The sequence below is a fragment of the Nocardiopsis kunsanensis DSM 44524 genome (genome assembly GCF_000340965.1).
Lineage (GTDB): Bacteria > Actinomycetota > Actinomycetes > Streptosporangiales > Streptosporangiaceae > Nocardiopsis > Nocardiopsis kunsanensis.
The window spans coordinates 57,672-173,014 of the sequence record NZ_ANAY01000007.1 but is presented as its reverse complement, the minus strand read 5'-3'; the positions used below and the strand labels follow the sequence as shown (position 1 = coordinate 173,014).

Sequence of the window (115,343 nt, the reverse complement as noted above, 5' to 3'; positions counted from 1 at the left end):
GGAACCGGAACGGGACGGCCGGCCGGCACCAGGTACTCGGGAAGGTCGGCGCCGGGGTCGCCGACGGGGGCGAGCACGGACACGTGGTGGCCCGTGGCGGCCAGTGCCCGCGCCAGGTCGCCCACGTGCTGCTGGACCCCTCCGGGCACGTCCCAGGCGTAGGGGCAGACCAGACCGATCCGCAGACTCACCCGGACCGCCCTGCGTGCTCGCGGCCCCGGTCGGGTGCGAGGGCCCGGAGCATCGCCCTGTTCTCCCGCTCGCGGCGGCGGGCCCGGTCCTCGTCGTGGTCTGCGCTGAAAACGGTCTGCAGCATGTGCCAGTCCTCGGGGTGTTCGGCGATGGCCCCCTCGAAGACCCTGGCCAGCGCCTGAGTGGTGCCGTGGATGCGGTGGGTACGGGAGAGGCCGGGTGCGACGGGGATCTCCTCGTGCACGCGGATGTTCCAGTACGGTCCGTCGTACCAGAGGGATACCGGCATGAGCGCGGCACCGGTGTTGAGTGCCAGCGCCGCAGGACCGGAGGGCATACGTGCCTTCTCCCCGAAGAAGTCGACCTCGACCCCGGTGCCGTTGATGTCGCGGTCGGCGAGCAGGCACACGAGCCCGCCCTCGCGCAGGCGCCGGGCGAGGGTGCCCACGGTGGCCGACCCTCCGGTCAACGGCAGCACCTCCATGCCCAGGGACTCCCGGTAGGCGGTGAAGCGTTGGAAGAGCGACTCGGGGTTCAGCCGCTGGGCCACGGTGGTCAGCGGGGTGCCCTGCATGGTGATCCAGGCGCCGGCGTGGTCCCAGTTGCCCATGTGCGGCAGGGCCGCGACGACCCCGCGGCCGGAACGTACGTGCTCCTGCAGCGCGTCGACGCCGGTGGCGCGGGTGTGTGAGAGGACGTACTCGCGCCCCATCGCGGGCAGGCGGAACATCTCGTAGAAGTAGCGCATGTAGGAGCGCATCCCGGCCTTGGACAGCGCCCGCAGTTGGGCATCGGTTCCTGCGGGCCCGAGCAGGCGGCGCAGGTTGCGTTCGAGTCCGCGGGTGCCCCCGTCACGGGCACACCACGACCGGTCGGCCAGCCTGCGGAACAGCGCCCGCCCCGCCCGGTCGGGCGAGCGGCGCAGCATCGCCCACCCCGCGGCGTAGGCCAGATCGGCCGTACGTTCGTCCACCTCGTGCTCCCCGTCCTCGGCGTGTGTTCAGGCCTCTCGGGCGGTGTCGCCCTGGGTTCCGTGCCCCTCGCCGTTGCGGGCCTCCAGGCGCGTACGGGTCTCCACGAGCCGCTGCAGGATCGTCAGCAGGCTCATACCGGCCAGGAGCCAGAGTCCGCCGGCGAGCACGTAGGGCACACCCAGACCGCCGAGGCCGACGGACAGCAGGGCCACGACCAGGCGTTCGGTCCGTTCGGCCACACCCACGTCGCAGTTGACGCCCAGCCCCTCGGCCCGCGCCTTGAGATAGGAGACCATGAAGCCGCTGATGAGGCAGAAGAGGGTGAGCCCGGCGAGCAGGGGTTCGTCCCCGTCGGCGACGAACCACCACATGAGCCCGGCGAAGAGCGCTGCATCGGCGATGCGGTCCACGCTGGAGTCGAGGAAGGCACCGAACTCGCTGGCGCTGCCCTTGGCCCGTGCGACGGCTCCGTCGAGCATGTCGAAGAGCGCGAAGACGGTGATGACCACCGTTCCGGCGTAGAGGTGGCCGCGGGGGTAGAAGTACAGGGCGCTCACGATGACACCCGTGGCGCCGATGATGGTGACGATGTTCGGCGTGAGGCCGATGCGGGCCAGACTCCGGCCGAGCGGAGCGGTGACCCGGGAGACCATGGGGCGAAGGATTCTCAGCATGTCTTCTTGCGATCGTAGGGTGGAAACGGTCCCTGGGTGGGGAACCGGGCCCGGCGGGGGTGGCGCGGGCGTGGTCTGGCCTACCGCGGCGGCCAGTGCTCGGCCAGTTTCTCCCTCGTCTGCCGCAGCATCTCGGGCAGGACCTTGGTGTGCCCGATGACGGGCATGAAGTTGGTGTCCCCGCCCCAGCGGGGCACGATGTGCTGGTGCAGATGCGCGGCGATGCCCGCTCCGGCCACCGTACCGAGGTTCATACCGACGTTGAAGCCGTGCGGACCGTAGGCCTCGGTGAGGGCACGGATGCCGTCCTGGGTGAGCTGGGCGAGTTCGGCGGTCTCCTCGCCGGTCAACGAGGTGTACTCCGAGACGTGGCGGTAGGGGCACACGAGCAGGTGCCCGCTGTTGTAGGGGTAGAGGTTGAGCACCGCGTAGGTGTGCTCCCCCCGGGCGACGAGGAGTCCCTCGGGGTCGCTGAGTCCGGGGGCGCGGCAGAACGGGCAGTCCTGACCGGCATCGGGACCGGTCGGCCTGCCCTCGCCCTTGATGTAGGCCATGCGGTGGGGGGTCCACAAGCGTTCCCAGCCGTCGGGGCTGCCGGTTCCGACCCCGGGCGGTTGTTGCTGTGCCTCTTCGGGGTCGTTGTCACCGCGCATGGTGGATCCGTCTCTGGTCGGCCGTTCCGGTCAGTTGCTCTGCGATCCAGCATAGGAGTGTACCGGCGCTGACGGCACCGGACGGGCGCGTGGCACACGGTCCGTCCGGTACCGCTCTCACAGTTCCAGGAGCGTGCGCAGGTGGCGCGGCGGTGGTGAGCCGTGGGCGAGCATGAGGTCGTGGAGCTCGCGTTCGGACAGCTCGGGGCGGGCCTCGGCGAGGTCGCGCGCGATGGCCGCCATCTCGGTGTGGCCGACGTAGTAGGTGGACAACTGGGCGCTGGTGAGCTGGGCACGGCGCCACTTGCCCACGGCTTCGCCCTCCTCCTGGTGGCCGCGCTCGGTCAACAGGGTCAGCGCCTCGTCCTCGGTGATGTCGCCGGTGTGCACCCGCACGTCGAGGATCGCGTTGAGGATCATGCGCAGGCGGGTCTTGAGCCGGACCAGGCGCAGGGCCAGGTCCTGGCGGCGGCCCTGTTCGTCATCGGTCCCGCTCCAGCCGTGCCGGGCCATGGCATCCTCCGCGTGGACCGCCCACCCCTCGACGAAGGTGCCGCTCATGAAGAGTTTGCCGACACGGGTGGGGCCCTCGTGGCGGGCGGCGTGGGCCAATTGCAGCGCGTGGCCGGGCATGCCCTCGTGGACCATGAGGTTGCGCAGCATGGCGCCGTTGTACTCGCGCAGGAAGGAGTTCCGTCGTTCCTCGGACCATTCCTCGGGCGGCGGGGAGACGGCGATGAAGGTCGGCAGCTCGTTCGCGTTCGGGTCCAGGGGTCCGGGCGGCCGGCAGTAGGCGACGGCTACGCCGCGGCGCGATTCGGGCATGGGCACGACACGGACGGGGTCCTCGTACACGGTGGCGATGCCGCTCTCACGGGTGCGCCGGTACAGGTGTTCCAGGGCCTGCTCCCCGGTGGTGCGCAGATCCTGGCCGGTGACGGGGTGGTCGTCGGCCAGGGCCGCCAGGACCCCGGCGACCTGTCCGGGCCTGCGCGGCTGCCCCTCGTACTCGGCGGCGGCGTCGGCCATGGCCTCCTCGGTGGCCAGCAGATCGCTCTCGGCCCGCACGAGCAGGGCTTCGGGCGAGAGTTCGGAGTCGAGGGCGTACCAGAGCTGGGCAGCGAAGTCGCGGGCTCCCAGCCGGGGGTCGGCGGTGGCGAACTCCAGCTCGGTGCGCAGCCACGACTCATGCTCCTCCAGGGCGTCCAGGGCCTTGCGTGCGGCCTCCTCCAGGGGAGGGCCGGCCTCGGGGTCGCGTCCGGCCAGAGCGGGCACGTCATGGGTGAGCAGGTGACGGTCCCCTGCCAGCTGCCCCAGAGCGGTCTCCACGTGCACACGCGGCATCCCCGGCCCTTCCGACAGGCGGGTGCGTGCGGTGGCCAGGTGCTCGGGCAGGGCGGAACAGCGGGAGGTGAGGGCGGACAGGCGTTCGGGCAGCGGCAGGACCTCACGCTCGACCAGGGGCAGCAGGGCCTCGCCCGGGGCGTACACGAGGGGGTCCCACGTGTGGGGCCGTAGTTCGGTGGTGTGCCACAGATCCGCGCTGATCTTGGTGCGCAGGACCTCCAGATCGACCAGGTCGCGCGGGGGGATCAGGTCGGGGTCGATCTCGTCGAGGGAACCGAGGGCGTCGGTGAGCATCGCGGTGCGCTGCACGTCGGCCTCGGCGGAGTGGTCGGTCAGACGGTGGGCGCCGCGGGTGTCGCCCTCGTCGAGCGCCCATTCGGGCGAAGCTTCGAGAAGGGCGTCGACCACTCTTTCGGCGACCTCACGAAAGCGCAGGGTCATGGCTCGTGCATCGTCTGGGGAAGGGCTCATACCACCCATGATGCCAGGGTGGTGAGTCCGGTTCCGGGCATGCGGAAACCGGGCCGCCTCCCTCTCGGGACCCGGCCCGGTCCCCGTGTCGGCACGCTCCGAGGAGACCGTCCCCGGTCAGCGCCAGGAGCTCTGGCCGCCGGTGGAGGTGGGCTGCCCTGCAGCCCCCTCGGGGTCCCCGATGCTGATGGCGTGCTCGACGAGAGTGATGAGCGTCGATTTGGTCGAGCCCTTGTCCCGGGCGTCGACCTGGACGATGGGGATCTCGGGGCTGAGCGTGAGCGCGTCCCGGACCTCGTCGGCCGCATGGGGGTAGTAGCCGTCGAAACCGTTGATCGCCACGATGAAGGGCAGACGCGCCTCTTCGAAGTAGTCGATCGCGGGGAAGCAGTCGGCGAGACGGCGGGTGTCGACCAGGACGACGGCGCCGATGGCGCCCTTGACCAGGTCGTCCCACATGAACCAGAACCGGTGCTGGCCGGGGGTGCCGAACAGGTACAGGATCAGGTCCGAGTCGAGAGAGACTCGGCCGAAGTCCATGGCGACGGTCGTGGTCTGCTTGTCCGGTGTCTTCTGCAGATCGTCCACACCGACACTGGCGCTGGTCATGACCGCTTCGGTGGTCAGCGGCACGATCTCGGAGACGGAGCCAACGAATGTCGTTTTCCCGACACCGAAGCCCCCGGCGACGACGATCTTGACCGACGTCATCGCGTTCCCCCCAGCACCGCCTTCCTCGGCTGGGCTAGAGCTTGCGAAGTCCACTGAGCACCCTTTCAAGCAGGTTGGTGTTGGGACGGGCGTCGTTGTTGAGCGAGGTCCTGACCTGGACCAGTCCCTGCTCGGACATGTCCGCCACAAGCACCCGTGCAACACCGAGCGGCATACGCAGCAACGCGGAGATCTCCGCGATGGAGCGCCACTCGCTGCACAGGTCGCTGATCGCCTGCCACTCGGGCGTCAGCGTCCCAGACTCGTTGCGGGCTGTCGCGGTCGCCGAGATCAGCGCCTCCAGCGGAAGCTGCGACTTCGGCTTGGTACGGCCCTTGGTGACCGCGTAGGGGCGTACCAGCGAACTGGGGGAACCGGCCTGCGCGGAACTTTGATCGTACTGTTGTTGGATTGGTCGAGGAACATCTCCGCCGCTCGGGCCAGACGGCGTTCCCCCGCCAGTGGGGGGGTTGCCCGGCTGTTGCCCGAACCACGAGGCGCTCCCGGCATCTCTACTGTGAGGTGCCACCACTTCCTCCTGTCGGTGGTGGATCAGTGGATTCCCGAGGTGCGCGCCGTTGGTGTCAGCGCCCGCCCCGCCCGCTCGACGAGCAGGGTCATCTCGTACGCGACCAGACCCAGGTCGCTCTCCGCGGCCGCGAGGACCGCGAGAGTGGAACCGTCACTGATGGCCATGATGAGCATCAGCCCACGTTCCATCTCGACGACGGTCTGGGCCACCGCTCCACCTTCGAACACCCGGGCCGCCCCTTGTGTGAGGCTGGACAGGCCGGAGGCGATAGCCGCCAGCTGGTCCGCCCGGTCGGCCGGGAACCCCGCAGAGGACGCCAGCGGAAGGCCGTCAGAGGAGACGACGATCGCGTGGGCGACATCCGGGACCCGATCGGCAAAGTCAGTGATCAACCAGTTGAGCTCGTTGACCTGTCGACTCATCTGATCTCCTGTCCAAGTTCGCCGGCTGGTCTCTTCGGCACTGCTACCGCCGGCACGGCATGTGACAGCACTGCCCCTGCGAACAGCCCGGCCCCTCCCTCGCGGGGACCGGGAGTCTGGTGTCCGGTTCTCGTAGAGCGACGGGTGTCACGCATCCGAGAAACTCGGTAGATGCTATTGCATCCGGCTTCCGGGAGTGCGGGGGACCCCGGCCCACCTGTTGACACGAACGTCACTCTTGCGGCCCCTCGTCGATCCGGTTACGGCCTTCCCGAACCCCGCGTTGGAACCCGGAGAAGCGGCTACGGACCCGGTCTGCGCTACGTGTGGGCACTTGCCGGACGTTCTCCGGTTTCGGAGCGGTCCCCGGCACCAGGTTTGCCTTAGGAACGCGTTTTGGCAAGCCCGAGGTCGTGAGCCCGCCCGCGAGAGGCTCGGCCGCGGTACGCGCTGCCTGCCATCCGCGGTCGGCCGCGGAGTTCCACTCCTGTTCCGATTCCGGACCGGCCTGTGTTGTTTCAGGGGCAGGGGGACTCTCGGGAAGCTTCTCCTCGGCGACGGGGTCGACCTGGGGCATCGGCCCGGTCTCGGTCGCGTCCACGGTCGGTCCGCCGGTACGGCGCTTGAACCAGTTGGACTCGATGGCGTCGAAGATCGGCAGCGAGTCGTCGACCCCCTGCCCGCCCGGGCTGGGCGGCACGACGGTGCTGTCGGCGCTCTGGGCCCCTCCGTAGCGGCGGGAGAGGTAGGCGGTGGAGCCGTAACCGTCGCGGGCGCTCTGGTCGGCCTGCGGGGCCTCCTGGGGCGGCTGCTGGTACTGCGGTGTCTGCTGCTCGGGGGTCTCCCGGCCGGAGACGGCCGGGAACCCCTCGGTGGAGGGCTCGGGCCTCTGGTGGGACCCGGTGTCCCGGTGGTCCGGTCCGGAGCGGCTCGGACCGCCGAACGCGTCGTAGGTGTCACCGTCGGAGCCGAACGCGCCGGCCTCCTCGACCCGGCGGAACGTGCCGGAGTCCACGGGGTTGTCGTGTCCTCCGCCGCCGTGGCCGCGGCGCTTGGGCGGATCGAACAGACTGCCCCCGGCGCTCTCCTGCCGGCTGTCGTCCTCCTCGACACCGTAGTCGTAGGGGTCGACGATGCTCTGGTCCTGCTGCGGGTCCACGGCGCTGGTGGCACCGCTGCCGCGTGTGGTCTCCCAGGTGGGCTGTTCGGGTTCCTCCGGGGCGTTGCCGCCGGTGTTCCACAGGTCCTGGCCGCTGGGCGGGTGCTCGTCGGCACGGTTGCTGCCGGGGTTGCGCTTGGGCAGACCACTGAAGTCGCCCGAGCTCTCACCGCCATCCTGGGCCTGCCAGGGGTCGGGCTCCTCCGCGGCCGGGGTGGCGGCGAAGGCCGCCTCCGCCTCGGCGAAGGTGTCCGGGGCGCCCGCGGTGAGTTCCGGACGTGCGCCGCCGTCACCGAGGGCGTTCTGGCCGTCGACCGGGGTGATGAGCAGGTCCGGCGGGAACAGGATGCCGGCGGTGGTTCCGCCGCCGTGCGCCTCGCTGAGTTCGAGCCGGATGCCGTGGCGGTGGGCCAGGCGCGAGACCACGAACAGGCCCATGCGGCGCGAGACCGCGACGTCGATGACCGGCGGAGCGGCCAGACGGGCGTTGACCGCAGCGAGTTCGTCGGCCGCCATGCCGATACCGCTGTCGGTGACGTCGACGCGGACGGCGCCGCTGTCGAGGGTCTTGGCGTTGACCAGGACCTCAGTGTCGTGCGGGGAGAAGGCCGTGGCGTTCTCCACCAGCTCGGCGACGAGGTGGATGACGTCGTTGACCGGGCGGCCCAGCACCGAGATGTGGGAGGGGGCACGCACGTTGACGCGGTCGTACTGCTCGACCTCGGAGATGGCGCCCCGCAGGACGTCGACCAGCGGTACGGGCTGTGCCCACTTGCGGGTGTTGTCCTGGCCGGACAGAACGAGGAGGTTCTCGTTGTTACGGCGCATACGCGTGGCCAGGTGGTCGAGCTGGAACAGGTCCGAGAGGCGGTCGGAGTCCTGCTCGGACTGCTCCAGGCCGTCGATGAGCCGCAGTTGGCGCTCGACCAGGGTCTGGCTCCGGCGCGAGAGGTTGACGAACATCGCGTTGACGTTGCTGCGCAGGGCCGCTTCGTCGGAGGCCAGTGTCAGGGCCACCCGGTGGACGTCGTCGAAGGCGCGGGCGACCTCGCCGATCTCGTCCTGGCTGTGGACCTCGATGGGGTCGACCTTGACCGGGGCGTCGGGCGAGGTACCGCCCTCCTGCATCCGGGTGATGGAGTCGGGCAGGTCGCGTTCGGCGACGCGGCGGGCACCGTCCTCCAGGGTGCGCAGCGGGCGCACCAGGGAGCGCACCACCAGGGAGGTGAGCAGGAAGACTGCCAGGAGCAGGGCCGCGACCACGACGGTGTCGAGGAGGGCTCGGCCCATGGCGGCATCGCGCAGGTTCTCGGAGTCGGCGGCCACGCCCTCGGCAACCTCCTCCTCGACCGACTGGAGGCGGTCCAGGGCAGTGTTGGCGGTCTCCTGGTAGTCCTCGGGACCGTCGTTGGCGGTCACACCGGTCAGGTCGTCCCCGCGCTCGGCGCGGTACATCACACGCATGCGCATGGTGGAGACCTGGCTGACCTCGAGGCCGGTGAAGTTCTCGTCGAAGACCGTGCGCTGGTCCGTCGAGGCGGCCTGGGTGAAGTTGGCGATCTCGCTCTCGTACCGGGCGCGGCTGGAGTCGATGGCCTCGGAGATACCGCCGCTCATCGAGTTGCGCGCCAGGGAGTGCGCCATGAGCGCGGACTCGTAGGAGAGCTGGTCGCGCGCGTTGGACAGCGCTGTCAGCGCACGCACGCTCTCGCGCAGGTCGGTGTCCTCCGTCTCGTCGGCGATGGTCTGGTTGAAGTCGGCCATCGCACGCGTGATGGTGCGGTACTTGGTCACGACGGGCAGCACGGTGATACGCGTGCTGTCGACCTCGGTGCGTAGCGAGTCCAGGCTCTCGAGCTGGTTCTGCATCGCTTGGAGGCGGTTCTGGGCGAGTTCGCCGTCGGCCTCGCCCATCTCGTCCAACCTGGCGTTCAGGGTGTTGAGGAGGTCGCGGGAGTTGTCACGCTCCTCCTCCATGGCCTGGCGCATATCGGACGAGCGCTCGTCCGGGTCGGCGTCGTCGGAGATGTAGACGGCGCTGACGCTGCGCTCCAGCCCGAGCTGGTTGGCCAACTGCACGGTGAGGACACCGATCTCGGCCCGGTCCACGATGTGGGCGTGGGTCACAGTGGCGACCGCACCCTCATAGACCCGCAACCCGCCTAACACCAGGGCGACCGCGGTGGGGATGACGATGAGGGCCACCAAGCGCGAGCGAACCCGCCAGTTACTCGGCCGCCACCATTGGGTCGGACGCTGCGGGGCATCGGCAGTTTCGGCCTGCGCTGCCTCGCTCTTCGCGCCGGCCCCGTTCTTCGTCGCTCGTGTCGACACGGACCCTCGCAACCTTTCGTGTCACCGCTTGAGCGCGGTTGTGGAACACCGGGAGCTACCTACCGCTCGGGCCGATACCGGCTCAGAGGCATCGGTTCGGCCACGTGGCCCACCAGACCGGAAAGCGGTGTGGAATGTGGGGAGATGTGAAGACTGTCCACCGGACTCGCCTGGGGGAGATGAGCATCGCACCGTTTACGGACATCGGCGCTCATGCGGTGCACAGCGTACCAATGCGGGAGAAGGCCTCGCTTCGGCCGTTCTGTGGCCTCCGGACGCGCCCTCGCTCGCCACGAAGCGCTCATCATGCCCTGCTTGACGACATTATGACCAGTTTTCCTGGTCAGGATACATGTCCGAAAAGAACCTTGCGCATAGGTAACTTTTTGGACACACCGAGTACCTCCCTTGAGCACACCCGCCGACATGACATCGTGACAAGACGTATACGCAGCCCCGATCTGGGAGCAAAGATGCGTCCGTCACTATGTCCACTTCTGGCTACGGAAAGTGAAAAACGCGCTTCTCACAGTGGCATTTTCGGTCTGTTCGTGTCCCCCGCAGGGTGCGCCTTTTCGGTCACAGTTGTGGCCCCTTTCGTCATGGCCGCGGCCCTGCTCCTCTCCCCCGCTCCCCCTGCTCCGGCCGCCGGGGCGACCGCCGCTCCCCCGGACGGAGGGACCGGCACCGAGGCGGGCGCCGGGTCCGACCTCGCCGAGGTACGCGTGGAACTGGCCGAACTGAACACGCAGCTCGATGAGTCCCGCGAGGAGGCAGCCGGACTCATCGAGGAGTACATGGTCGAACAGGAGCAGTTGGAGGAGGCCACCGAACGCCGCGAGAGCGCCGAGAGCCGGGCCGGGTCGGCCGCCGAGAACTTCGAACGGACCCGCCTGTTCGCCGCGCGCCAGGCAGCGGCCGCCTACAAGGGCAGCGACCTGAGCGCCGTACACGCGTGGACCGGCCCCCGTGGCCCGGCCGAGGTACTCGAGCGCGGCTCCTACCTGAACCTTCTCGGCGGGCACCGTTCCGACGAGCTGGACCGGTCCGAGGCCGCCCAGGAGGTCTCCCGGACCCTGGCATCGGCCGCCGCGAGCGCCGAGACCGCCCAGGAGAAAGCGGCCGAGGAGGCCGACAGCGCCCGCACACGCGCTGAGAAGGCCGTCCGGGAACAGGAGGAGCGCGCTCAGGAGCTCAGGGCCGAACAGACCCGGTTGGAGCGGCACCTGGCGGAGGGACGCGATCCCGGGGCCGACGACCGGGCCCGCGAGAACGCTCTGGACGAGGCCCGCTCCGCGCAGAGACCCGGGGACGGCGGAACGCTCTCAACCGTTCACAGCGACGGACACGGGTGCGAGTCGGCCGGGGCCGCGGATCTCGACAACGGCCGGTTCCCCGACGCGGCCCTGTGCCCGCTGCCCCAGGCCGGCGAGAAACTGCGCGCCGACGCCGCCGTGGCCTTCATGGAACTCGATGCCGGCTTCCACGCCGAGTTCGGCCGTCCCATGTGTGTCACCGACTCCTACCGCCCGTACCACGAGCAGGTCCGCCTGTTCCAGGAAATGAACCCGGGCATGGCCGCCGAACCAGGCACCAGCCGGCACGGGCTCGGGGTGGCGGTGGACCTGTGCGGGGGCGTCGAACAGATCGGGACCGCCGAGCACGAGTGGATGCTCGACAACGCCCCCGGCCACGGCTGGGGCAACCCCGAGTGGGCCCGCGGCGGGTTCGAGCCCTGGCACTGGGAGTACGAGGGGTGAGACCGGCCGTTCCTCAGGCCTGGGCTCCGACCCTGACCTCGAACTCCCCCAGCGGGCCGAGCTCCACGAAGAGCTCGTCGTCCTCCTCCAGGGGCGGGGTGGACAACGGCAGCAAGGCGCGTATCCGGCCCGGCCCGGAGGCCGGCCGGCCCTGGTCCGGTCGGACCGTCCCGCGGGCGACCTCGTCCTCGGCGACGAGGAGCACCACCTCGACCGGCGTGTCTTCGATCTCGTCGGCGGTGGTCAGCACCGGCCCCAGGCTCAACTGCACCGGCAGCCCGTCTGCGTCGGTCCACAGGCACGCGGGGGTGAATGCGGCGGTGCCGCCCCCGGAACCGGCGACGGCGGCCACACCCGCGTACGCCACGCGTGCGGTGCGCAGCACGGGCTCGTCGACGCCGGTGACCTGTTCCGGCGGAATCTCCCACAGGTGCTCGCCTGCCCGGACCGGGACCAGGCCGGTGGGACGCACGGGCGCGCACATGCGTGCCTCGGGTTCGAGGATGATCTCGGTCGGGGCCTCGACGGCACGGGCGTGCACCCGGGCCAGTTCCTGCGGTCCGGCTGCCAGGAGTTCGGTCAGCCCACGCTGCTCGGAGCTGCCCAGCACGTCGCCGTCATCGAGAGTCCCGACGCGTTCGCCGCCCCCGCTCGGGGAAAGGTAGGTCACCCAGCGCATCGTGTCTCCTCGTTCCGTCTCGACCGACTCAAGCCTGGCACAGCCCGTTCACAGAGGTCCAACGGCTCCACGGGCTCACCCGGACCCGCGCACGACCAGGTGCGTGTCCAGGACCACACTCGCGCTCGCCTCGGTACGCGGGATCGCCACATCGGTGAGCAGGGTCGCCATCTCGTACCCCATACGGACGGTGGGCTGGTGGACGGTGGTCAGCGGCGGGTCGCTGTGTTCAGCCATGAGGGTGTCGTCGAACCCGACCAGGGCCAGGTCGTGGGGCACACGCAGGCCGCGTTCGCGCAGGACCCGCATGGCGCCCAGCGCCATCATGTCCGAGGCGACGAAGACCGCGTCGGGGGGCTCCGCCGAGTCCAGGAGGCGTTCCATGCCCGCGGCTCCGCCCTCGGCACTGAAGTCGCCCTCCACGACGAGGTCCTCGTCTGCGGGCAGGCCGGTCTCCTCGACGACCTGCCGGTAACCGCGCAGCCGTTCGACCCCGGCGTTCATGTCCAAGGGCCCGGTGACGGTGGCGACACGGCGGTGCCCGGTCTCGTACAGGCGCCGGGTGGCCTCGCGTCCGCCACAGGTGTTGTCGACCTCGACGTAGTAGGGGGTGGCACGGACGTTGGTGTGGGGCAGGCCCCCTTGGACCACGGGCACACCGGCTTCGGTGAGCCGGGCCGGCAGCGGGTCGTCGCGATGCAGGGACACCAACAGGGCGCCGTCGACGTGGAATCCGGCGAGGTAGTCGCCCACGCGCCGGTGCTCGGCCTCGCTGCGGGCGGTGGTCAGCATCAGCTGCAGGTCGCGTTCGTGCAGCACGGAGCTGACGCCGCGGATGATGTCGGCGAAGAAGGGATCGGCGAACAAGCGGTCCCGGGGTTCGGAGACCACCAGAGCGATGGTGTCGGTGCGCCGTGTCACCAGGGTCCGGGCCGCGTGGTTGGGGCTGTAGCCCAGCTCGGTGATGGCGGTGTGCACCGCGTCCCGGGTCCTGGGGCTGACCTGCGCCGAACCGTTGATGACACGCGAGACGGTGCCGCGCCCCACTCCGGCGCGCTCGGCCACCATCTCCAGGGTCGGGCGCTGCCGACCACCGCTCTTGGCCACTTGAGGCCTTCCTCTCCACACGAAGACGGGACGAGGCCGCCCCGGTGCGGTGACCGGGACGGTCTCGTCCACTGTGACGGGGTACACCGCGGAAGGGGTTCGCGGTGCCGGGATCACCGTCAGGAAAAACGTCCCGTACGGGCGAGCTCGGCGTACCAGAGGCCGCTGTCCTTGACCACGCGCTCCTGGGTGGCGTAGTCGACGTGCACGAGCCCGAACCTGCGGGAGTATCCCCACGCCCATTCGAAATTATCCAGGAGCGACCAGGCGAAATAACCGCGGAGGGGCACTCCGGCGTCGACGGCTTCCCGGGCTGCCCTCAGGTGGGCCTCGTAGTAGTCGCGGCGGTCGGGGTCGTGTACCCGCCCGTCCGCGGTGACGGTGTCCTCGAAGGCGCAGCCGTTCTCGGTGACGTAGAGGTCGATCCCACCGCTCTCGCCCGCCAGCCTCAGCAGCACGTCGTAGAGGCCGGTGGGGTCGACCTCCCAGCCCATGTGGGTGACCGGCAGCCCCTGGGAGACGTGCACCTCCTCGGGGCCGGCCCCGAGCCAGACGTCGCCGGCCCCGCTGACCCGTGCGGGGTCGATGCCGTCTGCGGAGGCGGCGACGAACTCCGGGGAGTAGAAGTTGACACCGAGGAAGTCCAGGGGCGTGGACATCGTCTCCAGGTCGCCCTCGCGCACGAAGGAGAAGTCGCTGATCCCGGCCAGGTCGCGCACGACGTCGGCCGGGTAGCGCCCCTTGAGGACGGGGTCGGTGAACAGGCGGTTGCGCACGCCGTCGGCCCGGCGGGCGGCGCGCACGTCCTCGGCGTTGGGGCCGTGGGGGCGGATGACGGCCTGGTTGTGGGCGAGGCCCACACGCACGGGCCCTCCGGTCGAGCGCAGGGCCTGCGCAGCCAGGCCGTGGCCGAGCAGCAGGTGGTGGGTGGCGGCCAGAGCGTCGCCGGCGTCGCGCCGGCCGGGTGCGTGGACCCCCTCGAGGTGGCCGAGGAAGGCCGAGCACCAGGGTTCGTTGACCGTCATCCAGTTGGTGACGCGGTCCCCGAGGGCCTCACCGACGATGCGGGCGTACTCGGCGAAGTGGTGGGCGGTGTCCCGGGCGGGCCAGCCGCCGGCGTCCTCCAGCGCCTGGGGCAGGTCCCAGTGGTAGAGGGTGGCCCAGGGCTGGATCCCGGCCTCCAGGAGGGTGTCCACGAGCCGGTCGTAGAAGTCGATCCCGGCCTGGTTGACCTTGCCGCGGCCCTCGGGGAGCACACGTGGCCAGGCGATGGAGAACCGGTAAGCGCCCAGGTTCAGGTCGCGCATCAGGGCGACGTCGGAGGTGTAGCGGTGGTAGTGGTCGTCGGCCGGGTCGCCGGTGTCGCCGCCCAGGATCTTTCCCGGGACATCGGCGAAGGTGTCCCAGATGCTGCGTCCACGGCCGTCGGCCGTGGTGGCGCCTTCGATCTGGAAGGAAGCGGTGGCCGCTCCCCAGAGGAAATCGTCGGGGAATGCGTTGCTGTCGTTCACTGCTCGGACGCACCTTCCGTCAGGGGGGTTTGGGAGCGCTCCCAACAAAGGAAGCAGACCGCTCCTCCGGTGTCAACAGTCACGGCGGAACGAGGACCGGTGGTGCCGGGGAGGGGCCGGTGGCGGCCGGCCCCTCCCCGGCACCCGGTGGGAAGGCGGATCGGCGTCCCCGCCTCGCGCCACCCGCTCAGGGCACGGGTCAGCGGTTCACCAGGCGGCGCACCAACAGGTCACCCAGGCTCTGCACGATCTGGACGATGGCCACCAGCAGGATGACCGTCGCCCACAGATAGTGGTCGTTGAAGCGTTGGTAACCCTCGCGGATGGCCAGGTCACCCAGACCGCCGCCACCGATCGCCCCGGCCATGGCCGAGTAGGAGATCAGCGTGACCACGGTCATCACCAGGCCGGCGATGAGACCGGCCAGGGCCTCGGGCAGCATCACCTTGCCGACGATGCTGACCTTGCGCGTGCCCATGGCGTGGGCGGCTTCGATCACCCCGCGGTCCACCTCGCGCAGCGAGGTCTCCACCAGACGGGCGAAGAAGGGGACCGCACCGATGCTCAACGGCACGATCGCGGCCGTCGGGCCCAGGGTCGTACCCACGAGCAGGCGGGTCAGCGCCAGCACCGCCACCATCAGGACGATGAAGGGCAGTGAACGCCCGACGTTGACGACGGTGCTCAGCACCGCACGCAGAGCCGGCGCCGGGGTGAGTCCGCCCCGGTCGGTGGTCACCAGCAGCACGCCCAGAGGCAGGCCGAAGAGCACGCTGAAGAAGGAGGCCCACCACACCATGTAGAGGGTGTCCTGGGTGCTCAGCCACAGCTCCGGCCACATGACGGGCCATTCACGGAGGAAGTCCACGACCGGGCCGGCCACGGCCGTGGAGGCCAGAAGCAGATCGGCGGGGTTGGTCATCACTGTCCGGCCTCCTCGACCAGCAGGCCCTGCTGGGTCAGGTAGTCGATCGCCTCGGTCCGGCGATTGCCCATCAGGTCCACACTCAGGCGTCCCACGGACTGCCCGGCGACCTCTTCCACTCCCCCGCCGAGGATGTTGACGTCGACGTCGAAGCGGCGGGTGAGCTCCGACATGAACGGGCGGTCGAAGGAACGCGGATAGGTCACCACAACGGTGTCCGGGCCGCCGTTGTCGGGCAACGGGAAGAGCGATCGGGCCAGCAGGGAACCGGGGGTGCCGATGAGGTCCAGCACCCGGCCCGATTCCAGGAACTCGCCGTCGGCCATGATCGCGGCCGAGTCGCAGATGCGCTTGATGACGTCCATCTCGTGGGTGATGAGCAGGATCGTCAGCCCCAGTTCGTCGCGCAGGCGGCGCAGCAGGACCAAGATCGCCTCGGTGGTCTCGGGGTCCAGCGCCGAGGTCGCCTCGTCGCTGAGCAGGACCTTGGGGTCGGAGGCCAGCGCGCGGGCGATCCCCACACGCTGCTTCTGCCCGCCGGAGAGCTGGGAAGGGTAGGCGCGGGCCTTGTCGCCCAGGCCCACCAGTTCCAGGAGCTCACCGACCTTGGTCCTGCGCTGCGCCCGTCCGACCCCGGCGACCTCCAGCGGGAAGGCCACGTTGCCGGCGACGGTACGCGAGGACAGCAACGCGAAGTGCTGGTGGACCATGCCGATGCGGCGGCGGGCCCCGCGCAGGCCGGTTCCGTGCAGCGATGTCAGTGCCTGGCCGTCGACCTCGACGGTTCCCTGGTCGGGGCGCTCCAGAAGATTCACCGAGCGCAGGAGCGTGCTCTTACCTGCACCGCTCTGGCCCACCACCCCGTAGATCTCGCCGGAACGTACATGCAGGTCGACGCCGTTCAGCGCGGTGACCTGCTTCTTCTTCAACCTGTAGACCTTTTGCAGGCCCACTGCGTCAATCACGGTTTTCCCATCGACATCTCAGCGGTGGCCCCACGGCCCCGGTCCGGGGATCTCGGGGTCGGAGCTCACAGCGTGGGGTTGACGCCCGCACCCGGACGCACGGAGCTGCCGGGAGGGACACCTCTGCGGCGCGCCGTACACACGGCCTCGGCAGGGCTGGTGCGCGACGCGGACGGCTGCGGAGCCGAAGTAGCGAGCTCACCGCCCATGGCGGGGCGGGCTCGGGCAGGCCCGGGACGTTCGCGTTCCGCGTTCGGTCCCGGGTGCTCGTCAGGACGCGCCGCGACAACAGCCGCCGGAGCGCGCGATGGGCGCCGGGGCCGCGTGGGGTGCGATGGTGATGTACCTGAGAGCCTTCACTCGTCCAGACAATCATGAACACATGGGTCACTTCATCTGATCCCGACCACTCATGTGGGTTATTTGTGACACATTGTCCATTTATGTTCTCGGTCGATCCGGCCGCTCCCTCCCCTCCTGGTCCGGCGGAGTGCCTACACTCGGGTGCGTCCCGTGCCCTTCGCCCCGTGCGGGATCACGGGGCGTGCGCACGACCCGCCCGCCGGGGTCCGCAGGCCCTCCGGCAACGACACGGCCCGCGGGCCGAGGGTTCGGGACCGACCCGACGCCGCACCCGCACCACCCCTGCTCCGCCGGGGGCCGGTCGGGCACAAGGAGCGACCACACCGTGCAGTCCGACGACCTCGATCGAGGGTTCGGTCCCCGGGCCGCCCACCCGGACGGGGATCCCTACGCCGACTTCTGGGCGCCCGACCCTCCCAACTGGACCTGGAGTGAACTGGCCTCCTCCGTCCTGTGCGCCCTGAGGGGACCGGGACGCCTACGCGCCGGAGCGCTCGGCGTGACGATGGGCGCTGTGCTGGTCGCCGCACCGCAGGCACCGGTCTCGGCCGCGCTCCCCACGGACGTCGAGAACATGGATACGCTGCGCGACCGTTCCGAGAGTCTGGCTCAGGAGTACGACGGCGAGCTCCGTGACATGGAGGGTGTCATGGAGGAGGCCGAGCGCGCCGAGACGCGGGCCGAGGGCACACGCGAGGAGGTCGAGGAGGCCGAGGAACAGGTGCGCTCGCTGGCCGTGGCCACTTACACCGCCGGCGGCATCGACCCTGCGCTGTCGCTCTTCGTGGAGGCCGAACCGGACGTGGTGATGGACCGCGCGGTGGTCGTCGACTACCTGTCCGGCTCCAACCAGGACAAGATCGACGAACTCGAGCAGGCCCTGGGCCGCGACGAGGTGGCCCGGGAGCACGCCGAGGAGCGCCTGGCCACGGCCGAGGAGGACCTGGAAGAGCTGGAGGACCGACGCGACGAGGTCCACCGGCTCATCGCCGACCACCCCGATCAGCCCATGGAGCCGCCGGACAACATCACCCCGCGCACGGAGCAGATGCGCGACCTCGGCATCGAGAAGTTCGGACGCGGCAACGACGTGGGCGGTGTCGGCTGCTTCCGCGAGGACGGCGGCTGGGTCGTGGGAGAGCACCCCAAGGGGCGTGCCTGCGACTTCATGCTCAACGGCAACGGCCGGATGCCGAGCCAGGAGCAGATCGACCGCGGCTGGGAGATCGCCGAGTGGGCGCGGGACAACTCCGACGACCTCGGGGTCATGTACGTCATCTACCGCCAGCAGATCTGGGACGTACGGCGCGGCGACACCGGCTGGCGTGACATGGCCGATCGGGGCAGCATCACCGAGAACCACTTCGATCACGTGCACATCTCGATGTTCTGACGGAACGGTGTTCCCGGTTGGCCGCTTCCGGCCAACCCACCGACACCTCTTCACCCTTCCCGGTGAAATGGACACGGACAGTGAGAACAGCGCCGCTCCCGACGCCCCGCCGTCGCGGGATCGAACAGGGTTCAATATCGCGGTTCCATTACTTGTACAGCCGTTCGTGCATCACGATTTAATTACGCCAATCCCGCCATTCGGGATGAATGGCACAAATAGGCGACGTTTTTGCCATCTGTCCTGGTCCGGCCACCCCGAGGGCGCACCTCGGCGTTAGGATGCTGACGTCCCGGGACACCTGCCCGATCCCGGCCTGCGGTCGATCCGCCGGTCAGCGGGTGCTCGGCGACCGGGCCCTGGGTTTCGGGGACCACCCCGTCCATCATCGGATCACCGAGGGCCCCGTGGTGTGCGCCCTCGACCCGTCCCCCACACCGGCCTCTCGCCCATGGACGTGGAGGACGCGGAATCCCGTGGAACCAATAGGCGGGCCCACACATCCCACACAAGACGGCGAGACAGTCATCACCGGTCACAGCGATACCGGGCGAGGGGAGCCATGAGCGATAACGGACCTCACAACCAGCCACCGCAGAACCCCTACGGTGGCGGTGAGTACGGTGAGGGGCAGCCGCCTTACGGCCCGCCCCCAGGTGGCGACCCCAGCGGTGGGCATCCCCCCATGCCCCCGGGCCCGCACGGCGGGATGCCCGGACAACCCGGGTACGGGACCGGTGGACAACCCGGCTACGGTCCGCAGGGTCCTGTCGGCCAACCGATGTACGGGGGCGGCCAACCTCCCTACGGCGGTCCGGGCGGCCCCGTCCCGCCACCGCAGAACGGCGGGGGCAAGGGAGGCAGCAAGGCCAGTCTCTGGGTCGTCCTGGGCGGCGGTGCGGTCATCATCGTCCTGGTGGTCGCGGTGATCGTCACCCTGATCAACAAGAACGGGACCGGCGAGGTCTCCGCGGAGCCCAGCGAGGAGTCGGCGGAGTCCACCACCGAATCCGACCAGGCCGACGACACCGGCGGGGACGAGGAGGACGAAGGGACCGAGGGCACCACCGAGGCCTCCGGCGAGGCCCCCTACAGCGTGCCGACGGAGCCCTGCGAAGCCTTCACCTCCGACGTGGAGAGCAACTTCCTCCTCACCGATGAGGGCAACAAGTCGGTGCAGGACAACACCTCGAGCTGCTCCAGCAGGATGTCCGACCCGCCCGAGGGCAACGACTCCGAGTCCTACGGAGCCCTCGAACTCACCTACTCCGTGCCCTACAGCAACAGCGAGTCCGAGGCCGAGGCCGCGGTGGAGTACGAGCGCGGGGTCGAGGAGGTCCTCGGCCAGTCCGACTACAGCCTCTACCTCGACGAGGTCACCGAGGAGAGCGAGGTCGACCTGGGAGACGAGTCCTACTTCGTCGTCAACGGCTACGACTTCGCCGGTGAGGACATCCCCGTGGCCACACTCCTGGTGCGCACGGCCAACCTCAACCTCCGGCTGGAGTACCAGCTCCACAGCGCCTACGACCAGGACGCAGAGCTGGACGACTACACGATGCCCGAGGACGTCCAGGACATGATGGTCGCCGCCGGCGAGGACGCTCTCGCCCAGGTCGGCAGCTGACCCGGAACACACGACACGGAGGGGCCGCGACAGCTCACTGTCACGGCCCCTCTCACGTGTACCGGGTCCCGTGCCACCGGGCACGGGACCGCAGAACTCAGCCCAGGTCGGCCCGCACCCGGCGTGCGGCCTCCACCATGTTGCGCAGGGACTGCTCCACCTCGGTGTAGCCGCGGGTCTTCAGACCGCAGTCCGGGTTGACCCACAGGTGCCCGGCGTCGACGTGGTCGACCGCCAGCCGCAGGGAGGCCTCCACCTCGTCCGCCGAGGGCACCCGGGGTGAGTGGATGTCGTACACGCCCGGCCCGATGGAGCGGCGGTAGCCCCGCTCGCCCAGGTCACGGACGAGTTCCATCCGAGAGCGCGCCGCCTCCACACTCGTGACGTCGGCGTCCAGGGCCTCGATCCCGTCCACGACCGTGCCGAACTCCGAGTAGCACATGTGCGTGTGGATCGTCGTGGTGGGTGCGACCCCGGACGTGGCCAGCCGGAAGGACTCCACCGCCCAGTCCAGGTAGGCCTGCTGCTGCTCCTCGCGCAGCGGCAGCAGCTCGCGCAGGGCCGCCTCGTCCACCTGGATGTGGCGGATACCGGCGCGTTCCAGGTCGGCGACCTCGTCCCGCAGGGCCAGCCCCACTTGGCGGGCGGTGTCCGCCAGTGGCTGGTCGGTGCGCACGAACGACCACGCCAGCATCGTCACCGGGCCGGTGAGCATGCCCTTGACCGGCTTGTCGGTACGCGACTGGGCGTAGGTGATCCACTCGACCGTCATCGGATCGGGGCGTGAGACGTCCCCGTACAGGATGGGCGGGCGCACGCACCGCGAACCGTAGGACTGCACCCAGCCGTTCTGTGTGGTGGCGTAGCCCTCCAACTGTTCGGCGAAGTACTGGACCATGTCGTTGCGCTCGGGTTCGCCGTGCACGAGCACGTCCAGCCCGATCTCTTCCTGCAACGCGATGACCCGGTCGATCTCCTTGCGCAGCAGCGCCTCGTACTCCTCGGTGGGCAGCTCACCGCGACGGTGCGCGGCGCGGGCCCTGCGCAGTTCCGGGGTCTGCGGGAACGAACCGATGGTCGTGGTGGTCAGGGACCTGCCGGAGGTGCCACGCTCCTCGGGGCGCCGGGTGGCGTCCGGTCCCAGGGCCTCCAGGCGGGCCCGCACACGGGTGTCGGTGAAGGTGGGGATCTCCGCGCCGTCCCCGGGCTTCTCGGCGTCCGTGCCCTGGGACAGGGCGCGGCCCAGCAGCGCGGCCTCCTCGGCCTTCTGCTTGGCGAAGGCCAGGGCCCCGCGCAGCTTCGGGTCGAGGCCGTTCTCGGCGTCCAGGTCGATGGGCACGTGCAGGAGCGAGCAGGAGGTACTCACCGTCAGCTCGTCGGTGAGGCCGAGGACGGTCCCCAGCCTGGCCAGGGTGGCGGGCACGTCGGTACGCCAGACGTTGCGGCCCTCGACCACGCCGGCCACCAGACGGGTGGATCCGAGACCGGAGACCTTGACCAGGTCCTCCACACCCTCGTCGTCGGTGACCAGGTCCAGGCCCACGGCCTCGACCGGGGACCCCTTGAGTACACGCAGTGCTTCCGCGCCGATGGAACCGAAGTAGGTCGACACCAGCATCGACGGGCGTTCGGTCACCCCGCCCAAGTTGCGGTAGACACGTTCGAGTTCGGCCGAGCGGGCCCGGCCCTCGTCGGTGGCCAGGATCGGTTCGTCGAGCTGGACCTCGGTGGCACCCGCAGCGGCCAGGTCACCCAGCAGCTGGGCGTAGGCCTCCACGAGCTGGTCGAGCAGCTCCAGGGGCTGCCACCCCTCGGGCGCTTCCTCGGCCGCCTTGGACAGGAGCAGGAACGTGAGGGGGCCGATCAGGACCGGACGGGTGTGGTGCCCGGCGGCCCGGGCCTCGCGGAACTCCGCGACGGGCTTGTCCCCGACCAGTCGCGGGCGCACGTTCGGTGACAGTTCGGGCACCAGGTAGTGGTAGTTCGTATCGAACCACTTGGTCATCTCCAGCGGCGGGGCACCCTGCTCACCACGGGCCATTGCGAAGTAGCGGCGCAGGTACTCCTGGCGGTCCTCGGCCGCAGCGGGCGAGGTGAACCGGGACGGGACCAGGTCGAACAGGACCGCCGTGTCCAGGACACCGTCGTAGAAGGAAAAGGTGTTGGAGGGCAGGTCGTCGACCCCGGCCTCCCGGAGCTGGTCGAGCGCGCCCGCGCGCAGGTCGGCGGCGACAGCGTCCAGTTCCCGGGCGGTCACGGTGCCGTCCCAGTAGCCCTCCTCGGCGCGCTTGAGCTCACGCCGCGGACCGATCCTCGGGTAGCCGTGCACCGTCGAACGCACCGACGGCACGGATGAGGTCGTGTTGCTGCTCATGAAAGCTTCTCTCCCTCGTCGAAAGCCGGGTACCGGCCACGAGGAAGCGACAGCGGACACGTGGGGCGCACACGCGATCCCTGTGGGGAACACACGCCGCACCACCGTCCGTCGGCCCTCCCTCGAGGCTCGGGACCACCGGTGGCGCGTCCGCGCCACCGGGTGGAGGCAGGTCTTCGGACTCATGGGCGTGTCCGGTGCCGAGCACCGAACGGCCTACCGGCCGCCGCTTCCCGGTTCCCGCGCCCTGTCGGGCCGTTCCCCAGTGCTGTTGACGGCTTTCGTTCCCATACACCGCTGCGGGGCAGTCCCGGATTCACACCGGGTTCCCTCTTGCGACACACGGGGTTCCCGAAATATCGGCTCCGCCGACGTGGGAACACCGTGTGTACCTTCCACGGCTGCGAGTATAGACAGACCCCCCGACAGCCCCTACAACCCGGTGTGTGCAAATCCCCGCCCGAGCCGCCTCTCCCCGCGGTCGGGCCGCGCGCCGAGAAGCGAGCGTCGCGCGCGGGAGATGTTCCCCCGCCCCAGCGCACGCAGGACAAAGAACGTGGAGTTTTACCTGGTGAACAAGCGGTCTCTTCCGAACATGGCCCCCGACCGCCCCCTCGCCACCGCCGCGCTGGCCCTCGCGGTTCTCCTGGGACTACTGATCATGGCGACCCGACCGCCGGGCCTGCTCACGGCCGACAGTGCCCAGAGCTCCGACGAACCCTCCGGGGACGAGGAGGTGACCCTCCCTCCGGCCGAGGGTGAGCCCGACGGCCAGACGGTCGTCGACCCCGGCTCGGTCTCGGGGTTGCAGGAGGAGGAACTCTCCTACGACGGCCCGGTGGACACGTCGGTGACCTATCCGGCTCTGCCCCGCGCCGAACCGCTGACCGAGTACCTGGAGGGACGGCTCTCCGACGAGGTGGCCGCGTTCGACCACGCCAATCCCGGGGCCGACTCCTACCGTGCCGACTGGAACCTGACCGCCGCCCGGCAGGGCCTGGTCGGGGTGCGGTTCGTGGCCACGGAGAGCGACTCCGAGGGGGAAAGCGAGCGCTTCTCCACCTACTGGTACGACACCGGACAGGGGCAGGTGCACGGATCCACGCACCTGCTCGACGGGCAGGAGGCGTTGACGGCCCTCAACACACTGGTGCGTGAAGAGTTGGGTGAGGACGCCCACACCTCGGGGATGTACCCGATCTCGGCCCTGTACGACTCGATCGGGTTCAATCCCGACGGCGACCTGGTCGTGGAGTTCGACACCGGCCAGGTGGCCCCGGCCTCCCAGGGCCGCACGCACGCCGTGCTCGACCACTCCGAGGTCGAACCGCTGCTGTCGGAGCTGGGCAACCGGGTGCACGAGGCCGCGACGGTGGGTGTGGACACCTTCGAGATCGCCGAAGCCCCCGACACCGGCAGGGACGACTCCCTCGGCCCCGCTCCCGGCACCATCCTCCCCGACGACGGCAGTGTGGACTGCACGGACACCGGGACCACCTGCGTGGCCCTGACTTTCGACGACGGCCCCGGCGGCGGCACACCGCAGCTGCTCGACACCCTCGGCCGACACGACGCCCGAGCGACCTTCTTCGTCACCGGCCACCCCGTGCAGGAGCACCCCGAGACCCTGCGCCGCGCCTACGCGGAGGGGCACGAGATCGCCAATCACACCCTCAACCACCCGGACCTGACCTCCATCGGCGCCGACGACGCCACCATGGACCTCAGCTCCACCCAGGCGCTGGTGCTGCGTGAGACCGGCTACGAGATGGACCTCATGCGTCCTCCCTACGGCGCGACCGACGGTGGTGTGGCGGCCGTGTCCGAGGAGATGGGTCTGGCCCAGATCCTGTGGAGCGTGGACACCAACGACTGGCTCCACCGGGACGCGGAGAAGGTCGCCGACACGGCGCTGGAGGGGGCCGATGACGGCGCGATCATCCTCATGCACGACATCCACTCCACGACGATCACCGCAGCGGAGGAGATCGTCCAGGAGTTGGAATCGCGCGGGGTCGAGATGGTCACCGTGTCCCAGCTCCTCGGTTCCACGGAGCCCGGGGAGCGTTACACGGACGGTGTCCCCGAGGAAGGGGACCAGGAGGACGCTGACGAGGGTGCTGACGCCAGTGACGGGTGAGTCGGCGGCGCGGGCGACACTCGGGCATTTGACCACATGTGGACAGGTCCCGGGGCGGCGTGACCGGGTCCACTATGTTGCTGCCAGCAGCCGTGCCAGCGCCCCCTCCGAAGGATGAGGAGTCCGGTTTTGTCGTCGACCAGAGCCCACCAGAACAAGGCCGTGCCCGAGCCCGGACGTCGGGTGGCACTGCCCTGGCTGCCCGGTGTGACCGCCATGGTCCTGCTGATGCCCTTGGCCGGGTGCGGTGTCGGGGGCTCGGCGTCGGGCGATCCCGACGCCATGGCGGTCCTGGTCGACGGCACCGGGGAGGACTCCGGCTCCACCGACCACGAGGGGGTGACGGTGCGGACCGGGGACGCCGACTCCTTCGATGACCACCCGTACATCCCCGGAGGGGTGGACATTTCCGTGGCCTACCCCGAGTTCGAGGGGGCCGAGCCCTTCTCCGAGGGGCTGGCCGAGCGGGTCGACACCGAGGTGGCGGACTTCCGCGCCGGGACCCGCGACCCGGTGGCGCTGACCGTCGACTGGCAGATCACCGCCGCGGCCCCCGACGTGCTGGGCGTGCGCCTGGTACGCACCGAGGAGGACATGCACGGCCTCCGGGAGGGTTACAGCACCCACTGGTACGACGCCGCGTCCGGACACACCGCCTACTCCACGGAGCTGCTGGCCGACCAGGAGGCGCTGGAGACCGTCAACGGCCTGGTACGCGACCAGCTGGCCGACGACGGGGACGTGGACACCGCGACCCTGCACCCGGTGCTGCGCACCTACGACTCCATGGGGTTCAACGACGCCGGCGAGCTGGTCGTGGAGTTCGACGACGGCCACCTCTCCCCCGTCGTGGAAGGGCACGTCCCCTCCTCCGAACCGGGGCGCAAGACCGCGGTACTGGACGCCGAGGAGGTCGACCCGCTCCTGTCCGACCTGGGGCAGCGGGCCCGGGAGGCCTCGCTCTCGGACGAGGAACAGGTCACCGTGGCCGCGGCCGGTCCCGAAGCCGGGGAGCCGGGGCCCGTGCCCGGTGTGGTCAGCGCCCAGGACCCGGACGTGGACTGCTACGAGGACGGCACACGCTGTATCGCGTTGACCTTCGACGACGGGCCGCACGAACACACACCGGAGCTGCTGGACCTGCTGTCGGAGGAGGACGTGACGGCCTCCTTCTTCCTCAACGGGAACCCGGCCCTGTCCCGGCCCGGAACGATCCGGCACATCTACGCCGAGGGACACGAGGTCGCCAGCCACAACGACCTGCACGAGAACATGCCCGAGGAGTTCGACGAGGAAGAGCTGCCCGCGCAGGTCGCGGCGGTGAGTTCGATGGTGCGGCGCCAGACCGGGCACTCCGTGGAACTGTTCCGCCCGCCCTTCGGGGCCGGCTCGGAGGCTGTACTGGAGGAGATCGGCGAGCAGGGCATGGCCGAGATCCTGTGGAACGTGGACAGCGACGACTGGCAGGACGTGCCCACCGAGCAGATCGTGGCCAACGTGGTCTCCGGGGCCGCGCCGAACACGATCGTGCTCCTGCACGACCCGCTGGAGACGACGATGGAAGCCGTACCGCAGATCATCGAGGAGCTGAGGGCCCTGGACTACGAGTTCGTGTCGGTCTCCCAGGCGCTCGGCGGCGCGGAGGCCGGCGAGAGCTACCCGCCCGGGGGGCTGGGAGCGCCCGCGCCCTGAGCCGGTCCGGTCCCGGGCAGAACGCGCCCCCGTGCGCTCGTACCGCACACGGGGGCGGGGCCGCGGCCGGTGCCGGCCGCGGCGCGGGTGGCGCGGTGTGCCCGTGCGCGGGTCAGTGCGCCGGGGCCGGCTCCTTCGGGGCCGTCCCGTCGACGTCGGCGCCGACCGCCTCGGCCACCGACCGGTAGCCCGCCGAGCGCACCAGCTGCGCGAGCCCCCGGTGCAGGCGGCGCGGCCACAGCGGCCCCCCGTAGATCAGGCCCGTGTACCCCTGCACGAGGGTGGCCCCGGCACGGATGCGCGCCCAGGCGTCGTCGGCGGTCTCGATCCCGCCGACCGCGACGAGGGTGAGTCGGTCGCCCACGCGCTCGCGCAGGCGGCGCAGCACCTCCAGGGAACGTTCCTTGAGCGGCGCCCCGGAGAGCCCGCCCGCCCCGAGTTCGGCCACTGCATCGGGGTCGGTGTCCAGTCCTTCACGGGAGATCGTGGTGTTGGCGGCGATGATCCCGGCGAGGTTCTCCGAGAGCGCGAGGTCGGCGACGGCGTCGATGTCCTCGTCGGCCAGGTCCGGTGCGATCTTGACCAACAGCGGCAGCTCGGCGTACCCGGCCCCGGCCAGCGCCTCACGCACCGAACGCAGCAGCGGACGAAGCTGTTCCACGCTCTGCAGGTCGCGCAGGCCCGGGGTGTTGGGCGAGCTGACGTTGACCACCATGTAGTCGGCGTACTCGGCCAACCGGTGGGCGCTGAGCGCGTAGTCGGCCGGGGCCTCCTCCTCGGGGGTGACCTTGGTCCTGCCGATGTTGACGCCCAGCAGGGGACGCGGGCCCTGCATGTGGTGCAGGCGTTCGGCCACCAGAGCCGAACCCTCGTTGTTGAAGCCCATGCGGTTGAGGATCGCGCGGTCCTGGACCAGACGGAACAGGCGCGGCTTCGGGTTCCCGGTCTGGGGGTGGGCGGTGACGGTACCGATCTCCACGAACCCGAACCCGAGCGCGGCCAGCCCCTGCGGGCCCTCCGCGTTCTTGTCGAAGCCGGCGGCCAGCCCCAGCGGCCCGGGGAACTCCCGTCCGAGCGCGTGCACGGTCAGTTCCGGTTCGCCGGGGCCCAGGAGTCTCTGCATGGCGGGGGCGACCCCGGGGACGGCGGTGGCCGCACGCAGCGCCGTGAAGCCGACGTGGTGGATGGTCTCCGCGTCCAGGTGGCGCAGGGCCGAGCGGAAGAGAATCTGGTAGAACACGCTCATCCGTTTCCGTCGCCCTCGCGCTCGGCGAGGAAGCGTTCGAGTTCGGCGCCGAGTTCATCGGCGGTGGGCAACCCTGCCTCGTCGTCGGCCAGGGGCAGGACCGTGCGGTCCCCGGGGTCGTCTCTCCGCGAAGTCATGATGTCGTCGTACTGGCGCTCGAGGTTGGCCACGACACGCTGGATCTCCTCCGACTCGGCGACCTGCTCCGCGATCTCCACGTCGGTGGTTCCGGCGGCCTCCTCCAACTGGTCGGTGGGCAGGGCCAGACCGGTGGCGCCCGCCACGAACCCCATGGCGGCCACGGCCGCGTGCGGGTACTGGGACTGGGCCAGGTAACTGGGCACGTGGACCTCGTAGCCCACGAAGTCGTGGCCGCTCCCGCCGAAGCGGTACTCCAGCATCGCGCTCACGCTCGCGGGCACCTCGACCCGGCCGATCCACGGGGTGTGCCCGGAGACGAGCTCCTCCCGGGTGGCGTGCGGGGTCACGGTGATCGGACGCGTGTGCGGCACCGCCATCGGCACCCCGCTCGCGCTCACCGTGAGCGTGACGCCGAAGTGCTCCACGAGCTGCTGCACGGCTGCGCCGAAAGCCCCCCACTCCAGGTCGGGTTCGGGGCCGTACAGCACCAGGAACGGCTGTCGCTCGAGGTCGTGGAACCGGTACAGGGCGATCTTGGGAGGGGTGTACTCGGTCCAGGTGTTCTCGACGAAGGTCATCTTCGGGCGGCGGGACCGGTAGTCGACGAGGCGGTCGGTGTCGAAGGTCGCGACCTCTTCGCCGCTGAGGGCGTCGAAGAGGGCCGTGGACATCTGGGTTCCGGTCTGTCCCGCGTCCACGAAGCCGTCCAAGCAGACCAGCATCGCCAGACCTTTGACGTCATCGAAACCGGGATGGATCTCGTACAGATCTGCTGGGTCACGCACCGGGTACTCGTCTCCACATCTGGTCGGGGAGGCAGGGGGATGGCCACCGTGGGGCGGAACCGGGGCCCTCGGGCGTTCCTGCCCTGCTCGTCCACAATACCGGCCCCGTGTCCCGGTACGGATCGGCCCGGAACACCCCGGGTGCGGGGGCGACGGACCGAGTACCGGCCGGGGTCGGGGGCCTGTACCGGGCCCCGTTCGGTGGCAACACGCATCACTGAGGCGCTTGTTCCCGCCCGCGCCCCGCGGCCCCGTACTCGCTCCGATGTGTACGGGCCGGGCCCCCTCGTGCGGCACGGGCCGGGGCGGCGGGCGGTCTGCGGTCCGAGCACCCGCGGGCGCGCGATCGGAGGTGTGCGCGCCCGCGGGAGGGGTCAGCGCATCTCGGCCACGCGCATCGCGCGCAGGCGGTTGAGGACCGCGGCGACCTCCGCGCGGCGCGGCAGTGTGTAGTCGCCGCCGAAGTCCTGGCCCAGCAGGGTGACCCCGTGCTCGGCCAGCTCCTGGTCGAGGGAGTCCAGCGCCTCACGCAGGGTGCGCTCGCCGTTCAGGTGTCGGCCCTGGACCAGTCGGCGCAGGGCCAGTCCGGCGCCGATGATCTGCCCCGGGTCGACGAACTGTTCGACCCCGCGCACATCGACGTCGCTCTCGCCGAAGGTGAGCACGTCCATGTCGCGGCGCTTGATGCGGCTCCGGCCCTTGTTGCCGCTGTCGTCGACCGAACCGGGGTCGACCACCCGGGCACGCGGCAGGCGGAACTCGGCGTCCTCGCGCTCGTGCGCGAGCTCGGAGGCCTGATCGGTGACGTCGTGCGGGTGGTAGGCGTCGAGCATGATCACCTGGTCGGCGACGTCGAAGTAGTCTCCGCTGCCACCCATGACCAGGACGGTGGAGACCTTGTGCTCGCGGTTGAGCGGGCGCACCAGGTCGATGAAGGGCACCAGGGGTTCACGGTCACCGTGGACCAGGCGCTGCATCCGTTCGTCCCGGATCATGAGGTTGGTGGCCGTGGAGTCCTCGTCCACGAGCAGTGTGCTCGCACCGCTCTCCACGGCCTCGCAGATGTTGGCGGCCTGGGAGGTCGACCCCGAGGCGTTCTCGGTACGGAAGTCGCTGGTGTCGGCCCCTGTGGGCAGGTTGCGCACGAACGGGCTCACGTCGGTGCGCTCGACCCCGCGTCCTTCTTCCGCCCGGATCTTGACCGCGTCCGGCCGGGTGACCACGAGCTCGCGCCCGTCGCCCGGAACGTGGTCGTAGACGCCGCGTTCCAGGGCGTGCAGCAACGTGGACTTGCCGTGGAAACCGCCGCCGACGATGAGCGTGATGCCCTCGGCCACACCCATACCGGTGATGGTGCCCCGGTGGGGCAGGTCGACGCTCACGCGCAGGGACTCCGGGGAGTCGAAGGGCACCGCGCCGTCCCGCATCGGTTCGTCGCTGATACCGCTGCGCCGGGGCAGGATCGCGCCGTCGGCCACGAAGGCGACCAGGTCGAGCCCGGCGAGCTGGTCGCGCAGGGCGACGGTGTCCGCGACGCTGTCGGCGAAGGCGACCGCCTCCTTCTGGTCGATCTCGTCCCAGTCGAGGTCGTCCACCAGATCGGGCAGGGTCCGGCACAGTTCCCGCTCGGCGGAGCGCCCGTCGATGCGGCGGCCGTGACCGGGCATGTTGAGGCCGATACGCAGGTCGATCCCGCCCCCCTCGGTGACCTGCAGGGAGGAACGGGCGATGACCTCCTGTCCGCCGGTGTCGATCTTGAGCAACGACCCGCGCAGTTGCTTGCGGGCCCGCCGGCCGAGGTAGTCGGCCGTGGCCCTGCGCCGGACCGGGTCCTTCCAGGCGCTCTCGGGGATGCCCGCGTCGGAGCGCAGCACCCGGATGCGCGACGGCGGCGCGAACGGGTCGGCCTGGACCCGCTGAACGGTCAGGGTGAAGTCGCCGAAGTCCCAGTCGCCCTTGAGGGACTTGTAGCGCCCGTATGAGGCGCCGTCCATCTTGAGCAGCTCCTGTGACAGGCGTGCGTCGTCGCGGACCCCGCGGATCGGCTCGGGCTCGGGCTTGCGGCCCTTGCCGCCGCCTCCGCCGCCGTGTCGGCGTCCTCCGCCGTGCCGTTCCGCCATCGGTTCCCCCTCGGGTCGGTTCGCTGTTCCGCCCAGGTTAGGACCTCGGACGGGCCCGCGCAGAACGCCTGTGGACAGTGGTTCCCCGCCGCTTCGGCGGCAGCTCCGGGAGGGGCCGTGCGTGTGTGCCGGGGGCAGCGGCGGTGTACTCCCCGGGGAGGGCGGACCGGCCCCGCTGTGGTCGGGGAGGCGGGGGCCGGTCCGCACCGGCCTCGTCGACCCGTCGGCGGGGGCCGCGGTGGGGGCGCGATCCCTCCCCGGGAGGGGGAAGGGAGGCATCGCGGCCGCACTCCACCGGGGCCGCGCCCGCGCGGCCGTCGGGGCCGAGGCCGGCCCCGTGCACCGGGCTCTCGGGGGTCACGCTCGAACGCTCCGGCGCCGGCGGGCAGGGACCGGGCCGACCCGGGGCACCCGCACAGAACGGGGCCGGGCCCCTCGCGTTCCCCTCGAGGGGAGAGGCGGTGCACAACCCTTTTCTACAGGAAGTCCGGGGAACGCGTGGGAAAATCGGGGAAGAGCGTCCCTTCCGTTCGGAACGGGGATTGCACGCCCGCCGTTCCCCGAGATCCGCACACGGAAATCTCGCGTTCCCCCTCGGTAGGACCCGGAGAAATTGTTGAAGAATTGACTTTCGGGGGCCGTGTGTATCGGCCCGGCGGGGGCGGAACGGAAATGCGGGGGTCCCGGACACGGGGACCTCCGCGGACGCCCCGGGCGTTCAACGCAGGGCGGCCCGGAGTGCGGAGTCGTGCTCGTCGGCCGGCGGGTCGGCCAGACCTCCGACGAAGACCGCGACGATCTGGCCGCCGTTCTCCCGTACGTCGGCCAGGACCTCGCGCCAGTGGTGCAGGTTGGGGTGGGCCAGCTCGGTGCACGCCTCGGCGGGGCTCAGCTCGCCCACGGCCGCCTCCAGCTGCCCGACCGACATCGGGTGGGAGTACGTGCCACGGGTGTGTCCGGTCACGCGCGCCAGGACGACCGCGGGGAGGTAGTTGCCGTTCTGGTTGACGCGGGTGAACTCGGTGGTCCCTTCCCGGTACACCCCGACCCCGTAGGCGGCGGGTCGGCGCCAGTCGTGGTGGCTCTCCTCCATCCGCTCCCGGGCGGCGGCGATCTTCTCCTTGGTGTCCCACTGTTCCATCGGGGTCTCCTCTCCGGACCGTGTTCGGTCGGTACTCGTGGTGTTCGTCGGACAGCTCCCCGGCCCTGGTCGGCGGGGACCGGGCCCGTGGCGCCGCCCGCCGGTGCCCCTCGAAGGCCACCTGCTGCGAGGGACCACCCGGTCAGGGGCTCCAGGACGCAGTACCGGCCGAAGAGTCGGAGGACGTCTGCTGGACATCGAGGTGGCCGGTGGCCACTGTCACGGCGTCACCGCCGATGAGGACCCGGTCTCCACGCAGGCGCAGATGCAGGTCCCCGCCGCGGCGGGAGGCCTGGTACGCAAGGAACCCGGTCCGCCCGAGGCGTTCGCCCCAGAAGGGGGCGAGCACGGTGTGGGCCGCGCCGGTGACCGGGTCCTCGGGCACACCCATGCTCGGCGCGAAGAAACGCGAAACGAGGTCGTGGGGCCCCTCTCCACGGGCGGTCACGATGACCCCGCGTACAGGCAGTGCGCGGATCGCCTCGGGGTCGGGGGCCAAGGAGCGCACGGTGTCCTCGTCGGCCAGTTCCACGAGCAGGTCGTCGTTGCCGCCGATACCGGTCCACAGGGGCCGGGCACCGAGGGCATCGGCGAGCCCGTCGGGGGCGGGAACCGCGCTCGCGGGGCGTGCCGGAAAATCCATCCACAGCCTGCCGTCGTGGTGTTCGACGGTCAGGATCCCGCTGCGCGTGGTGAAGCGGTACGGGGCCGGTTCCCCGAGTTCGGCCAGCGCGTGGGAGGTGGCCAGGGTCGCGTGGCCGCACAGGTCGATCTCGGCGACGGGGGTGAACCAACGCAGCTCGAACTCGGCGTCCTGTTCTCCGACACGGCGCGCGAAGGCGGTCTCGGAGAGGTTGAACTCGGCCGCGATCCCCTGGGCCCAGGCCTCGGGGTAGGGGTCCTCGAGGACGAGGACGGCGGCGGGGTTGCCCGCCAGGGGACGGTCGGTGAACGCGTCGACCACGCGGTACTCAGGCATGTTCTCAGGTTAGGCATCCCGAGGGAGCGGTCCTTCCAGGTGCGGCTCGTCGAGGATGAACATGGTCTGGGTGCTCTTGACCTCGGGAATGCGCTGGAGGCGTTCGAGGACGAAGGTGCGCAGGGCCGCGGCGTCGGTCACTCTCACCAGGAGGAGCAGGTCCACGTCGCCGGAGACCAGGGCGGCGTGGTCGACCTCGGGAATGTCGCGCAGATAACAGCGGAACCTCTCCCAGGAGTGCTGTTCGATACGCACCGACACGTACGCGGACAGCGCCGTCCCGTACTTCTCGGGATCGACCACGGCGGTGAACCCACGGATGACGCCCTGGTTGCGCAGGCGCTCCAGGCGGGAGTAGGCGTTGGCGCGGGAGATGTGGGCGCGCTCGGCGACGGCCCGGATGGACATGCGCCCGTCGGCCCGCAGGAGGTCGATGATGCTCCGGTCTATGTCGTCCAGGCGTACGGCCATGTGTCTTACCTCATACCGTCCGCATGGTGGGCGCGGTGGATGTTTGGGGGCGGGGGCGGTCGTACTGAACAGTTCGTCCAGCATTGGGACTGTGATCTCGACAATATGGGGTTATTCACTTCATATTCAAGACATGGAGTTCCTCGCCGGGGACTCCGCGGCCCTCCGGTCCCTCCTGCCGGGCCGTCCGGGGTCCCCGGCACTGGGCTCCGCCCACCAGGCCACGGTGTCGGCCTCGAAGGACGGCTCCGGCCCCGGGGGGCGGCAACGGCGCCGTCCGCACCGACCCGGGTCCGGTCCTCCCGTCCGCCGGGGACGGAGCACCGCACCGGGGACGCGTACTCGGCGTGCCCGAGGGGCGGGTGGGGCGCCCGGGTCAACGGCGATCCGCGCCCCGCCCCTCCACAGCCGTGCCGGCCACGGGTGGGCCGGCGGCACCGGACCGGGTTCCCCTCGGCTCCGCAGGGCCCGACACGACGGAGGGGGCGTGGTCACCATCGACCACGCCCCCTCCGGCCTGGGCCCACCGGCCCCGTGTGGGAGCCGTTCCCGCCGCTCCAGCGGGGGAACAACCGGCTTCTCGGACTCCTGCGGGAGCATGCTCGGTGGACACTCGGGAAGGTCCGCCGCGCAGGCCCCTGGGGAAGTGGCGGGCCCGGGAAGCGGTGGTGGTTCAGTTGCCCCTACCGCCGCGGAACCGGTCCAGCAGGGAGCCGAAGCCGTGCTTGCCCTCGCTGTCGGACATGAGTCCCTTGCCGTCGGTGTCGGCATCGCCGGCGTGGGCGCCGGCAGGACGGCGGAACCATGCGAAGCCCATCGCGAGCAGGATCGCGGGGATGATCGCCAGGACCAGGATGCCGCCGCCGGCGAGTCCGCCGTCGGCCCCGGTGAGCTGGAAACCGGAGACGTCGTTGGCCGCGGTCTCGGCGGTGACCCCGTTCTCCTCCTCTTCCTCGGGCCCGCCCCCGTCCTCGGCGGGGGGAGCGGACTCCTCGGTGCTCTTCTCCCCCTCGGAGGCCTCGTCCTCGGTGTCCTCCTCCTCGGAGCCCTCGGAGTCCTGCTCCTCGTCGCTCCCCTCCCCGGTGCCCTCGCTCCGTGCACCCTCGTCGGCCGCCTCCTCCTCGGAGCTCTCGTCCTCGAGCTTGTCCTCGGGGATCTCGGAGACGGCGTCCTCGCACTTGTTCCCGGGCTGCTGGAAGGGGTGCGGCGCGCCCTCCTGTCCCGCGCCGTCACCCCACTCGGTGATGTAGTACTCCACGTCGTAGAGGTGACCGTTGCCGCCCGTGACGACGTAGTTCTCCGCGTCCCAGGTCTGTCCGGTCAGTTCGGCGAAGGTCTTGCCATCGAGGTCCAGCAGGATGTCGCAGTCGTTGGAGGGGTGCCCGGGACCCCGGTCGCCGATGAAGAACTCGGCCGTCTGTCCCTCGTACTCGATGTAACCCTTGGTTCCCAGGGGCCAGCTGGGACTGGAGAAAAGGCCCTTCTGCATCGGCTCGCCGCTCGCGGGGAGTCCGGTGTCGCCCTGCATCCCGGAACCGTCGTCCCAGAAATAGGTCGCGTCGACTTTGCCGTGCTGGATGGGTGTGTCGTTCTCGTTGCTCATGAGGTGAAGGCCAGGTTGACGACAGGGCCGAGAAGACCGTGGACACGGCACACCCGGGACAGGACACAACACGGGTGTGGAAAGCACCTGGACCGGGTGCCGTGACGTGGGATCCGCGTCGCTGGCTGCGGACGGCGGGCGGGGGCGGGACATGATGCGCGCCGGATGTTTCCGACGGTCCTCCGGCTCAGGCGCGTGGGATGCGCGTGGCCGACCCCCGTGGGGTCTGAACTCCCTTGGGACGCTCGGGGACGTTCAAGGGCTCGGCATCGGTTCATCAAAAGACCAATAACGAACCGATCACGAGGGACCCTAACCCACCTTTTCGTAAAGCGTGTACAGGCATGGGAGTAAAATGACTCGGCGTGTTTGGCCACACACGGGGAGAAATGACGACACCCGCATCCATGAACAACGGAACCCCCTGATCAGGGGGTTCCGCCTACCGTGGCCCCTCGCCCCGCGGGCCGTTCGTGGCACTCGTCATAGGGCACAGGATCCCTTGACAGGGACTGAAATTCCCCCTGAAGAGGGAAACGTGTCACAATCCGCCGTGATTCGTACGACCCCGGAACGCAAAAGAAAGGTAGCGCGGGGTCGTCTCCCACGGAACGGTCAGGTCACCTGCGAACGCGCACGGAAACGTTCCTGGCGCCACTCCCCCTCGCGCACGACCTCCACCAGGGCCTGACCGGCGTCGAAGACCTCGGTGTAGGACAGGTACAGGGGTGTGAACCCGAAGCGCATCACGTCGGGCGCGCGGAAGTCCCCGATGACCCCGCGCGCGATGAGGGCCTGCACGATCGCGTACCCGGCCCCCTCCTCCGGTTCCACGAGAGAGACCTGGCTGCCGCGCCGGTCGTGTTCGGAAGGGGTCAGCGACCCCAGACCCGCCTCGGCCGCCCGGGACAGGAACAGGTCGGTCAGGGCCAGGCTCTTGGTGCGCACCTGCTCCAGGTCGGCCCCGGACCACACCTCCAGGCTCGCCTCCAAGGCCGCGTCGGCCACCAGCGGCTGCGAGCCGCTGAGAAAACGTGAGACCCCGGGAGCCGGTTCGTAACCGGGGGCGAAGTCGAAGGGGCGCGCATGCCCGTGCCAGCCGCTCAGGGGCTGGTCGGCGCGGGCGTGGTGGCGCCGGGCTGCGTACAGGAACGCGGGGGCCCCGGGGCCGGCGTTGAGGTACTTGTAGGTGCACCCGACCGCGAAGTCTGCCCCGCTGCCCGACAGGTCCACCGGGACGGCTCCGGCGCTGTGGCACAGGTCCCAGACCACGAGCGCCCCGTGCTCGTGGGCCAGGCGGGTCGTCCCGGCCATGTCGCGCAGGACACCGGTGCGGTAGTCGACGTGGCTGAGCAACAGGACCGCGACATCGCCCCGGGCCAGCTCTGCGGCCAGTTCGGGGCCGTCGGGATCCACCCGGCGCTGGGTGGCGCCGGTCAGACCCGCGGCCCCCTCCGTGACGTAGAGGTCGGTGGGGAAGTTGCCGGCCTCGCCCAGCACCACGTCGCGCTCGGACATGCGCAGGGCCGCCACAACGGTCTTGAACAGGTTGGCGGAGGTGCCGTCCCCGACCACGACCTCGTCGGTGCCCGCGCCGACCAGGGGCGCGATCGCGGCGCCCAGGGTCCGGGGTTTGTCCCACCACCCGGCATCGTTCCAACTGCGGACCAGGCCCTGGCCCCACTCGCGTTCGACCAGGTCGGCCACTCTGGCGGGGGCCGTGCGCGGCAGGGCGCCCAGGGAGTTGCCGTCGAGGTAGATCACACCTTCGGGCAGGACGAACTGCTCGCGCATGGGGGCCAGCGGGTCGGCGGCGTCGAGCGCGGCGCACTCCTGGCGGGTGGTGGGGATCATCGGTCCTGCTTCCTGGCGTCGGGACGGGCGGATCGGTGTGCGCGGCCGCCCCGGCCACTGTGCCGTCCGGGGCGTGCGGCGGTCCTCAGAGAGTGTCGCGCAGGCGCCACAGTTCGGGGAAGACGTCCTTCTCGGCATTGCGGGCCAGCCAGGTGAGGCCGTTGGACCCGCCGCTCCCGGGTTTGCCGCCCATCGTGCGCTTGACGGCCATGAGGTGGCGGTGGCGCCACCGGGTGACCCGTTCGGCCACGTCCATCAGCGCCTCGGCCAGGAGCAACAGTTCGTTGTCGTCGCGTTCGTCGGCGTAGACACGGGCCCAGGCCTCGACGACGCCGGGGGCCTCCTCGTAGGGCCGTGTCCAGTCACGGTCGACCGCCTCGTCGGGCACGGGCAGGCCGCGGCGGGCCAGCAGGCGCAGGGCCGCATCGTAGAGGCCGGGGCTTTCCAGCACGGCGGTCAACCGCTCGGCGACCCGCGGCATGCCCTTGTGCGGGCGCACCATGGGACCGGACTTGTTGCCCAGAAGGAACTCCAGGTGGCGGTAGGTGTAGGACTGGAAACCCGAGGCCTCGCCGAAGGCGTCGCGGAACCGGTTGAACTGCGTCGGTGTCATGTCGGCGAGCAGGTCCCAGGAGCCGGTCAGCACGTCCTGGGCGTTGCGGGAGCGACGCAGCCAGGCCAGCGCACCGGGCACGTCGTCGGCCTCCAGGGCGTCGCGTGCGGCCTCCCAGTGTTCGGCCACCAGGGTGAAGAGCAGCTCCATGACCTGCGTGGTGAGGATGAACGCCGACTCGGCCGGTTCGTCGGTACGTGGACGCTTGAGGCCGAGCAGAGTGTCCACACCCACATAGTCCACGTAAGGGGTGGCGCGTTCGAAGTCCAGGGAGGGTGCACCTTCCTCGGGCCGTTCCCCCGGTTCCCGGTCCTGGGCCGTCTCCTGCTGCGGAGAGTACGGACACTGCTGCGCGGTGGTGGACATGGCGGCCCCCTCGTCGACGAACGTCTTCGGACAGGTCACATGATCGAACAACCGACACCACTCACGGAATGGGCACGGGCGCCCCGATCCGGCTCTTGGCCTAGGATTCACAAGGCGAAGAGCTCATCGACCTTGGGAACGCAAAGCATGACCCCACCACTGCACACGCCGCTGGACGGTCTCGACCGGCGGATCCTCGCCGAGCTCCAGAACGACGGGCGGCTCTCCTTCAACGAGTTGTCCCGCCGGGTGAACCTGTCCGCGCCGGCCGTGGCCGACAGGGTGCGGCGCCTGACCGACCGCGGGGTCATCACCGGTTACCACGCACACATCGACCCGGCCGCCGCCGGGCTCCCGGTGACCGCGCTGGTCCGGATGGAGTGCTTCGGTGCGCACTGCCTGCTGCGTGAACGCTCCTCACTGGGGATGCCGGAGATCCTGCAGGTGCACCGGGTCACCGGCGACGACTGCTGCGTCCTGCTCATCGCGGTGCGGTCCATGGAGCACTTCGAGGAGATCATCGACCGCCTGGCCGAGCACGGGCGCCCCTCCAGCACGATGGTCCTGTCCAGCCCGGTGCCCTGGCGTCCGGTGCTCGTCCCGGAGGCCTCATGAGCATCGTCGTGGACACACCCCTGTGGCCGGGTCCACGCGGTTGGCTGTTCGCCCATCTGGCCAGTGACACCTCCTACGAGGAACTGCACACCTTCGCCCGGCAGTTGGGCCTGGACCCGCGCGCCTTCGACCGCGACCACTACGATCTGCCCGAACACCTGCACGCGCGGGCCCTGCGGATGGGCGCCGAGCACGTCCCGCCGCGGGAGCTGGTGGCACGCCTGCGCGCGGCGGGGCTGCGCCGCCCCAAGGCCGTCCTCAGTACTTCGGGCGGGCGTCCCCGCTGAGGCGGTCCGCCTCGGCCCGCATGTTGGCCCGGGCGCTCCCTTCCCAGTGGGTGCGCCCGAAACGGGTGTGGAAGAGGTGGGGCCGCTCCAGCAGCGCCTCCAACAACCGCAGGCGAGCGGTCCGGAAGGTCTGGTCGGGCAGGTAGGCGTACTCGGCCCGCACCGCCGCGATGTACTCCAAGTAGTTCTCGGGATCGGCGGCCAGGATCGACAGGTCGGCGTCGCACACGACCGCACCGTCGGGGTCGTCCTCCCCGGGCCGGTGCGGGGCGATGAGTCCGACCAGGCGCACGATCTCGTCGATCCGCTCGCGCGAGTGCCCCACGAGGGAGAGGAGCCGTTCGGCGACCACGGCGCTCTCCTGCTCGTCTGTGCCGGCCCGGCCGTCGTGGACGGCTCCGTGGAACCACATCGCGTACCGCACCAGGGCGATGTCCTCGGCCTCGTGCCCGATCTCCTCCACCGCGTCCAAGGTCTGCCACAGGTGTGTGAGCGTGTAGTAACGGCGGTGGGGCTCGCTCCAACGTCCCAGGAGTTCCTCGCACGCCGCACGCGCCTCGGGTGTGGTCCCCGCGAGGTCGAACCAGGAAGCTCTCAGGAGCCCCATCTTCTCGTTCTCGGCGAAATCGTCGGCGCCGTGTGAACCGTGGGAGCTGACCATGCCACCAGTGTTCCCCACGCAACCGTGTTTTTCGAGGTGGCCCTACCATGGGACGGTTCTTCTCCTCCCCCCCCCGAGAGCCCGCCTCCCCCACCGCGGCGTGCCGCCGTCGGGGAGTATCACGCAGAACCGCCGTCGAGAGCGAGAACGAGGAGCGTATGTCACCCCTGGAAACCCTGCGGCGCATGCATCGGATCGCAGGGTGGCCGCTGCTGACGGCCACGTTCCTGGCGCGTCTGCCCGTCTCGATGTCACTGATCGGGTTGTTGACCCTGGTCACCGTCCGGACCGGGAGTGTGGCGACGGCGGGCCTGCTCAGCGGGGTGTTCGCGATGGGCCAGGCGGCCGGCGGCCCGGTCATCGCCCGTTTCGCCGACCGGTACGGACAGCGTCACCCGGTGCTGGTGATGTCGCTGGTGGACGCGGTCCTGATGGCGGTGCTGGTGTTCGCGGTGAACGCCGCAGCTCCCCTGCCCGTCCTCCTGCTCCTGGCGGTCCTGGCCGGGGTCTGCCTACCGCAGGTGGGACCGATGGCACGTACACGGTGGGTCGGGTTGATCGACAGCGGGCCGGGCCGGGGACTGGAGCGCGAACGTTCGGTCGGCGCGGCCATGTCGGTGGAGGGTGTGCTCGACGAGGCCGCTTTCGTACTCGGGCCGGCTCTGGTGGGTGTACTCACCGTGACCCTGTCGCCCTCGGCGAGTGTTCTGGGCGCCGCGGTGCTCATCGGTGTGTTCGGGGCGGTCTTCGCCCTGCACCCCACGGCGCCCACCGGCAGCACGCCGTCGGTGGGCCGGGGCGGCCGGGTGATCACACCCGCGCTGGTGGTTCTGGCGGTCCCCATGTTCGCCCAGGGGTTGTTCTTCGGCGGGATGTCGACGGGGGTGACCGCCTTCGCGTCCGCCTCCGGGTACGGCGACCTGTCGGGGCTGATGTATGCGGTGATGGGCACCAGCAGCGCCGTGGGCGGGCTGCTCATGGCCTCGGTCCCGGTGACGTTCGCGCTGACAGCTCGGGTGCGCTGGGCCGCTGGAGCCCTGTTCGTGCTGACCCTGCCCCTGTACCTGCCGCACACCGCCGTGACCCTGGCGGCGGCGATGTTCGTGCTGGGGTGGGTGATCGGCCCGCACATCGTGAGCCTGTTCGGTCTGGTAGAGCGCTCGGCCCCGCACGCGCGTATGTCCCAGGCGATGTCGGTGGTGCTCAGCTGCCTGATCCTGGGACAGGCGCTGGGATCGATGGCCGCCGGGTCGCTCGCCGACCTCCTCGGCCACCAGGGCGCCTTCGCCCTGGCGACCGCGGGCGGGCTGGTCTCGCTCGCCACGACCACGCTGGTCATGCGCGCACGCTGGTACCGGCGCAGCGGATCCGTGCCCGCGGCCGTCACGGACACCGGCCCCGCATGAGGGCCGGGCCCGCCGGGCCGGGTCAGGGCGTGTCGGAACCCACGAGCTCGAAACGCACGTCGCGCTCGGAGAGCTCCTGCACCGCCGAGGAGGGCAACCGGTTGTCGGTGACGATGAGGTCGAACTCCTCCAGGCTCGCGACCCGGAAGGTGCCGAACTTGCCGTACTTGGTGCTGTCGACCACCAGGACACTCTTGGAGGAGATGCGCAGCAGCTCCTGCTTGGCGATCACCTTGGCCTCGGACGGGGTCGTCGACCCGCGCTCTGCATCCCAGGAGCTGCTCGCTATGAAGGCCAGGTCGACGTTGACCTGGCGCAGGAACTCGGCGGTGAAACGCCCCACCGAGGAGTGGTCGGAGTGCGAGACCAGGCCACCGGTGTGGATGAGCTCGATGCCCGGGTACTCCATGAGGTGGCCGACCACGTTGAAGTCGCTGGTGATGACGGTCAGTCCCACCTTGTCGGTCAGCAGCGGCACCATCTGCAGTGTGGTGGTGCCCGCGTCCAGGTAGATCGTGAAGTTCTCCCGGACCAGATCGGCGGCCGTGCGTGCGATGCTGCGCTTGGCCGGGACCTCCAACTGGGCCTTGGCCATGTAGGAGGGTTCGCTCTTGAGCCGGGCCGCCAGGCGCACGCCGCCGGTCACCGACAGGACCTTGCCGTCGTTCTCCAAGGACTGGATATCGCGCCGCACCGTCATGTGGGACACGGACAGCATCGAGGTGAGCTCGTTGATACTCAGCACGTGCCGCTCCTGGAGGAGCTTGAGGATGTGCTCTCGTCGCTGATCCGGGATCATCGTTCGCCTCACGGTCGGGGGCCGGCCAAGGGCGCCGTGTTCTCACGACACCCGTTAACAGAGTTTCCCAGCTCGGGACCACCGGACCGAGCACTGGGGGCGTGAGTCCTCTCGCACTCCCCGGTAGCGCTCGCCACCCACGAGGGTCACCGAGCAGGGCCGAGACGCCGTTCTTCTCGTTTGCACCACGTACGGGCGCACTTTTTGCGACCCTTGTGAACATGACGCTGTCCATCGCACTACGCGGAGACACCGCAAGACACCCGGGCAACACACTTCCGGCCCTGCGCTCAGCCTTGCGCGCAGGGGCCGACCTGGTCAAGGTCGACGTCCATCTGACCCGTGACGACTATCCGGTGCTGGTGGACGACCGCCTGGTCGCTGCCCCCGACACCGCACCACGGCCCGTGGACGAGATGTCTCTGGCGGAGCTGGCCGCGACGCGCCGGGACGTGGAGAGTCGTGCCCCCACTCTCATGGAAGCCCTGGCCGAGTTCCGCGCCCAGGAGGTACCCCACCTGCTCGTGGAGGCCACGTCTCCCCGGGCGGCGTTGGCCGCCGACACGCTGCTGCGTGAGCGCGGGTTCGCCGATCAGCTGGTCTTCACCGGCCCCTACGAGGCCCTGGACGCCCTGCGCGGCCGGAGCGGCCGGGCGCGCCTGCTCATGCCCTGGGAACAGTCCGGGCTGCCGCCCGACGACGTCGTGCGCGCCCTGCGTCCCGATTTCCTCGGGATCCACCATTCCTTGCTCACCCGGGACCTGATCAACCAGATGCACGGGACCGGTCTCGGTGTCGCCGCGTGGGCTGCCGACGATTTCACGGAGATGGCACGGCTGGTGGGGATGGGGGTGGACGCGGTGGCCACCGACCAGGTGGGGGAACTGGTCCCCATCGCCCGTGGGAACCGGGAAGAGCCCCAGACGGAACCGGCCTGATCGGGCGTTCTCCCGTACACCCTTCTTCGGCGGGTTCTGTGGTTCCGCCCGGGCCCGCGACCGTTCGGGAACATCCTCGAGAACGTTTGCCCGTGCGGCACCGTGCGTACCCGGAACCCCGCGTCACCCTGCCCCGCGGCGCACCGAGCGAAGAGACAGCCACCCATGACCGCCGACCTGTCCCCGGACGACCTCCGAACCACCGATTCCGTGCTCGACTGCGCGGCCCGCCTGTTCGCGGAGCACGGTCCGCGCTCTCTCGCACTGCCGACACTGACCCACCGGATCGCCGAGGAGAGCGGGGCCGACCACCACACCCTGAGCCGGGCCTTCCCGACCCGCTGGGACCTGGCCCGTGCGGTGGTGCTGCGTGCCGTCCGGGAACGGGTCGAGAGCCTGCTCGCGGCCGACCGGCCCTGGGCCCCGGCCGCCGAACGGGTCTGCGCGTTCGTGCGGCACCACGTGCTGATCTCCTGGAAAAACCGGTCCGCCCTCGAGCTCGCCCGTGTTCTGCTGCCGTCCCTGCGGGCGGCCGACCCCGAGCGCTACCGCGAGATCGCCCTGCTCCACCGCGACTACCGCGACCATGTGCGCGCGATCATCGAGGACGGGGTGCGCGAGGGCGTTTTCCACGTGGACTCGGTGGAGCTCGCCACCCGTTCGGTACTCAGTACCTGCGATTCCCTGGAGTGGTACGAACCCGACGATGATCTGCGACTCGACGACCTCGCCGGTGTCTACGCCGACCTCGTCCTGCACCACCAGCTCGGCCATCCGCGCTGACCCGGCCGGGGCCGCGGAGACCGGCGCCGGGGCAGCGGCCGGCGCCGTGCGCACCGGGACCGGGGGCGGGCCGCACACCGGCTTCAACCGATGAGCTGGGCCAGGTTCACCGACTCGGCCAACGCCTCCATACCGGCATCACCGGGGTGGAGGTGGTCGCCGGAGTCGTACTCGGGCAACAAACGCCTCGGCTCCTCCGGGTCCCGCAGTACCCGGTCGAAGTCCCACACCGCGTCGAAGACCGAGTCGGGGTCGCGGCCCTGGTCACGTATCCAGGAGTTGACGTACTGCCGTCCCCTCTCCACCTCATCGGTGCACCGCAGTTCACCCCTGCACGGCCCCAGCGTCGCCACGAACACGCGCATCCCGTGCTCACGTGCCCGGTGACCCACCGCGTTCAGACCCTCCACGACCTCCGCGGGGCCCGTGCCCCACCGCAGATCGTTGATCCCGGCCCACACCACCAGTGTCTCGGCACCGGCCTGGGAGTAGGCGTCCCTGGGGGCCCGGTGCGTCAGAGCCACACCCGTGGAGTTCCTGGAGACGCCCTCGCCCGGGTACCCGTCGCTCACCACGTGGTTGCCGCCGATCCCCGCGTTGACCACACCGGGGTTGGGCACCCCTTCCTGCGCGGCCAGCCGACGGCTGAGCGCGTCGGGCCAGCGGGCGTGCGCGTCGCGGGTGGTACGTACGCCGTCCGTGATGGAGTCGCCCAGCGTGACGATCGCCCCAGGGCCTTCCATCACCTCCACGCCGGTCAGGAACGGCCACTGGTACAGGCGCTCGGTGAAGGGGGCGCCCGAGGTGTCCCGGGTCCGGTCTCCCCCGCCCGCGACCGTGGCGTAGTTGGTGTCGACGGCCGCGTAGTGCACCGGTGCCGACGAGACCTCCTCGGGCAGATACAGACTCACGGCGATGTCGCTGTGCGGGGGCAAGGTGATCTCGACCGGGTCGCTGAAGACCTGCCCGCCCGCGGGGACGGCGGTCTCGCTCTCACCCCCGAACTCGAGCGGGACCGTGGCTCCCCGCACGCCGGCGCCCTCGTCGCGCAGGGCGATGGAGGCCGCGCCGATCCGCACCGACTCGTGGGCGAAGGTGTTCGCCAGCCGGATACGGACGTTGCTGCCGCCGGTCGTGGTACGCGCTGCCAGACGCACCGTCTGGTCCTCCCACGGGCCGACCTCGACGTAACTGGAGGTCGAGCGGCCCCACGTGGCCGTCCACGGGTGATCGGCGGACCGCCCTCCCATCGCGAAGACGTGCATGCGGGCGGACTCGTCGTGTACCCGCGGCAGGACCACGTGGGCGACCTCGCGGTCGGGGTCGACCGGGACCGTGCGGGCGTACATGCGCACCGCGCCGATCTGGCTGGGTTCTTCCTGGTCCTCGGCGTTGGCGTAGGGCAGGTTGAGCGCGGCATCGCCGGCCGGTCCCTCGTTCCAGTCGGGGACCTCGACGTCGAAGGTGTCCTCGCTCCGGTCGGTGTAGACGATGCGGCCCCGCCCCTGTGCACCGGTGGGCGCACCGTCGGTGCGGGTGGCGGTGGTCAGGAAGGTCATGCTGCTGTAGAGGTCCCCGGGGACCGAGACCCGCTGCCCGTCGGAGATCAGGTGGTCGGGCCGTCCGGGACCGTAGTCGGGCAGTCGCATCTGCGTACCCAGCACGGTGACCGGGACCCCCGGACGCCATCCGGCCGCAGCCAGGGCCTCGGCGGGGAAACTGTTGCCCTCACCGTCGAAGTCACCGGTGGGTGCGCCCACACGGGAGATACCGAACTCGTCGAGGTGCTCCTCGAAGGGGTGGGAGCGGGGCATCGGCGCTTCAGCCACCTCCGCCGGGTTCTGCGTCCCGCTGTCACGGGTGGCCACGACGAGCAGCCCGACCACGAGCACGAGAACGAGCGCCCCCGTCAGGATCCTGGTGGGAGGGTGCTCCCACATCCGTCGCCACGTACCGGCCCGTACCGGCCCGCGTGCCTCGCCGCCGTTCACCAATCACTTCCCCCGGCTCTCGGGTCCTCCACACATGTGTCGGACGGCCTCGGCGGACCGGAAGTTGCCGAGAGATGCAACACCTCGCCCGTCGGCCGTTCCCCGTCGCGAGCGCCCCGCCGTCGGTGCTCGCGACGGTCCGCCCGGGCTCCGCCGTGTTCCCGGACGGCCGGGCACGGGTGGAGCGGGCTCCCGCGGGAAGGGGTCCACAGCTGCATCCAGCCCTCCACCTCGAACGCTCCCGGCCGTCACCGTCCCGCTGCTGTCCGTCCCCGCCGATGATCGTGGGTGCCCGCCGGGTCCCGCCCGGACGGCCACCGGTCGGACACGGACCGGTACGGCGACGAAGTGTGGGGGATCGTGCCCACGCGGAAGGGCGTTCCGACCGCGTCGGGCGGCACAGGGAGATTGCCGCGTTCCACCGGACCGGGGTGCACCGGTCCGTTCCCGTTCACGGCATCGGCCCGGGGACCGGCACAGTCGCGGTCTCTGTGGCTGTACGGTGGCGCGTCTGTGCGGTGTGCCGGGCTCGGGCCCCGGCCACTCACCCGTCCACCGGAACGGGGCAGGCGGGACGGGGACGCTCCGCTCCCCGAAGAGGGTACGCCACAATCACCCAGGACCGACAAGTCGCCCATTGCGGGGAACGAAGCACTACCGGCCCGGGCCCGTACCCGGACATCTCCGGCGTGGATTCAACGTGGCCACCCAGCCGGAGCACGGGCCTCGGTGTACCGGACGGAACAGAAAGCACAACAATTCGACCGCTCCCGCGGAGGTCCGATTCCGCACAGACGCCACCGAAGGGCACGGAAAAGACGCACCCGAAAAACACGAACAAGGCACCGAAGTTCTCAGCTTCGGAGGGTTTCGCCTGTTCAAGGGGGTAGGCCGGGCGGGGCTCGAACCCGCGACCCAAGGATTATGAGTCCTCTGCTCTGACCGACTGAGCTACCGGCCCGCCGTGGAAGGCGAAGTCATCCTAACAGGGTGCGTCCGGCGTTCCCCGCCGTAAATCCGTTGTGGAGAGACGGCACCCGGAGCTCGGCACGCCCTTGTCCGGACCTCGGTCCCGGCCCGCGCGCGACTGCGGTCTAGGGTGGTGAAGTGCGGCGCGCGCCTGGCCTGACCCCAGCGGGACGGCACCCGACGCCGCGTCGAACCCGTTGGTAACATCTCGGGTCGCACAACGTCGTCAGGAGATCCACTTCATGTCCAAAGCACCCGTCAACGTCACCGTCACCGGCGCCGCCGGCCAGATCGGCTACGCCCTGCTCTTCCGGATCGCTTCCGGTCAGCTCCTCGGCGCCGACACCCCGGTGAAGCTGCGCCTGCTGGAGATCCCGCAGGCGGTCAAGGCCGCCGAGGGCACCGCGATGGAGCTGGACGACTGCGCCTTCCCCCTGCTGCAGGGCATCGACATCTTCGACGACGCCGGCCAGGCCTTCCAGGGCGCCAACGTGGGTCTTCTCGTGGGTGCGCGCCCCCGCGGCAAGGGCATGGAGCGCGGTGACCTGCTCGAGGCCAACGGCGGCATCTTCAAGCCCCAGGGCGAGGCCATCAACGCCGGAGCAGCGGACGACATCCGCGTGCTGGCCGTGGGCAACCCCGCCAACACCAACGCCCTCATCACGCAGAACCATGCCCCCGACGTCCCGGCCGAGCGCTTCAACGCCATGACCCGCCTGGACCACAACCGCGCGCTGACCCAGCTCGCCAAGAAGCTGAACGTGTCGATCAACGACATCAAGAAGCTCACGATCTGGGGCAACCACTCCGCCACCCAGTACCCCGACATCTTCCACGCCGAGGTCGGTGGCAAGAACGCCGCCAAGGCCGTCAACGACCAGGCCTGGATCGAGGACGACTTCATCCCGACCGTCGCCAAGCGCGGCGCCGCGATCATCGAGGCCCGGGGCGCCTCCTCGGCCGCCTCCGCCGCCAACGCCGCCATCGACCACGTCCACGACTGGGTCAACGGCACCCCCGAGGGCGACTGGACCTCCGCGGCCGTCCCGTCCGACGGTTCCTACGGAGTGCCCGAGGGCCTCATCTCCTCCTTCCCGGCCGTGTCCAGGAACGGCGCGTGGGAGATCGTGCAGGGACTGGAGATCGACGAGTTCTCCCGCGGGCGCATCGACGCCTCCGTCCGGGAGCTCTCCGAGGAGCGCGACACCGTCCGCGGACTCGGCCTGGTCAAGTGACCGGCAGGTAGGCGGAACACGCACGAGCGCACCGCAGTGGGCACGTCCTCGGCAGGGGACGTGCCCACTGTCGTCCCCGACCGCGTCACGAAGTGGGTGCTGGAGCAGGCAGTATGGAATACGTGAGTCTCATTGATGCGCTTCCGGCCGAACCAGAACCCGATTCCCTCTACGAGGCGTTCGCCCTGTGGGCCGAGGAGCGGGGCCTCACCCTCTATCCCCACCAGGAAGAGGCCCTCATCGAGGTCGTCTCCGAGGCCAACGTCATCCTGAACACCCCGACCGGCTCGGGCAAGAGCATGGTCGCCACCGGCGCCCTGTTCGCCGCGCTGGCCCGGGACGAGTGCGCTTTCTACACCGCCCCCATCAAAGCGCTGGTCTCGGAGAAGTTCTTCGACCTGTGCAAGATCTTCGGTACCGAGAACGTCGGCATGATGACCGGCGACGCCAGCGTCAACGCCGATGCGCCCATCGTGTGCTGCACGGCGGAGGTCCTGGCCCAGATCGCCCTGGCCGAGGGCAAGGACGCCGACATCAACACCGTCGTCATGGACGAGTTCCACTTCTACGCCGAGCCCGACCGCGGCTGGGCGTGGCAGGTGCCGCTGTTGGAGATGCCACAGGCGCAGTTCCTCCTGATGTCGGCCACGCTCGGCGACGTGAGCCGGTTCGAGGAGGACCTCACAGCGCGGACCGGGCGTTCGACCGCGGTGGTCTCCTCCGCGGAGCGCCCCGTACCGCTGTACTACGACTACCGGGCCACCCCGCTGCACGAGACACTCGAGGACCTGCTGGGAAACGGCGAGGCCCCGGTCTACATCGTGCACTTCACCCAGGCACAGGCGGTCGAACGCGCCCAGTCGCTGACCAGCATCAACATGTGCACCAAGGAGGAGAAGGCGAGGATCGCCGAGGAGATCGGCGCCTTCCGCTTCACCACGAAGTTCGGGCGCAACCTGTCGCGGTACGTGCGCCACGGCATCGGGGTGCACCACGCGGGCATGCTGCCCAAGTACCGCCGTCTGGTGGAACGCCTGGCCCAGGCGGGTCTGCTCAAGGTCATCTGCGGCACCGACACCCTCGGTGTGGGCGTGAACGTACCCATCCGCACCGTGCTGTTCACAGCGCTGAGCAAGTACGACGGCGTGCGGGTGCGGCGGCTGCGGGCGCGTGAGTTCCACCAGATCGCCGGGCGCGCGGGCCGGGCCGGCTACGACACCGTCGGCAACGTGGTCGTCCAGGCGCCCGAGCACGTCATCGAGAACGAGAAGGCGCTGGCCAAGGCGGGCGACGACACGAAGAAGCGCCGCAAGGTCGTGCGTAAGAAGGCACCGGACGGCTTCGTGGCCTGGGACGAGGCGACCTTCGGCAAACTCGTGGAGGCCGAGCCCGAGCCGCTGAACTCCCGGTTCAAGGTCAGCAACGCGATGCTGCTCAGTGTCATCGCCCGCCCCGGCAACTGCTTCACCGCGATGAAGCACCTGCTCACCCAGAACCACGACGACCGCAAGACACAGCGCCGCCACATCAGCGAGGCGATCGCGATCTACCGGTCGCTGCTGGACGGCGGCATCGTGGAGACGTTGGAGGAACCGGACGAGCTGGGCCGCACCGCACGCCTGACCGTGGACCTGCAGGCCGACTTCGCGCTCAACCAACCGTTGTCGACCTTTGCACTGGCCGCCCTGGAGCTGCTGGACGCGCAGTCCCCGACCTACGCCCTGGACGTGCTCAGCGTCGTGGAGTCCACCCTCGACGACCCCCGCAAGATCCTGGGCGCCCAGCTCAACAAGGCCCGGGGCGAAGAGGTCGCGCGGATGAAGGCCGACGGCATCGAGTACGAGGAGCGCATGGAGCGGTTGGAGGAGGTCGAGTACCCCAAGCCGCTCGTGGAGCTGTTGGACCATGCCTACGAGGTCTACCGCCAGGGGCACCCGTGGGTGGGTGACCACCCGCTCCAGCCCAAGTCGGTGGTGCGCGACATGTTCGAGCGGGCGATGACCTTCACCGAGTACGTGGGCCACTACGACCTGGCGCGCTCGGAGGGCCTGGTGCTGCGCTACCTGGCCGGGGCGTACAAGGCTCTGAACCAGACCGTGCCCGACGACGCCAAGACCGAGGAACTGCGCGACCTCATCGAGTGGTTGGGCGAACTGGTGCGCCAGGTCGACTCCAGCTTGCTCGACGAGTGGGAGCAGCTCACCAACCCCGACCCCGAGGCGGCCGACGAGTCGGAAGGGGGCGAGGAGCCGGAGGATCGGGTGCGTCCGGTGACCGCCAACACCCGGGCCTTCCGCATCATGGTGCGCAACGACATGTTCCGCCGGGTGGAGCTGGCCGCCCGCGGCGCCCACACGGAGCTGAGCAAGCTCGAGCCCGAGGGCGAGTGGGACGCCGAGGACTGGGAAGAGGCGCTGGACGCCTACTTCGAGGACCACGACGTCATCGGTATCGGCCCGGACGCGCGCGGTCCGGGCCTGCTCCGGATCGAGGAGGGCGAGGGCGTGTGGAAGGTCCGCCAGACCCTGGCCGATCCCGAGGGCCACCACGACTGGGGCATCGACGCCGAGGTGGACCTGGCTGCCTCCGACGCCGAGGGCCGTGCGGTCGTGCGGGTACTGGACCTCAACCGGCTGTGAGAGTGCTGCGGGGTGCGGCCGGGACGTGGGCCCGGCCCGCACCCCGCGCGTGTGCGTTCCCCTCGTCGGTGGTCAGCCCGTGCCCAGCAGGTGGGCATTGGCTGCGCGCACGCCCCCGGCCAGATCGGGACGTTCGATGACGGTGCGGCCGGCCGCACGCAGGCGTTCGGCGCCCTCGCAGTCGACGAACAGTTCCGGCTCCCTCCAGGCGAAGACCACCCGTGGCAGGGGTGTGGCCAGGATCAGGGTGCTGCACGCGCGGGGGCGTGAGGAACGGGAACTGCACGGCTCCAGCGAGGAGTAGATCGTGGCCCCGGCCAGGTGTGGATCCTCCGGCCGGATCCCGCGCAGAGCCGCCTCCTCGGCGTGGTCGTGCGGGTCGTCCCGGCGCGAGTACCCCTGCCCGAGCACCGTGCCGCCGGCGGCGACCACGACAGCGCCCACGGAGAAAGCGGTCCTCGAGGGCGGGCAGTGCCCGGAGAGTTCGACGGTGTACCGCAGCCAGAACGCGTCTGCTTCGCCTCTGCGGGGGACGGGTCCCGCTCGATCACTCAATTCTGTGCCTTCAAGCAGTAGCGCAGTACGGCGATGTCGCCCAGGGAACGGGTATCGACCAGGCTCATGGGCGCGTCGGGATTGTAGGGGTAGGCGCCCGGCATGACGAAGTTCGGGGCCCCCTCGTCCCCGATGAAGAAGGGCGCCACGGCCAGACGCAGTTCGTCGGCCAGGCCGGAGGTCAGGAACATCGTGTGCACGTGGCCCCCGCCCTCCACGACGAGCCGTTCGACCCCGCGGGCGGCCAGGTCGGCCAGGATCGCCCCGACGGTCGGCGGGTCCCCGGCGTCGACCACCTCGGCCGGCGGGTCCTGGGAGGGGCGGGCGGCCAGGCGTTCCTTCGCCGAGGAGACGCCGTCACCTCCTGTGTAGACCACGGCCCCCGCGTCACCGGTGGAGAACAGGCGCGCCCCGGGGTCGATGTCACCGGTGCGGGTGATCACGGCCTTGACGAGGTGTTCGGTGCGTCCCTGGTCTCGGCGGCGCTCGCGCCAGAGCTGCGAGCGCACGAGCAGACGCGGGTCGTCGGCGCGCACGGTCCCGGCACCGACGAGGATCGCGTCGCAGCCGGCGCGGAGTTCGTCGATCTCGGCGAAGTCGGCCTCGTTGGACAGGCGCAGCCGCTCGGGTGTGGTGTCGTCGATGCGGCCGTCGACCGAAGCCGCACAGCTCAGGATGGTGTAGGGACGCTCCATACCACCAGGCTAGCGGGGCCGTGAGCGCCCCGGCGCACACGTGGTCCCGTGTGGCGCGGCCCCGTTCCCGGGAAGTTTTTCGGAACCGTCCACCTTCTCTTCTCGTGCACACCGGGCCCATTACCAGCGACTCCGCGGCAAAAAACGAGCAATTGCTTTACGTCGAGTATTTTCCTGTTCCTGGCATCGGGCACCGGAAATCGGACTCCGGGGCTCCGAGGGGATGCTCCCCTCCCCTCGGAGCCCCGCCCCTCGCCTCGCTCGAGCCCCTGCCACCCCAGTGTTCGCAGGCACACCGGAGGAGAAACCACCCATAAGGGACATTCAACTTATACGCCTTGACGCATCAGAGGCACACCCAACACAGACGGGAAAACACGCCACGGACAGAGGTTCGCATGATTTCCCTCAACAATCTTTCCTCTTGTGTTAACAACCTCGACCACGATGAATATAATCCAGTGGTCGAACATGTTTCCCCACCTCATGACAAGAGGACGGCGATGCCTCGTTTCACCTCTCCCGATTTCCTGAAGCCGACCGGGGGAACACACGCACGGGCCGAACCACCGCCCATGGTGGACCTGAGCCGTCCCACGCCGGCCCGGCTCACGTCCTTCCACCTCGGGGGCAAGGACCACTTCGACGTCGACCGCGACCTGGCCCTGCGTGCCGACAGGGCCGCACACGGCTTCAAGGACCTCGTCCTGGGTGAGCGGGCCTTCCTCCAGCGCGCAGTGCGCCATCTGGCCCAGGACCACGGCATCGAGCAGTTCCTGCAGCTCGGCTCCGGCCTGCCCACGCCCGGCGACCCCCATCAGATCGCCCGCGAGGTGCTCCCCGGCGCCCGTGTCCTCTACGTCAGCGACGACCCCGCCGTGGTCGCCCACAACCGGGCCATGCTCACCGACGGCGAGACCACCACCGTGGTGCACGGCTCCCCCGCCCGTCCCGAGGAACTGCTGCACGAGCCGGAACTGCGCCGGTTCCTCGACCTGGACCGTCCCGTGGGCCTGTTGCTGGCCGGCGCCCTGTCCCACGTGCACGACAGGGACGACCCCGCCCGCTGCACCGCGGTACTGCGCCAGGCCCTGCCCCCCGGCAGTCGTCTGGCCCTGAGCCACTTCTGCCGTCCCGATCCCGGCACGTATCCACGCGACGCCCTGCGCGCGCAACAGCTCGAACGCACCTTCCTCGACCAACTCGGCTCCGGCCGCTGGCGCACACGCGCCGAGATCGAGGGGTTCTTCGAGGGCTGGCAACTGAACGAGCCCGGACTCATCGACGTCCAGTACTGGCGGCCGCTGCCCTCCACCCCGCCGGTATACGGCAGTTACCAGATGCCCGCGCGCAACCGCCGCCTCCTCCTCGGCGGTCTCGCGTCGGTCTGAACCGCGCACGCCCGCACCGCCCCGGCAACAGCCAGGGCCGGACGCGGGTGGGGCGTGTGCGCTCCCGGGCACGCCTGCGCACCGGGGCAGTTCGAGGAACGCTCCCGGACACGCCCAGCGCCCGGGACACTCCCGAGCCGCCGGGGATCCGCTGCGCCCCGGCGGGTCCACAGTGTTCGCGGGAACACGAAGAACGAGGGCCCTCCCCCACGGGAAGGACCCTCGTTCGCACTGCTCCCACAACTGGACTCGAACCAGTAACCTATCGGTTAACAGCCGATTGCTCTGCCGATTGAGCTATGTGGGACTGCTGCGCCCTTGCCGGACCCCAGTGGCCCGCCCGGACTGCTCCCAGCCTATCGCCTTTCCGGGGTTTTCGCGACGCCGCTTCCGACGCCGACCCGGACAACTCCAGGGCGAGGACCTCACGGCAACCCGTTCGGCCCCCTCGAGCGCTCCCACAACTGGACTCGAACCAGTAACCTATCGGTTAACAGCCGATTGCTCTGCCGATTGAGCTATGTGGGATCACAAGGTTCGCCCGACCACTCTCCTGCGGCCTCGGCGACGCCTCCAGTTTAGCGTGTTCGCGGAGTGCTCGTGACGGTGTCCGTCCGTGTGCCCCCCGACACGAGCGGGTAACGTCGGGCACAGATCACGCCCATCGCCGCCGAGGCCTGTAAAGAGGGACCCATGCGTTACCGGATCACATTCGCCGCCGGACTCGCCATCGGATACGTCCTGGGTGCGAAGGCGGGCAGGGCACGCTACGACCAGCTCGCCCGTACCGCGCGCAAGGTCGCCGACAACCCGGCCGTCCAGGAGGCCGCCGGAGTGGTCGGGGCCCAGGTCAGCAACGCGGGCCGTACCGTCTACGACAAGGCGGTCGAGCGCATGCCGGTCACGTCCGTGCGCGACTTCCTGGCCCGCCCCACCGACGAGGAGCTCGACCTCGTCCGTTGGGAGTCCCACATGGCCAACGGTTCCGCCCCCGGCGGGGACCCCGGCCGGGGTGAGGACCGCGAGGGCCGGGCCGAGTAGTGGCCCTGTTCAAGCGGGGGATCCCCGACTCCGTCCGCTCCCGGCTCGGTCGGGGCGAGCGTGTGCTCGCGCACGCGCCCGTGGCCACCGAAGCCGGGGGCGACCGGGCCCTCACCGCCACCACCGAGGCCCTGCACCTTCCCGGCGGCCGCCGTGTCCCCTGGTCCGACATCGACCAGGCCCGGTGGAGCACCGGCGCGATGACCTTCGTGGAGGAGGGCGCGGGAAACCACAGCATCCCCCTGCGTTCCCCCGAGTCCCCCGAAGGCGCCGTCGACTACCGGCGGCTGGCCGAGACCGTCTCCGAACGAGTGACCTCCACGATCCTGGTCAACCGGTTCGTCCCCTACCCGGACGGGAACGCGGACTCCGGGTTCCGCCTCGTGGCCCGGCGCAGCCCCGGCGGAACGGACGTGCACTGGCGGGTCCACCTGGGTGAGGGCATGGACTCGGCCGACCCCCGCCTCACCGACGCCGTCTCGCGTGCTCTGGCGTCCCTGCGCGAACAGATGGGGGTGTGAGGCGCTCCCGGCCCCACACCCGCGGTGGGACAGCGCTCAGCGCGCGTCGAGCCCCCGTGCGAGCACCTGTGCCAGGTGCAGGGAGCCGCGCCCGGTCCCCTGTTCGATCTGGGTCCGGCAGCTGTAACCGTCGGCCAGCACGAGGGTGTCCGGTTCGGCCTCGCGTACACGCGGCAACAGCTCGCGTTCACCGATGGCGCTGGAGACCTCGTAGTGGCCCTCGGTGAACCCGAAGTCGCCGGCCAGTCCGCAGCAGCCCGAGTCCAGGACCTCCCCGTCCACACCCGCGCGTGCGATGAGGTCGCGGTCGTCGTCGAAACCCATCACCGCGTGCTGGTGGCAGTGCACCTGCGCCAGCGCCGAGGCCGGGACCCGCGGCGGCTGCCAGTCGGGGGCGTGCCGGTTGAGGAACGAGGCCAGGGTGTGCACCGAGGCCGCCACCTCCTTGCTCTCCGGGCCGGGCAGCAGCTCCAGGAGGTCGTGCTTGAGCGCAGCAGTGCAGCTGGGCTCCAGCCCCACCACAGGCACACCCTCGGCGACGAACGGCGCCAGCGCGGCGACAGCACGCCGCATGACGGTACGCGCCACGTCCAGTTGACCGGTGGAGACCCACGTCAGGCCGCAGCACACCTGGCCCTGGGGCAGCACCACGCTGAAACCGGCGTCCTCCAGCACCCGCACCGCCGCGGCGGGAACCTGCGGGTGCATGTAGTTGCCGAAGGTGTCGGGCCACAGCACCACCCGCGGTCCTTCCGGACGCCCGTGCCCCTTGGCCTCGCGGCGTCGGAACGCCCGGGTGAAGGAGGTGCGGGCGAACGCGGGGAGGTCGCGTTCGCCCGCCACCCCGGCCGCCTTCTTGGCCAGGGTCGAGAGCCCGGGCAGGCGTGCGGCGCGGTTGATCTCGGCGGGCGCGGCCGAAGCCAGGCGGGCCCAGACCGGCAGCCATCCCATGGAGTAGTGCGCGGGCGGACGCACCCGGCCCCGGTAGTGCTGGTGCAGGAACTCGGCCTTGTAGGAGGCCATGTCCACGTTGACCGGACAGTCGCTCAGGCAGCCCTTGCAGGACAGGCACAGGTCCAGGCTCTCGCGCACCTCCTCCGAACGCCAGCCGTCGGCGATCAGCTCGCCGTTGGCCATTTCGTACAGCAGGTGGGCGCGGCCTCGGGTGGAGTGCTTCTCGTCCTGGGTCACCTGGTAGCTGGGGCACATGACCCCGGGCCCGTCCTGGCGGCGGCACTTCCCGATCCCCGTGCACCGGCGCAGGGCCGCCCCGAAGTCGCCCCCGTCCTCGGGGTAGGCCATGGTGACGTCGTCCAGCAGCGGCAGGTGCGGGCGGTTGCCGGCAGAGACGCGGATGTCCTCGTCCATCGGGAGCGGGTCGACGATGATGCCGGGGTTCATCAGACCGTCCGGGTCGAAGGCGCGCTTGAACTCCCCGAAGGCACGCACGAGCGAGGCCGGGTACATGCGTTCCAGCAGTTCGGAGCGGACCTGGCCGTCGCCGTGCTCACCCGAGAGCGATCCCCCGTGCGCGACGACGGTCTCGGCGGCCTCCTCCATGAAGGCCCGGTACCCGCGGCGGCCCTCCTCGGTCTCGAGCTCGAAGTCGATACGCACGTGCAGGCAACCGTCGCCGAAGTGGCCGTAGACGACGCCGAACCGGCCGTGGCGTTCCATGAGGGCCTCGAAGTCGCGCAGGTACCCGCCGAGGTTCTCCGGAGGGACTGCGGCGTCCTCCCACCCCGACCAGGCGTCGCGGCCGTCGGGGGTCCGCTGGGTGATTCCTGCGCCCTCCTCGCGGATGCGCCACAGGGCCTTCTGGTGCCCGGGGTCGGTCACCACCGCCGAGTCCTGGGGACGGGAGTGCTCAGGCAGGGCGGCGAGCATCCGTTCGGCCGCGGCGGTGGCCTCGTCCGGGTCGGCGCCGGCGACCTCGAGCAGCATCCACGCCCCGCCCTCGGGCAGCGGCACCCGCGCGGAGGCGCCGTGGCGGTCCAGTGCGGCCACCATGCGGTGGTTGATGCCCTCGACCGTGAGCGGGCCGTGCTCCAGCAACGCCGGGACCGCGTCGGCGGCCGCGGGGGCGTCGGGGTAACCGACCACCGCCAGTGCCCTGGCCGGGGGCGATTCCACCAGCTGCACAGTCGCTCCGAGCACGAACACACACGTGCCCTCCGTACCGACCAGTGCGGCGGCCAGGTCGCGTCCCTTCTCCGGCAGCAGGCGGTCCAGGGCGTATCCGGAGACCCTGCGCCGGAACTGGGGCATGTCGGTGCGCATCTCGGCGCGGTGGCGTTCCACGAGCGAGGACAGGGCCGCATAGACCTTGCCCTCGCGCCCGGGACGGCGGGCGAGCTCGGCGAAGTCCTCGTCGGTGTCGCTGGAACCGACCGTCATGCGGGTGCCGTCGGCCAGCAACACGTCCAGGGCGACGATGTTGTCCGCGGTGGTGCCCCAGGCCACCGAGTGCGAGCCGCACGCGTTGTTGCCGACCATGCCGCCGATGGTGCAGCGGCTGTGTGTGGAGGGGTCGGGCGCGAAGGTGAGACCGTGGGCTGCGGTGGCCCTGCGCAGGTCGTCGAGGATCACCCCGGGCTGCACGGTGGCGGTACGGGCGCCGGGGTCGATCTCCTCGATGGCACGCAGGTGGCGGGAGGTGTCCACGACCACGCCGGTGCCGATGGCGTTGCCGGCGATCGAGGTACCGCCGCCGCGGGGCACCACCGGGGTCCCGTGCTCGGCACAGGTGCGTACGGCCTCCACGCAGTCCTCCACGGTCTCGGGCAGGACCACGGCCAGGGGGACGCGGCGGTAGTTGGAGGCGTCGGAGGTGTACAGGGCACGGGTTCCGGGATCGAAGGAGACGGTCCCCTGCACCCGTGTCTCCAGGGCGTGCCGCAGTTCGGCGACGCTCGAACGGGAGGTCATGCTCAGCGAGTCGGCCATGGTCCACAGCGTGACGGGCGTGGTCAGGGCGCCGCAACCCCGCCGCGCCCCGCATCCGGGGCGCCTGGCGGGTCAGTCGCGCAGGGATTCGTCCATGGTGCGGACGAGCTCGCCCCCGGGGTCCATGTCCAGGCTCCAGACCATGAGGCCGCCCAGGTCCTCCTCGCGCACGTACTCGCCCTTGAGGGCGACCACGTCCGTGTTGTCGTAGGTCCACCACTCGTCACCGTCGTGGACCCAATAGGCGCCGGCCTCCTCGTCGAAGCGGCTCCGCCCGTCCAGTTCCTCGAGTTCGGAGAAGGCCTCGGTGGGGCCGTCGTAGGCGTCCGCGGCCGGGCCCTCCGCCTGTTGTCCCGGCCCGGCGCCGGCCTGCTCGACCCCCTGCCAGCCGCGGCCGAACGCGGGCAGGCCCAGGACCAGGCTCCCGGGGTCGGCGCCCATGTCCAGGTAGCGCCGCACGGCGGCGTCGGCGCTGTTGGCGTCCGGGGCGTGTTCGGGCGCGTACAGGTTGGAGTGGAACCCGGTGGTTGCGCTCCAGGGGCCGGAGAAGTCGTACCCCTGGACCGTGGCGAAGTCGATCAGGTCGAAGAGCTCACCGTCGTAGGCCTGGGAGTGCTCCTCCCCCGCCGGCAGCGACACCGAGAGTGTGTAGTCCCGCCCGGTCTGCGCGGAGAGTCCGTCGAGCTGCTCGCGGAACTCGGCCACCAGCAGCGTGAAGTTCGCGGCGTCGTCGGGGTGTACGACGTTGTCCTCGTGCCCCTGCCCGCCCGGCCATTCCCAGTCCAGGTCGATGCCGTCGAAGACCCCGCGTGCCACTCCGGGCCCGCCCTGGGGTTCGTCCCCGTACTCGGGCAGGTCGCCGCGCAGCCACAGGTCCAGGCACGAGGAGACGAAGGCCGCGCGCGAGTCGGGGGTGCGGGCGGCGTCGGAGAAGTGCGTGGACCAGTTCCACCCGCCCAGGGACAGGCTCGCCCCCAGGTGCGGGTGGCGTTCGCGCAGCAGGCGCAGCTGGTTCAGGCTCCCGGCGAGGCCCTGTTCGTAGGTGTCGGCCTGTCCGTCCACACTCTCGCCGGCCTCGTAGCGGCGCTGGTAGAGCTCCCAGGGCTGGTCGTGGTTGTCCTCGGGAACATGGCACGTGCCTTCGGGGCTGATGTCGCCGAACGCCCACATGAGGCGGGTCAGGTGTTCTGCGGCGCCGTTGTCCTCGAGGTCCTTGACGGTGAAGTCCCGGTTGGCGACGTTCCAATCGGCGAAGTACCCGAGGCGCTCGGGTTCGCGGTCGTCGTTGAGGAGCAGGTACCCGGTGATCAGCAGGACCGCGGCGGCGGCCGCGCCCAGGGCGAGGAGGGTCCGCCGTCCCGCACGGGGCGGCCGGGGCGGCTGAGGGGTGGCGTTCACCCTCACGACCGTAGGGGTAGAAGCCGTCGGGCGTCCTGCGTCCTGCCCGCGTCGGCCACATGAGGACGATCGGCCCGCGCGGGAACCCGGGAGGGTCCTCGTACGTTCCCGGCCCCGCTCCCGGGCTCAGTCCCCGTGCAGGAAGTCGCGCAGGGGCCCGGCACGGGAGGGGTGGCGCAGTTTGGCCAGGGTCTTGGCCTCGATCTGGCGGATGCGTTCGCGGGTCACCCCGAATTCGCACCCCACCTCCTCCAGAGTGCGCGGTCTTCCGTCGACCATGCCGAAGCGCAACCGGATGACCCGCTGTTCTCGGTCCGAGAGGTCGCCCAGGAGGCTGAACAGGCGTTCCTTCAGCAGGGTGAAGGCGGCCGCTTCCATCGGCATGATCGCGTCGGAGTCCTCGATGAACTCTCCGAAGTCGGACTCCTCCTCCCCGACGGGGGTGTGCAGGGAGAGCGGTTCGCGGGCGATGCGCTGGATCTCCAGGATCCGTTGGCCGGCGTGGCCCGTGGCCGAGGACAGCTCCTCGGTGGTGGGTTCGCGGCCCAGCTGCTGGTGGAGCTGGTGCTGCAGGCGCACCAGGCGGTTGATGGTCTCGACCATGTGCACGGGGATACGGATGGTGCGGGCCTGGTCGGCGATGGCGCGGGTGATGGCCTGCCGGATCCACCACGTGGCGTAGGTGGAGAACTTGAAGCCCTTGGTGTGGTCGAACTTCTCCACCCCGCGGATGAGGCCGAGGTTGCCTTCCTGGATGAGGTCCAGGAACAGGATCCCGCGCCCCGTGTAACGCTTGGCGATGGAGACGACCAGGCGGAGGTTGGCCTCGATGAGCCGGCGTTTGGCGCGGTGGCCCTCGTCCACGAGGACGTCGAGCTCCTCGGCGGTGCGGCCGGGCCCCGGGTGGCAGCGGGAGGCGTAGAGACCGGCCTCGACGGCCTTGGCCAGAGCGACCTCGTCCTCTGCGCTCAGCAGCGGGACGCGGCCGATCTCACGGAGGTAGAGGCGTACCAGGTCCGAGCCGCTGCGCCCGCTGGTGTCCGGTGGCGCTTCGGCCTCCTCGGCATCGGTGATCCGGATCCCCGCGCGGATGAGGTGGACCACCGCACGGTCCAGGGCCCGCGAGGAGGAGCCCAGGCGCTCCAGGGCTCCGGCGACCTCGTCGCGCGTGACCGTCCTCTGGCCTTCGCCGGGTAGCGCCCTGAGTACCTTCCGGACGGGGGGCATTTCCTGAGCCACAACTGGGGAAACCACACCTACATTATGCCCGGAACCACCCCGAAAAAGGGAGGCTCATTATTGTCACCTTCGCGCTACCCCCCTGCGGCCAACTCCTCCTGCAAACTGCGTTTCTGCTGGCCAAGGGCGAGAAGCTCCGCGAAAACGCGGTTGTGCTCCTCGGGCTGGGCAACCGCGTCGATACGGGCGAGCTTCGATTTCAGGTTTACTTCACGCCGGTTGATGGAATGGGTCCTGATTGTGCCGAGAATTTGCCGCGCTGAATGGTCGTCGAGTTCTCCGTAGAACTCCAGGGGTTCGGCCGTCAGGTTCTCGAGGAGCTTGCGCTGCGCATCGCCGGGCGCACCGTCGCGCAACCGGTGGATCCACCCCTGGGGGTCCTGGGCGGCGGCCCCGACACCGCCGTGCCGTTCGATGAGGCCCAGGAGCTCGCGGTGCTGGGGGACGGTGAAGTCCTCCTCGGTGAACCGGTCGAAGCCGTGGGCCAGGTTCGGGTACTTCAGGACCAGTTTGAAGGCCTGGCGTTCGCGCTGGACCGACGGGTCGTCGGGGTTGTAGGGGGCCCGCTCGTCGGCCTCCGGTACGTGCACCGGGCGGCGTGCCCGGTCCCGGTCGTTCCCGGGTCCGCGGCGACGCATGTGCTGGTTGACACGCTGCAGGACGTAGCCCTCGTCCATGAGGCCGATCCAGCGGTCGAGGTTCTTTCCCCAGCCCCTGCGCACCCCTTCGTTCCGGATGCTCGCGACGACGGGGGCCGCCGCCTCGAGCGCGGCCATGCGGCTCTCAGGGGTCTCGAGGTCGTAGTTGTCGATGACGTCCTTGATCTTGAACTCGTACATGGGCACGGCGTTCTCGACCAGGTCGGTGATCGACCGCGCCCCCTGTTGCAGCCAGAGGTCGCCGGGGTCGAGCCCGTCGGGCTGGATGGCCACGTACGTCTCCGAGGAGAAGGCGTGCTCCTCGGAGAACGCACGGGCCGCGGCCTTCTGGCCCGCCTTGTCGCCGTCGAAGGTGAAGACGACCTTGCCGCCCTGGTTGGAGCGGCCCAGGAGCATCCGGCGCAGGATCTTGACGTGGTCCTCGCCGAAGGAGGTCCCGCAGGTGGCGATCGCGGTGTTCTCCCCCGCCAGATGGCAGGCCATCACGTCGGTGTAACCCTCGACGACGATCGCCTTGCCCTCGCGGGAGATGTGGCGCTTGGCGAGGTCGAGCCCGTAGAGGATGCGCCCCTTGTGGAAGATGGGGCTCTCCGGGGAGTTGAGGTACTTGGGACCGTCCTCGTCGGGGTTCAGTTTGCGCGCGCCGAAGCCGACGACCTCGCCGGTGACCTCCCTGATGGGCCAGAGCACCCGGTTGCGGAACCGGTCGTAGGCCCCGCGCCGCCCCTGGCTGGCGAGTCCGCCCTCCACGAGTTCCTGGTCGCTGAAACCCTTGCGGCGCAGGTGGCCGACCAGGTTCTCCCAGCCGGGAGGGGCGTAGCCGAGTCCGAAGTGTTCGGCGTGGGACCCCGCGAACCCGCGGTCGTCGAGGAAACGCCGTGCGACGACGCCCTCGGCCGAGCGGAAGAGGTGGTGGGCGTAGAACTCGGCGGCCGCCTTGTGTGCATCCAGTAGCCGTTGCCGCTTGTTCTCGTCGCGCCGGGTGCTGCGTCCCTCGGAGGACTCGTAACGCAGCTGGATGCCGCTCTGGCGAGCCAGTGATTCGACGGCCTCGGTGAAGCTGAGGCTGTCGATCTGCTGCACGAAGGAGATGACGTCCCCGCCTTCGGAACAACCGAAGCAGTACCAGAGGTTTTTGGAAGGGGTGACGTTGAAGGAGGGCGACTTCTCGTCGTGGAAGGGGCACAGCCCCTTGAGCGATCCGCCCCCCGCGTTGCGCAACTGGAGGTACTCACCGACCACGTCGGCGATGGGGGCGCGCTCACGCACCAGTGCGATGTCTTCGTCCTTGATCCTTCCGGCCACGGTCTCAGGGTAGTTCTCCCGGAGGACGCTCGTGCCGCCCGCCCGTTCCCGACGGCCGGGCGGCACCCCTGCGGCTGCGCCGAGCCGAGGTCATTCCCGGGAACGTTCCGGTGAGCGGTCTCTCCCCCACCGGCGCTTCGTGGAAGCCACGGTGGCGCCGGCCGAGTGCGCTCGGCGCTTGTTGTGGACGTCGAAGGCGACTGCCAGAAGCAGCACCAGTCCCTTGATGAGTTGCTGCCAGTCCACGCCGAGACCGATGAGGGACATGCCGTTGTTGAGTACGCCCATGACCAGGGCGCCGATGACGGCTCCCACGACGGTGCCCACGCCTCCCCCGGCGGACGCCCCGCCGATGAAGGCCGCGGCGATCGCGTCGAGCTCGAACATGGTGCCGGCCCCTGGGGTGGCGGAGTTGAGCCGGGCCGTGAAGACCAGTCCCGCCAGGGCGGAGAGTGCTCCCATGTTGACGAAGACCCAGAACGTGGTGCGCTGCGTGGCGATCCCGGACAGGGCGGCGGCCTGTTCGCTGCCGCCGACCGCGTAGACACGGCGCCCGGTGGTGGTCGAGCGCATGAGGAACGCGTACCCGACGATGAGGGCGAGGAGTACGAGCCCGACCAGGGGCAGACCGTTGTAACCCGCGAGCACGTGGGCGAAGACCATGATCACCACGACGTGGGCGGCCGATACACCCACGGCCGCGGCCACGGGTGTGGTCGGCAGACCGTGGCGGCGCGAGCGGGCACGTTGCCGCCACTGGATCCACACGAGCGCGGCCGCGCCGGCCGCGCCGAGCGCGAGCGTGGGCAGGTGCAGCCCCAGGGCCTCGGGACCGGGAAGGAAACCGCTGGCCATGGTGCGCAAGGACTCCGGGAGCGGGGCGATGGACTCCCCTCCCAGCACTGCCAGGGTCGCCCCGCGGAAGACGAGCATCCCCGCCAGGGTGACGATGAAGGCGGGCACCCGCACGTAGGCGACCCAGAACCCCTGCCAGGCGCCGATGAGCGCACCGACGAGCAGGGCCAGGGGCACCACGACCGGGGTCGGCAGGCCCCAGGAGGTCAGCATCACCGCCGAGACAGCGCCGGTGAAGGCCACGACCGACCCGACGGACAGGTCGATGTGTCCGGTGATGATGACCAGCATCATCCCGATCGCGAGGATCAGGATGTAGGAGTTCTGCATGATCAGGTTGGTGATGTTGAGCGGGGTGAGAAGCAGTCCGCCGGTCAGGATCTCGAACAGCACCACGATCACCACCAGGGCGATGACCATTCCGTACTGGCGCGCGTTGTCGCGGATCAGGTTGCCCGCGGCAGCGGGAAGGCGGGACAGGCGTGTGAAGGGGTTCACGCGGTTTCCCCCGTTCCGGTCATCAGTCTCATGAGGGTCTCCTGGTCGGCCGCCTCACCGGGTACTTCTCCGGTGATGCGGCCCTCGCACATCGTGTAGACGCGGTCGCTCATGCCGAGTACCTCGGGCAGTTCGGAGGAGATGAGCAGGACACAGGCGCCCGCCTCGGCGAGCCCGCGCACGATGAGGTAGATCTCGTACTTGGCCCCGACGTCGATGCCACGGGTGGGTTCGTCGAGGATCAACAGGTCGGGCCGGGTGAACATCCACTTGCCGAGCACGACCTTCTGCTGGTTCCCTCCGCTGAGGGTGCGCACCACCTGGGTGGGACCGTGGCTGCGCAGACGCATGTCGTCGGTGGTCTCCCGTGTCTCGACCGCCTCCCGGCCGGGGTCGAGGACCCCGCGGGTGGAGATGCGGCCGAGAGCGGCCAGGGAGGTGTTGTGGCGCACGTCGTCGTCGAGGACCAGGCCCAGGCCCTTGCGGTCCTCGGGGACGTAGGCGAGCCCTTCGGCCACGGCCCGGGCCACGGTGGAGGTGTCGATCTCGCGGCCGTCCTTGTACACACCCCCACTCACCCGGCGGCCGTAGGAGCGGCCGAAGAGGCTCATGGCCAGTTCCGTACGACCGGCGCCCATGAGACCCGCCAGGCCCACGACCTCGCCGCCGCGTACGGTCAGGCCGGCGCCGTCGACCATGCGCCGTCCCGCCTGGGCGGGGTGGTCGACGGTCCAGTCACGGACCTCGAACCGGACCTCGCCGATGGTGCCGGTCCGGTCGGGGTAGCGCTGGTCGAGTTCGCGTCCGACCATGCCGCGGATGATGCGGTCCTCCTCGACGGAGGGTGTGCCGTCGGGGGCGCGTTCGACGGGGACCGTCTCGACGGTGCGGCCGTCGCGCAGCACGGTGATCTCGTCGCTGACCTGCATGACCTCGCCGAGTTTGTGTGAGATGAGGATGCAGGCCACACCCTGGTCCCGTAGTTCGGTGAGCAGGCCGAGCAGCCGGGCGCTCTCGGCCTCGTTGAGCGCGGACGTGGGTTCGTCGAGGATGAGCACCCGCACGCGTTTGGCCAGGGCCTTGGCGATCTCCACGAGCTGTTGGGCGCCGACGCTGAGCGCGGAAACGGTGGTCGTGGGGTCCTCGTCCAGGCCCACCCGTTCCAGCAGGGCCCGTGCCCGGGCGTGGGTGTCGTACCAGTCGATCACCCCGCGGCGGGCGCGTTCGTTGCCCAGGAACACGTTCTCGCTGACCGTCAGGTGCGGGACGAGCGCGAGTTCCTGGTGGATGATGGCGATCCCGGCGCGTTCGCTGTCGGCGACCCCGGTGAAGGCGGCCGGTTCCCCGCCGACGTGGATCTCGCCGGTGTAGGAACCGGCCGGGTGCACCCCGCTGAGCACTTTCATGAGGGTGGACTTGCCGGCTCCGTTCTCCCCCATGACGGCGTGCACGGTGCCGGCGCGCACGGACAGGGACACACCGTCGAGGGCGCGCACCCCGGGGAACTCCTTGCAGATGTCGCGCATGAGCAGGAGCGGGGCGGTCCCGCCCGGTCGGGCTCGGTGAGGTTCAACCATCGAGCTCGGACTCCTCGTAGTAGCCGCTCTCGACGAGGACCTCCTCGTAGTTCTCGGCATCGACCGAGACCGGTTCCAGGAGGTAGGCGGGAACGACCCGTGTGCCGTTGTCGTAGCTCTCGGTGTCGTTGACCGGTACTTCCTCGCCCTCGACGACGGCGCCGACCATGTCGACGGTCTGGTCGGCGAGTGCGCGGGTGTCCTTGAAGACGGTCTGTGTCTGTTCCCCCGCGATGATGGAGCGCACCGACGGGATCTCGGCGTCCTGCCCGGTGACCACGGGGAACGGCTGTTCCTCGGTGCCGTAGCCGACCGCGCGCAGGGACTCGATGACGCCGAGGCTGATGCCGTCGAAGGGTGAGAGGACGGCGTCGACGTCCTGGTCGGAGTAGTTGGCGCTGAGGAGGTTGTCCATGCGGGACTGTGCTACGGCGCCGTCCCAGCGCTCGGTGGCGATCTGTTCCATGGAGGTCTGGCCGCTGCTCACCTCCAGGGTCCCGTCGTCGATGTAGGGCTGCAGGACCTCCATGGCTCCGTCGTTGAAGAAGTAGGAGTTGTTGTCGTCGGGGGCGCCGCCGAAGAGCTCGATGTGGAAGGGGCCGTCCTCGTTCTCCAGGTCGAGGGCCTCCACGATGTATTCCCCTTGGAGGACACCGACCCGGTGGTTGTCGAAGGTCGCGTAGTAGTCGACGTTCGGGTTCTCCATGATGAGGCGGTCGTAGGCGATGACGGGGATGTCGTTGTCCGCGGCCATGTCGAGGACGTCGCCGAGAGCGCTGCCGTCGACGGCGGCGATGACGAGTACGTCGGCGCCGCGGGTGATCATGTTCTCGACCTGGGCGAGCTGGTCCTCGACGACGTCCTCGGCGAACTGCAGGTCGGTGCCGTAACCGTGTTCCTCGAAGCCGTCGACCATGTGGGCGCCGTCGTTGACCCAGCGTTCCCAGGACTGTGTCGGCATGGAGATGCCGACGACGCCGTTCTCGCCGTCGGGTCGTGCCGCGTCGCCGACACCGCCGCATGCGGTGAGCAGCAGGGACAGGGTGGCGACGGCGGCCGGCGCGGTGACGCGTGTGCGGTTGTGGCGGTGGCGTGACATGAGGGGGTCCTCTCGTCGGGGGGCGGTGGCCGGGCTCAGACCCGGACGTACTCGATGCCGGTGAGGGCGCACAGGGCCTGCCAGTCGTCGGCCCGGTGTCCGGTGGTCATGGCCATGTGGTGGGTGCCGCCGGCGCGCAGCCAGGCCTCGGTGCATGCGTGGACCCCGGTGTCGGGGCGGAACTGGCCGTAGGGCATTTCCAGGGACGGCAGGGGCGGGGCATCGATCACTTCCCCCTCGGAGACGACCAGGCGGAACCGTTCGCCGCCGAGGGCGACCAGGGAGGCGAGGGTGGCCGGTCCGGTCCGATAGCGGAAGACGATGGTGGGCGGGTCGTCGAGACCTCCGATGTCGAGGGTGCGTTTGATCAGCTGCGGGGGTTCGTCCTCGCGTGCCACACGCCAGTTGCCCTCCCCCATGTGGCTCATGAGGATCGAGTCGGAGGGAAAGTCCATGGCGTACATCTCGGTGAAGTGCGCGTCGCCGATGAGGATGTGACCTGCACGGACGACAGTGGCGGCCAGGACGTCGCCCTCACCGGCGAAGCCGTAGCCCTGGGCCATGAGGGTGGAGGCGGCGGCCATGGGCAGGCGGGCGAAGCGGCCGTCCTCCCCGATGGCGTCGAAGTGAGTGGAATAGGCGTGGCAGCCGCGTTCGGCCAGGAGCCGTTCGATGCCCAGCTGCATGCGGGCGTGGTCCTCGCGTTCGCCGTGCGAGAGACGGGGGTCGACGTCGAAGGTGGCGTCCTCCCAGGCCATGAGGTCGGTGACGTCCTTCTCGTCCAGGTCGAGGGTTGTTCGGTGCAGTGTGCCCGGGGCGATGACCTCGACCTCGGGGCCGAGGGAGCGCAGCAGGGCGGTCTCGTCGACGCGGGCGTCGCCCATGCCGTTCATGGGGTACCCGAACACACCGACCCTGAGGCGGCGCAGGCCGGTGGCGGCCCTGGCGGCGCGGGCCCACCGGTCGACGCGCCCTGCGAACTCCCGGCTCTGCCAATCACCGCTGATCACTTCGAAGGGCCGGTCGGCCCGCACGAGGGCGTTGGCGGTGTCCTGTGCACCGTGGATGCCCTGGTTGTAGGTCATGTCGGCCATGTCCCACGCGGGCGTCACGGAGGGATCGGGCTGGGTGTTGGCCAGGGCCAGGGGAAGCCTGGTGCTGGTCAGGGCCCCGGTGACGCGCAGGGAAGGGCCGTAGGTGAGCATGACGACGAGGACGCCGTCCAGGTCGGCGTTCTCGAACTCGCACACGGCCCGTTCGGCCTCCTCGCGCCCGCGTACGGGCGGGGCGACGGTCCAGTCGGCGGTGTCGGAGAGGGCGTCGGCGACCTGTCGGGCGTAGGCGGCCTGGTGGTCGGTGATGCCGGGGAGCATGGTGTCGTAGAGGGGCTGCATGATGCCGAGGAGCCCGATCCGGGGGCGCGGGGCGGGCAGGGTGCGCGGTGGGGCGGGGTGTGTGGGCACAGGGGACCTCACTTCTGGCCGTAGACGTTGCGGTAGCGGTCGTGCAGGGCGTCGATGTCCTCCTGCGGGAGGCGTTCGAGGGGCCCGTTCTGGCGGGCTAGGTGCAGGGTGCGGGCGACGTCCTCGCACATGACGGCGGCCTTGACCGCGTCCTTGGCGGTGGCTCCGACAGTGAAGACGCCGTGGTGGGCCATGAGCACGGCCGGTGAGCGGTGGTGTTCCAGTGTCGCGACGATCCCGCGGCCGATGGAGTCGTCGCCGATCCGGGAGAAGGGGCCGACGGGGATGTCACCTCCGAACTCGTCGGCCATGGCGGTGACGGCGCACGGGATGGGTTCGCCGCGGGCGGCCCAGGCGGTCGCGTAGGGGCTGTGGGTGTGCACGACACCACCGATGCCGGGGAGGGCGCGGTAGACGTAGGCGTGGGCGGCGGTGTCGCTGGAGGGTGAGTGGCCGCTGTCGTGCACGGGGCGGCCGTGCAGGTCGCACTCGACCATGTGTTCGGGGACGAGGTCGTCGTAGGAGACACCGCTGGCCTTGATGACCATACGGTCGGTCCCGGGGACACGGGCGGAGACGTTTCCGCTGGTCCATGCGACCAGGTCCCAGCGGGTGAGTTCGGTGTGCAGGGCGCAGACCCGGGTTCGCAGGTCCTGGAGGTCGGTCACGGGTTCCCCTTCCGGGCGGCGTTGCGGAGTTCGCGCAAACGGTGGAGGCTGCGGGTCCCGCCGCGGCCGAAATGGTCGTGCAGTTCGGTGTAGAGGGCGTAGAGCTCCTCGTACGCGGCGGTGCGTTCTGGGTCGGGGTCGACGGTGTGCTCCCGTACCCCGCCCATGGCGGCGGAGGCGGCGTGGATGTCGGGGTGGGCCCCGGCGGCGACGGCAGCGTGGGCAGCGGCACCGACGGCGCAGGCGAGGGCGGAAGAGACCAGGCGCAGGGGACGGCCGAGGACGTCGGCGTAGATGCGCAGGATGTGGGGGCGCTCGACCATGCCGCCGGCGACGGTGAGGTCGTGGACGGGTACACCGGCCTTCTCGAAGGCGTCGATGATGGTGCGGGTGCCGAAGGCCGTGGCTTCGACGAGGGCACGGTAGATCTCGGCGGGGCGGGTGGCGAGGGTGAGTCCGGCCAGGACGCCGGAGAGGTCGTGGTCGACCAGGACGGAGCGGTTGCCGCTGTGCCAGTCGAGGGCGACGAGTCCGTGGGCGCCCACAGGGTCGTCGGCGGTCTCCTCCGCGAGGACGTCGTGGACGGAGACGCCGTCGGCTCGGGCGCGTTCGTGGGCCTCGGGGGGTGCTTGGGTGTCGACGAACCAGGCGAAGACGTCGCCGACACCGCTCTGTCCGGCCTCGTAGCCCCAGGCTCCGGGGACGATCCCGCCCAGGACCTGTCCGCACATGCCGGGGACCTCTGCCAGGACATCGGAGTTCATGACGTGGCAGGTACTGGTGCCCATGATGGCGAGCATCCGTCCGGGCCGGGTGGTGCGGGCGGAAGCGGCTGTGACGTGGGCGTCGACGTTGCCGACCGCCACGGGGGTCCCCTCGGGCAGACCCGTGCGTGCGGCGGCCTCGGCCGTGAGGCCGCCGGCGCGGTCGCCGAGCTGGGAGAGGGGGTGGTCGAGTTTGTCATGGGCGAAGTCGGCGAACTCGGGATGCAGGGCACCGAGGAATTCCCTGGAAGGCCAGGACCCGTCCTGGAACTGGCCCTTGTAACCGGCGGTGCAGACGTTGCGCGTCTCGGTGCCGCAGAGCTGCCAGACGATCCAGTCGGCGGCCTCGATCCAGCGGTCGGCGCGATGGTAGAGCTCGGGATCCTCGCGCAAGACCTGCAGGGCCTTGGCGAGTTGCCATTCACAGGAGATGCGTCCGCCGTAGCGGGACAACCAGGGTTCTCCGAGTTCGGCGGCCGCGGCGTTGACGGCGTCGGCCTCGGGTTGGGCTGCGTGGTGGCGCCAGAGTTTGGGCCAGGCGTGCGGTCGTGGCGTGTAGGGGGCGATCTCGCACAGGGGCACCCCTTCGGCGGTGACGGGCATGCAGGTGCTGGCGGTGAAAGCGGCACCGACCCCGATGACCTGGCTGGGATCGACCCCGGCATCGCGAAGGGCGGCGGGCACGGCCCTGCTCAGGACCTGGCGGTAGTCCTCGGGGTCCTGCAGGGCGGTCTCGGCGGCCAGGGTGATACTGCTGCCGGGGAGCCGGTCGGTGATGACGCCGTGGCGGTAGGAATGGACGGCGGTGCCGAGTTCGGCGCCGTCGGAGACGCGGACGACGACGGCTCGGCCGGAGAGGGTCCCGAAGTCGAGACCCACTGCCACGTTCCCGGCAGTGTTGTTAGCGCTCACATGCTGTGTCATACGGACCTTCCTCCACGGTCGGAGCATGTGTCGGCCGTGGTCGTGGGGGTGGATACCGTGCGGGTCCGGGGCACGGGGCGGTGGGGGCAGGGAGGCTGGACGGTTCCGGCACGTTCGGGTCAGGCTGACGGGGGTGCGCTGGAATCACGCACACGGAGCACTGCCGGCACCGTCCGGTCGACGGGGGTGTCGGCGTGGCCGGGGCTTTCCAGGGCGCCGAGAAGGACCTCCAGGGCGGCAGTGCCGACCCGGGTGAAGTCCTGGACAACGGTGGTCAGCCCCGGGGTCAGGTAGGCGGACTCGGGGATGTCGTCGAAGCCGACGACACTGACGTCGTCGGGCACGCGGAGGCCGACCTCGTGGAAGGCCTTGAGCACGCCCACGGCCATCTGGTCGTTGGCGACGAAGACTGCGGTGACCTCCTCCCCCGCGGCCCGTCGTTCGGCCAGGCGGTGGCCGAGCTCGTAGCCCGATCGGGGACTCCAGTCACCGGCCAAGGGCTCGGGCACCACGTGGCCGGCGGCCAGGAGTTCCTCCCGCCAGCCGTGCACACGCGCCTCTGCTTCGAGCCAGTCGGCGCGGCCGGCGACGTGGTGCACGGTGCGGTGTCCGAGGCCGACCAAGTGGCGGACGGCGTCCCGGGCCCCCTGTTCCTGGTCGACACCGACGACGGGAAACCCGGCTCCCTCTCCTCCCTCGACCGCCACCAAGGGGCGGGGGCCGGGAAGAGCGGCCAGCGCGTGCGCGAGCTCCCGCTGGGGAGTGATGGCCACACATCCCTCGACGGCCTGTTGGACCAGGTGGTCCAGGGCCTCGGCGACCCCGTCGGGGCTGAGGTCGTCGACGGAGACGATGCTGAGGAAGTACCCGGCTTCCCGGGCGGCCCTTTCGATACCCGCGAGGGTCTGGGCCGGACCGAAAAGAGTGGTGTCGACGGCCAGGGCGCCGAGCACGTTGGTGCGCCGGGTCACGAGCGCGCGGGCGGTGGAATTGGGTTGGTAGCCGAGCTCGGCTATGGCGCGACGGACCCGTACGACGGTCTCCTCGCGGACGTTCGGATGGCCGTTGACCACACGCGAGACGGTCTGGTGGGAGACACCTGCGACCTTCGCGACGTCGGACATGACCGGGCTGCGGCCACCCGTCGTGGGCACGGGACGTTCACCTCCGGGGGGCGGAAGAGGAAAATTCGTGTGACGTGAGCAACAATGTTAGCGCTCACATGCTGCACGTCAACCCCCGGGAGCGGTCCGGGGAAAGGTTGCTTGTAGTGCCGGGACAGTGACTCGTCGGGGCCGGAGGAGCAGCCCGGCCCGGCCGTACCGCTGTGCACCGTCGTTCAGGGCGCTTCCGGGACACCGCCGTCGGGCAGGCGTGCAGTGGAGCGGCCCGGCCCTGGGCGGGGTCCGGTCGGGAACCTGGCGGATCGGCCGGGACGGGGGTTCACGGAGCGGCGAGGCAGGTGGGGAGAGCTGATGGGCCAGTGGCAGGTGGGGGTTCGTGGGCTGGGGGTAGGTGGCACAGGTCCCGGTGGGTCGGTGGACCGGTGAGTGGTGGGTGGGCCTGGTGGTGCGGTAGCAGGTGGGAAGGCCCGGTGGGGGCGGTAGCAGGTGGGTGTGGGCCCGGTGGGCTGGTAACTGATAGGGCAGGGGCCATGGACTGGTGGCAGGTGGGTGGTGTTCGTCGGAGCGTCGAGCGTAGCCCGGCCGGGGCTTCCCGCAACCCGCATCGGCGCCCCGCCACACCTGCTTCATCGCGCTGATGGTGGCGGGGTTGTGCGGGGTTGTTCCCGGCGCCTCGGGGTGTGCGGTCCACCCCTTCCCCGGGCCGGCCCGCTCTCGCCGCCGAACACCCCACGGCCGCTACCAACCATCCGCCCGAAGAAGTGGGGGCCAACTACACACCCCCAGTGGCGGGCCATTGCGGTCAACGCTTGCGGCGTGTGCACGGTGGCTCGCTCCTGCGACAGCAACGGCCCCCTACGGGGGCAACTACGGCCCCGCGCACTCCCGGCGGAGCACTGCAGCCGGGGCCCACAGGCGTGCGCCCGCACCCGTACTGGAGAAACTCCGACACAGAGAGGCCGGGAACGACACCCGCGCGGGTGTCGTTCGGCCGCGGCGTGCTGCTCCCCCCGCCGGCGACCACCAGAGCCCGCAATTTCTGGTCACGGACCGGGGCAGCAACAGCCCGGACAGGCCCCGGAGACCGAAAACCACCGTTGACAGTGCTCTTGTGGGCACCAACACCCGCCTACGGTGCCCACACGGGCACTATCAACCGCCCGGCCCGGCACCGCCTGGGCCTCGAATCCGACACCGGCAAAAAGAACCACAGCCGAAGCCGCTTCCGGCAGCAATACCCACGCGCCGAAACCCGCCCAGCCACCCGCACACCCACCACCCCCGGGCCTCCACACCACAGACCAGGAACCCGGGCCCCCGGAAACAGCCCACACACCCGCCACCCCCAGACTTCAATGCGCCACCGGGAGCAGGCGGGGCCAGACCCGAAGGGCCGGTAGTTGCCCCCGCAAGGGCCCGTAGTTGCCTTCCGCAGGAGCGAACCACCGCGCACACGCCTCGACCGTTGACCACAATGGTCCGCCACAGGGGGATAGCAGCGCCCACCATTTCTTCTGCTGCCGGGGCGCCGGGGGTGGGAGGGGTTCGTCGATGAGGGTCGGGAAAGCCCGGCGCAAAGGGTCGCAGCGCACACCCCGAGGCGCCGTGAACAACCCCGCAGAACCCCGCCACCATGGGCACCGAGAATCAGGACCGGGGGTAGCGCCGACGAGGGTTGCGCGCAGACCCGGCCGGGCTAAAATCCCGACCCCGACGAACCACCACCCCAGGCACCACAAGAAACCCCAGAGACCGACCCCCAACACCACCGAGGCCCGGGCACCCCCGCCTCCAGCCCACCACAACGCCGTACCCCCAGCAGGCCCCGCCACCACAAGAAACCCCAGAGACCGACCTCAACCCGAGACCAGGCCGAACCCCGAACCCAACCCGGGCCCAGGACTCTGGGACCAGGACACCGGAGCCAGAGCTCCGGGCCCAGGGACGTGCCCGGGCATCACATCCAGCCACCCACGAGGTGGGAGTGCAGTGCGGTGGCCGAGGTGTCGGTGAGTGAGGCGACCTGGTCGATGACCACACGCAGCGCCCCGGCGTCGTCGGCCGCGGCCTCGAAGGGAGCGCGGAACTGCGGGTCCAGGGCTCCGGGGGCGTTCTTCCACAACGCGGTGACCAGCTCCGAGATGAGCCGGCGTTCGTCGGCCCGGTACGCCATGGTCTCGGCCCGCGCCAGCACGAAGTGGGCCGAGAGCGCCTTGAGCAGGGCGCACTCCAGCAGGGCCCAGCGCGGTACGACCAGGTCGGCGCCGTAGCGCGTGAGGCGTGCGGGACCGTGCACCCCGCGGGTTCCGCGCTCGGCGGCACGGCAGAACCGTCCGATGAGTTCGCTGGTCAGGTTCTTCAGTGCCGCCAAGGAGGACAGGTCCCCGGTGAACTCCTCGGGCCATACCGGTGCGGCCAACAGCTCGTCCAGGACCTCGGAGAGCTCCGCGGGATCGGCGTCGCAGTAGTGCTCGGCCGCCACCCTGCACACTTCGGCCCGTTCGGTGGGGCTGCCCAGCGCGGCCATGCTCACCAGGCCGGCGTGCAGGGCGTCCTCGACGTCGTGCACCGAGTAGGCCACGTCGTCGGACCAGTCCATGACCTGGGACTCGAAGGGGGTTCGGCCGTCCGGGGAGCCCGCACGCAACCACGCGAAGACCTCGGCGTCGTCGGGATAGACGTTGAACTTGTGGGTTCCGGGGCGTTCCCCGCGGGCCCACGGGTACTTGACGGTGGCGTCGAGGGTGGCACGGCTGAGGTTGAGGCCCGCGCCCGTGCCGTCGGGAGCGATCACTTTGCTCTCCAGACGCACGAGCAGGCGCAGGCTCTGGGCATTGCCCTCGAACCCTCCGCAGGCGGCGGCCGCCTCGTCCAGGGCGTTCTCCCCGTTGTGGCCGAAGGGCGGATGGCCCAGGTCGTGGGACAGACAGGCGGCCTCGACCAGGTCGGGGTCACAGCCCAGGGACTGGCCGAGTTCACGGCCGATCTGGGCACACTCCAAGGAGTGGGTCAGGCGGGTACGCGGGAAGTCGCTCACCCCCGGTTGCACCACCTGGGTCTTGGCGGCCAGGCGGCGCAGCGCGGAGCTGTGCAGCACACGAGCTCGGTCACGCTCGAAGGGTCCGCGTGCGCGGCTCTTGCGCCGTTCACGCACGCGGCGTTCGGTGTCGGTGGAGGTGTATCCGGGGGCGGGCCCCTCGTCGCCGGGGTGACTGGTCATCGCCTGTGAGCCTACTGGCACCGGTCAACGGCCGGTGGGTGTGACGCGATCTCAGGCGGCGTTGACCTGGATGTCGCTGCTGTCCTTGAAGATCCAGTAGTACCAGAGGGAGGCGGTCTCCCTGGTGATGTACCAGAGCTGGGTGCTGCGTTCGATGACGGCGGGACCCGACCGCGCGGGCGAGGTGCCGGCCTCGATGCCGTGATCGGCGGCCATCTGTTTGGCGCGCAAGCTGTGCCAGGGGTCGGAGACGATGATGGCGGTCTCCCAGGTCTTCTGGTCGTAGACCTCGGCAACAGCCCCGATGCTCTGGAGCGTGTCGGCCCCTTCCTCGAGCGCGATGACCTGTTCCGGGGGTACACCGACCTCGGTGAGCCAGTCGCGTCCGGCGGCGGCCTCGGTGTGGTTGTCCGCGGGTTGTTTGCCGCCGACGGTGATGATCATGGGGGCCACACCCTGCTGGTAGAGGCTCTGGGCCTGGCGCAGGCGGGCCTCGAAGACGGGTGAGGGCACACCGTTGTACTGGCTGGCCCCGAGCACGATGATCGCGTCGGACCGGTCGCGGTCGTCCTGGCGCGCGGTGTACCAGACCCAGCCCCAGGTGGCTGGTGGGATCGCCAGGGCGATGACGAGGACCAGGGTGATGAGCCAACGCAGCCGGAAGCGCCGCTTCTTGTGGCGGCGGGGCCCCCGGGGCGGTGGCTCGCGGCGTTCACGACGGGGGTCGGCGGGGTCGGACACGCGCGGTCCGTGTTCCTCGGGTTCCGGTGTCGGGCCGTAGGGCCGGTGGTCGGCCGGGGGGTCGTCGGAGCGGGGCCTGTCCCAGCCGTCCTCGGGGCGGTTCTGCGGGGCCTGGGCGGCGGGGTCCGCCGCGCTCTCGCCGGGCTCGGAGGCGGCCTCGTCACGCGGGGACTGTTGTCCGCGGCCGCCGACACGGGCGCGCACGAAACGTCGGGTGAAGCCGCGGCGGCGTTTCCCTTCGGTGGCGGTTCCGCCCTCGCCGGGCTCTCCCGCCTCGGCCGGCGTGTCGGTCCCGGGTGCGGGGGGCTGCGGTGTTTCGGACTGCGGTGCAGCGGGTGCAGCTGCGGGAAGGGGGTTGCGGGTGAAGGCCTGGGTGACGCGCTCGTCGGGGGTGGAGGTGTCGCGGGTGAATTCCTGCGTGGGGTCCTCGGGCCCGGGGAGGGGCTGTCCGTCCCGGTCGGGTCCGGGCCGGCTGTTCGGCACGGGCCCGGTTCCACGACGGGTGAACGCTTGTGTGGCCTCGTGATCGGCGGAGGAGGACCCGTGCTCCTCGGGCCACCGGTCCTCACCGCGTCCGTCGTTCGGCGCTCGCACCGGCTCACCTCCGCACAACTCGCTGACAGGGCGACACGCATCGGCGTCTCCCTCTGGGACGGCCCTTGCTCACCGCCGGTTCGCGGTTCCTCCGGCCGGATCGGCCGGTTTCTCGGGGGTGTGGCCGACATCCCCCTCCGCTCGCGGGGAGGGGTGGGGATCTGCGGCCGTACCAGCGACCAAGAAGATATCACGAAAGGATTACGCGGAACCCCTCGATTCCGGGCCGTACCACCGTCTCCACGCCCCGAGTGTAGGACGCTCCCGGTGGTGGCCGTGTCCGAGGCAGAGCCCGTTCCCTGGGCCGGGGACGGGCCCTGCCATGACCCCGAACACACCGGCGCCCCCGTCCCGCGGGGGCGCCGGTAACGGACCGGCCGGGATCAGTTGCCGGTGCGTGCAGCGGCGCGGCCGGCCTCCAGCCGCGCCACGGGTACGCGGAAGGGCGAACAGGAGACGTAGTCCAGTCCGGTCTCGTGGAAGAAGTGCACCGAGGTCGGGTCGCCCCCGTGCTCACCGCACACACCGAACTGCATCTCGGGGCGTGCGGCCCGGCCTTCCTCCACTGCGATGCGGACCAGGCGGCCGACCCCGTCCACGTCCAGCGACTCGAACGGCGAGACCCCGAACACTCCCTTTTCGAGGTAGGCGGAGAAGAAGGAGGCCTCGACGTCGTCGCGGGAGAAGCCCCAGGCGGTCTGGGTCAGGTCGTTGGTACCGAAGGAGAAGAACTCGGCGCTCTCGGCGATCTGTCCGGCGGTCAGGGCTGCGCGGGGCAGCTCGATCATGGTCCCGACCGGGAAGTCGAGCTCGACGCCGTTCTCCTCGCCGACCTCGCGCAGCACGCGCAGGGCGTCCTCGCGGATGATCTCCAGTTCCTGGACGGTGCCCACGAGCGGGATCATGATCTCCGGGTGGGGACGGCCGCCCTCGCGGATGCGCTCTGCGGCCGCCTGAGCGATGGCGCGCACCTGCATGGTGAACAGGCCGGGCACCGCCAGCCCCAGGCGAACACCGCGGAGGCCGAGCATGGGGTTCTGCTCGTGGAGGCGCTGGACGGCCTCGAGCATGCGGGTGTCGTTCGCGTCGCTCTCACCGCGGGCCTCGGCCACCGCTACGCGCACCGACAGTTCCGTGATGTCGGGCAGGAACTCGTGCAGCGGCGGGTCGAGCAGGCGCACGGTGACGGGCAGCCCGTCCATGGAGGAGAAGATCCCGTTGAAGTCGGCACGCTGGTGGGGCAGCAGGGCGTCCAGTGCCCCGTCCCGATCCTCCGTGGTCTCGGCGAGGATCAGGCGTTCGACGAGCTGGCGCCGGTCGCCGAGGAACATGTGCTCGGTACGGCACAGTCCGATGCCCTGGGCGCCCATGCGGCGGGCGCGTGCGGCGTCCTCGGGGGTGTCGGCGTTGGCGCGCACGTGGAGGCGGCGCGCGTCGTCGCCTTGGCGCATGAGGCGGTCGACGGCGCGCACGAGGTCGTCGGCCTCGTCGGAGGCGGGGTCGATCTCGTTCTCGAAGTAACGCACGACCGGGGAGTCGACGACGGGCACCTCGCCGAGGAAGACCTCGCCAGTGGTGCCGTCGATGGAGACGACCTCGCCCTCCCCGACGGTCTCACCGCCGGAGGTGACCATGCGGCGGTTCTTCGTGTCGATGTCGAGTTCTTCCGCGCCGCACACGCAGGTCTTGCCCATGCCGCGGGCCACGACGGCCGCGTGGGAGGTCTTGCCGCCGCGGCTGGTGAGGATGCCCTCCGCGGAGATCATCCCTTCGAGGTCGTCGGGGTTGGTCTCGCGCCGGCAGAGGATGACCTTCTCACCGTTGCGGGCCCACTCGATGGCGGTGGAGGAGTCGAAGACGGCCTTGCCCACGGCGGCACCGGGCGAGGCGTTCATGCCGCGGCCCAGGCGGTGGAACTGGTCACCGGCGGCGGCCTTCTCGTCGAAGCGGGGGAACATCAGCTGGGCGAGCTGGTCGCCGTTGACCCGCTGGAGGGCCTCGTCGATGGCGATCATGCCTTGGTCGGCGAGCTGGTCGGCGATGCGGAAGGCGGCGGCAGCGGTGCGCTTGCCCACGCGGGTCTGGAGCATCCAGAGCTTGCCGCGCTCGATGGTGAACTCGATGTCGCACAGGTCCCTGTAGTGGTTCTCCAGGGTCTCCATGATGGCCATGAGTTCGTCGTAGCTCTTGGCGTCGATGTCGGCCAGGTCGGTGAGGGGGACGGTGTTGCGGATACCGGCCACGACGTCCTCGCCCTGGGCGTTCTGCAGGTAGTCGCCGTAGACCCCCTGGCGGCCGGAGGCGGGGTCGCGGGTGAAGGCCACGCCGGTGCCCGAGTCCATGCCGAGGTTGCCGAAGACCATGGAGCACACGTTGACCGCGGTGCCCAGGTCGGTGGGGATGCGCTCCTGTCTGCGGTAGAGCACGGCGCGTGGGGCGTCCCAGGACTGGAAGACCGCGCGTACGGCCTGGCGCATCTGTTCACGCGGGTCGGTCGGGAAGGGGTGGCCGGTCTGTTCGTGGACGATGGCCTTGAAGCGTTCGACCAGGGCGCGGAAATCACCGGCGTCCAGGTCGAGGTCGTCGGTGATGCCCTTCTCGGCCTTGACCCGGTCGATGGCCTCCTCGAAGAGGTCGCCGTCGATGTCCTGGACGGTCTTGCCGAACATCTGCACCAGGCGGCGGTAGGAGTCCCAGGCGAAGCGCTCGTCGCCGCCCTGGCTGGCCAGGCCCTCGACGGATTCGTCGTTGAGGCCGATGTTGAGGACGGTCTCCATCATGCCGGGCATGGAGAAGCGGGCGCCCGAGCGCACGCTCACCAGGAGGGGATCATCGGGTTGGCCGAGATCTCGGCCCATCTCGCGTTCGAGTTCGCCGAGGTTCGTCTCGATCTCGGCGTCGAGCCCGTCGGGCATGGTGCCGTGATCCAGGTAGTGCCGGCACGCCTGGGTGGTGATGGTGAAGCCCGGGGGCACGGGGAGACCGAGGTTGGTCATCTCGGCGAGGTTGGCCCCCTTACCTCCGAGGAGGTCCTTCTGATCCTTGTTGCCCTCGGCGAACTTGTAGACGTACTTGGTCACGGGGGTACTCCCTCGTCTCGCTCGACGACTCAGCGTTGAGCCGACCTGTGCCGTAATCGGGCGCGACTCTATCCAGGCGCCGCAGACCAGAACCTTCACGAACCAGGGCATTTGATCATCTTCGCAGCTCAGAGAGGCCAAATAGGTCTAAACCAATGGTTCACCTCTTATATGCCGAGCACCGGCACGGAACCCCCTCGGGGTGAAGGCGAAAGCAGAGAAAAGCAGGCCAGAACGCCGACAGGGGGTGGGTGCGGCGATGATCGATCAGAGAAGGCATATTTTCGCGAGCGAACCAATACCCTTGCGCACCGGCACCACCGATCCCCGGTGTGCCAGGGGACACAGCAGTACCAGCAAGTAACCTACTTAACCGTAAGTTAAGCTGCCTGGGGATCCGCGAGGGAACGGACCAGCGCGACGAGGAGGCCGATGGTGGCGACCGAGAGGACAGGCGGAACCGGTCCGTCCGAGGAAGAGGACCGTCCCGGCCACGGCCCCGGTTCCGATGACGGAGCCCGAACCTCGTCCGTTCCCGGACTCGCCGCCCAGACCGCCGGTGACCTGCTGGATGCGGTCAAACCCAGACTCCGCGGCTGGCTGCACCTGGGGACCGCACCGCTCGCACTGGCCGCGGGCATCGTGCTGGTGGTCCTGTCCCCCACCGCCCCGGCCCTGGCCGCGGCCGCGGTCTACGCACTCAGCTCCGTGCTGCTGTTCAGCACCTCGGCCATCTACCACGTGGGCCGGTGGTCCCCGCGTGCCCAGCGGCTGCTGCGGCGCATGGACCACTCGAACATCTACCTGATCATCGCCGGTACCTACACGCCCTTCATCGTGCTGGTACTGGAGGGCACGTTGCGCACGGCGATGCTCGCCCTGGTCTGGGGCGGGGCGATCGCGGGGGTGGCTTTCAAGCTCCTGTGGCTCAACGCCCCGCGCTGGCTCTCCACGGCCCTGTACCTGGCCATCGGCTGGGTGGCCGTGCTCTTCGTCCCCGATCTGGTGCACGGCACCCACCCGGCCACCTGGATCCTGATCCTGGTCGGCGGTCTCCTGTACAGCGTCGGCGCGGTCGTCTACGGCCTCAAGCGCCCTGATCCCGCACCCCGCTGGTTCGGTTTCCACGAGATCTTCCACTCGCTGACCATCGCCGCGTTCGTGTGCCACTATGTCGCAGTGTCCTTCGTGGTCTACACGACCGTCTGACCCCGGCCGACGCCCGCGCTCGCCCCCCGCCTCACCATTCGCTCACGCTCCTGCTCGTCACGATCCACTCACGCGAATGGACACCGAGCGCGAAACTCCCTCGTACTTCGCGACCCCTGCCGCTACCAGGCTCGTCCGAGAGCGCTCCGGCCTTCAGACCGGAGGTGAATCGGCCCCAATCTGCGCGTTGGGTTCTCGACCGTGTACCTGCTGTGTTGCCGGCGGGTGAGAACCGAACCCGTCGGCACGTCGCCGCCGGGCGGACCGAGACCCTGAACGCCTGCGGAGGCCAGGTAAGACCCCGTCTTCCGGGTGGGGCACCGGCCGGTGAGACAGGAACCGGCGGACGTCGCGATGCGCACCGCGCCTACAGCCGAAAGGCTGGAGGAGTCCCCGAGGGCCCGCCCCGGGGAGGACGTCAACTTGAGAGCGGTTCCTGCGGTCGTGTGCGGCCGGAGGAACCCCAGACGGCCGAAACCACTCCCCCGGATCCGGTCGTCTCTTCTCACGTCGGTTGCGGAACGCCCGGTCCAGGCGGACCGCACCCCTCGGAGAGCAACGAGGCCGCCCTCCCCGGAAGGGGCGGGCGGCCTCGTGTGTGTCCGGCGAGCGGCCTCAGACGCCGGGCATGCGCTCGATGAGGTAGCGCTCGACCTGGTCGAGGGAGACCCGCTCCTGCGACATCGTGTCCCGCTCGCGCACGGTCACGGCGTCGTCCTCGAGGGTGTCGAAGTCGACGGTGATGCAGAAGGGCGTACCGATCTCGTCCTGACGGCGGTAGCGGCGGCCGATCGCACCGGCGTCGTCGAACTCCACGTTCCAGCGCTTGCGCAGGCGCGCGGCCAGGTCACGGGCCTTGGGCGACAGGTCGGTGTTGCGCGAGAGGGGCAGCACCGCGGCCTTGACCGGCGACAAGCGCGGGTCCATGCGCATGACGGCCCGCTTCTCCATCTTCCCCTTGGCGTTGGGCGCCTCGTCGACGTTGTAGGCGTCGAGCATGAACGTCAGCACAGCGCGGTCCACGCCGGCCGACGGCTCGATGACGTAGGGGATGTAGCGCTCGTCGTTCTCCTGGTCGAAGAAGGACAGGTCCGCGCCCGAGATCTCGGAGTGGGTCCTGAGATCGTAGTCGGTGCGGTTGGCCACGCCCTCGAGCTCACCCCACTCGCTGCCCTGGAAGTTGAAGCGGTACTCGATGTCCACGGTCCGCTTGGAGTAGTGGGACAGCTTCTCCTGCGGGTGCTCGTACAGGCGCAGGTTGTCCTTGTTGATGCCCAGGTCGGAGTACCACTGGAAACGGTTGTCGATCCAGTACTGGTGCCAGTCCTCGTCACTGCCGGGACGGACGAAGTACTCCATCTCCATCTGCTCGAACTCACGGGTCCGGAAGATGAAGTTGCCCGGGGTGATCTCGTTGCGGAAGGACTTGCCGATCTGGCCGATGCCGAAGGGCACCTTGCGCCGGGCGCTCTGCTCGACGTTCTTGTAGTTGGTGAAGATGCCCTGCGCGGTCTCGGGCCGCAGGTAGGTCAGGCCCTTCTCGTCCTGGACCGGGCCCAGGTAGGTGCGCAGCAGGCCGTTGAACATGCGGGGCTCGGTCAGGGAGTGCTTGGCGCCGCAGTTGGGGCAGGCGATCGCCGCCAGGCCTTCCTCCGGCTCCCTGCCGTGCTTGGCCTCGTAACCCTCGATGAGGTGGTCGGCACGGAAACGCTTGTGGCAGGCCTGGCACTCGGTGAGCGGGTCCACGAACTCCTTGACGTGGCCCGAGGCCTCCCAGATCTCACGGGAGAGGATCACACTGGAGTCCAGGCCGACGGTGTCCTCGCGCTCCTGCACCATGGCGCGCCACCACTGGCGCTTGACGTTGGCCTTCAGTTCCACACCGAGAGGGCCGTAGTCCCAGGCCGCGCGCAGACCCCCGTAGATCTCACTGGAGGGGTAGACCAGACCTCGGCGTTTGGCGAGGTTGACCAGTGCGTCCATTGCCTCTGACTTGGCGGCCATGGTGAGACTCTCCATCCGGCTGGCGGTCGGTGGATCGCGGTGCGCGATTCATCGTGTGTTCGGGTGCGGTGGCCGGCCCGACCGGGACGGTCGTAGCACGTGCCCACGTCCGTCCAGGCTAGAACACTCACGCAGCCGGTGCGTCCGCTTTCCCCAGCGGATGGGGCGTCCCACGTCCCCGTGCACCTCATACCCGGGGTTCGTCGACGAGTTCGTAGGCGCTGGGTTCGTCGAAGGCCCGGGACAACAACGGCACCGCTGCGAGTTTGACCTCGTAGGAGGACAGCGCCCGGCGGTAGGGGCCGACCCCTTCCCACTCGGTGACCAGGGTCCACAGTTCGGGGTCGTCGGCGGCACGGCCCAGGCGGTGGCGCAGGAAGCCGGGCCGGGCGGACAGAGCGGCCACGGCGTCGGCCGCCTCGGTACGGAAGGCCTCGCTGTCGGCCTCGGGCACGGAGTAACGGGTGATGACGATCACCCGACCATTGTTGCGTACCGGAGCCGCCGGCCGTCCCGCGGGGAGCGGCCGGCGGCGGTTCCTGCGTCCCGGGCCGGGACGGGACGCAGGTTCAGCCCTGTCCGAAGACCCGGTCGACCACACGCGCGGCGGCGTGCCCGTCGTCGAGCGGGCAGAACTGGTCGACGAAGGAGCGGTAGGCGGGGCCCGCCTGCTCGGCGACCTCGTCGATGTTGCGCAGCGACTCGATGACCTGGTCGGACTCGGTCAACAGCGGGCCGGGGGCGGTCTCCTCGAAGTCGAAGTAGAACCCGCGCAGGTTGTCCCGGTAGCTGTCCAGGTCATAGGTGAAGAACAGCATGGGACGGCCGGTGTTGGCGAAGTCGAACATCATCGACGAGTAGTCGGTGACCAGCACGTCGGTGATGAGGAACAGCTCCTGGATCTCCGGGTAGAGCGAGACGTCGTACACGAAGTCGCGGCCCACGATCGGAACACTGTCGACGACCCGGGGGTGCCGGCGTACGAGCAGCACGTGGTCGTCGCCGAGCTGGTCGTACATGCGCTGCAGGTCCAGGTGCAGGTCGAGCTTGTGCTTACCGCGCGTGTAGTACTTGTCGTCGCGCCAGGTCGGTGCGTAGAGCACGACCTTCTTGCCCTCGGGGAGTCCGAGGACGCGGCGGGTGCGTTCGGCGACCGCCTCACGGTGGGGCGAGAAGAAGATGTCGTTGCGCGGGTAACCGGTCTCGAGGATCTCGCCCTCGAAGCGGAAGGCGCTGCGCAGGATCGGGGTGGCCCAGGGGCTGGGTGAGACCAGGTAGTCCCACTGCCGGGTCTCCCAGGCGAGCTTGTCGAAGTAGTCGCGGGACTTGCCCCGGATGTTCTCCACGTCGAAGCCGATGCGCTTGAGCATGGAACCGTGCCAGGTCTGCACCACGGTCTGGTCGGGGTGGCGGTGGAACCACACCGGCTGCCGGGAGTTGGTGACCAGGAAACGGCTACGGGCCAGGGCTTCGTAGTACTCGCGGCCGCGGTGGCGCACCCGGCCCAGGTCGTCGGGCAGGTTGACGCGACCGTCGGCGACCAGCCAGGACATCGGGTAGTCGGCCCAGCCCCGGCGGGTACGCAGCTCGGCGTAGATGCTCTGCGGGCTGTCGGAGTACTGGCGGCCGGTGTAGGTGTCGAAGAGGACCCCGTCCACGACCGGTTCCTGGCGCTGGGCCGGGTAATGGACCTCCTTGAGGCGGCGTTGGGCGAAGGACCCCCGTTCGGAGGGGTGCAGGTCGCTACCGACCTGCAGCACCGGCACACCCTGGCCGTGGGAGGTGAGTGTGAAGCTGCGCTCGTCGGTCTTCATCTCCAGAGGCATTTCCCCGGCGAGGTCGTGGGAGAACTCCACACCGGTGGTGAAGGTGCGCCCGTCGTCGCCGGTCACCCTCCCCCACAGCTGGTACCCCCCCACGGCCAGGGAGAGGGTGCCCGAGAGGGTCTGCATGTCGGCCGGGCTCAGGCGGGCGGCGAAGCGGGTACCGGAACGCTCCACCTCCAGGACGTGCTCCTCGTCGCGGCCGCGGGCCCGGGCGACGAGGCCGAGCTCGGCATCGGAGGTGAACTCGCCCCTCAGCTCCAGGTCGCGGCCTTCCCAGCGGGCGACGTCGATGATGCAGCGGGCCTGGCCGGCGCGCAGCCTGAGGTGGCCGGCCGGGGTGCGCTGGACGGAGAGCTCCAGGTGGTCGCTGTCGGAGGCGTAGGCGGCCGTGGACACCTCGTCGGGCAGCACGAGGGCGGCCGTGCGCTGGTCCCCGTCGACCAGATGCACGTCCCACTCCTCCTGGCGGATGACGCCACCGCACTCGGTCACGGCACGGTCGAAGAGGTCATCGGCCGCGATGCCGACACCGAAACGGTCCCCGTCGACGGTGAGCGGATAGCTCAGGACCGCGGTGCCGGGGCGGCGGGTCAGGCGCAGCTGTGTGGCCCCGGAGGCGGCCTCGGCCACCGTCCGCCCCCGCAGGTTCAGACACCCGGTGTCGCCGTCGAAGGTGTGGTCCTCCACGCGGGCCGCAGTGGATTCCACGGCCACGATGAGGTGACGGTCCCCGCTCCAGCGCGGGCGCACCCACACCTCCGGGTCGACCTGCTGGTAGCCGGGGCGTTCCGGGGCGCCGACGACCGGGGAGGACAGGATCTTGCGCCGAGTCAGGCCCCGGTTGAAGACCGTCAGTTCGATCTTCCACTCCCCCGGTTCCCAACGCCCGGCCACGCGCAGCTTGGCGGGGTCGAGGACGACCGTGAAACCGCCGTAGTCGTGGCGGGCGGCCTCGGGGACGTCGGGCAGCCGGTACTCGGCGGCCAGGCGCACCCGCACGGGCACGCGCACGCGGCGCCGGTCGACGGTGTTGACGGCGAAGGCCATGAGGTGCTGTTGCCAGCGCTTGCGGGCACGCAGGTGACGGATGCCGATGCGGCCGCTGACGTGGAGGCTGCCGTCCTTCCAGCGGATGTCCTCGGTCTTCTGTCGGACCTTGAGCTCGTCGTCGAGGCGGAAGATCTCGCGTGGCACGGCCTTGGCGGGGTCCTCGGACTCGAAGAAGGGGTAGGCGATGTAATAGGCCAGCCCGCGCCGGTGCACACGCGCGTTCTTGATCTCCACGCTCTTGGCGAAGGTGGCGACCTCGACGAGGTCGTCGGTGCGCCGTTTGCGGACCAGGTGGTAGAGGAGGCGCTCCAGGACGTTGAGGTCGTTGAGCTGGGCGGCCGGCACGTGGTCGAGGTGGGCGTTGAGCAGGTCGACGACGGTCTCGCGCACTTCGGCATCGGCATCCTGGAACCTCAGGAGGAGGCGCTGGAGCTCGCTCTGGAGCAGGGTGCGGTCCCAGAGTCTGCGGTCCTCGCCCGCCATGTCGGCGGCGAGGTCGTTCATGGCGGTCAGTCTGCGGGTGAGCACACCCTTGTCCAGGGGCACGGCGGTGTCGTGGCGCTCCCGCATGAGGAGCACGGGGCCGGGCAGCACGTCGACGGTGCGGGCCGAGAGCGCGCAGCGGCGCAGGTCGAGGTCGGCGTCATCGGGGTGCAGGCCGTGGTCGGGCAGGGTCAGCCAGAACTCGCGGCGCCACAGCTTGTTGCCGAGTACCGGGTCCGCTGCCAGAGCGGGGACGGCACGGGGGTCCTCGGCGAAGCGCTGCTTGGCGCACAACTTCTTGTGGGACTTGGAGGGGGAGGCGCCGAGTTCGTTGAACCGGTGGACGTTGCCCACCACCAGGTCGGAGTGGGTGTCGGCCGCAGTGCGCCACAGGTAGGACAGGGCGTAGGCGGTCAGGGCGTCACACCCCTCCAGGAAGAGCAAATGGCTGCCGGAGGCTTCCTGTCCGCCGCGTCGGCGGGCGGCGGGCGGGTCGGTGGCGGGCTCGCCCCCGAGCAGGCGCACGCGCATCCCCTCGGGCGGGTCCGCTGCGAAGGCGGCGGCGACGGCGAGGGCGTCCTCGCCTGCCTCGACCGTCTCGTCGTTCTGTTCCTCGGTCTCACGCTCATCGTGGCCGTCGGGGGCCTCTTCGGTCTCCTCGTCCTGGTCCTCGCCGACGGTTCCGTCCTCGGCCGCGGGCTCCTCCCGACCACGGAAGGGGACGAGGAGGACCTCGGCGGTCGCCTCACCCGGTTGGACCGTATGATCCCGGTTGTGGTGTCCGTCTCTCTGGCGCGCCAGGGAATCCAGGCAGTGGCCGAGGTTCGGTTCAGTGACGTCGAAGGTCACGATGACAGTGGGCTCGGGCACGAAGGTGACACCCTCCAGAGAGTCCTCTGCACTCGGGCTACGGGCAGCAGCACGATCGCACCGTATGCGTCGGACGACTGTTGTTGACTACTTCAGGCAAGTGGGCACTGACCGGCCGTACCCGCGGTCTGAACGACCGGGGCACGGACTGCCACGGGGGGATCGCACGGCGGACCGCACCGGTTTTCCGCCGGGAGGCACGGGAGCCCCCGGATGAGGCCTGCATTAGGGTCTGAGCAACCAGTATCACAGGCCCTGCGGTGCGCAGCCCGCCATATCGGAGGATACAGACGGCCATGCCCTCCCCCGAACACAGCCATGAACGCCCCGGAGGCCGCAGAACTTCCAGCGGCGAAGGCTCGGACCGCAGATGGAACGCGGGCCGGATGCGCGGCGCGGTGGAGCGCCGCAGCGCCGTGCCCCTGCTCTGGCTGCACCAGCTGCCCGGGTGGGTCACACCACTCGCGCTGGGGCTGCTCTTCGTCGCCGGCCTGATGATACCGGTGGGCCCGCTGGGGGCTGTGTGTCTGATGCTGGTTGCACTGTTCATGGTTTGGCTGGCCTATCTCACGTGGCCGTCGCTGAGCCGGCAGCAGAAGGCACCACGGACACTGATGGTGTTGGTCGTGCTGGTGTTGGCGATCGCACGCACCCTGGGATTTTGACAATCATTTTCGTTTTCGCGATACTAAGGGCGTGTCTGCCCAGTTCACGGGGACCGGGGGTCAGAACCCCGACGCCCGACCAGCGTTCCAGGCCGTCGACGCCACCGTGGCCTACGACGGGACTCCCGTGCTCGACGGCGTGAGCCTCGACGTCCCCGCAGGCCAGACTCTGGCCGTGCTGGGCCCCAACGGCTCGGGCAAGTCCACACTCATGCGCGCCGTGCTGGGCATCGTTCCCCTGAACGCCGGTGAGATCCTCCTGCACGGCACACCCCTGCGACGTTTCCGCGACTGGCGCCGCATCGGCTACGTGCCCCAACGCCTGACCGCCGGGGGCGCCGTACCCGCCACCGTGCGCGAGATCGTCGCCTCCGGGCAGGTCGCCGCGCGCCGTCGCCTCTCGCTGCCGTCCCGCAAGGACCGACAGGCCGTCGACGAGGCGCTGCAGGCCGTCGGGCTGGAGGATCGCTCCGACGACTCCGTGCGCGAACTCTCCGGCGGACAGCAGCAGCGTGTGCTCATCGCCCGGGCCCTGGCGGGGCGTCCCGACACCTTCGTCATGGACGAGCCCATGGCCGGCGTCGACGCCGAGAACCAGCAGGCCCTGGCCGCCACCATCACCATGCTCGGTGAGCAGGGCAGCACTGTCGTGCTCGTCCTGCACGAGCTCGGACCGCTGGAACACGTGATCCAACGCGCCGTCTCCCTGGACCAGGGACGCATCGTCCACGACGGTGTCCCTCTCAGGCCCACCGGGGAATGTGCCCGTCCCGGACACGAGCACCAGCATCCCCATCCCGACCCCAACGCCCCCGCGCCCCGAGACGCGAACGGGGAGATCATCCGACTCGAGGTGCCCGGCAGTGATTGAACTTTGGCAGTACGAGTTCATGCAGCGCGCGCTCGTCGCGGCCGTGCTCGTGGGACTGGTCACCCCGGTCATCGGAACGTTCCTGGTGCAGCGGCGCCTCGCCCTGCTGGGCGACGGCATCGGCCACGTCGCGCTCACCGGTGTGGCGCTGGGCCTGCTCACCAGTACCTCCCCCGTGCTCACCGCCGCGATCGTCTCCGTGGTGGGCGCCGTGCTCATAGAGCTCGTGCGGGTGCGTACGCGTACCAGCGGTGACGTGGCCCTGGCGCTGCTGTTCTACGGCGGTATCGCCGGCGGTGTGCTCCTCATCGGCCTGACCCCCGGTGCGAGCAACGCGACCCTGACCGAGTACCTGTTCGGTTCGGTCAGCACCGTCTCCGAACAGGACATCCTGGTGGTGGCAGCCCTCGCGGTGGGTGTGGTCGCCGTCGTCGTGGTCCACGGCCGGGAGCTGTTCGTGCTCTGCCAGGACGAGGAGGTCGCACGGGCCCACGGGTTGCCGGTGCGTTTCCTCAGTGTTCTGCTCGCGGTCACGGCCGCCCTGACGGTGGTCATCGCCATGCGGATCGTCGGCGTGCTCATGGTCAGCGCGCTGATGATCGTGCCCGTGGCCGCTGCGCAGCAGCTCTCCAAGAGTTTCCGGGTCACGATGGTCCTGGCCGTGGTGATCGGACTGGTCTCGTCCCTGGGCGGGCTGACCACGGCGTTCTACTCCGATCTGGCTCCCGGAGCGACGATCGTCCTGTTGGCCCTGGTGTTGTTCTGCCTCGCCGTCGGGGTCGGGATCGTCCGCAAGTTCCGGCCCCGGCAAGGCCCGGCGGGCCCTGAGATCGGTACGATGCCCCGGAGCGAGCGGGGGAGGAGGGTGACACCATGAGTACACGCCGAGAGACGGTCCGTCGGGCATTGAACGAGTCCGCCGGTTTCCGTAGCGCACAGGACCTGTACACGGACCTGCGCGCCGACGGGTCCAAGATCGGTCTCACGACCGTCTACCGGGCCCTTCAGGCGCTGAGCGAGTCCGGTGAGGTCGACGTCCTGCGCACCGACGAAGGTGAGGCCGTCTACCGCGCTTGTGCGACCGAGAACCACCACCATCACCTGGTGTGCAGGGTCTGTTCCACAGCCGTGGAGATCGAGGGACCCACCGTCGAGCGGTGGGCCAGCGAGGTGGCTTCCAGGTACGGCTTCATCGGCATAACACACACCGTGGAACTGTTCGGTGTGTGCACCGACTGCGCCGAGGCGGGTTCGACCGTCGGCGTCTGAGTGGAGGAAGGGCGCGGGCGCCACGCGCGCCTGCGCCCTTTCACGTCCGTTGTCCGTCGCGGCCGCCCCGGCGCCGTCCCCTCCTGGGATCCGCAGGACGGTTCGTTCCCGGTCCGCGACTGCACCGGCCGGGAGGGCCGGCAGCGCGACCGCGTTCTACCGGTCCGCAACGGTTCCGGGCCCGGCCTGCGGGGGCTTCCGCGCACAGCAGGAAACCGGGAGCGGGTCAGTCGGTACGGTACTGGGGTTCGCAACGCTGCAACGTGGGGCGTTTGGGCCTGACGTTGTCCCCGGAGGAACGCCCGGTCAGGCGGCGCCCGATCCACGGGACCAGGAACTCCCGGGCCCAGTACAGGTCCTCCTGCCGGGCGGTGCGCCAACCGCGGGGCTCCGGTTCGGGCCAGGGCTCGTTCCAGTTGCCCTCGGCAGGTGTGCCCAGGACCTCGCACACACGCAGCGCCAGTCGGCGGTGGCCCTCCGGGGACAGGTGCAGGCGGTCCCAGCTCCAGGAACGCTCGTCGTCGAAGATGCGCATGCTCCACACGTCGACGACGTCGCAACCGTAGCGGTCGGCGACGGCGCGCATGTGCATGTTGTAGGTGGCGATCTTGCCGCGCAGGTGGCGCATGACCGAGTGCATGCCGGTGTCGAAACCGGTGAAGATGACCACGCGGGCGCCGGTGGCGGTCAGCTCGGCGACGATCGACTCGAAGATGCCCACGACCTCGTCGGGGTCGCCGCCGGGGCGGAGGATGTCGTTACCGCCCGCGCACAGAGTGACCAGGTCGGGGGCCATCGCCACTGCTTCGGCGACCTGCTCGTCGCGGATCTGCCGGATCAGCTTGCCCCGCACGGCCAGGTTGGCGTACCTGACCTCGTCGATCCGGCAGGCCAAGTGTTCGGCGACGCGGTCCGCCCAGCCCCGGAAGCGGCCGTTGGGCACACTGTCGCTGTCGGGGTAGGGGTCGCTCATGCCCTCGGTGAAGCTGTCCCCGAGAGCGACGTAGGACAAGATGTCCCGTTCGGTGATGTCTGTCGTCCCAAAACCGCTCATGATCCATGATCATGCAATTCCACGCCAGGGTTACGCGACAGTAAGTTGATCCTGGGAGCGGTTTTGGGTCCGACGTCACACTCTCAGCGGCGCGAGCTGACCGGGGTCAGGACCGGTCGCTTGGCTGTGACCGTGTCCCCCGAGGAACGCCCGGTCAGGCGGCGTCCGATCCACGGGACCAGGGAATCCTTGAGCCAGGTGAGGTCCTCGCGACGGGCCTCGGCCCACCCGACCGGGGCGGTCTCGGGCCAGGGCTCGTCCCACCGTTCCGACACCGGCACGCCCAGGGCCTCGGCCACCCGCAGAGCCAGGCGCCGGTGCCCCTCCGGGGACATGTGCAACCGGTCCTCGTCCCAGGCACGTGCGTCGGTGAGCACGTCCATCGACCACTGGTCGATCAGGTAGCAGCCGTGCCGGTCGGCGATGGCGCGCACGTTCATGTAGGAACGCGCGAACAGTCCGATGGTGCCGCGCATGTACCCCGTGGCGACGTTGACGCCGGTGAAGAGCACGACCTCGCTGCCGGCGGCTCGCAGGCGCGAGACGGCCAGGTCGAGGATCCGCGCCACGCGGTCGGGGTCGGAGCCGGGACGCAACAGGTCGTTGCCGCCCGCGGACAGGGTGACCAGGTCCGGGGCCATGTCCAGGGCCGGCCGGAGCTGGTCGGTGACGATCTGGCGGATGAGCTTGCCGCGTACGGCCAGGTTGGCGTACTCGATCTCGCCCACGTGGTCGGCCAGGTGCTCGGCCAGGCGGTCGGCCCAGCCGCGGAAGACCACACCGCCGTCGGGACCGCCCGGGTAGGGGTCGCCCACACCCTCGGTGAAACTGTCGCCGATCGAGACCAGGGACATCCCCTGCTTCAGCAGCGGGTTGCTCTCGTCGGCACTGGTTCTGGCCATCACTCGCCCTCCTCGGCGACCGTGTTGGGCACGGCACCGCCGTAGCGGCGGTCCCGGCTCGCGTAGATCTCACAGGCCCGCCACAGGTCGCGGCGGTCGAAGTCGGGCCAGAGCTGGTCCAGGAACACGAACTCGGCGTAGGCGGACTGCCACAACAGGAAGTTCGACGTGCGCTGCTCACCGGAGGAACGCAGGAACAGGTCGACGTCGGGCACGCCCGGGGCGTACAGGTTCCGGGCGATGGAGTCCTCGGTGATCCTCTCCGGGGAGATCTCCCCCGCCGCGGCCCTGCGAGCCAGCTCTCGGGCCGAATCCACGATCTCGGCCCGACCCCCGTAGTTGACGCAGAACTGCAGCGTCAGGCGGGTGTTGTCCTTGGTCATCTCCTCCGCGTCCCGCAGCTCGGAGATGACGCTCTTCCACAGGCGCCCCGGACGCCCCGACCAGACCACACGCACCCCTCGGGCGTGCAATTCGTCACGGCGCCTGCGGATGACGTCGCGGTTGAAACCCATGAGGAAACGCACCTCGTCGGGTGAGCGCTTCCAGTTCTCGGTGGAAAAAGCGTAGGCCGACAGGTAAGGGATCCCGAGCTCGACCGCGCCCTCGACGACGTCGAAGAGGGAGGCCTCCCCCGCTCTGTGGCCCTCGGTCCGCGCCAGGCCGCGCTGCTTGGCCCACCGGCCGTTGCCGTCCATGACGACCGCGACGTGCCGTGGCACCAGGTCGGACGGCAGTTCGGGGGGCCGCACCCCGCTCGAGTGCGGGACGGGCGCGGTGTACTCCCGGTGCTCCCGCCGCTTACCGGGATCGAAGCTGAACAGACTCAAGAACGCTCCACATGGCGCAGTGATCGGATTCCGTTTTCCAGGTGCCACTGTAGATAGGCCGCGACCAGCCCACTGCACTCGGAGCGTTGGCGGTCCTGGCTGGCGTCGGCAGTGTCCCAGTCACCGCCGAGCAGGGCCGACATGAGCCGGAGGGTCTCGGGGGACGGGTGGACGCTGCCGTGCGGGCGGCACACCGAGCAGACCATACCGCCGGCATGGACCGCGAACGCCCGGTGTTCGCCGCGGCTGCCGCAGTGGGCGCACTCGCTCAGGGCCGGCGCGTATCCGGCCACGGCCAGGGAACGCAGCAGGTAGGCGTCCAGGACCAACCGGACGTCGTGGCTGCCCTCCCCCAGGGTACGCAGTGCCCCGATGAGCAGCAGGAACTGGCGCAGGGCGGGGTCCTTCTCCACCGCCACGACCTTCTCCGCGGTCTCCAGTACGGCGGCGGCCGCGGTGTAGCGGGAGTAGTCGAAGGCCACCGCCTCGCCGTAGGAGCGCACCGTCTCGGCCTGGGTGATCACGTCCAGGGTACGGCCGGTGTACAGCTGCACGTCGACGTGGGTGCACGGCTCCAGACGGGCCCCGAAGCGGGACTTGGTGCGGCGCGCCCCCTTGCCGACAGCGCGCACCAGGCCGGTGCGCCGGGTCAGGAGGGTGACGATGCGGTCGGCCTCGCCCAGTTTCTGGGTGCGCAGGACGACCCCCTCGTCGCGGTAGAGACTCACCCCTCCATTGTCACGGATGTCGACACCCGCCTCGCGCATCCCTTCACAAGAGCGACATGACCGGTTTTACCGCAGCTTGGATTCCCTTTTGCCGTAATTTGCTCTACTCTCACCCGCCAGGGTGTGTGCGGAGGACACCAGGTGTCCCTCCTTCCACTCACGCGTCCGGGTCCGACACCCGGGCCCTTCCCCGACATCTTCCGGGGTGTTACCGAAACCTTCCCTTCCCGCACGGAGGTTGACGATCATGGCTCGTGGTCGACGACGTATGGAAAAGCACGACCCGAGCGGTGGCTCCGAGAACGGGCGCCGCCCGCGCCGCAGGCTTCCGCTGGTCGTGGGACTGGCCGCGGTACCGGTCGGGCTGGTCCTGGCGGCCTCTCTCGTGGCCGTCTCCGGAGGCGGCCACGAAACCGCCGCCGGGGAGATCGGCGAGGGCATGAGCAACGAGATGTCCGTGCCCGACGCCTCCTCCGACGAAGACTTCTTCGACGACCCCACCGGTGCGCCCGAGGACTCCTCTCCCACCTCTGGGACCCGGCCCCAGGACGCGCAGGTCACCGCCTCCTCCTCCCCCGAGGACGAGGAGACCGGTTCCGAAGACGGCGGGGGCAGCGACGACGGCGACGGCTCCGGCGGCGACAGCAGCGGCAGTGGTGGTGGAAGTGGCGGCGGCGAGGCCGGAACCTCCTCCAGCCCGATGGCCGAAGAGGTCGTCACGATCGTCAACTCCGAGCGCTCCCAGCACGGCTGCGACCCGGTGTCGTCGAACCCTCGGCTCACCGCCGCAGCGCAGGAGCACAGCGAGGACATGAACTCGCGCGACTACATGGACCACTTCAACCCCGACGGTGAGGGGCCCGGCGAGCGCGCCGAGCGCCACGGTTACACCGCCTGGGGCGCCGAGAACGTGGCCAAGGGCCAGCAGACCGCCGAGCAGGTCATGGACGCCTGGATGAACAGCGACGGCCACCGGGCGAACATCCTCAACTGCGACCTGTCGACGATCGGGGTCGGCGAGTCCGGCCGCGCGTGGACGCAGAAGTTCGGTTACGAGTAGTCGGACACCGGACCGTGCCGGGGCCGCCCCTTCGGGCGGCCCCGTTCTCCGTTCCGGGCACGGGTACCGTCGCCCGCCGGGCGCCTCTCCCGAGCTCAGCGGACCGTACGAGGGGCCCGCGGCGTCGCCGCGGGCCCCTCGTACGGTGTGGGTCAGATGCGGGCGGAACGGCCGATGGCGCTGCACAGCGCCTTCAGTGAGGCGGTGGTGATGCTGCTGTGGATCCCCACGCCCCAGACCACCTCGCCCTCGATCTCGGCCTCCACGTACGCGGCCGCGCTGGACTCGCCGTCACCGCCCATGGAGTGTTCGACGTAGTCCATGACACGGACCTTGACGTCGACGTCGCTCAGGGCGTCGCAGAACGCGGAGATGGGGCCGTTGCCGGTACCGGACAGCTCACGGATCTCCCCGCGCACACGGACGTCGGCATCGATCCGGTAGCTGCCCTCGCCGTCGGTGCTGGACCGGTGGGCCAGCACCGCCACGGGGCCACCCTCGGACAGGTACTCGCGCTCGAAGGTCGACCAGATGTGGTCCGCGGCGACCTCTCCGCCCTCGCTGTCGCTGTAGGTCTGGATGACCCGCGAGAACTCGATCTGCAGCCGGCGCGGCAGGTCCAGGTTGTGGTCCCGGTGCATGATGTAGGCCACGCCGCCCTTGCCGGACTGGCTGTTGACCCGGATGACCGCCTCGTAGTTGCGTCCCACGTCCTTGGGGTCGATCGGCAGGTAGGGCACGTCCCACTCGGAATCGGCCACCGGGACGCCGGCGGCCTCGGCCCGCTCCTCCTGGGCGGTGAAGCCCTTCTTGATGGCGTCCTGGTGGGAGCCGGAGAAGGCGGTGTAGACCAGGTCGCCGCCGTAGGGGTGGCGGGGCGCGACCGGCAGCTGGGTGCAGTGCTCGACCGTGCGGCGGATCTCGTCGATGTCGGAGAAGTCGATCTCGGGGTCCACGCCCTGGCTGAACAGGTTCATGCCCAGGGTGACCAGGCAGACGTTGCCGGTGCGCTCACCGTGGCCGAACAGGCAACCCTCGACACGGTCGGCTCCGCCCATGACCGCCAGCTCCGCGGAGGCCACACCGGTTCCTCGGTCGTTGTGCGGGTGCACCGAGACCGCCACGTGCTCGCGCCGGGTCAGGCTGCGGCTCATCCACTCGATCTGGTCGGCGTAGACGTTGGGCGTGGTGCGCTCGACCGTGGCGGGCAGGTTCAGCACGATCTCGCGCCCCGGGCCGGGCTGCCAGACGTCCATGACCGCCTCGCAGACCTCCAGGGCGAAGTCCAGCTCGGTGTCGATGAAGATCTCCGGCGAGTACTCGTAGCCGAAGTCGGTCCCGCCCAGGTACTGCTCGGCGAAACGCACGACGTCGCGGGTGCCCTCGACCGCGATGGCCTTGCACTGTTCACGGTCGACCTTGAAGACGACCTCGCGGAAGGTCGGCGCGGTGGCGTTGTACAGGTGCACGGTGGCGCGGTGGGCTCCCACCAGGCTCTGCACGGTGCGCTCGATCAGGTCCGTGCGGGCCTGGGTCAGCACCGAGATCTGTACGTCCTCGGGGATCTGGTCGTTCTCGATCAGGGCGCGCACGAAGTCGTAGTCGGTCTGGCTGGCAGCGGGGAAGCCGACCTCGATCTCCTTGTAGCCCATACGCACCAGCAGCTGGAACATCTCGTGCTTGCGCGCGGGGTCCATGGGCTCGATCAGCGCCTGGTTGCCGTCGCGCAGGTCCGTGGACAGCCAGCGGGGAGCCTGCGTGATGGTCCTGGAGGGCCAGGTGCGGTCGGGCAGATCCACCGGCTTGAAAGCGGTGTAGCGGTGGAAGGGCATCCGGCTGGGTTGCTGCTGCGGCACCATAACGGTGACTCCTCAAGGTGAACATGGTGCGCCGTCGCTCACTCGGGGCGACTGATGCGCTTGGGTCAGTGGCCGACCTCGACATGCCGAACTCCCGCGGCGAGGGAGTCGACCCGTGTCTATCGGTCCCCGCCGCGGCCACTAAGGAGGAGAAGCTCGCGCAGCATAGTGTTGCCACGCTAGCAGACACCTGCGACCACTCGACACATTCCTCTCACATGGCGAGACGGGGCAGTCGTGACCTGTGGAAATTCGGAGTCCGTGTGTGAGACAGACACCCGGTGCACGTGCGACCCTGTTTCCAGGTACCTCGACTTCAAGAGAACGCCCGTGATGGGTAGACTCCGCGGTGAACCCTTCAGTGCTAGGGGGGTTGTTCCGAGTTCCGTCGACGGGACCGAGGGTGCGGCCAACACCCGAGGCCCCCGCCCGCACGCCGAGTACACGTAAGCCGGGCGAGCGGTACGGCCGGCCCCGTCGACGGGGCTTCTCGCGTCCCACTGCCCGCCCCCCCCATGGGCGCGCACACACCGTGACGCCCTGGCCACATCCGGCCACCGGCGAACACGGTTCCTCCTCCCCACGCAGCGGACTCCACCTGGAAGGCCCGTCAAACCCCGCATCTCGGCACCGCGGTCACCCAGGGCAAGAGGAATTGACACACGGTTCACCGGCACCTTCCAATATCGCCCAGAAGGTCCAGAACCGATGCCTCACCCCGCTCAAGGAGGCCTCGTGCCGTCCCCGCACCCCCACTCCACCGCGCCCCGCAGGCGCCTCGCGTTCCGCAAGTCCCTCGTGCCCATCGCTCTCGGCACGCTCCTGATCGGCACGCTCGGTGCCGGCAGTGCCGTCGCCTCCCAGGACGACGATCCAGGCCTCGTCCGTGTCTCGGGCGCCGAGAACGCCGTCGACCGTACCGAGATCGCCCGGACGGGGGTGTCGATCGACCTCGTCGAGGACGACGGCACCCTTCTGGTGACCGCTGCCCCCGACGACGTCGACGAGATCGCCGACCTGGGCTACGAGGTCACCGAGGCAGGCCCGTCCGCCGAGGCGATGCACCCCGACGACGGCTACACCAGCTATCCGGAGGTCGTGGAGCACGTCGACGGCCTCGTCGCCGAGCACCCCGGCCTGGTCCACAGCCAGGTCTACGGGCAGTCCTACGAAGGCCGTGACCTACTCGCGGTCCGCATCAGCGACGACCCCACGGTGGACCAGGACAAACCGGAGGTCCTGTTCACCCATTCCCAGCACGCCCGGGAACCGCTGACGGTGGAGATGGCGGTCCGCATCATGGACATGCTCACCGAGGGCTACGGTTCCGACGAGCGCATCACCGAGCTGGTGGACACACGCGAGATCTGGGTCGTACCCAATTCCAACCCGGACGGCACCGAGTACGACCGGTCCGGGGACACCTGGCAGAACTGGCGCAAGACCCGCGGGGCCAACGAGGGGTCGGAGGCCCTGGGAACCGACATGAACCGCAACTGGGCCCACGAGTGGGGCTGCTGCGGCGGTTCCTCGGGCGACCCGGGGTCGATGACCTACCGGGGCCAGGCGCCCGAGTCGGCCACCGAGGTCGAGGCGCTGGCCGACTTCGTGCGCAGCCGCGAGGTCGGCGGTGAACAGCAGATCACCACGGCGATCGACTTCCATACCTACGGAGAGCTCGTCCTCTGGCCGTTCGGTTACACATACGACGAGGTCGCCGACGGCATGAACCAGGACGAGTACGACACGCACGAGGCGCTCGGCGAGCTCATGGCCGATTCCAACGGCTACACGCCGCAGCAGTCCAGCGGCCTCTACATCACCGACGGGTCGATCAACGACTGGCTGTGGGCCGACCAGGGCATCGTGAACTTCACTTTCGAGATGTATCCGGGCTCGCCCGGTGACGGCGGGTTCTATCCGCCCTCGGACGTGATCGGCGAGGAGACCGCGCGCAACGAGGAGCCGGTACTGCAGCTGCTGGACTACGCCGACTGCCCGTACCGGATCATCGGTGAGGAGGAGACCTACTGCGGCTGATCCCCGCTCCCCCGTGGGGTGCGGCCCGGGCCCCACGGGGATCCACCTCCCGGTACACACTGCAAGGACGCTCACGAACGAGAGTGTGCCATGGCCGAAATTCTGATCGACATCGACGAGGCGGTGTTGGACCGCGCCACGCGGTTGCTCGATACCACGACACCGACCGGGACCGTCGACGCCGCGCTCAGGGCGGTCGCCTCCCAAGACCGGGCCGCCGCACTCGCCGAGATGCGCGAGCTCGTCGCGGAGGGCGGCGTCGACCTCGACGTGCTGCGCGACAAGCGCCGCTACCGGAACTGACGCACGGAGCCGCCGCCGGGCCGGGTGTCACCGTCGCTCGTCCACGAGGCCCCCGGGTCACAGGCGTCGGTACAGGATGTGCAGTCCCACATCGCCGTGCTCGGGGTGGGCGAAACCGTCGGGCAGAGTGCCCACGATCTCGAACCCCAGCGACCGGTACAGGCGCAGCGCCCGGGTATTGCTCTCCACGACCGCGTTGAACTGCATGGCCCGGTACCCGGTCGAACTCGCCCACTCCAACGAATCCTCGCACAGAGCCCGCCCCACGCCCTTGCCTTCGTGGGCAGGGTCCACCATGTAGCTCGCGCTCGCGATGTGTGCGGCGTTCCCGCCGTGGTTGCGGTTCATCTTCGCCGTCCCCAGGACCGTGCCGCCCTCATCCACCGCGACCACGGTCCGAGCCGGTTCGCGCAGGAGCCACCAGCTCCTACCCTCCGGTTCCGCGAGATCCGTGGGAAAAGTGAACGTGGTCCCCTCAGCAACGATCGGGTAGAAGAAGGGGCGGATGCCGGGCCAGTCGGCGAGGGTGGCGGTACGTATGCGCATGGAGTCAGCATGTCGCCCAGCCCGGCCGCAACAACAGGTTCATGGGGGCACGGCGGCAGTGTGACGCCGCAGGGAAATCACCCTCCTGAGAACATCGGTGGGCCCCGGCGTTTTCGCCGGGGCCCACCGTGCGGGGCACCCAGTTGCCGACTTCCGTGCCCCGGGTCAGTCGGCTCATGGACCGGTGCAGGTGGGTGGTGTTCGTCGGAGCGTCGAGCTCAGCCCGCCCCCGACACCACAAGAAACCCCGCTCCCCCAACCCCTATAAACGGCTTAGGCGCCGGGCAGCTCCTCGAACTCCTTCACGGCGTCGATGGAGGGACCGTGCGGGGTGTTGGCCTCGCGCTCGATCATGATCTCCACGAGCACCGGCCGGGAGGTGCTCCGCGCTTCCTTGCGCGCCCACTCCAGGGCCTCGCGCACCTCGGCGGGGTCGAAGACACGGCGTCCGGAGCAGCCGTAGGCCTCCATGATCTTGACGTTGTCGGTGCCGAAGTCGTCGTAGTGGATGTCGACCTCGAAGTTCATGTCGAACGGGATCTCGGCCTGGCGGATGAGGCCCAGGTACTCGTTGTTGAGCATGATCAGCACGTAGGGCACGTCGTACTGGGCGGCCACGGCCAGTTCCTCGACCATGTACTGGAAGCTGTAGTCGCCCACCACGCCGACGACCTCCGCGTCGGGCTCGGTGTTCTTGAGCGCCTTCTTCACACCGATGGCCGCGGGGATCTCCCATCCGAGCGGGCCGGCCTGACCGCAGATCTGGTAGTGGCGGGGCTTGTGGGCCTTCTGGTGCTGGCCGCCCCAGATCTGGTAGAGGCCGATGGCGGTGACGAAGTAGGCGTCCTCGTCGAAGACCTCGTTGATCTCCTTGTACACACGCGGTGCCTTGATGGGCACGGAGTCGAAGTCCTCGCGGCGGGTCAGGCTCGAGCGCAGTTCACCGACCCGCTCGCGCCAGGTGCCGACCTCGGCGCGGGCGTCGCGGCGACGGGCCTCGGCCAACAACTCCTGCAGGAACACCCGCGCGTCGGAGACCACACCGAGATCGGGTTCGAAGACCCGCCCGATCTGGGTGGCCTCGATGTCGACGTGGATGAAGCGCCGCTCGCCCCGGTAGACGTCGATCTGTCCGGTGTGCCGATCGGCGAAGCGCGCTCCGACGGCCAGCACCAGGTCCGACTCCAGGAACGAGGCGTTGCCGTAGCGCTGGGAGGTCTGCACCCCGGTCATGCCCGCGTACAGGGGCGAGTCCTCGTCGAAGGAGCCCTTGCCCATGAGGGTGACCTGAACGGGCACGCGCAGGTACTCGGCCAGCGCCTTCAGGTCCTCGGAGGCGTCGGCGGTGATGACTCCCCCACCGGCCAGCAGCAGCGGGCGTTCGGCCTCCAGAAGCATGTCCAGGGCGCGCTCGACCCGCGGGCGGTGCGGCAGGACGGTGGTGCGCTGCAGCGGGGCGTCGAGGGCGGGGTCGTACTCGATCTGCTGCTGGGCCACGTCCAGCGGGATGTCGACGAGCACCGGCCCGGGGCGTCCCTCCTGGGCGATCCGGAACGCCTCGCGGAAGACCCACGGGGCGGTGGCGGCCTCCTTGATCTGCACGGCCCACTTGGTGACGGGCTTGGCGACCTCGACGATGTCGACGGCCTGGAACCCCTCCTTGTCGAGCAGGTCGGTGCGCTGCTGTCCGGTGATGCACACCATCGGCACGGAGTCGGCGATGGCGGTGTAGAGGCCGGTGATCATGTTGGTGCCTGCGGGGCCGGAGGTGCCGATGGCCACGCCGACCTTGCCGGTGGTGCGCGACCACCCGTCGGCCATGTGGGTGGCGCCCTCCTCGTGGCGGACGATGAGGTGCTCGATCCCGCCGACCTGTTCCAGTGCCTTGTACAGGGGCAGGATGGCGGCGCCGGGGCAGCCGAAGGCGGTGTCGACGCCTTCGTCCTTGAGGACCTCGACGACCGCGTTCATCGCGGGTGTCTGCGGCATGGCTGGTGAACCCTTCAGTGCTAGGGGTGCTGTGGCTGACAGGGGTGCTGTGGCTGCCGGGAGTGATGCGCGTGTGCTAGGGACGCTGCCGGTCCGGGAGGGACCGTGTTCCGGTGGGAGGCGGGACGGGCCCGCGGGCCGCGGGTCCTCGGGTGGGCCAACACCCGGGGCACGGCACGTCGGGCCGGTGCGGTCAGGCCTTGCGCCCGGAGAGCTCTTCCACGAGCTTCAGGAGCGCGGAGTGGTCGAGATCGCCGTGGCCCTGCCGGTTCAGGGACCCGATGAGCTGGGCGACCTGGGCCCCGAGCGGCACGGTGACACCGGAGGTGCGGGCGGAGTCGGTGACGATGCGCAGGTCCTTGTCGTGCAGGGCGACACGGAACCCGGGCTGGAAATCGCGCTCGCGCATGGCCGCGCCCTTGCGCTGCAGCACGGTGCTGCCGGCCAGGCCGCCGCCGAGGACCTCCAGTCCGGCCTCGGTCTCCACGCCGTGTGCCTCCAGGAAGACGAGGGCCTCGGCCAGGAGCTGCAGGTGGCCGGCGACCACGAGCTGGTTGGCTGCCTTGACGGTCTGCCCGGCGCCGTGCGGCCCCACGAGCACGGGGGTCCTACCGAGGACGTCGAAGAGCGGACGGACGGCGTCGAAGTCGGCCTGTTCACCGCCGACCATGATGGACAGTGCGCCCTCGACCGCGCCGGCCTCGCCGCCGCTGACGGGGGCGTCGAGCACACGCAGGCCCTTCTCCTGGCCCTGGTGGGCCAGGGCGCGGGCGACGTCGGGGCGGATGGTGCTCATGTCGATGACGAGGGTGCCGGGGCGTGCGTGGGCGAAGACGCCGTCCTCGTCGGCGAGGAGCGCTTCCACGTCCGGGGAGTCGGGGACCATCGTGATGACGGCGTCGGCGTCGGCGACCGCCTCGGCGACGGTGTCGGCGCCGTTGCCGCCGTCGGCGACCAGGGCCTCGACCTTGCCGCGGCTGCGGTTGTGGCCGGTGACGGTGTATCCGGCGCGGACGAGGTTGCGGGCCATGGGCAGGCCCATGATGCCCAGGCCGATGAAGGCGATCTTCTGCAGGGCCATGGTGTTCCCTCTCGTTGCTGTGGTGGCTGTGTTCGTGTGCGGGTGGGTCGGCGGTCGCGGTTTCAGCGCATCCAGCCGAAGCTCTCGGCGCTGGGCACGGTGGGCTTGTACTCGAGTCCGACGGGGCCGTTGTAGCCGCGGGCCCGGCTGTCCGACAGGAGGCGTTCCAGGGGCAGTTCACCGCTGCCGGGTTCGCCGCGGCCGGGTGCGTCGGCGATCTGGATGTGGCCGAACTCTGCGGCGTGGTCGCGTACGACCTGGGCGAGGTCGTCGCCGTTGACGGCCAGGTGGAAGAAGTCGGCGAGGAAGGCGACGTTCCCGGCCCCGGCCTTGTGGGCCTGCTCGACGAAGGCGAGGCCGTCGGCGGCGGTCTTGAGTGGGTAGTCGTCGGCGCCGCTGATGGGTTCGATGAGCACGGTGCCGTCCACAGCGGCGACGGCCTCGGCGGCGGCGAGCGTGTTCTCGAGTGCGATGCGGTCCTGTTCGGCGGGGTCCGCACCGTCCTGGCGGCGGCCGTAGAGGGCGTTGAAGCCGGTGGCTCCGGTGCGCTCGGCGATCTGTACGACGAGGTCGATGTTGGCACGGAACTCGGCGGCGCGGTCGGGGTGGCTGAGGACGCCCCGGTCCGGTCCGGGCAGTTGTCCGGCGAAGAAGTTGAGCCCGGTCAGGCGCACGCCGGCGGTGTCGATTGCGGTGACGAAGGTGTCGATCTCGTCCTGGGGCGGGGTGGCGGTCTCCCAGGGCCACCAGAACTCGACGGCGTGGAAGCCTGCGTCGCGTGCGGCCTGGGGGCGTTCGTTGACGGGCAGCTCGGTGAACAGCAGGGAGCAGTTCACGGTGTGGCCGAGGGTGTGACTCATGGTGCTCGACTCCACTGTTTTCGCTATGTGGAAAGTATTTTTCACTTCGAGGAATGATTAGAGTGTGCGCCGGGACACTCGGGACTGTCAAGCACTCGGTGGCGGCGCCCCTCCCCCCTCCGCCGGGGAAGGTCACCCCCAGGAACCACATGAGCCCCACCGGCCCCGCGTAGAGCAGTAATTTCGGCAGTTATTCATGTGAAGACACAGATCAGGCAGTTTCTCAGCGAGATCCTCTTGCTGGTGTTGACAAGATCACACCGTCGTCGATTAGAGTCCCTCCAATCCGTAATACGGAATCGTTTGACTGCACTACGAAAACACCGACCGGTCCGAGCCACTTGGCCCAGCGGGCCCGGGCCGGCCGGGTCCGGGGAGAGGACACATGGCCGAGAACACCCCGCCCGGCGGGGCCGTTGACCCCGATCCGGGTCTTGCGCGCCTGAACGCGCTCACCACAGAGAGCCTGCGCACCGAACTCGCGCAATGCCTCGACATCGACCGCTGGGTCGAGGAAGTCGCCGCCGGGGCACCCTTCCCCGACCGCGAGGCCCTCCTGTCCCACGCGGACGCCCACGCGCGCGGCATCACCGGCGAGGAAGTGGCGGGCGCGCTGGCCCGCCACCCGCGCATCGGTGAGAAGGCCGAGGGCAAGGGCACCGAGGCCAACTGGTCACGGGGCGAACAGTCCGCCTTCGCCTCCGGCACCGACGACGCCGGCGCCAAGGTGCAACGGATCTTCGCCTTCGCGCAGAAGGAGTACGAGGACCGTTTCGGGCAGATCTACCTCGTGTGCGCCAGCGGCCGCGGCCCACGCGAGCTGCTGGCCGACCTGGTCGAGCGCCTGTACAACGACCGCGGTACCGAACTGGCGGTGGTCGGCGACGAGCTGCGCAAGATCGCCGGCCTGCGTCTGGTCAAACTCCTGGAGTCCGTATGAGCCACGTGACCACACACATCCTCGACGCCTCACTGGGCCGTCCCGCGCGTGATGTGCCCGTGCGGTTGGAGGCCGCCGCCGACCGGGAGCGCACCTCCTGGAAGCCGGTCGCCGAGGGGCGCACCAACGACGACGGGCGCGTGCCCGACCTGGGCCCCGACCAGCTCGCGGCCGGCTACTACCGGATCGTCTTCGACACCGGCGCCTACTTCGACGCCCTCGGGCAACGCGCTTTCTACCCCGAGATCACCGTCGTCTTCGACCTGGCCGAGGAGGACCGCCACTACCACGTGCCGATCCTGCTCAACCGCTACAGCTACACGACCTACCGGGGCTCCTAGGAGCTGCGGCGCGGTAGACCCCGAGCCACTCCGCGCGGCTCCTGATCGCCCGGAGCCCCGGTACCAGCCCTCCCGCCACGACGAAGGAACGATGCCCCGGCCCGAGCCACCGACGAACCACCCACCGACTTCGAGTGCGTGACAGGTCCTTCCGCACGACCACAGCGGTCCTCCCTCATACGCACAGCGCACCGGCGCACGTGATGAAACGTATGCATACGGATGGAGACACCCTGATGGGCATCCGACTCGGAGACAACCAGTACGGCAAGGCCGAGGTCCACCTCGTCCACGTCAACCGTGACACCGACGTCCACCACCTCAAGGACATCAACGTCACCTCGCAGCTGCGCGGCGACCTGGAAGACGTCCACACCGTCGGCGACAACGCCAGGTGCCTGCCGACCGACACCCAGAAGAACACCGTCTACGCCAAGGCACGCGAGTGGGGCGGCGTCGGCGCGATCGAGGACTTCGCCCTGCGCCTGGCCCGGCACTTCGTGGACGAGCACGAGTACGTCCACGGGGCCCGGGAAGAGGTCCAGGAGTACTCCTGGAGCCGTATCCGGACTTCCGACGGCCCGCACGACCACGCTTTCACCCAGGACGGCGGCGAGACCCGCACCACCGTCGTCAACAAGGACGGCGACCGGGAGTGGGTGGTCTCCGGCTTCGAGGGTCTGACTGTGCTCAAGTCCACGGGCTCGGAGTTCCACAGCTACCCGAAGACCAAGTACACCACCCTTCCCGAGACCAACGACCGCATCCTGGCCACGGACGTGACCGCGCGCTGGCGCTACGTCGGCGTCGACCACGACTACGACAAGGCCTACGAGGCCGTCCGCGCGCTGTGCCTGGAGGCCTTCGCCAACACCCACAGCCTGGCCCTGCAGCAGACGCTGTACGAGATGGGCAAGGCGGTGCTGGAGGCGCGTCCCGAGATCGCCGAGATCCGCTTCTCGATGCCGAACAACCACCACTTCCTCGTGGACCTGACCCCGTTCGGCCTCGACAACCCCAACGAGGTGTTCTTCGCCGCCGACCGTCCCTACGGCAAGATCGAGGCCACGGTCGAGCGCGACGACGCCCCCGGTGCGGGCCAGGCCTGGAAGCACGTTCCCGGCTTCGTCTAGCTCAGCATCGGCAGAGGCCCCGTCCCGGCCTCTGTTCCACCGCGTGTGAGACGGGGACCGCGCTCTGCCGCGGCCCCGTTCCTCCCCCCTGTCCCGGGAACCAGGGAGCTGCGCCCAGCCCGTCCCGTACGGCGGGCTTCCGGCCCCGGGTGTGCCTGACCGAGAGCGGCACACCCCGGGCCGATGCGTCACAGCACGGGCCCAGTGCCCGAAACCCGGTCGCCCCGCCGGCGGCCCCTCCACCGCAAAGGCTGGTATCTGGCCATGTCGAACAGTCCGTCCGCGAAGGACCCGGCCACACCGAACGCCTCTTCCCCTGTACGCCCCGAGGACGAGAAGCTGCCGCCACGGCTGCTCCTCGTCTACGGGCTCCAACACATCCTGACCATGTACGCCGGTGCGGTCGCACCGGCCCTCGTCATCGGCGCCGCCGCTGGGATCGCGAACGACCCTGCCTCCATGGGCATCCTCGTCAGCGGCGCGCTCCTGGTGGCGGGGATCGCCACACTCCTGCAGTCCGTGGGCCACCGCAGGATCGGCGCGCAGATGCCGATCGTGGTGGCCTCCTCCTTCGTCCCGGTCAGTGCGATCACGTCGCTGGCCGCGGGTGAGAACGGGGAGAACCTCCCGGTGGCCTTCGGCGCCTCGATGGCCGCGGGGGTCTTCGCCCTGTGCCTGACCCCGTTCTTCGGCCAGCTCATCCGCTTCTTCCCGCCGGTGGTGACCGGCACGATCATCACCGTCATCGGGATCAGCCTGATGCCGGTGGCCGCCGACTGGATCCTGGAGGACGACTCCGTCGAGCCCTCCGCCCCGCTGAGCAACATGGCGCTGGCCGGGACCACGCTGGCGATCATCCTGCTGGGTTCGCGTGTGCTCCCGGGCATCTGGGGCCGGTTGTCGGTCCTGTTCGGCCTGATCCTGGGCACCCTGGTGGCCCTCCCCTTCGGGATGGCCGACTTCTCCCGGGTCGGTGAGGCCGACACGGTCTTCGACCCGACGTCGCTGTTCTACTTCGGTGCCCCGCAGTTCGAGATCACGGCGATCATGACGATGTGCATCATCATGCTGGTCGTGCTGACCGAAGGCGCCTCGCACATCATCGCGGTCGGTGAGATCACCGACTCGAAGGTCGACGCCAAGCGCATCTCGGCCGGCTTGCGGGCCGACGTGAGCGGGTCGATCCTGGGCCCGATCTTCAGCGCCACCCCCACGAGCTCCTTCGCTCAGAACATCGGCCTGTTGGCGCTGACGGGTATCCGCAGCCGCTACGTGGTGGCCACGGGCGCGGGGATCCTGCTGGTGCTGGGCCTGTTCCCGGTGCTGGGCGGCGTCATGGCCGCCATCCCCGGCCCGGTGCTGGGCGGGGCCGGACTGGTGCTGTTCGGCAGCGTGGCGGCCAGCGGCATCAAGACGCTGGCCAAGGTCGACCTCAACGACAACCTCAATCTGGTGCTGGTCTCCTCGGCCATCGGTGTGGCGATCGTGCCGCTGGCCTATCCCACCTTCTACGAGCAGCTGCCCGAGACCGTCGAGATGATCGCCCACTCCGGCATCATCGGTGCCGCGCTGGTCGCGGTCGTCCTCAACATCTGCTTCAACGTGATCGGACGCCGTCCGGAACCGGAGGAACCGGCCCGGATCGAGCAGGACGACATCGGCAGTGCCGGCCCGGGTGAGGCCAAGTACACCGACCACGCGGAGGCCGCCTACCGCGGCGAGGAGAGCGACCAACAACCCAGCGGTGACCGGTGACCGTGGACTCCGGCCATGACCGGCCCCGGAGCCCGTGAACGCGGGACGAACGGACCGGGAGGGGCAGCAGCCCCTCCCGGTTCGGCGCCGGCTGCCGGAACTGGTACTTCTGGGTCTGTGACCGACTGGGATCTTCGGAAGCTGCGGGTACTGCGGGCACTGTCGGAACTGGGGACGGTGCGCGCCACCGCGGAAGCGCTGTGCATGACGCCGTCCGCGGTCTCCCAACAGCTCTCCTCCCTGGCCCAGGAGGTGGGAACCCCGCTGTTGGAGTCCCAGGGCCGCGGTGTGCGCCCGACCGAGGCGGCCCGTGTGCTGCTGCGCCACACCGACACTGTGCTCGCCCAGCTGGAACGGGCCGAGGCCGAGCTGGAGGGCTTCACCCGCGGCGAGGCCGGGGACGTGCGGGTGGGTGCTTTCGCCACCGCGATCCCGCAGCTGGTGGTACCGGCCCTCAACACCCTGGCCGGGGAACGCCCCGGGCTCTCCACTCGGGTGCACCAGGCCGACGCGGCCGAGGTGTACGAACTGCTGGCCGCCGGGGAGATCGACATCGGCCTGTCCTTGGCCGCCCAGGCCCCCGCGGGGTCGGACGGGCGCTACGACCGCTCCGAGCTGCTCGCCGACCCCTTGGACGTGGCGCTGCCCGCCGGCCACTCCTGGGCGCGTTCGGAACAGGCGCCCCGGTTGGCCGACCTGTCCGCGCAGGGCTGGATCTACGGGGCCTCGGGGCCGTGGCGCGAGATCACCCTGGCCGCCTGCGCGCAGGCGGGGTTCGTGCCCGAACAGGCACACGTGGCCTCGGACTGGCGGGCGATCCTGGACATGGTGGCTGCCGGGATGGGGTTGGCGTTGGTGCCGCGCCTGGCCGCGGCCGGGCACACCCCCGGGGTGGTGCTGCGGGAACCGGCCGGTGACCGGCCACGGCGGCACGTCATCGCGGTGGTGCGGGCCGGTGCGGGCGAGCATCCGAGGCTCGTGGCGGCGTTGGACGCGCTGCGGCGGACGGCAGTGGGGCTCGACGAGGAGAACGTTCAGTTTTCCTGAACATAATGATCAGAAACTTTCGCTGGTGCTTACTGGTTTCTGTTGAGAAGCTGGTTGTGTCCCACCCATCGACACAACAGGAGCACTGTGAGTCCCACCTCCGATTTCGATCCTCTCGCTTACAACGCCCAGCCCTATTCCGGCGGCGATCCCTTCGCCGACTACAAGGAGAGCGAGCTCGACCTGGAGGGCCTGGTCGACCTGGCCGACCGCCGGCTCGGCGGCGCCGTCGTGGACGCCAACGACGAGTTCTTCGCCCACCGCGAGAACCTGCTACGGACCGAAGCGGCCGTGTTCGACCCCCAGGCCTTCGGCCACAAGGGCAAGGTCATGGACGGCTGGGAGACCCGGCGCCGCCGCGGGCCGAGCGCCGAACGGCCCCACCCCGCCCCCGAGGACCACGACTGGGCACTGGTACGCCTGGCACTGCCCGGCCTCCTCCGCGTCGTGAACGTGGACACCGCCCACTTCCGCGGGAACCAGCCCACCGAGGTCTCCGTGGAGGCCGCCAGCGTCCCGGGTACCCCCACCACCGAGGAGCTGCTGGCCGCCGAGTGGACGGAGATCGTGCCGCGCACACCGGTGTACGGGCACGCCGCCAACACGTACGAGATCAACTCCGCACGGCGCTGGACCCACCTGCGCCTCAAACAGTTCCCCGACGGTGGCATCGCGCGCCTGCGCGTGTACGGCGAGCCGATCGCCGACCCGAAGTGGCTGGCCGCCCAGGGCTCCTTCGACGTGGCCGCGCTGCTCAACGGCGGCGCGGTCGAGGACGCCTCCGACCGGTTCTTCTCCGCCCCGGAGAACATCATCGCCCCGGGCCGCTCGCACAAGATGAACGACGGTTGGGAGAACCGTCGGCGCCGCGACGCCGAGCACGACTGGGTACGGTTCCGGCTGACCTCCCAGACCCAGGTGCGGGCCCTGGAGATCGACACCGCCTACCTCAAGGGCAACGCCGCCGGATGGATCACCGTCCTGGCCCGCGACGCCCACGGCGCCGCCCCGGAGGCCTGGACCGAGATCCTGCCGCGGACCCGGCTCCAGCCCGACAGTGAGCACCGTTTCGTCCTGGACACCCCGGTCACGGCGACCCACGTGCGCACCGACGTCTTCCCCGACGGCGGGATCGCGCGTCTGCACGTGTTCGGTTCGCCGACCGAGGCCGGTTTCCGACAGCTGCAGGAGCGCTGGGACCGCGCCCAGAGCTGATCCCCGCAGGGACGCAGGGGGCGGGCGCCGGCGGGCGCCCCTCCCCGCTCCGGCCGGGCCGTGCTCAGGCCGGCCCGTCCCGGCGTTCGATCATGCGCCCGTCGGTGCTGTGCTCATCGACCTCCACCCCGCGCAGGAAGGTGCGGCGCACCCGGCCGACCAGCTCGGCACCGTCGTAGGCGCTCACCGGGTTGCGGTGGCCCAGTTCGGCGGCGCGCACGGGGAAGGGCTCCTCCGGGGCGAAGACGGCCAGGTCGGCGTCGGCCCCCTCCACCAGCGAGCCCTTGCCGTGCAGCCCAGCCACCCGGGCCGGACCGGAGGACATCCACGCCACGGCCTCCTCCAGGGCCACGCCACGGCTCCGGGCCTCGGTCCAGATCGCCGACAGCCCCACCTGGAGGCCGGAGACGCCGCCCCAGGCGGTACCGAAGTCACCGGTCTCCAGGTGCTTCAGGTCGGGGGTGCTGGGCGAGTGGTCGCTGACCACACAGTCGATGAGCCCGTCGCGCAGGGCCCGCCACAGCAGGTCGCGGTTGGCCTCGTCGCGGATGGGCGGGCAGCACTTGTACTGGGTGGCGCCGTCCGGGATGGTCTCGGCGGCCAGAGTGAGGTAGTGCGGGCAGGTCTCCACCGTCAGGGGCACACCCTCGGCCCGGGCCTGGGCGATGAGCGGCAGCGCGGCTGCGCTGGACAGGTGCAGCACGTGGGCACGCACCCCGGTGCGGCGGGCCACGTCGATGACCCGCGCGATGGCCTCGTTCTCGGCGGTGTCGGGACGGGAGGCCAGGAAATCGGCGTAGTCGCGGCCGGCGCAGTCGGGGGCGCGGTCGAGTACGTCGGGGTCCTCGGCGTGCACGATGAGGCGTCCGCCGAAGGCCGCGATGGCGTGCGCGGCGGTGTCCAGTTCACCGGGCGTGAGGTTGCCGAACTCCTCCACCCCGGAGGGCGAGAGGAAGGCCTTGAACCCGAAGACACCGTGTTCGTGCAGGGCTTCGAGTTCCCCGGTCCTCCCCGGACCGCTGTTCTCCGGTACGGCGCCGCCCCAGAACCCCACGTCGATCGCGAGCTTGCCCTCGGCGGCGGCGCGCTTGGCGGCCAGCCCTCCCACGGTGGTGGTGGGCGGGACGCTGTTGAGGGGCATGTCGATCAGGGTCGTGACCCCGCCCCGGGCGGCTGCGCGGGTAGCGGTGGCGAAGCCCTCCCACTCGGCACGTCCGGGTTCGTTGACGTGCACGTGGCTGTCGACGAGGCCTGGCAGGAGCACCTCGTCCTCGGCGAGGGTAATCTCGTACTCGACCGCGACCGCGGGTGCGGCGCCGCGGGGCAGGATCTGCTGCACGGTGCCGTCGGCGACCACGACGGTGTGCGGGGAGATGCCCTGCGGGGTCAGGACCCGGTCGGCATGGACGGCGAAGGTGGGGCTGGTCATCTGTGTGTGGGCGCCCGGCGGGTGGGCGCCCGTCTCCTTCCTCGGTTCGGGCCGGAGCAGGGGCGGCTCGGCCCTGCCGGCCCGGTACTGCGGGCTCGGTCCCTACTGGCCCACGCGGCGATGGGCCATGGACACCAGTGTGGCGGTGTCGGCGCCGGTGGCCACCGCGACCTCGGTCTCCTCCAGGGCACCGCAGCCCAGGCCGGCCACGAGCACGGCGGCCAGGGCCTGGGCGGTGGCGGGTTCGTCGACGACGTTGCCCGAGACCTGGCCCAGGTAGGCGCGCAGGCGCTCGGCGGCCGGGGCGAAGGCCTCCCGGTAGAAGACACAGGTGACCAGGTGGCGGGTGACGAGCTGGTGGGGGTGCAGGTCCCAGCCCTGGTAGTAACCGCGTTCCATGGAACGGCGTACCAGGCCGGCGTGCAGGCCCCAGGCGGAGCGCACCTCGTCCGTGGTACCGGTGGGCATGACGTTGCTGCCTCCGTCGGAGAGCCACACCCCTGTCCCGGCCGCAGCCACCTGCATGACGGCCTTGGCGTGGTCGGCGGCCGGGTGGGCCAGGCTCTGGTACGCGGCGGGCACACCCACCGAGGCGCTGTAGTCGTAGGTGCCGTAGTGCAGGGCGGTGACCCGGCCGGCACCGGCGCGGATCATGCGTGCCACGGCGGCGGTGCCGTCGTTGAGCATGACCGACTGGGGGGTCTCGATCTGCAGCTCGAAGCCCAGGCGCCCCTCGGGCAGGTCCAGGCGGCGTTCGAGTTGTTCGGACAGCCAGACCATCGCCTCCACGTGCTCCACGGAGGTGATCTTGGGCAGGGTGATGACCAGCCCGTCGGGCAGGGACCCGTGCCCTTCCATCAGGGTCTGCAGGAACAGGGTGAGGCTGCGGACCCCGCGGTGCCGCCCGGCTGCCTCCATGCCCTTCATACGGGTGCCGAAGTAGGCGGGCGCCTGCCCCTCGGCCAGGTCGGCGACCAGGGCGTCGGCCGCCGCCATGACATGGGTGTCCTCGGTCTCGTCGCCGCGGTCGCCGTAACCGTCCTCGAGGTCGACCCGCAGGTCCTCCACCGGGTCCTCGGCCAGTTTGGCGCGTACACGGGGCAGCGCATCGGCGACGGCGGCCTCGCCCAGCCCGGTGGCGGCGGCCAGGTCGGCCGGTTCGGGGGCGTGTTCGTCGAGCGCTGCCAGGGCTCGGCGGCCCCAGTCGGCGGCCAGGCCCGCGTGGACCCGGCCGGCGGGGACGTAGACGCTGTGCACCGGTTGGCGGCCGGTGCGGGCGCCGGGGTAGTCGCTGTCCAGCCGGGTGTCGGCCTCACTGAGTCGGGCGTCGAGCCCGGCCGCGAGTGCGGCCACGCCCTCCAGGTCGTCCCTCGCCACGTGGCTGTCCTCCTGCGTCGGTGGGGGTAACCCGGTCCTCGGTCGAGAACCGGCCACGCTTTCTACATGCGGATAATAACTTCTGCTATTCGGAACAACAAGAGCAATCGGGTACATCCGAGCTATCCGATGCCCCTGCGCCGCTTCCCGTGAGAAGCTGGTTTCGTATAGCAGAATGATGACCATGACCACTGCGGCCGACAGCACGGGAGCACGATCCTTGGCACCCTCACAACCCCCCCGTACGGGCGTGTCCTCCGCCGTGGAGGACGTTCCCCGACGCGCAGGCGGCGTGCAGTCCCTCGACCGCGCCTTCGCCCTGCTGGAGATCATGGCCGACGCGGGCGGCGAGGCCTCCCTCAGCCAGCTCGCCGACTCCTCCGGTCTGCCCCTGCCGACGATTCACCGCATCATCCGCACCCTCGTCGGCAACGGGTACGTACGTCAACTTCCCTCACGCCGCTACGCCCTGGGCCCGCGCCTCATCGGCCTGGGCGACAAGGCCTCGCGCATGCTCGGTACCTGGGCCCGTCCCCACCTGGCCCATCTGGTCGAGGAGCTCGGCGAGACCGCCAACCTGGCCATGCTCGACGGAGACAAGGTCATCTACGTCGCCCAGGTCCCCTCCCCCCATGCCATGCGCATGTTCACCGAGGTGGGACGCCGGGTCCTGCCGCACTCGGCCGGCGTCGGCAAGGCCCTCCTGGCCCAGCTCACCGACGAGGAGGCCCTGGCCGCCCTCACCCGGACCGGGATGCCCGCCGCCACCGACCGCACCATCACCGTCCCCGAGGACTTCGTCACCGAGCTCGGCCGTATCCGCGGCCAGGGCTTCGCCATCGACGACGGTGAACAGGAGATCGGCGTACGCTGCGTGGCCGTGCCCGTCGAGGGCGCCCCTTCGGGTATGGCCGTCTCCATCTCCGGCCCCGAGGCCCGCGTGAGCTGGGACTTCGTCGACCGCGCCGCACCCATCGTGCAGCAGTGCGCTGCCGCACTGGCCACAGACCTCAACAACCAGAGCTGACCCCCGGTGCGTCCCGCTCACACAGCGGCAGCGCACACACCAGGACCCGGCCGCAGAACGCTCTGCGGCCGGGTCCTGTCCGTGCACGGGGCACGCGCTCAGCTCTGTTGGTCGAAACCGAGCCTGCGCAGCAGCTTGGGGTCACGCTGCCAGTCCTTGGCCACCCGGACCCGCAGGTCCAGGAACGCCCGGCGTCCCAGGAGCCCCTCGATCTGCTTTCGGGCCCGCGAACCCACATCGCGCAGACGGGCCCCCTTCGTACCGATCACGATCGCCTTCTGGCTGGAGCGTTCCACGTACAACGACGCGTAGATGTCCACGAGCTCCTTGCCCTCGCGCTCGCTCATCTCGTCCACCACCACGGCGATCGAGTGCGGCAGTTCGTCGCGCACCCCCTCCAGGGCGGCCTCCCGCACCAGTTCCGCCACGAGCATCTCCTCGGGCTCGTCGGTGAGGTCGCCGTCCGGGTACAGGGGCGGGCCCTCGGGCAGGTGCGAGCACAGGACCTCGGAGACGGTGTCCAACTGGAACTCCCCCTCGGCCGAGACCGGGACGATGTCGGCCCAGTCCCCCAGCTCACTGACGGCCAGCAGCTGCCCGGCCAACGCGTCCCGGTCCACCAGGTCGGCCTTGGTCACCACCGCCACCACCGGTGTGGAGGTCTGCTCCGCCAGCTCCTTGGCGATGTAGGTGTCGCCCCGCCCGATGGGCTCGTCCGCCGGGATGCAGAACACGATCACGTCCACCTCGACCAGGGTGGAACGCACCAGCGAGTCCAACCGCTCCCCCAGCAGGGTGCGCGGCTTGTGCAGCCCAGGGGTGTCCACGATGATGAGCTGGGCCTCGGGCCGGTGCACGATCCCGCGCACCGTGCGCCGCGTGGTCTGCGGCCGGTTGCTGGTGATCGCCACCTTCTGCCCGACCAGCGCGTTCATCAGCGTCGACTTGCCCACGTTCGGGCGGCCGACGAAGCACGCGAACCCGCTGCGGAACCCTTCCGGGTAGGAGGGCGTTTCCAGCGGCAGACGCAGCTTCTCGAGGTCGAGGTCGTTCATGGATCCTTCTAGCGCTTCACGATGGACGACGGCACCCCGTCCGGGGCGGCCACCACCGTCACCTGGGTCTTCAGGTCGTCCGCTACCGCGCGGTCGTCCTCGGTCAGCTCCTTGGCGTCGGTCACCACGACCGCCGCCTCCAGCGCGGAGGCCTCGCTGGAGACCGCCGCGGCCACCGCGGCCTGGAGCGCGGTCAGACGCAACGACCGCAGCTCCACCGTCGTGGCCACATAGGTTCGGCCCGTCTCGTCGCGTACGGCGGCACCCTCGGGCGCGGCGTTGCGAGCGCGGGAGGCCCGCGCCAGGGTGATGAGCTTGCCGTCCTCGGCACCCAGCTCCGTCGTCTCCGTCACTGCTCCGTACTCCTCATGTCCGTCTCCTGTGGATCGTGCTCGGGCAGGCGCTCCACCATCACCGTCGTCATCCGGTTGCGGCGGCGGCTCTTGCCCTCCAGCGTCAGCCTCAGACCAGCGTATTCGGCACGGGCCCCGCCGACTGGAACACGACCCAGCACAAAAGCGACGAGCCCGCCGACCGTCTCCACGTCGTCCACGTCCAGGTCGATGTCGGGGTAGAGCTCGGCCAGCTCGCCCAACGGCAACCGGGCCGTCACACGCACACGGTCGTCGTCCAGGCGCACCACCGGAGGGATCTCGTGGTCGTACTCGTCGGTGATCTCGCCGACGATCTCCTCGACGATGTCCTCCAGCGTCACCAGGCCCGCCGTGCCGCCGTACTCGTCGATGGCGACCGCCAGATGGTTGCGCTGGCCCTGCATCTGGCGCAGCAACTCGTCGATGGGCTTGGTGTCGGGCACGTAATGGGCCGGGCGCAACACGTCGGCGGCGGTCAGCGGCGAGGCGTCCGCCGAACCCGCCCGCCAGCGGCCTCGTATGTGCTTGATCAGGTCCTTGAGGTAGACGATGCCGACCACGTCGTCCTCGTCCGCACCCGTCACCGGGATACGCGAGTACCCGCTCTCCAGGGCGGTGGTGAGCACCTCGTCGACGGGGGTCCCGTGTCCGGTGAAGACGATGTCGGGGCGCGGCACCATGACCTCGCGCACCGACGTGTCGTCGAGCTTGAAGACCGAGTGGATCATCTCGCGTTCCTCGGGGTCGATCACTTCGCCCCTCTCCGCGAGGTCCACCAGCTGACGCAGCTCCACCTCCGTGCTGAAGGGACCGTCCCGCTCCCCCTTGCCCCGCGGGGTCAACGCGCGGCCGGCGCCCACCAACAGCTGCGCGAGCGGGCCCAGCACGACCTGTACCGGGTACACCACGGTGGCACTGGCCCGGGCGATCGGCCCGGCGAACTGGCGACCCAGGATGCGCGGGGCGATCGCGATGAGGACCGACTCGAACACGACCATCGCCACGGCCGTCAGTACGATCGCGGGCCAGCCCAGGCCCAGCAGGAACACCATGCCGACCACAGCGGTCAGCACCGCGCACACCTCGCACACCACACGCAGGAACAGCAGCACGTTGAGGTGGCGGGTCGGGTCCTCGGCCACCCGGGCCCAGGAACGGGAGCTCGGGGTGGTGCGCACGTCCTTGGAGGTCTCGGGCGTCCCCACCGACAACACACGGGTCACGGCGGCCTCGGCCGAGACCAGGAACCCGGCCACGGCGGTGAGTACGAGGGCAGCGGCGAAGGCCGAGGCCCACTCGACCGGTTCGCCCGTGGTCAGCGGGGCCAGATCACTCCAGGAGTCCGGGTTCACAGCGACCTCTCATCCCCGGTGGGGTCCGCAGCCTCGCTTCCGGCCCAGGACCGCAGGATCTCGGCCTGCAGGCCGAACATCTCCTTGTGCTCCTCGGGTTCGGCGTGGTCGAACCCGAGCAGGTGCAGGATGCCGTGCGTACACAGCAGGTCGATCTCGGCTCGGGTCCCGTGCCCGGCTGTCTCGCCCTGGCGTTCGGCCACCTGGGGACAGATGATGACATCACCCAGGACCCCGGGTTCACTGGTGCGGCCCGAGCCGCCGGGACGCAGCTCGTCCATGGGGAAGGACAGCACGTCGGTGGGTCCGGGCTCATCCATCCACCGCACGTGCAGATCGGTCATGGGCCCTTCGTCGACCAGGACGACGGACAACTCGGCGAGCGGGTGCACCCGCATCGCGTCGAGCACGTGGCGGGCCAGACGGGACAGTCGTTCCTCGTCGACACCGGCCATGCCGGATTCGTTGGCGACCTCGATGGTCATCGGTTTGTTGGGCGTAGAGATCCGGCCCTTCAGGGCCGGGAGGGAACGCCCTCTCCTTTCCAGGTGTAGCCGTAACCGTCAGCCCGCTGGAGCAGACGCATGTGCTTGTGTCCGATGCCCTGGACCGTGCCGCGGGCGGTCGTGATGTTGAAACGGCCCGAGGCCCGCACCGCCACACGCCCGGTATAGGAACCGGCCTTCTTACCGGCAGGGACCACAGCGCGCACCAGGTCGCCGGTGGCGAAGGTGAAGAAACGCTTGACGCGGGGCAGGCGCAGACGCGCAAAACCGTACCGGTCGGTGCGGGTAC

At 70.0% G+C, this 115,343-nt stretch carries 92 protein-coding genes, 3 tRNA genes and 1 riboswitch (2 of these 96 cut by a window edge); of the genes, 30 read left to right on the top strand and 65 right to left on the bottom strand.

What is annotated here, in order from left to right; all coding sequences use genetic code 11:
- The 9 genes from D456_RS0106680 to D456_RS0106640 all read right to left on the bottom strand — a co-directional run.
- Positions 1 to 191, bottom strand: the 5' end (the start) of a protein-coding gene (locus D456_RS0106680; protein WP_017575391.1) for a glycosyltransferase family 4 protein. The gene continues 1,093 nt to the left of window position 1, outside the view; only the first 191 of its 1,284 coding nucleotides appear in the window; the start codon lies at positions 189 to 191; its stop codon lies beyond the left edge, outside the window.
- Positions 188 to 1,165, bottom strand: coding sequence for a phosphatidylinositol mannoside acyltransferase (locus D456_RS0106675; RefSeq protein ID WP_017575390.1), 978 nt, complete (start codon positions 1,163 to 1,165; stop codon positions 188 to 190). Before D456_RS0106675 ends, D456_RS0106680 begins: the two co-directional genes overlap by 4 nt.
- A gap of 27 nt (positions 1,166 to 1,192) precedes the next feature.
- The gene (pgsA, locus tag D456_RS0106670; RefSeq protein WP_017575389.1) at positions 1,193 to 1,819 is read right to left on the bottom strand and encodes a phosphatidylinositol phosphate synthase; all 627 of its coding nucleotides are present in this window, start codon (positions 1,817 to 1,819) and stop codon (positions 1,193 to 1,195) included.
- 101 nt (positions 1,820 to 1,920) lie between these two features.
- Positions 1,921 to 2,493 (bottom strand): HIT family protein, encoded by a 573-nt coding sequence (locus D456_RS0106665; RefSeq protein WP_017575388.1) that lies wholly within the window; start codon positions 2,491 to 2,493, stop codon positions 1,921 to 1,923.
- Between the two features lie 117 nt (positions 2,494 to 2,610).
- Positions 2,611 to 4,281 carry a DUF885 domain-containing protein gene (locus D456_RS0106660; RefSeq protein ID WP_017575387.1) on the bottom strand — a complete coding sequence of 557 codons (1,671 nt, stop codon included), beginning with the start codon at positions 4,279 to 4,281 and terminating at the stop codon, positions 2,611 to 2,613.
- Between the two features lie 147 nt (positions 4,282 to 4,428).
- A complete protein-coding gene (locus D456_RS0106655) occupies positions 4,429 to 5,022 on the bottom strand; it encodes a GTP-binding protein (RefSeq protein ID WP_017575386.1) in 594 nt (197 codons plus the stop codon).
- Positions 5,023 to 5,056: 34 nt separating this feature from the next.
- Positions 5,057 to 5,554, bottom strand: a complete 498-nt coding sequence (locus tag D456_RS0106650) for a DUF742 domain-containing protein (protein ID WP_230479832.1) — start codon at positions 5,552 to 5,554, stop codon at positions 5,057 to 5,059.
- Positions 5,555 to 5,574: 20 nt separating this feature from the next.
- Positions 5,575 to 5,976: a roadblock/LC7 domain-containing protein gene (locus D456_RS0106645; RefSeq protein WP_017575383.1), complete on the bottom strand. Its 402-nt coding sequence runs from the start codon at positions 5,974 to 5,976 to the stop codon at positions 5,575 to 5,577.
- Between the two features lie 232 nt (positions 5,977 to 6,208).
- Positions 6,209 to 9,343 (bottom strand): sensor histidine kinase, encoded by a 3,135-nt coding sequence (locus D456_RS0106640; RefSeq protein ID WP_017575382.1) that lies wholly within the window; start codon positions 9,341 to 9,343, stop codon positions 6,209 to 6,211.
- Between the two features lie 713 nt (positions 9,344 to 10,056).
- Between D456_RS0106640 and D456_RS0106635 the strand changes: the two genes are divergently transcribed.
- Positions 10,057 to 11,229, top strand: coding sequence for a M15 family metallopeptidase (locus D456_RS0106635; protein ID WP_017575381.1), 1,173 nt, complete (start codon positions 10,057 to 10,059; stop codon positions 11,227 to 11,229).
- Between the two features lie 13 nt (positions 11,230 to 11,242).
- On the opposite strand, the gene D456_RS0106630 is transcribed toward D456_RS0106635, so the two are convergent.
- The 5 genes from D456_RS0106630 to D456_RS0106610 form a co-directional block, all read right to left on the bottom strand.
- The gene (locus D456_RS0106630) at positions 11,243 to 11,908 is read right to left on the bottom strand and encodes a hypothetical protein (RefSeq protein ID WP_017575380.1); all 666 of its coding nucleotides are present in this window, start codon (positions 11,906 to 11,908) and stop codon (positions 11,243 to 11,245) included.
- A gap of 75 nt (positions 11,909 to 11,983) precedes the next feature.
- A complete protein-coding gene (locus D456_RS0106625; RefSeq protein ID WP_017575379.1) occupies positions 11,984 to 13,015 on the bottom strand; it encodes a LacI family DNA-binding transcriptional regulator in 1,032 nt (343 codons plus the stop codon).
- Positions 13,016 to 13,134: 119 nt separating this feature from the next.
- On the bottom strand, positions 13,135 to 14,526 hold the full coding sequence (locus tag D456_RS0106620) for a GH1 family beta-glucosidase (RefSeq protein ID WP_017575378.1): 1,392 nt from the start codon (positions 14,524 to 14,526) through the stop codon (positions 13,135 to 13,137).
- A gap of 199 nt (positions 14,527 to 14,725) precedes the next feature.
- Positions 14,726 to 15,448 (bottom strand): methionine ABC transporter permease, encoded by a 723-nt coding sequence (locus D456_RS0106615; protein WP_017575377.1) that lies wholly within the window; start codon positions 15,446 to 15,448, stop codon positions 14,726 to 14,728.
- Positions 15,448 to 16,404 (bottom strand): methionine ABC transporter ATP-binding protein, encoded by a 957-nt coding sequence (locus D456_RS0106610; RefSeq protein WP_017575376.1) that lies wholly within the window; start codon positions 16,402 to 16,404, stop codon positions 15,448 to 15,450. The genes D456_RS0106615 and D456_RS0106610 overlap by 1 nt, the downstream gene beginning before the upstream one ends.
- Positions 16,405 to 17,104: 700 nt before the next feature.
- Between D456_RS0106610 and D456_RS0106605 the strand changes: the two genes are divergently transcribed.
- Both D456_RS0106605 and D456_RS0106600 read left to right on the top strand, forming a co-directional pair.
- Positions 17,105 to 18,172, top strand: coding sequence for a coiled-coil domain-containing protein (locus D456_RS0106605; protein WP_017575375.1), 1,068 nt, complete (start codon positions 17,105 to 17,107; stop codon positions 18,170 to 18,172).
- Positions 18,173 to 18,734: 562 nt separating this feature from the next.
- Complete coding sequence (locus tag D456_RS0106600; RefSeq protein WP_026115635.1) at positions 18,735 to 19,799, top strand: hypothetical protein; 1,065 nt, start codon at positions 18,735 to 18,737, stop codon at positions 19,797 to 19,799.
- A gap of 97 nt (positions 19,800 to 19,896) precedes the next feature.
- On the opposite strand, the gene metE is transcribed toward D456_RS0106600, so the two are convergent.
- Positions 19,897 to 22,173, bottom strand: coding sequence for a 5-methyltetrahydropteroyltriglutamate--homocysteine S-methyltransferase (metE, locus tag D456_RS0106595; RefSeq protein WP_017575373.1), 2,277 nt, complete (start codon positions 22,171 to 22,173; stop codon positions 19,897 to 19,899).
- A 166-nt stretch (positions 22,174 to 22,339) separates the two neighbouring features.
- A riboswitch (cobalamin riboswitch) is annotated at positions 22,340 to 22,567 on the bottom strand.
- Positions 22,568 to 22,768: 201 nt separating this feature from the next.
- Here metE and D456_RS0106590 point away from each other — a divergent pair.
- Both D456_RS0106590 and D456_RS0106585 read left to right on the top strand, forming a co-directional pair.
- Entirely contained in the window at positions 22,769 to 24,313 is a 1,545-nt protein-coding gene (locus tag D456_RS0106590; protein ID WP_040698872.1) for a polysaccharide deacetylase family protein, read from the top strand.
- Positions 24,314 to 24,442: 129 nt separating this feature from the next.
- Complete coding sequence (locus D456_RS0106585; protein WP_017575371.1) at positions 24,443 to 26,005, top strand: polysaccharide deacetylase family protein; 1,563 nt, start codon at positions 24,443 to 24,445, stop codon at positions 26,003 to 26,005.
- A gap of 112 nt (positions 26,006 to 26,117) precedes the next feature.
- On the opposite strand, the gene D456_RS0106580 is transcribed toward D456_RS0106585, so the two are convergent.
- From D456_RS0106580 to D456_RS0106540, 9 genes are all read right to left on the bottom strand, one after another.
- Positions 26,118 to 27,251 (bottom strand): quinone-dependent dihydroorotate dehydrogenase, encoded by a 1,134-nt coding sequence (locus D456_RS0106580; protein ID WP_017575370.1) that lies wholly within the window; start codon positions 27,249 to 27,251, stop codon positions 26,118 to 26,120.
- A complete protein-coding gene (locus D456_RS0106575) occupies positions 27,248 to 28,177 on the bottom strand; it encodes a proteasome assembly chaperone family protein (protein WP_017575369.1) in 930 nt (309 codons plus the stop codon). Before D456_RS0106575 ends, D456_RS0106580 begins: the two co-directional genes overlap by 4 nt.
- 374 nt (positions 28,178 to 28,551) lie before the next feature.
- Complete coding sequence (locus D456_RS0106570) at positions 28,552 to 30,297, bottom strand: ABC-ATPase domain-containing protein (protein WP_017575368.1); 1,746 nt, start codon at positions 30,295 to 30,297, stop codon at positions 28,552 to 28,554.
- Positions 30,298 to 31,015: 718 nt separating this feature from the next.
- Complete coding sequence (locus D456_RS0106565) at positions 31,016 to 31,438, bottom strand: hypothetical protein (protein WP_017575367.1); 423 nt, start codon at positions 31,436 to 31,438, stop codon at positions 31,016 to 31,018.
- A gap of 142 nt (positions 31,439 to 31,580) precedes the next feature.
- Complete coding sequence (locus D456_RS23755) at positions 31,581 to 32,417, bottom strand: PhzF family phenazine biosynthesis protein (protein WP_017575366.1); 837 nt, start codon at positions 32,415 to 32,417, stop codon at positions 31,581 to 31,583.
- A 9-nt stretch (positions 32,418 to 32,426) separates the two neighbouring features.
- Positions 32,427 to 32,888 (bottom strand): Lrp/AsnC family transcriptional regulator, encoded by a 462-nt coding sequence (locus tag D456_RS0106555; RefSeq protein ID WP_017575365.1) that lies wholly within the window; start codon positions 32,886 to 32,888, stop codon positions 32,427 to 32,429.
- Positions 32,889 to 33,561: 673 nt separating this feature from the next.
- Positions 33,562 to 34,491, bottom strand: coding sequence for a hypothetical protein (locus D456_RS0106550; RefSeq protein ID WP_017575364.1), 930 nt, complete (start codon positions 34,489 to 34,491; stop codon positions 33,562 to 33,564).
- Positions 34,492 to 35,106: 615 nt separating this feature from the next.
- A complete protein-coding gene (kynU, locus tag D456_RS0106545; protein WP_017575363.1) occupies positions 35,107 to 36,345 on the bottom strand; it encodes a kynureninase in 1,239 nt (412 codons plus the stop codon).
- Positions 36,346 to 36,430: 85 nt separating this feature from the next.
- Positions 36,431 to 37,324, bottom strand: a complete 894-nt coding sequence (locus D456_RS0106540) for a tryptophan 2,3-dioxygenase (RefSeq protein WP_083904531.1) — start codon at positions 37,322 to 37,324, stop codon at positions 36,431 to 36,433.
- Between the two features lie 147 nt (positions 37,325 to 37,471).
- Between D456_RS0106540 and D456_RS0106535 the strand changes: the two genes are divergently transcribed.
- Together D456_RS0106535 and D456_RS0106530 are read left to right on the top strand one after the other, a co-directional pair.
- Positions 37,472 to 37,939 carry an Lrp/AsnC family transcriptional regulator gene (locus D456_RS0106535; RefSeq protein ID WP_017575361.1) on the top strand — a complete coding sequence of 156 codons (468 nt, stop codon included), beginning with the start codon at positions 37,472 to 37,474 and terminating at the stop codon, positions 37,937 to 37,939.
- Positions 37,936 to 38,226, top strand: a complete 291-nt coding sequence (locus tag D456_RS0106530; RefSeq protein WP_017575360.1) for a DUF4031 domain-containing protein — start codon at positions 37,936 to 37,938, stop codon at positions 38,224 to 38,226. The genes D456_RS0106535 and D456_RS0106530 overlap by 4 nt, the downstream gene beginning before the upstream one ends.
- Here the strand turns inward: D456_RS0106530 and D456_RS0106525 are convergent.
- Entirely contained in the window at positions 38,198 to 38,887 is a 690-nt protein-coding gene (locus D456_RS0106525; RefSeq protein ID WP_017575359.1) for an HD domain-containing protein, read from the bottom strand. The genes D456_RS0106530 and D456_RS0106525 overlap by 29 nt on opposite strands.
- Before the next feature lie 158 nt (positions 38,888 to 39,045).
- Between D456_RS0106525 and D456_RS0106520 the strand changes: the two genes are divergently transcribed.
- Positions 39,046 to 40,293, top strand: coding sequence for an MFS transporter (locus tag D456_RS0106520; RefSeq protein ID WP_017575358.1), 1,248 nt, complete (start codon positions 39,046 to 39,048; stop codon positions 40,291 to 40,293).
- 22 nt (positions 40,294 to 40,315) lie between these two features.
- Here D456_RS0106520 and D456_RS0106515 read toward each other — a convergent pair whose 3' ends face one another.
- The gene (locus tag D456_RS0106515) at positions 40,316 to 41,092 is read right to left on the bottom strand and encodes a DeoR/GlpR family DNA-binding transcription regulator (protein WP_017575357.1); all 777 of its coding nucleotides are present in this window, start codon (positions 41,090 to 41,092) and stop codon (positions 40,316 to 40,318) included.
- A 221-nt stretch (positions 41,093 to 41,313) separates the two neighbouring features.
- Here D456_RS0106515 and D456_RS0106510 point away from each other — a divergent pair, with 221 nt between their 5' ends.
- Both D456_RS0106510 and D456_RS0106505 read left to right on the top strand, forming a co-directional pair.
- A complete protein-coding gene (locus D456_RS0106510; protein WP_017575356.1) occupies positions 41,314 to 42,030 on the top strand; it encodes a glycerophosphodiester phosphodiesterase in 717 nt (238 codons plus the stop codon).
- A 165-nt stretch (positions 42,031 to 42,195) separates the two neighbouring features.
- Positions 42,196 to 42,813 carry a TetR/AcrR family transcriptional regulator gene (locus D456_RS0106505; protein WP_017575355.1) on the top strand — a complete coding sequence of 206 codons (618 nt, stop codon included), beginning with the start codon at positions 42,196 to 42,198 and terminating at the stop codon, positions 42,811 to 42,813.
- Between the two features lie 83 nt (positions 42,814 to 42,896).
- Here D456_RS0106505 and D456_RS0106500 read toward each other — a convergent pair whose 3' ends face one another.
- Together D456_RS0106500 and D456_RS0106495 are read right to left on the bottom strand one after the other, a co-directional pair.
- On the bottom strand, positions 42,897 to 44,753 hold the full coding sequence (locus D456_RS0106500; protein ID WP_051049415.1) for a GDSL-type esterase/lipase family protein: 1,857 nt from the start codon (positions 44,751 to 44,753) through the stop codon (positions 42,897 to 42,899).
- A gap of 938 nt (positions 44,754 to 45,691) precedes the next feature.
- Positions 45,692 to 45,765: transfer RNA gene (locus D456_RS0106495), tRNA-Ile, on the bottom strand.
- A 250-nt stretch (positions 45,766 to 46,015) separates the two neighbouring features.
- On the opposite strand from D456_RS0106495, the gene D456_RS0106490 reads away from it, so the two are divergent.
- The gene (locus D456_RS0106490; protein WP_017575353.1) at positions 46,016 to 47,008 is read left to right on the top strand and encodes a malate dehydrogenase; all 993 of its coding nucleotides are present in this window, start codon (positions 46,016 to 46,018) and stop codon (positions 47,006 to 47,008) included.
- Between the two features lie 113 nt (positions 47,009 to 47,121).
- The gene (locus D456_RS0106485; protein WP_017575352.1) at positions 47,122 to 49,647 is read left to right on the top strand and encodes a DEAD/DEAH box helicase; all 2,526 of its coding nucleotides are present in this window, start codon (positions 47,122 to 47,124) and stop codon (positions 49,645 to 49,647) included.
- A 72-nt stretch (positions 49,648 to 49,719) separates the two neighbouring features.
- On the opposite strand, the gene D456_RS0106480 is transcribed toward D456_RS0106485, so the two are convergent.
- Both D456_RS0106480 and D456_RS0106475 read right to left on the bottom strand, forming a co-directional pair.
- Positions 49,720 to 50,202, bottom strand: a complete 483-nt coding sequence (locus D456_RS0106480) for a cytidine/deoxycytidylate deaminase family protein (RefSeq protein WP_040698818.1) — start codon at positions 50,200 to 50,202, stop codon at positions 49,720 to 49,722.
- On the bottom strand, positions 50,199 to 50,897 hold the full coding sequence (locus D456_RS0106475) for a RibD family protein (RefSeq protein WP_017575350.1): 699 nt from the start codon (positions 50,895 to 50,897) through the stop codon (positions 50,199 to 50,201). The genes D456_RS0106480 and D456_RS0106475 overlap by 4 nt, the downstream gene beginning before the upstream one ends.
- Positions 50,898 to 51,400: 503 nt before the next feature.
- Here D456_RS0106475 and D456_RS0106470 point away from each other — a divergent pair.
- Positions 51,401 to 52,288: an SAM-dependent methyltransferase gene (locus D456_RS0106470; RefSeq protein ID WP_017575349.1), complete on the top strand. Its 888-nt coding sequence runs from the start codon at positions 51,401 to 51,403 to the stop codon at positions 52,286 to 52,288.
- A gap of 234 nt (positions 52,289 to 52,522) precedes the next feature.
- Here the strand turns inward: D456_RS0106470 and D456_RS0106465 are convergent.
- Positions 52,523 to 52,595, bottom strand: a tRNA-Asn gene (locus tag D456_RS0106465).
- Positions 52,596 to 52,743: 148 nt separating this feature from the next.
- Positions 52,744 to 52,816 (bottom strand) — tRNA-Asn (locus D456_RS0106460).
- Positions 52,817 to 52,981: 165 nt separating this feature from the next.
- On the opposite strand from D456_RS0106460, the gene D456_RS0106455 reads away from it, so the two are divergent.
- Together D456_RS0106455 and D456_RS0106450 are read left to right on the top strand one after the other, a co-directional pair.
- Complete coding sequence (locus D456_RS0106455) at positions 52,982 to 53,329, top strand: hypothetical protein (protein WP_017575348.1); 348 nt, start codon at positions 52,982 to 52,984, stop codon at positions 53,327 to 53,329.
- Positions 53,329 to 53,850 (top strand): hypothetical protein, encoded by a 522-nt coding sequence (locus tag D456_RS0106450; protein WP_017575347.1) that lies wholly within the window; start codon positions 53,329 to 53,331, stop codon positions 53,848 to 53,850. Before D456_RS0106455 ends, D456_RS0106450 begins: the two co-directional genes overlap by 1 nt.
- A 36-nt stretch (positions 53,851 to 53,886) precedes the next feature.
- Here the strand turns inward: D456_RS0106450 and D456_RS0106445 are convergent, their stop codons facing one another.
- The 14 genes from D456_RS0106445 to ppdK form a co-directional block, all read right to left on the bottom strand.
- Positions 53,887 to 56,796: an FAD-binding and (Fe-S)-binding domain-containing protein gene (locus D456_RS0106445; RefSeq protein ID WP_017575346.1), complete on the bottom strand. Its 2,910-nt coding sequence runs from the start codon at positions 56,794 to 56,796 to the stop codon at positions 53,887 to 53,889.
- Between the two features lie 72 nt (positions 56,797 to 56,868).
- Positions 56,869 to 58,194 (bottom strand): glycoside hydrolase family 18 protein, encoded by a 1,326-nt coding sequence (locus D456_RS0106440; protein ID WP_017575345.1) that lies wholly within the window; start codon positions 58,192 to 58,194, stop codon positions 56,869 to 56,871.
- A 126-nt stretch (positions 58,195 to 58,320) separates the two neighbouring features.
- On the bottom strand, positions 58,321 to 59,421 hold the full coding sequence (rpoD, locus tag D456_RS0106435) for an RNA polymerase sigma factor RpoD (RefSeq protein WP_017575344.1): 1,101 nt from the start codon (positions 59,419 to 59,421) through the stop codon (positions 58,321 to 58,323).
- 86 nt (positions 59,422 to 59,507) lie between these two features.
- Entirely contained in the window at positions 59,508 to 61,397 is a 1,890-nt protein-coding gene (gene dnaG, locus D456_RS0106430; RefSeq protein ID WP_026115631.1) for a DNA primase, read from the bottom strand.
- A gap of 90 nt (positions 61,398 to 61,487) precedes the next feature.
- Complete coding sequence (gene mmsB, locus D456_RS0106425) at positions 61,488 to 62,750, bottom strand: multiple monosaccharide ABC transporter permease (RefSeq protein ID WP_017575342.1); 1,263 nt, start codon at positions 62,748 to 62,750, stop codon at positions 61,488 to 61,490.
- On the bottom strand, positions 62,747 to 64,327 hold the full coding sequence (locus D456_RS0106420; RefSeq protein ID WP_026115630.1) for a sugar ABC transporter ATP-binding protein: 1,581 nt from the start codon (positions 64,325 to 64,327) through the stop codon (positions 62,747 to 62,749). The genes mmsB and D456_RS0106420 overlap by 4 nt, the downstream gene beginning before the upstream one ends.
- Positions 64,320 to 65,426 carry a multiple monosaccharide ABC transporter substrate-binding protein gene (chvE, locus tag D456_RS0106415; protein ID WP_017575340.1) on the bottom strand — a complete coding sequence of 369 codons (1,107 nt, stop codon included), beginning with the start codon at positions 65,424 to 65,426 and terminating at the stop codon, positions 64,320 to 64,322. Before chvE ends, D456_RS0106420 begins: the two co-directional genes overlap by 8 nt.
- Positions 65,427 to 65,461: 35 nt before the next feature.
- Positions 65,462 to 66,889, bottom strand: a complete 1,428-nt coding sequence (locus D456_RS0106410; RefSeq protein WP_017575339.1) for an L-fucose/L-arabinose isomerase family protein — start codon at positions 66,887 to 66,889, stop codon at positions 65,462 to 65,464.
- A gap of 8 nt (positions 66,890 to 66,897) precedes the next feature.
- Positions 66,898 to 67,557: an L-ribulose-5-phosphate 4-epimerase gene (locus D456_RS0106405; protein WP_017575338.1), complete on the bottom strand. Its 660-nt coding sequence runs from the start codon at positions 67,555 to 67,557 to the stop codon at positions 66,898 to 66,900.
- Entirely contained in the window at positions 67,554 to 69,245 is a 1,692-nt protein-coding gene (araB, locus tag D456_RS0106400; RefSeq protein ID WP_083904525.1) for a ribulokinase, read from the bottom strand. Before araB ends, D456_RS0106405 begins: the two co-directional genes overlap by 4 nt.
- 119 nt (positions 69,246 to 69,364) lie before the next feature.
- Positions 69,365 to 70,369, bottom strand: coding sequence for a LacI family DNA-binding transcriptional regulator (locus D456_RS0106395; RefSeq protein WP_017575336.1), 1,005 nt, complete (start codon positions 70,367 to 70,369; stop codon positions 69,365 to 69,367).
- 1,957 nt (positions 70,370 to 72,326) lie between these two features.
- Positions 72,327 to 73,589, bottom strand: a complete 1,263-nt coding sequence (locus tag D456_RS0106390; protein WP_017575335.1) for a deoxyguanosinetriphosphate triphosphohydrolase — start codon at positions 73,587 to 73,589, stop codon at positions 72,327 to 72,329.
- 51 nt (positions 73,590 to 73,640) lie between these two features.
- Positions 73,641 to 74,924: a YdcF family protein gene (locus D456_RS0106385; protein WP_017575334.1), complete on the bottom strand. Its 1,284-nt coding sequence runs from the start codon at positions 74,922 to 74,924 to the stop codon at positions 73,641 to 73,643.
- 383 nt (positions 74,925 to 75,307) lie between these two features.
- Positions 75,308 to 78,004 (bottom strand): pyruvate, phosphate dikinase, encoded by a 2,697-nt coding sequence (gene ppdK, locus D456_RS0106380; protein ID WP_017575333.1) that lies wholly within the window; start codon positions 78,002 to 78,004, stop codon positions 75,308 to 75,310.
- 432 nt (positions 78,005 to 78,436) lie between these two features.
- Between ppdK and trhA the strand changes: the two genes are divergently transcribed.
- Positions 78,437 to 79,213 (top strand): PAQR family membrane homeostasis protein TrhA, encoded by a 777-nt coding sequence (gene trhA / locus D456_RS0106375; protein ID WP_017575332.1) that lies wholly within the window; start codon positions 78,437 to 78,439, stop codon positions 79,211 to 79,213.
- Between the two features lie 615 nt (positions 79,214 to 79,828).
- Here trhA and D456_RS0106370 read toward each other — a convergent pair.
- The 3 genes from D456_RS0106370 to D456_RS0106360 all read right to left on the bottom strand — a co-directional run bounded on the left by D456_RS0106370 (position 79,829) and on the right by D456_RS0106360 (position 85,446).
- Positions 79,829 to 81,217: a glycine--tRNA ligase gene (locus D456_RS0106370; RefSeq protein ID WP_193373810.1), complete on the bottom strand. Its 1,389-nt coding sequence runs from the start codon at positions 81,215 to 81,217 to the stop codon at positions 79,829 to 79,831.
- A gap of 187 nt (positions 81,218 to 81,404) precedes the next feature.
- Positions 81,405 to 81,695, bottom strand: a complete 291-nt coding sequence (locus D456_RS0106365; RefSeq protein ID WP_017575330.1) for an antibiotic biosynthesis monooxygenase family protein — start codon at positions 81,693 to 81,695, stop codon at positions 81,405 to 81,407.
- Positions 81,696 to 81,786: 91 nt separating this feature from the next.
- A complete protein-coding gene (locus D456_RS0106360; protein WP_017575329.1) occupies positions 81,787 to 85,446 on the bottom strand; it encodes a CDP-glycerol glycerophosphotransferase family protein in 3,660 nt (1,219 codons plus the stop codon).
- 296 nt (positions 85,447 to 85,742) lie between these two features.
- Here D456_RS0106360 and D456_RS0106355 point away from each other — a divergent pair, with 296 nt between their 5' ends.
- From D456_RS0106355 to D456_RS0106340, 4 genes are read left to right on the top strand one after another with little or no spacing between them, the layout of a single operon-like run.
- Positions 85,743 to 86,111, top strand: a complete 369-nt coding sequence (locus tag D456_RS0106355) for a DUF6703 family protein (RefSeq protein WP_026115627.1) — start codon at positions 85,743 to 85,745, stop codon at positions 86,109 to 86,111.
- 31 nt (positions 86,112 to 86,142) lie between these two features.
- Positions 86,143 to 86,982 carry a metal ABC transporter ATP-binding protein gene (locus tag D456_RS0106350; protein WP_017575327.1) on the top strand — a complete coding sequence of 280 codons (840 nt, stop codon included), beginning with the start codon at positions 86,143 to 86,145 and terminating at the stop codon, positions 86,980 to 86,982.
- Complete coding sequence (locus D456_RS0106345) at positions 86,975 to 87,859, top strand: metal ABC transporter permease (protein ID WP_026115626.1); 885 nt, start codon at positions 86,975 to 86,977, stop codon at positions 87,857 to 87,859. Before D456_RS0106350 ends, D456_RS0106345 begins: the two co-directional genes overlap by 8 nt.
- On the top strand, positions 87,856 to 88,251 hold the full coding sequence (locus tag D456_RS0106340; protein ID WP_026115625.1) for a Fur family transcriptional regulator: 396 nt from the start codon (positions 87,856 to 87,858) through the stop codon (positions 88,249 to 88,251). Before D456_RS0106345 ends, D456_RS0106340 begins: the two co-directional genes overlap by 4 nt.
- Before the next feature lie 226 nt (positions 88,252 to 88,477).
- Here the strand turns inward: D456_RS0106340 and D456_RS0106335 are convergent, their stop codons facing one another.
- The 4 genes from D456_RS0106335 to recO form a co-directional block, all read right to left on the bottom strand.
- Positions 88,478 to 89,305 carry an SGNH/GDSL hydrolase family protein gene (locus D456_RS0106335; protein ID WP_017575324.1) on the bottom strand — a complete coding sequence of 276 codons (828 nt, stop codon included), beginning with the start codon at positions 89,303 to 89,305 and terminating at the stop codon, positions 88,478 to 88,480.
- An 83-nt stretch (positions 89,306 to 89,388) separates the two neighbouring features.
- Positions 89,389 to 90,207: an SGNH/GDSL hydrolase family protein gene (locus D456_RS0106330; protein ID WP_017575323.1), complete on the bottom strand. Its 819-nt coding sequence runs from the start codon at positions 90,205 to 90,207 to the stop codon at positions 89,389 to 89,391.
- On the bottom strand, positions 90,207 to 91,037 hold the full coding sequence (locus D456_RS0106325) for an isoprenyl transferase (protein WP_017575322.1): 831 nt from the start codon (positions 91,035 to 91,037) through the stop codon (positions 90,207 to 90,209). The genes D456_RS0106330 and D456_RS0106325 overlap by 1 nt, the downstream gene beginning before the upstream one ends.
- Positions 91,034 to 91,765: a DNA repair protein RecO gene (gene recO, locus D456_RS0106320; protein WP_026115624.1), complete on the bottom strand. Its 732-nt coding sequence runs from the start codon at positions 91,763 to 91,765 to the stop codon at positions 91,034 to 91,036. The genes D456_RS0106325 and recO overlap by 4 nt, the downstream gene beginning before the upstream one ends.
- A gap of 268 nt (positions 91,766 to 92,033) precedes the next feature.
- Here recO and D456_RS0106315 point away from each other — a divergent pair, with 268 nt between their 5' ends.
- A complete protein-coding gene (locus D456_RS0106315; RefSeq protein ID WP_017575320.1) occupies positions 92,034 to 92,825 on the top strand; it encodes a CAP domain-containing protein in 792 nt (263 codons plus the stop codon).
- Between the two features lie 152 nt (positions 92,826 to 92,977).
- On the opposite strand, the gene leuA is transcribed toward D456_RS0106315, so the two are convergent.
- Complete coding sequence (leuA, locus tag D456_RS0106310; protein WP_017575319.1) at positions 92,978 to 94,684, bottom strand: 2-isopropylmalate synthase; 1,707 nt, start codon at positions 94,682 to 94,684, stop codon at positions 92,978 to 92,980.
- A 735-nt stretch (positions 94,685 to 95,419) separates the two neighbouring features.
- On the opposite strand from leuA, the gene D456_RS0106305 reads away from it, so the two are divergent.
- Together D456_RS0106305 and D456_RS0106300 are read left to right on the top strand one after the other, a co-directional pair.
- Positions 95,420 to 96,724: a M14 family metallopeptidase gene (locus tag D456_RS0106305; protein ID WP_017575318.1), complete on the top strand. Its 1,305-nt coding sequence runs from the start codon at positions 95,420 to 95,422 to the stop codon at positions 96,722 to 96,724.
- Positions 96,725 to 96,814: 90 nt separating this feature from the next.
- On the top strand, positions 96,815 to 97,027 hold the full coding sequence (locus tag D456_RS0106300; RefSeq protein ID WP_017575317.1) for a type II toxin-antitoxin system VapB family antitoxin: 213 nt from the start codon (positions 96,815 to 96,817) through the stop codon (positions 97,025 to 97,027).
- 57 nt (positions 97,028 to 97,084) lie between these two features.
- Here D456_RS0106300 and D456_RS0106295 read toward each other — a convergent pair whose 3' ends face one another.
- The 4 genes from D456_RS0106295 to D456_RS0106280 form a co-directional block, all read right to left on the bottom strand.
- On the bottom strand, positions 97,085 to 97,573 hold the full coding sequence (locus D456_RS0106295) for a GNAT family N-acetyltransferase (RefSeq protein ID WP_017575316.1): 489 nt from the start codon (positions 97,571 to 97,573) through the stop codon (positions 97,085 to 97,087).
- A gap of 273 nt (positions 97,574 to 97,846) precedes the next feature.
- On the bottom strand, positions 97,847 to 99,562 hold the full coding sequence (gene gcl / locus D456_RS0106290; RefSeq protein WP_017575315.1) for a glyoxylate carboligase: 1,716 nt from the start codon (positions 99,560 to 99,562) through the stop codon (positions 97,847 to 97,849).
- 193 nt (positions 99,563 to 99,755) lie between these two features.
- A complete protein-coding gene (locus D456_RS0106285) occupies positions 99,756 to 100,709 on the bottom strand; it encodes a 2-hydroxy-3-oxopropionate reductase (RefSeq protein WP_272979955.1) in 954 nt (317 codons plus the stop codon).
- Positions 100,706 to 101,503, bottom strand: a complete 798-nt coding sequence (locus D456_RS0106280) for a hydroxypyruvate isomerase family protein (protein WP_017575313.1) — start codon at positions 101,501 to 101,503, stop codon at positions 100,706 to 100,708. The genes D456_RS0106285 and D456_RS0106280 overlap by 4 nt, the downstream gene beginning before the upstream one ends.
- A gap of 385 nt (positions 101,504 to 101,888) precedes the next feature.
- Here D456_RS0106280 and D456_RS0106275 point away from each other — a divergent pair, with 385 nt between their 5' ends.
- The 6 genes from D456_RS0106275 (at position 101,889) to alc (ending at position 107,934) form a co-directional block, all read left to right on the top strand.
- Positions 101,889 to 102,443, top strand: coding sequence for a 2-oxo-4-hydroxy-4-carboxy-5-ureidoimidazoline decarboxylase (locus tag D456_RS0106275; RefSeq protein ID WP_017575312.1), 555 nt, complete (start codon positions 101,889 to 101,891; stop codon positions 102,441 to 102,443).
- Positions 102,440 to 102,784, top strand: a complete 345-nt coding sequence (gene uraH / locus D456_RS0106270; RefSeq protein WP_017575311.1) for a hydroxyisourate hydrolase — start codon at positions 102,440 to 102,442, stop codon at positions 102,782 to 102,784. Before D456_RS0106275 ends, uraH begins: the two co-directional genes overlap by 4 nt.
- Before the next feature lie 236 nt (positions 102,785 to 103,020).
- Positions 103,021 to 103,917: a factor-independent urate hydroxylase gene (pucL, locus tag D456_RS0106265; RefSeq protein ID WP_017575310.1), complete on the top strand. Its 897-nt coding sequence runs from the start codon at positions 103,021 to 103,023 to the stop codon at positions 103,915 to 103,917.
- A 264-nt stretch (positions 103,918 to 104,181) separates the two neighbouring features.
- Complete coding sequence (locus D456_RS0106260) at positions 104,182 to 105,672, top strand: nucleobase:cation symporter-2 family protein (RefSeq protein WP_017575309.1); 1,491 nt, start codon at positions 104,182 to 104,184, stop codon at positions 105,670 to 105,672.
- 117 nt (positions 105,673 to 105,789) lie between these two features.
- Positions 105,790 to 106,719, top strand: a complete 930-nt coding sequence (locus tag D456_RS0106255; RefSeq protein WP_017575308.1) for a LysR family transcriptional regulator — start codon at positions 105,790 to 105,792, stop codon at positions 106,717 to 106,719.
- Between the two features lie 87 nt (positions 106,720 to 106,806).
- On the top strand, positions 106,807 to 107,934 hold the full coding sequence (gene alc / locus D456_RS0106250; RefSeq protein WP_017575307.1) for an allantoicase: 1,128 nt from the start codon (positions 106,807 to 106,809) through the stop codon (positions 107,932 to 107,934).
- 64 nt (positions 107,935 to 107,998) lie between these two features.
- On the opposite strand, the gene allB is transcribed toward alc, so the two are convergent.
- A complete protein-coding gene (gene allB / locus D456_RS0106245) occupies positions 107,999 to 109,363 on the bottom strand; it encodes an allantoinase AllB (RefSeq protein WP_017575306.1) in 1,365 nt (454 codons plus the stop codon).
- 102 nt (positions 109,364 to 109,465) lie between these two features.
- Positions 109,466 to 110,740 carry a DUF6986 family protein gene (locus D456_RS0106240; RefSeq protein ID WP_017575305.1) on the bottom strand — a complete coding sequence of 425 codons (1,275 nt, stop codon included), beginning with the start codon at positions 110,738 to 110,740 and terminating at the stop codon, positions 109,466 to 109,468.
- Between the two features lie 292 nt (positions 110,741 to 111,032).
- On the opposite strand from D456_RS0106240, the gene D456_RS0106235 reads away from it, so the two are divergent.
- Positions 111,033 to 111,767 carry an IclR family transcriptional regulator gene (locus D456_RS0106235; RefSeq protein ID WP_026115622.1) on the top strand — a complete coding sequence of 245 codons (735 nt, stop codon included), beginning with the start codon at positions 111,033 to 111,035 and terminating at the stop codon, positions 111,765 to 111,767.
- Between the two features lie 98 nt (positions 111,768 to 111,865).
- Here the strand turns inward: D456_RS0106235 and era are convergent, their stop codons facing one another.
- The 5 genes in view from era to iscB are tightly spaced (at most 29 nt apart) and all read right to left on the bottom strand, a layout consistent with a single transcriptional unit that may run on beyond the window.
- Positions 111,866 to 112,822 carry a GTPase Era gene (gene era / locus D456_RS0106230; protein WP_017575303.1) on the bottom strand — a complete coding sequence of 319 codons (957 nt, stop codon included), beginning with the start codon at positions 112,820 to 112,822 and terminating at the stop codon, positions 111,866 to 111,868.
- A gap of 8 nt (positions 112,823 to 112,830) precedes the next feature.
- Positions 112,831 to 113,175 (bottom strand): hypothetical protein, encoded by a 345-nt coding sequence (locus tag D456_RS0106225; RefSeq protein WP_017575302.1) that lies wholly within the window; start codon positions 113,173 to 113,175, stop codon positions 112,831 to 112,833.
- Complete coding sequence (locus tag D456_RS0106220) at positions 113,172 to 114,548, bottom strand: hemolysin family protein (protein WP_017575301.1); 1,377 nt, start codon at positions 114,546 to 114,548, stop codon at positions 113,172 to 113,174. The genes D456_RS0106225 and D456_RS0106220 overlap by 4 nt, the downstream gene beginning before the upstream one ends.
- The gene (ybeY, locus tag D456_RS0106215) at positions 114,545 to 115,033 is read right to left on the bottom strand and encodes an rRNA maturation RNase YbeY (RefSeq protein ID WP_017575300.1); all 489 of its coding nucleotides are present in this window, start codon (positions 115,031 to 115,033) and stop codon (positions 114,545 to 114,547) included. The genes D456_RS0106220 and ybeY overlap by 4 nt, the downstream gene beginning before the upstream one ends.
- 29 nt (positions 115,034 to 115,062) lie before the next feature.
- Positions 115,063 to 115,343, bottom strand: the 3' end of a protein-coding gene (iscB, locus tag D456_RS0106210) for an RNA-guided endonuclease IscB (protein ID WP_026115621.1). The gene runs 1,273 nt beyond the window's last position; only the last 281 of its 1,554 coding nucleotides appear in the window; its start codon lies beyond the right edge, outside the window; the stop codon is at positions 115,063 to 115,065.

Excerpts from the sequence above, each read along its gene's own strand:
- pgsA (WP_017575389.1), bottom strand. The coding sequence starts at position 1,819 with ATGGTCTCCCGGGTCACCGCTCCGCTCGGCCGGAGTCTGGCCCGCATC.
- D456_RS0106665 (WP_017575388.1), bottom strand. The coding sequence starts at position 2,493 with ATGCGCGGTGACAACGACCCCGAAGAGGCACAGCAACAACCGCCCGGG.
- D456_RS0106660 (WP_017575387.1), bottom strand. The coding sequence starts at position 4,281 with ATGACCCTGCGCTTTCGTGAGGTCGCCGAAAGAGTGGTCGACGCCCTT.
- D456_RS0106655 (WP_017575386.1), bottom strand. The coding sequence starts at position 5,022 with ATGACGTCGGTCAAGATCGTCGTCGCCGGGGGCTTCGGTGTCGGGAAA.
- D456_RS0106645 (WP_017575383.1), bottom strand. The coding sequence starts at position 5,976 with ATGAGTCGACAGGTCAACGAGCTCAACTGGTTGATCACTGACTTTGCC.
- D456_RS0106630 (WP_017575380.1), bottom strand. The coding sequence starts at position 11,908 with ATGCGCTGGGTGACCTACCTTTCCCCGAGCGGGGGCGGCGAACGCGTC.
- D456_RS0106615 (WP_017575377.1), bottom strand. The coding sequence starts at position 15,448 with ATGACCAACCCCGCCGATCTGCTTCTGGCCTCCACGGCCGTGGCCGGC.
- D456_RS0106600 (WP_026115635.1), top strand. The coding sequence starts at position 18,735 with ATGAGCGATAACGGACCTCACAACCAGCCACCGCAGAACCCCTACGGT.
- metE (WP_017575373.1), bottom strand. The coding sequence starts at position 22,173 with ATGAGCAGCAACACGACCTCATCCGTGCCGTCGGTGCGTTCGACGGTG.
- D456_RS0106590 (WP_040698872.1), top strand. The coding sequence starts at position 22,769 with ATGGCCCCCGACCGCCCCCTCGCCACCGCCGCGCTGGCCCTCGCGGTT.
- D456_RS0106580 (WP_017575370.1), bottom strand. The coding sequence starts at position 27,251 with ATGAGCGTGTTCTACCAGATTCTCTTCCGCTCGGCCCTGCGCCACCTG.
- D456_RS0106570 (WP_017575368.1), bottom strand. The coding sequence starts at position 30,297 with ATGGCGGAACGGCACGGCGGAGGACGCCGACACGGCGGCGGAGGCGGC.
- D456_RS0106565 (WP_017575367.1), bottom strand. The coding sequence starts at position 31,438 with ATGGAACAGTGGGACACCAAGGAGAAGATCGCCGCCGCCCGGGAGCGG.
- D456_RS23755 (WP_017575366.1), bottom strand. The coding sequence starts at position 32,417 with ATGCCTGAGTACCGCGTGGTCGACGCGTTCACCGACCGTCCCCTGGCG.
- D456_RS0106555 (WP_017575365.1), bottom strand. The coding sequence starts at position 32,888 with ATGGCCGTACGCCTGGACGACATAGACCGGAGCATCATCGACCTCCTG.
- D456_RS0106550 (WP_017575364.1), bottom strand. The coding sequence starts at position 34,491 with ATGAGCAACGAGAACGACACACCCATCCAGCACGGCAAAGTCGACGCG.
- kynU (WP_017575363.1), bottom strand. The coding sequence starts at position 36,345 with ATGATCCCCACCACCCGCCAGGAGTGCGCCGCGCTCGACGCCGCCGAC.
- D456_RS0106540 (WP_083904531.1), bottom strand. The coding sequence starts at position 37,324 with ATGTCCACCACCGCGCAGCAGTGTCCGTACTCTCCGCAGCAGGAGACG.
- D456_RS0106535 (WP_017575361.1), top strand. The coding sequence starts at position 37,472 with ATGACCCCACCACTGCACACGCCGCTGGACGGTCTCGACCGGCGGATC.
- D456_RS0106530 (WP_017575360.1), top strand. The coding sequence starts at position 37,936 with ATGAGCATCGTCGTGGACACACCCCTGTGGCCGGGTCCACGCGGTTGG.
- D456_RS0106525 (WP_017575359.1), bottom strand. The coding sequence starts at position 38,887 with ATGGTCAGCTCCCACGGTTCACACGGCGCCGACGATTTCGCCGAGAAC.
- D456_RS0106520 (WP_017575358.1), top strand. The coding sequence starts at position 39,046 with ATGTCACCCCTGGAAACCCTGCGGCGCATGCATCGGATCGCAGGGTGG.
- D456_RS0106515 (WP_017575357.1), bottom strand. The coding sequence starts at position 41,092 with ATGATCCCGGATCAGCGACGAGAGCACATCCTCAAGCTCCTCCAGGAG.
- D456_RS0106510 (WP_017575356.1), top strand. The coding sequence starts at position 41,314 with ATGACGCTGTCCATCGCACTACGCGGAGACACCGCAAGACACCCGGGC.
- D456_RS0106505 (WP_017575355.1), top strand. The coding sequence starts at position 42,196 with ATGACCGCCGACCTGTCCCCGGACGACCTCCGAACCACCGATTCCGTG.
- D456_RS0106500 (WP_051049415.1), bottom strand. The coding sequence starts at position 44,753 with ATGTGGGAGCACCCTCCCACCAGGATCCTGACGGGGGCGCTCGTTCTC.
- D456_RS0106490 (WP_017575353.1), top strand. The coding sequence starts at position 46,016 with ATGTCCAAAGCACCCGTCAACGTCACCGTCACCGGCGCCGCCGGCCAG.
- D456_RS0106485 (WP_017575352.1), top strand. The coding sequence starts at position 47,122 with ATGGAATACGTGAGTCTCATTGATGCGCTTCCGGCCGAACCAGAACCC.
- D456_RS0106475 (WP_017575350.1), bottom strand. The coding sequence starts at position 50,897 with ATGGAGCGTCCCTACACCATCCTGAGCTGTGCGGCTTCGGTCGACGGC.
- D456_RS0106470 (WP_017575349.1), top strand. The coding sequence starts at position 51,401 with ATGCCTCGTTTCACCTCTCCCGATTTCCTGAAGCCGACCGGGGGAACA.
- D456_RS0106455 (WP_017575348.1), top strand. The coding sequence starts at position 52,982 with ATGCGTTACCGGATCACATTCGCCGCCGGACTCGCCATCGGATACGTC.
- D456_RS0106445 (WP_017575346.1), bottom strand. The coding sequence starts at position 56,796 with ATGGCCGACTCGCTGAGCATGACCTCCCGTTCGAGCGTCGCCGAACTG.
- rpoD (WP_017575344.1), bottom strand. The coding sequence starts at position 59,421 with ATGCCCCCCGTCCGGAAGGTACTCAGGGCGCTACCCGGCGAAGGCCAG.
- D456_RS0106420 (WP_026115630.1), bottom strand. The coding sequence starts at position 64,327 with ATGGTTGAACCTCACCGAGCCCGACCGGGCGGGACCGCCCCGCTCCTG.
- chvE (WP_017575340.1), bottom strand. The coding sequence starts at position 65,426 with ATGTCACGCCACCGCCACAACCGCACACGCGTCACCGCGCCGGCCGCC.
- araB (WP_083904525.1), bottom strand. The coding sequence starts at position 69,245 with ATGACACAGCATGTGAGCGCTAACAACACTGCCGGGAACGTGGCAGTG.
- D456_RS0106395 (WP_017575336.1), bottom strand. The coding sequence starts at position 70,369 with ATGTCCGACGTCGCGAAGGTCGCAGGTGTCTCCCACCAGACCGTCTCG.
- D456_RS0106390 (WP_017575335.1), bottom strand. The coding sequence starts at position 73,589 with ATGACCAGTCACCCCGGCGACGAGGGGCCCGCCCCCGGATACACCTCC.
- trhA (WP_017575332.1), top strand. The coding sequence starts at position 78,437 with ATGGTGGCGACCGAGAGGACAGGCGGAACCGGTCCGTCCGAGGAAGAG.
- D456_RS0106370 (WP_193373810.1), bottom strand. The coding sequence starts at position 81,217 with ATGGCCGCCAAGTCAGAGGCAATGGACGCACTGGTCAACCTCGCCAAA.
- D456_RS0106355 (WP_026115627.1), top strand. The coding sequence starts at position 85,743 with ATGCCCTCCCCCGAACACAGCCATGAACGCCCCGGAGGCCGCAGAACT.
- D456_RS0106340 (WP_026115625.1), top strand. The coding sequence starts at position 87,856 with ATGAGTACACGCCGAGAGACGGTCCGTCGGGCATTGAACGAGTCCGCC.
- D456_RS0106335 (WP_017575324.1), bottom strand. The coding sequence starts at position 89,305 with ATGAGCGGTTTTGGGACGACAGACATCACCGAACGGGACATCTTGTCC.
- D456_RS0106330 (WP_017575323.1), bottom strand. The coding sequence starts at position 90,207 with ATGGCCAGAACCAGTGCCGACGAGAGCAACCCGCTGCTGAAGCAGGGG.
- D456_RS0106315 (WP_017575320.1), top strand. The coding sequence starts at position 92,034 with ATGGAAAAGCACGACCCGAGCGGTGGCTCCGAGAACGGGCGCCGCCCG.
- leuA (WP_017575319.1), bottom strand. The coding sequence starts at position 94,684 with ATGGTGCCGCAGCAGCAACCCAGCCGGATGCCCTTCCACCGCTACACC.
- D456_RS0106300 (WP_017575317.1), top strand. The coding sequence starts at position 96,815 with ATGGCCGAAATTCTGATCGACATCGACGAGGCGGTGTTGGACCGCGCC.
- D456_RS0106295 (WP_017575316.1), bottom strand. The coding sequence starts at position 97,573 with ATGCGCATACGTACCGCCACCCTCGCCGACTGGCCCGGCATCCGCCCC.
- gcl (WP_017575315.1), bottom strand. The coding sequence starts at position 99,562 with ATGCCGCAGACACCCGCGATGAACGCGGTCGTCGAGGTCCTCAAGGAC.
- D456_RS0106280 (WP_017575313.1), bottom strand. The coding sequence starts at position 101,503 with ATGAGTCACACCCTCGGCCACACCGTGAACTGCTCCCTGCTGTTCACC.
- D456_RS0106275 (WP_017575312.1), top strand. The coding sequence starts at position 101,889 with ATGGCCGAGAACACCCCGCCCGGCGGGGCCGTTGACCCCGATCCGGGT.
- uraH (WP_017575311.1), top strand. The coding sequence starts at position 102,440 with ATGAGCCACGTGACCACACACATCCTCGACGCCTCACTGGGCCGTCCC.
- pucL (WP_017575310.1), top strand. The coding sequence starts at position 103,021 with ATGGGCATCCGACTCGGAGACAACCAGTACGGCAAGGCCGAGGTCCAC.
- D456_RS0106260 (WP_017575309.1), top strand. The coding sequence starts at position 104,182 with ATGTCGAACAGTCCGTCCGCGAAGGACCCGGCCACACCGAACGCCTCT.
- allB (WP_017575306.1), bottom strand. The coding sequence starts at position 109,363 with ATGACCAGCCCCACCTTCGCCGTCCATGCCGACCGGGTCCTGACCCCG.
- era (WP_017575303.1), bottom strand. The coding sequence starts at position 112,822 with ATGAACGACCTCGACCTCGAGAAGCTGCGTCTGCCGCTGGAAACGCCC.
- ybeY (WP_017575300.1), bottom strand. The coding sequence starts at position 115,033 with ATGACCATCGAGGTCGCCAACGAATCCGGCATGGCCGGTGTCGACGAG.